General features: G+C 72.2%; 111 protein-coding genes (1 of these 111 running past the window's edge). 44 read left to right on the top strand and 67 right to left on the bottom strand.

Going from position 1 to position 111,797, the window contains the following annotated elements; all coding sequences use genetic code 11:
- The 3 genes in view from ACIA5G_RS47660 to ACIA5G_RS47650 are tightly spaced (at most 46 nt apart) and all read right to left on the bottom strand, a layout consistent with a single transcriptional unit that may run on beyond the window.
- On the bottom strand, nt 1-90 hold the 5' portion of the coding sequence (locus ACIA5G_RS47660) for a hypothetical protein (protein WP_395936024.1). The gene continues 135 nt to the left of window position 1, outside the view; the window shows 90 of its 225 coding nt (coding positions 1-90); it begins with the start codon at nt 88-90; the stop codon falls past the left edge of the window.
- Nucleotides 91-136: 46 nt separating this feature from the next.
- Complete coding sequence (locus ACIA5G_RS47655; protein ID WP_360683811.1) at nt 137-592, bottom strand: Lrp/AsnC family transcriptional regulator; 456 nt, start codon at nt 590-592, stop codon at nt 137-139.
- Nucleotides 589-1,731, bottom strand: coding sequence for a M24 family metallopeptidase (locus tag ACIA5G_RS47650; protein ID WP_395936021.1), 1,143 nt, complete (start codon nt 1,729-1,731; stop codon nt 589-591). Before ACIA5G_RS47650 ends, ACIA5G_RS47655 begins: the two co-directional genes overlap by 4 nt.
- 228 nt (nt 1,732-1,959) lie before the next feature.
- Here ACIA5G_RS47650 and ACIA5G_RS47645 point away from each other — a divergent pair, with 228 nt between their 5' ends.
- The gene (locus ACIA5G_RS47645; RefSeq protein ID WP_395936019.1) at nt 1,960-2,907 is read left to right on the top strand and encodes a 5'-3' exonuclease H3TH domain-containing protein; all 948 of its coding nucleotides are present in this window, start codon (nt 1,960-1,962) and stop codon (nt 2,905-2,907) included.
- Here ACIA5G_RS47645 and ACIA5G_RS47640 read toward each other — a convergent pair.
- The 4 genes from ACIA5G_RS47640 to ACIA5G_RS47625 form a co-directional block, all read right to left on the bottom strand.
- Entirely contained in the window at nt 2,904-4,121 is a 1,218-nt protein-coding gene (locus tag ACIA5G_RS47640) for a GNAT family N-acetyltransferase (RefSeq protein ID WP_395936017.1), read from the bottom strand. The genes ACIA5G_RS47645 and ACIA5G_RS47640 overlap by 4 nt on opposite strands.
- A gap of 52 nt (nt 4,122-4,173) precedes the next feature.
- A complete protein-coding gene (locus ACIA5G_RS47635; protein WP_395936015.1) occupies nt 4,174-5,376 on the bottom strand; it encodes a GNAT family N-acetyltransferase in 1,203 nt (400 codons plus the stop codon).
- A gap of 72 nt (nt 5,377-5,448) precedes the next feature.
- On the bottom strand, nt 5,449-6,234 hold the full coding sequence (locus ACIA5G_RS47630; RefSeq protein ID WP_395936013.1) for a DUF4333 domain-containing protein: 786 nt from the start codon (nt 6,232-6,234) through the stop codon (nt 5,449-5,451).
- A 158-nt stretch (nt 6,235-6,392) separates the two neighbouring features.
- The gene (locus ACIA5G_RS47625) at nt 6,393-9,170 is read right to left on the bottom strand and encodes a DEAD/DEAH box helicase (RefSeq protein WP_395936011.1); all 2,778 of its coding nucleotides are present in this window, start codon (nt 9,168-9,170) and stop codon (nt 6,393-6,395) included.
- Between the two features lie 199 nt (nt 9,171-9,369).
- Between ACIA5G_RS47625 and ACIA5G_RS47620 the strand changes: the two genes are divergently transcribed.
- The gene (locus tag ACIA5G_RS47620) at nt 9,370-9,951 is read left to right on the top strand and encodes a hypothetical protein (protein WP_395936009.1); all 582 of its coding nucleotides are present in this window, start codon (nt 9,370-9,372) and stop codon (nt 9,949-9,951) included.
- Between the two features lie 6 nt (nt 9,952-9,957).
- Here ACIA5G_RS47620 and ACIA5G_RS47615 read toward each other — a convergent pair whose 3' ends face one another.
- From ACIA5G_RS47615 to ACIA5G_RS47585, 7 genes are all read right to left on the bottom strand, one after another.
- Nucleotides 9,958-10,839, bottom strand: coding sequence for a diacylglycerol/lipid kinase family protein (locus ACIA5G_RS47615; protein WP_395936007.1), 882 nt, complete (start codon nt 10,837-10,839; stop codon nt 9,958-9,960).
- Nucleotides 10,839-11,801, bottom strand: coding sequence for a twin-arginine translocase subunit TatC (gene tatC, locus ACIA5G_RS47610; RefSeq protein WP_395936005.1), 963 nt, complete (start codon nt 11,799-11,801; stop codon nt 10,839-10,841). Before tatC ends, ACIA5G_RS47615 begins: the two co-directional genes overlap by 1 nt.
- Before the next feature lie 86 nt (nt 11,802-11,887).
- Nucleotides 11,888-12,184 carry a Sec-independent protein translocase subunit TatA gene (tatA, locus tag ACIA5G_RS47605; RefSeq protein WP_395936003.1) on the bottom strand — a complete coding sequence of 99 codons (297 nt, stop codon included), beginning with the start codon at nt 12,182-12,184 and terminating at the stop codon, nt 11,888-11,890.
- A 61-nt stretch (nt 12,185-12,245) separates the two neighbouring features.
- On the bottom strand, nt 12,246-12,458 hold the full coding sequence (locus ACIA5G_RS47600) for a bacteriophage holin (RefSeq protein WP_395936001.1): 213 nt from the start codon (nt 12,456-12,458) through the stop codon (nt 12,246-12,248).
- Nucleotides 12,459-12,468: 10 nt separating this feature from the next.
- Entirely contained in the window at nt 12,469-13,449 is a 981-nt protein-coding gene (locus ACIA5G_RS47595; protein WP_395935999.1) for a helix-turn-helix transcriptional regulator, read from the bottom strand.
- Nucleotides 13,446-14,429, bottom strand: a complete 984-nt coding sequence (locus ACIA5G_RS47590) for a helix-turn-helix transcriptional regulator (protein WP_395935997.1) — start codon at nt 14,427-14,429, stop codon at nt 13,446-13,448. The genes ACIA5G_RS47595 and ACIA5G_RS47590 overlap by 4 nt, the downstream gene beginning before the upstream one ends.
- A 10-nt stretch (nt 14,430-14,439) precedes the next feature.
- Nucleotides 14,440-14,871 carry a winged helix-turn-helix transcriptional regulator gene (locus tag ACIA5G_RS47585; RefSeq protein WP_395935995.1) on the bottom strand — a complete coding sequence of 144 codons (432 nt, stop codon included), beginning with the start codon at nt 14,869-14,871 and terminating at the stop codon, nt 14,440-14,442.
- A 106-nt stretch (nt 14,872-14,977) separates the two neighbouring features.
- On the opposite strand from ACIA5G_RS47585, the gene ACIA5G_RS47580 reads away from it, so the two are divergent.
- A complete protein-coding gene (locus ACIA5G_RS47580) occupies nt 14,978-15,895 on the top strand; it encodes an NADP-dependent oxidoreductase (protein ID WP_395935993.1) in 918 nt (305 codons plus the stop codon).
- A 21-nt stretch (nt 15,896-15,916) separates the two neighbouring features.
- Complete coding sequence (locus ACIA5G_RS47575) at nt 15,917-16,615, top strand: SDR family oxidoreductase (RefSeq protein ID WP_395935991.1); 699 nt, start codon at nt 15,917-15,919, stop codon at nt 16,613-16,615.
- Here ACIA5G_RS47575 and ACIA5G_RS47570 read toward each other — a convergent pair.
- Nucleotides 16,612-17,640 carry a WD40/YVTN/BNR-like repeat-containing protein gene (locus ACIA5G_RS47570; protein WP_395936163.1) on the bottom strand — a complete coding sequence of 343 codons (1,029 nt, stop codon included), beginning with the start codon at nt 17,638-17,640 and terminating at the stop codon, nt 16,612-16,614. The genes ACIA5G_RS47575 and ACIA5G_RS47570 overlap by 4 nt on opposite strands.
- Before the next feature lie 115 nt (nt 17,641-17,755).
- Nucleotides 17,756-19,114, bottom strand: coding sequence for a Pup--protein ligase (gene pafA / locus ACIA5G_RS47565; protein WP_364567011.1), 1,359 nt, complete (start codon nt 19,112-19,114; stop codon nt 17,756-17,758).
- Nucleotides 19,115-19,257: 143 nt separating this feature from the next.
- Here pafA and ACIA5G_RS47560 point away from each other — a divergent pair, with 143 nt between their 5' ends.
- Nucleotides 19,258-20,739: a bifunctional phosphatase PAP2/diacylglycerol kinase family protein gene (locus tag ACIA5G_RS47560; RefSeq protein ID WP_395935988.1), complete on the top strand. Its 1,482-nt coding sequence runs from the start codon at nt 19,258-19,260 to the stop codon at nt 20,737-20,739.
- 103 nt (nt 20,740-20,842) lie between these two features.
- Nucleotides 20,843-22,027: an alpha/beta hydrolase gene (locus ACIA5G_RS47555; RefSeq protein WP_395935987.1), complete on the top strand. Its 1,185-nt coding sequence runs from the start codon at nt 20,843-20,845 to the stop codon at nt 22,025-22,027.
- 68 nt (nt 22,028-22,095) lie between these two features.
- On the opposite strand, the gene prcA is transcribed toward ACIA5G_RS47555, so the two are convergent.
- The 4 genes from prcA to dop all read right to left on the bottom strand — a co-directional run bounded on the left by prcA (nt 22,096) and on the right by dop (nt 25,735).
- The gene (gene prcA / locus ACIA5G_RS47550; protein WP_395935986.1) at nt 22,096-22,905 is read right to left on the bottom strand and encodes a proteasome subunit alpha; all 810 of its coding nucleotides are present in this window, start codon (nt 22,903-22,905) and stop codon (nt 22,096-22,098) included.
- A gap of 57 nt (nt 22,906-22,962) precedes the next feature.
- A complete protein-coding gene (gene prcB / locus ACIA5G_RS47545; RefSeq protein ID WP_395935985.1) occupies nt 22,963-23,817 on the bottom strand; it encodes a proteasome subunit beta in 855 nt (284 codons plus the stop codon).
- Between the two features lie 135 nt (nt 23,818-23,952).
- A complete protein-coding gene (locus ACIA5G_RS47540; protein ID WP_013226725.1) occupies nt 23,953-24,147 on the bottom strand; it encodes a ubiquitin-like protein Pup in 195 nt (64 codons plus the stop codon).
- Between the two features lie 85 nt (nt 24,148-24,232).
- A complete protein-coding gene (gene dop, locus ACIA5G_RS47535; RefSeq protein WP_395935984.1) occupies nt 24,233-25,735 on the bottom strand; it encodes a depupylase/deamidase Dop in 1,503 nt (500 codons plus the stop codon).
- Between the two features lie 42 nt (nt 25,736-25,777).
- Between dop and ACIA5G_RS47530 the strand changes: the two genes are divergently transcribed.
- A complete protein-coding gene (locus ACIA5G_RS47530; protein ID WP_395935983.1) occupies nt 25,778-26,296 on the top strand; it encodes an NUDIX domain-containing protein in 519 nt (172 codons plus the stop codon).
- On the opposite strand, the gene ACIA5G_RS47525 is transcribed toward ACIA5G_RS47530, so the two are convergent.
- The 3 genes from ACIA5G_RS47525 to ACIA5G_RS47515 all read right to left on the bottom strand — a co-directional run bounded on the left by ACIA5G_RS47525 (nt 26,287) and on the right by ACIA5G_RS47515 (nt 28,231).
- Complete coding sequence (locus ACIA5G_RS47525) at nt 26,287-26,886, bottom strand: hypothetical protein (protein WP_395935982.1); 600 nt, start codon at nt 26,884-26,886, stop codon at nt 26,287-26,289. The genes ACIA5G_RS47530 and ACIA5G_RS47525 overlap by 10 nt on opposite strands.
- A gap of 68 nt (nt 26,887-26,954) precedes the next feature.
- A complete protein-coding gene (locus ACIA5G_RS47520; RefSeq protein WP_395935981.1) occupies nt 26,955-27,896 on the bottom strand; it encodes an aldo/keto reductase in 942 nt (313 codons plus the stop codon).
- The gene (locus tag ACIA5G_RS47515; protein ID WP_395935980.1) at nt 27,893-28,231 is read right to left on the bottom strand and encodes a hypothetical protein; all 339 of its coding nucleotides are present in this window, start codon (nt 28,229-28,231) and stop codon (nt 27,893-27,895) included. The genes ACIA5G_RS47520 and ACIA5G_RS47515 overlap by 4 nt, the downstream gene beginning before the upstream one ends.
- A 47-nt stretch (nt 28,232-28,278) precedes the next feature.
- Here ACIA5G_RS47515 and ACIA5G_RS47510 point away from each other — a divergent pair, with 47 nt between their 5' ends.
- Nucleotides 28,279-28,617 (top strand): ArsR/SmtB family transcription factor, encoded by a 339-nt coding sequence (locus ACIA5G_RS47510; RefSeq protein WP_395935979.1) that lies wholly within the window; start codon nt 28,279-28,281, stop codon nt 28,615-28,617.
- A gap of 68 nt (nt 28,618-28,685) precedes the next feature.
- On the top strand, nt 28,686-29,579 hold the full coding sequence (locus ACIA5G_RS47505) for a TIGR03620 family F420-dependent LLM class oxidoreductase (RefSeq protein WP_395935978.1): 894 nt from the start codon (nt 28,686-28,688) through the stop codon (nt 29,577-29,579).
- Here the strand turns inward: ACIA5G_RS47505 and ACIA5G_RS47500 are convergent.
- Nucleotides 29,556-30,401, bottom strand: a complete 846-nt coding sequence (locus ACIA5G_RS47500) for a DUF3626 domain-containing protein (RefSeq protein WP_395935977.1) — start codon at nt 30,399-30,401, stop codon at nt 29,556-29,558. The two genes, ACIA5G_RS47505 and ACIA5G_RS47500, sit on opposite strands and share 24 nt — an antisense overlap.
- Before the next feature lie 98 nt (nt 30,402-30,499).
- On the opposite strand from ACIA5G_RS47500, the gene ACIA5G_RS47495 reads away from it, so the two are divergent.
- Nucleotides 30,500-31,420: a DMT family transporter gene (locus ACIA5G_RS47495; RefSeq protein ID WP_395935976.1), complete on the top strand. Its 921-nt coding sequence runs from the start codon at nt 30,500-30,502 to the stop codon at nt 31,418-31,420.
- Between the two features lie 51 nt (nt 31,421-31,471).
- Here ACIA5G_RS47495 and arc read toward each other — a convergent pair whose 3' ends face one another.
- Nucleotides 31,472-33,274: a proteasome ATPase gene (gene arc, locus ACIA5G_RS47490; protein ID WP_395935975.1), complete on the bottom strand. Its 1,803-nt coding sequence runs from the start codon at nt 33,272-33,274 to the stop codon at nt 31,472-31,474.
- 360 nt (nt 33,275-33,634) lie between these two features.
- Here arc and ACIA5G_RS47485 point away from each other — a divergent pair, with 360 nt between their 5' ends.
- Nucleotides 33,635-34,552, top strand: a complete 918-nt coding sequence (locus ACIA5G_RS47485; protein ID WP_395935974.1) for a hypothetical protein — start codon at nt 33,635-33,637, stop codon at nt 34,550-34,552.
- Nucleotides 34,553-34,565: 13 nt separating this feature from the next.
- On the top strand, nt 34,566-35,015 hold the full coding sequence (locus tag ACIA5G_RS47480; RefSeq protein WP_395935973.1) for a hypothetical protein: 450 nt from the start codon (nt 34,566-34,568) through the stop codon (nt 35,013-35,015).
- Here the strand turns inward: ACIA5G_RS47480 and ACIA5G_RS47475 are convergent.
- From ACIA5G_RS47475 to ACIA5G_RS47465, 3 genes are all read right to left on the bottom strand, one after another.
- Nucleotides 35,012-35,794 carry a pentapeptide repeat-containing protein gene (locus tag ACIA5G_RS47475; protein ID WP_395935972.1) on the bottom strand — a complete coding sequence of 261 codons (783 nt, stop codon included), beginning with the start codon at nt 35,792-35,794 and terminating at the stop codon, nt 35,012-35,014. The genes ACIA5G_RS47480 and ACIA5G_RS47475 overlap by 4 nt on opposite strands.
- Nucleotides 35,795-35,798: 4 nt before the next feature.
- On the bottom strand, nt 35,799-36,629 hold the full coding sequence (locus tag ACIA5G_RS47470; protein WP_395935971.1) for a tRNA (adenine-N1)-methyltransferase: 831 nt from the start codon (nt 36,627-36,629) through the stop codon (nt 35,799-35,801).
- Nucleotides 36,630-36,701: 72 nt separating this feature from the next.
- Complete coding sequence (locus ACIA5G_RS47465) at nt 36,702-37,859, bottom strand: site-2 protease family protein (RefSeq protein ID WP_395935970.1); 1,158 nt, start codon at nt 37,857-37,859, stop codon at nt 36,702-36,704.
- A gap of 277 nt (nt 37,860-38,136) precedes the next feature.
- Here ACIA5G_RS47465 and ACIA5G_RS47460 point away from each other — a divergent pair, with 277 nt between their 5' ends.
- The 3 genes from ACIA5G_RS47460 (at nt 38,137) to ACIA5G_RS47450 (ending at nt 40,830) form a co-directional block, all read left to right on the top strand.
- Complete coding sequence (locus ACIA5G_RS47460; RefSeq protein WP_395935969.1) at nt 38,137-39,039, top strand: RecB family exonuclease; 903 nt, start codon at nt 38,137-38,139, stop codon at nt 39,037-39,039.
- Nucleotides 39,039-39,830 carry a thioesterase family protein gene (locus tag ACIA5G_RS47455; RefSeq protein WP_395935968.1) on the top strand — a complete coding sequence of 264 codons (792 nt, stop codon included), beginning with the start codon at nt 39,039-39,041 and terminating at the stop codon, nt 39,828-39,830. Before ACIA5G_RS47460 ends, ACIA5G_RS47455 begins: the two co-directional genes overlap by 1 nt.
- A 64-nt stretch (nt 39,831-39,894) precedes the next feature.
- Nucleotides 39,895-40,830, top strand: coding sequence for a ParA family protein (locus ACIA5G_RS47450; protein ID WP_395935967.1), 936 nt, complete (start codon nt 39,895-39,897; stop codon nt 40,828-40,830).
- Between the two features lie 48 nt (nt 40,831-40,878).
- Here the strand turns inward: ACIA5G_RS47450 and hisG are convergent, their stop codons facing one another.
- The 6 genes from hisG to metH all read right to left on the bottom strand — a co-directional run bounded on the left by hisG (nt 40,879) and on the right by metH (nt 48,417).
- On the bottom strand, nt 40,879-41,724 hold the full coding sequence (gene hisG, locus ACIA5G_RS47445; protein WP_395935966.1) for an ATP phosphoribosyltransferase: 846 nt from the start codon (nt 41,722-41,724) through the stop codon (nt 40,879-40,881).
- A gap of 50 nt (nt 41,725-41,774) precedes the next feature.
- Entirely contained in the window at nt 41,775-42,038 is a 264-nt protein-coding gene (locus ACIA5G_RS47440; RefSeq protein ID WP_247023247.1) for a phosphoribosyl-ATP diphosphatase, read from the bottom strand.
- 114 nt (nt 42,039-42,152) lie between these two features.
- Nucleotides 42,153-42,644, bottom strand: coding sequence for a methylated-DNA--[protein]-cysteine S-methyltransferase (locus ACIA5G_RS47435; protein WP_395935965.1), 492 nt, complete (start codon nt 42,642-42,644; stop codon nt 42,153-42,155).
- Between the two features lie 19 nt (nt 42,645-42,663).
- A complete protein-coding gene (locus tag ACIA5G_RS47430; RefSeq protein WP_395935964.1) occupies nt 42,664-44,127 on the bottom strand; it encodes an AlkA N-terminal domain-containing protein in 1,464 nt (487 codons plus the stop codon).
- A 59-nt stretch (nt 44,128-44,186) separates the two neighbouring features.
- Entirely contained in the window at nt 44,187-44,819 is a 633-nt protein-coding gene (locus tag ACIA5G_RS47425) for an HAD family hydrolase (RefSeq protein WP_395936161.1), read from the bottom strand.
- Between the two features lie 49 nt (nt 44,820-44,868).
- Nucleotides 44,869-48,417 (bottom strand): methionine synthase, encoded by a 3,549-nt coding sequence (metH, locus tag ACIA5G_RS47420; RefSeq protein WP_395935963.1) that lies wholly within the window; start codon nt 48,415-48,417, stop codon nt 44,869-44,871.
- A gap of 38 nt (nt 48,418-48,455) precedes the next feature.
- Here metH and ACIA5G_RS47415 point away from each other — a divergent pair, with 38 nt between their 5' ends.
- A complete protein-coding gene (locus tag ACIA5G_RS47415) occupies nt 48,456-49,367 on the top strand; it encodes a PAC2 family protein (RefSeq protein WP_395935962.1) in 912 nt (303 codons plus the stop codon).
- A gap of 6 nt (nt 49,368-49,373) precedes the next feature.
- Here the strand turns inward: ACIA5G_RS47415 and ACIA5G_RS47410 are convergent, their stop codons facing one another.
- Complete coding sequence (locus ACIA5G_RS47410) at nt 49,374-50,309, bottom strand: phosphotriesterase (RefSeq protein ID WP_395935961.1); 936 nt, start codon at nt 50,307-50,309, stop codon at nt 49,374-49,376.
- Between the two features lie 37 nt (nt 50,310-50,346).
- Between ACIA5G_RS47410 and ACIA5G_RS47405 the strand changes: the two genes are divergently transcribed.
- Nucleotides 50,347-50,898, top strand: coding sequence for a CGNR zinc finger domain-containing protein (locus ACIA5G_RS47405; protein WP_395935960.1), 552 nt, complete (start codon nt 50,347-50,349; stop codon nt 50,896-50,898).
- Here ACIA5G_RS47405 and ACIA5G_RS47400 read toward each other — a convergent pair.
- The 3 genes from ACIA5G_RS47400 to ACIA5G_RS47390 are packed head-to-tail and all read right to left on the bottom strand — an operon-like array spanning nt 50,893 to nt 53,536.
- Nucleotides 50,893-51,726, bottom strand: a complete 834-nt coding sequence (locus ACIA5G_RS47400; RefSeq protein WP_395935959.1) for a metallophosphoesterase family protein — start codon at nt 51,724-51,726, stop codon at nt 50,893-50,895. The genes ACIA5G_RS47405 and ACIA5G_RS47400 overlap by 6 nt on opposite strands.
- The gene (locus ACIA5G_RS47395; RefSeq protein ID WP_395935958.1) at nt 51,690-52,952 is read right to left on the bottom strand and encodes an MFS transporter; all 1,263 of its coding nucleotides are present in this window, start codon (nt 52,950-52,952) and stop codon (nt 51,690-51,692) included. The genes ACIA5G_RS47400 and ACIA5G_RS47395 overlap by 37 nt, the downstream gene beginning before the upstream one ends.
- Nucleotides 52,949-53,536 carry an ArsR/SmtB family transcription factor gene (locus tag ACIA5G_RS47390; protein WP_395935957.1) on the bottom strand — a complete coding sequence of 196 codons (588 nt, stop codon included), beginning with the start codon at nt 53,534-53,536 and terminating at the stop codon, nt 52,949-52,951. The genes ACIA5G_RS47395 and ACIA5G_RS47390 overlap by 4 nt, the downstream gene beginning before the upstream one ends.
- Before the next feature lie 146 nt (nt 53,537-53,682).
- Between ACIA5G_RS47390 and ACIA5G_RS47385 the strand changes: the two genes are divergently transcribed.
- Entirely contained in the window at nt 53,683-54,162 is a 480-nt protein-coding gene (locus ACIA5G_RS47385) for a MarR family winged helix-turn-helix transcriptional regulator (RefSeq protein WP_395936159.1), read from the top strand.
- Nucleotides 54,163-54,319: 157 nt separating this feature from the next.
- Nucleotides 54,320-55,951 (top strand): ABC-F family ATP-binding cassette domain-containing protein, encoded by a 1,632-nt coding sequence (locus ACIA5G_RS47380; RefSeq protein ID WP_395935956.1) that lies wholly within the window; start codon nt 54,320-54,322, stop codon nt 55,949-55,951.
- Between the two features lie 52 nt (nt 55,952-56,003).
- On the opposite strand, the gene mshC is transcribed toward ACIA5G_RS47380, so the two are convergent.
- Nucleotides 56,004-57,242 (bottom strand): cysteine--1-D-myo-inosityl 2-amino-2-deoxy-alpha-D-glucopyranoside ligase, encoded by a 1,239-nt coding sequence (gene mshC / locus ACIA5G_RS47375; RefSeq protein ID WP_395935955.1) that lies wholly within the window; start codon nt 57,240-57,242, stop codon nt 56,004-56,006.
- Between the two features lie 71 nt (nt 57,243-57,313).
- Complete coding sequence (locus ACIA5G_RS47370; RefSeq protein WP_395935954.1) at nt 57,314-58,072, bottom strand: MerR family transcriptional regulator; 759 nt, start codon at nt 58,070-58,072, stop codon at nt 57,314-57,316.
- A gap of 127 nt (nt 58,073-58,199) precedes the next feature.
- On the opposite strand from ACIA5G_RS47370, the gene ACIA5G_RS47365 reads away from it, so the two are divergent.
- Nucleotides 58,200-59,540 carry a hypothetical protein gene (locus tag ACIA5G_RS47365; protein ID WP_395935953.1) on the top strand — a complete coding sequence of 447 codons (1,341 nt, stop codon included), beginning with the start codon at nt 58,200-58,202 and terminating at the stop codon, nt 59,538-59,540.
- A 204-nt stretch (nt 59,541-59,744) separates the two neighbouring features.
- Here the strand turns inward: ACIA5G_RS47365 and ACIA5G_RS47360 are convergent, their stop codons facing one another.
- Together ACIA5G_RS47360 and ACIA5G_RS47355 are read right to left on the bottom strand one after the other, a co-directional pair.
- On the bottom strand, nt 59,745-61,709 hold the full coding sequence (locus ACIA5G_RS47360) for a hypothetical protein (protein ID WP_395935952.1): 1,965 nt from the start codon (nt 61,707-61,709) through the stop codon (nt 59,745-59,747).
- On the bottom strand, nt 61,706-63,103 hold the full coding sequence (locus tag ACIA5G_RS47355) for an ATP-binding protein (RefSeq protein ID WP_395935951.1): 1,398 nt from the start codon (nt 63,101-63,103) through the stop codon (nt 61,706-61,708). Before ACIA5G_RS47355 ends, ACIA5G_RS47360 begins: the two co-directional genes overlap by 4 nt.
- Before the next feature lie 100 nt (nt 63,104-63,203).
- Between ACIA5G_RS47355 and ACIA5G_RS47350 the strand changes: the two genes are divergently transcribed.
- Entirely contained in the window at nt 63,204-64,004 is an 801-nt protein-coding gene (locus ACIA5G_RS47350; RefSeq protein ID WP_395935950.1) for a hypothetical protein, read from the top strand.
- A 36-nt stretch (nt 64,005-64,040) separates the two neighbouring features.
- On the opposite strand, the gene ACIA5G_RS47345 is transcribed toward ACIA5G_RS47350, so the two are convergent.
- Nucleotides 64,041-65,084, bottom strand: a complete 1,044-nt coding sequence (locus tag ACIA5G_RS47345; protein ID WP_395935949.1) for a ferrochelatase — start codon at nt 65,082-65,084, stop codon at nt 64,041-64,043.
- 86 nt (nt 65,085-65,170) lie between these two features.
- On the opposite strand from ACIA5G_RS47345, the gene ACIA5G_RS47340 reads away from it, so the two are divergent.
- Together ACIA5G_RS47340 and ACIA5G_RS47335 are read left to right on the top strand one after the other, a co-directional pair.
- Nucleotides 65,171-65,752 carry a TetR/AcrR family transcriptional regulator gene (locus tag ACIA5G_RS47340; protein ID WP_395935948.1) on the top strand — a complete coding sequence of 194 codons (582 nt, stop codon included), beginning with the start codon at nt 65,171-65,173 and terminating at the stop codon, nt 65,750-65,752.
- A 69-nt stretch (nt 65,753-65,821) separates the two neighbouring features.
- Nucleotides 65,822-66,994, top strand: a complete 1,173-nt coding sequence (locus tag ACIA5G_RS47335; protein WP_395935947.1) for a Cmx/CmrA family chloramphenicol efflux MFS transporter — start codon at nt 65,822-65,824, stop codon at nt 66,992-66,994.
- A gap of 4 nt (nt 66,995-66,998) precedes the next feature.
- Here the strand turns inward: ACIA5G_RS47335 and fabI are convergent, their stop codons facing one another.
- Together fabI and fabG are read right to left on the bottom strand one after the other, a co-directional pair.
- Nucleotides 66,999-67,766, bottom strand: a complete 768-nt coding sequence (fabI, locus tag ACIA5G_RS47330; RefSeq protein ID WP_395935946.1) for an enoyl-ACP reductase FabI — start codon at nt 67,764-67,766, stop codon at nt 66,999-67,001.
- A gap of 39 nt (nt 67,767-67,805) precedes the next feature.
- Nucleotides 67,806-68,510 (bottom strand): 3-oxoacyl-ACP reductase FabG, encoded by a 705-nt coding sequence (gene fabG, locus ACIA5G_RS47325; RefSeq protein WP_395935945.1) that lies wholly within the window; start codon nt 68,508-68,510, stop codon nt 67,806-67,808.
- A 190-nt stretch (nt 68,511-68,700) separates the two neighbouring features.
- On the opposite strand from fabG, the gene ACIA5G_RS47320 reads away from it, so the two are divergent.
- The 9 genes from ACIA5G_RS47320 (at nt 68,701) to ACIA5G_RS47280 (ending at nt 76,349) form a co-directional block, all read left to right on the top strand.
- Complete coding sequence (locus tag ACIA5G_RS47320; RefSeq protein WP_395935944.1) at nt 68,701-70,041, top strand: MFS transporter; 1,341 nt, start codon at nt 68,701-68,703, stop codon at nt 70,039-70,041.
- 7 nt (nt 70,042-70,048) lie between these two features.
- Nucleotides 70,049-70,717 (top strand): response regulator transcription factor, encoded by a 669-nt coding sequence (locus ACIA5G_RS47315; protein ID WP_395935942.1) that lies wholly within the window; start codon nt 70,049-70,051, stop codon nt 70,715-70,717.
- Nucleotides 70,718-70,721: 4 nt separating this feature from the next.
- Entirely contained in the window at nt 70,722-72,113 is a 1,392-nt protein-coding gene (locus ACIA5G_RS47310) for a sensor histidine kinase (protein WP_395935940.1), read from the top strand.
- The gene (locus tag ACIA5G_RS47305; RefSeq protein ID WP_395935938.1) at nt 72,110-73,054 is read left to right on the top strand and encodes a TAXI family TRAP transporter solute-binding subunit; all 945 of its coding nucleotides are present in this window, start codon (nt 72,110-72,112) and stop codon (nt 73,052-73,054) included. Before ACIA5G_RS47310 ends, ACIA5G_RS47305 begins: the two co-directional genes overlap by 4 nt.
- A gap of 96 nt (nt 73,055-73,150) precedes the next feature.
- On the top strand, nt 73,151-74,380 hold the full coding sequence (locus ACIA5G_RS47300; protein WP_395935936.1) for an alpha/beta hydrolase family protein: 1,230 nt from the start codon (nt 73,151-73,153) through the stop codon (nt 74,378-74,380).
- A 43-nt stretch (nt 74,381-74,423) separates the two neighbouring features.
- Nucleotides 74,424-74,849 carry an acyl-CoA thioesterase gene (locus ACIA5G_RS47295; RefSeq protein WP_395935934.1) on the top strand — a complete coding sequence of 142 codons (426 nt, stop codon included), beginning with the start codon at nt 74,424-74,426 and terminating at the stop codon, nt 74,847-74,849.
- 4 nt (nt 74,850-74,853) lie between these two features.
- Nucleotides 74,854-75,315, top strand: a complete 462-nt coding sequence (locus tag ACIA5G_RS47290; protein ID WP_395935932.1) for a tRNA (cytidine(34)-2'-O)-methyltransferase — start codon at nt 74,854-74,856, stop codon at nt 75,313-75,315.
- Nucleotides 75,312-75,824 carry a GNAT family N-acetyltransferase gene (locus ACIA5G_RS47285; protein WP_395935930.1) on the top strand — a complete coding sequence of 171 codons (513 nt, stop codon included), beginning with the start codon at nt 75,312-75,314 and terminating at the stop codon, nt 75,822-75,824. The genes ACIA5G_RS47290 and ACIA5G_RS47285 overlap by 4 nt, the downstream gene beginning before the upstream one ends.
- A 9-nt stretch (nt 75,825-75,833) precedes the next feature.
- Entirely contained in the window at nt 75,834-76,349 is a 516-nt protein-coding gene (locus ACIA5G_RS47280) for a hypothetical protein (protein WP_395935928.1), read from the top strand.
- Here the strand turns inward: ACIA5G_RS47280 and ACIA5G_RS47275 are convergent, their stop codons facing one another.
- The 5 genes from ACIA5G_RS47275 to ACIA5G_RS47255 form a co-directional block, all read right to left on the bottom strand.
- Nucleotides 76,350-77,330 carry a VWA domain-containing protein gene (locus ACIA5G_RS47275; RefSeq protein WP_395935926.1) on the bottom strand — a complete coding sequence of 327 codons (981 nt, stop codon included), beginning with the start codon at nt 77,328-77,330 and terminating at the stop codon, nt 76,350-76,352.
- Nucleotides 77,327-78,271: a DUF58 domain-containing protein gene (locus ACIA5G_RS47270; RefSeq protein ID WP_395935924.1), complete on the bottom strand. Its 945-nt coding sequence runs from the start codon at nt 78,269-78,271 to the stop codon at nt 77,327-77,329. Before ACIA5G_RS47270 ends, ACIA5G_RS47275 begins: the two co-directional genes overlap by 4 nt.
- Before the next feature lie 7 nt (nt 78,272-78,278).
- The gene (locus ACIA5G_RS47265; protein ID WP_395935922.1) at nt 78,279-79,352 is read right to left on the bottom strand and encodes an AAA family ATPase; all 1,074 of its coding nucleotides are present in this window, start codon (nt 79,350-79,352) and stop codon (nt 78,279-78,281) included.
- A gap of 159 nt (nt 79,353-79,511) precedes the next feature.
- Nucleotides 79,512-80,057: a molybdenum cofactor guanylyltransferase gene (locus tag ACIA5G_RS47260; protein ID WP_395935920.1), complete on the bottom strand. Its 546-nt coding sequence runs from the start codon at nt 80,055-80,057 to the stop codon at nt 79,512-79,514.
- Between the two features lie 10 nt (nt 80,058-80,067).
- Nucleotides 80,068-80,781 carry an SAM-dependent methyltransferase gene (locus ACIA5G_RS47255; RefSeq protein WP_395935918.1) on the bottom strand — a complete coding sequence of 238 codons (714 nt, stop codon included), beginning with the start codon at nt 80,779-80,781 and terminating at the stop codon, nt 80,068-80,070.
- A gap of 60 nt (nt 80,782-80,841) precedes the next feature.
- Between ACIA5G_RS47255 and ACIA5G_RS47250 the strand changes: the two genes are divergently transcribed.
- Complete coding sequence (locus ACIA5G_RS47250) at nt 80,842-81,240, top strand: DUF1801 domain-containing protein (protein WP_395935916.1); 399 nt, start codon at nt 80,842-80,844, stop codon at nt 81,238-81,240.
- Here the strand turns inward: ACIA5G_RS47250 and ACIA5G_RS47245 are convergent.
- The gene (locus ACIA5G_RS47245) at nt 81,237-82,586 is read right to left on the bottom strand and encodes an NlpC/P60 family protein (RefSeq protein WP_395935914.1); all 1,350 of its coding nucleotides are present in this window, start codon (nt 82,584-82,586) and stop codon (nt 81,237-81,239) included. The genes ACIA5G_RS47250 and ACIA5G_RS47245 overlap by 4 nt on opposite strands.
- A 332-nt stretch (nt 82,587-82,918) precedes the next feature.
- On the opposite strand from ACIA5G_RS47245, the gene ACIA5G_RS47240 reads away from it, so the two are divergent.
- On the top strand, nt 82,919-85,732 hold the full coding sequence (locus tag ACIA5G_RS47240) for an aconitate hydratase (RefSeq protein ID WP_395935912.1): 2,814 nt from the start codon (nt 82,919-82,921) through the stop codon (nt 85,730-85,732).
- A gap of 68 nt (nt 85,733-85,800) precedes the next feature.
- Here the strand turns inward: ACIA5G_RS47240 and ACIA5G_RS47235 are convergent, their stop codons facing one another.
- Together ACIA5G_RS47235 and ACIA5G_RS47230 are read right to left on the bottom strand one after the other, a co-directional pair.
- Nucleotides 85,801-86,508, bottom strand: coding sequence for an MgtC/SapB family protein (locus ACIA5G_RS47235; RefSeq protein ID WP_395935910.1), 708 nt, complete (start codon nt 86,506-86,508; stop codon nt 85,801-85,803).
- A 203-nt stretch (nt 86,509-86,711) separates the two neighbouring features.
- Complete coding sequence (locus ACIA5G_RS47230; RefSeq protein WP_395935908.1) at nt 86,712-87,566, bottom strand: alpha/beta fold hydrolase; 855 nt, start codon at nt 87,564-87,566, stop codon at nt 86,712-86,714.
- A 90-nt stretch (nt 87,567-87,656) separates the two neighbouring features.
- Here ACIA5G_RS47230 and ACIA5G_RS47225 point away from each other — a divergent pair, with 90 nt between their 5' ends.
- Complete coding sequence (locus ACIA5G_RS47225) at nt 87,657-88,247, top strand: TetR/AcrR family transcriptional regulator (RefSeq protein WP_395935906.1); 591 nt, start codon at nt 87,657-87,659, stop codon at nt 88,245-88,247.
- A gap of 52 nt (nt 88,248-88,299) precedes the next feature.
- Here ACIA5G_RS47225 and ACIA5G_RS47220 read toward each other — a convergent pair whose 3' ends face one another.
- The 7 genes from ACIA5G_RS47220 to ACIA5G_RS47190 all read right to left on the bottom strand — a co-directional run bounded on the left by ACIA5G_RS47220 (nt 88,300) and on the right by ACIA5G_RS47190 (nt 95,939).
- Nucleotides 88,300-89,919: an alpha/beta hydrolase gene (locus ACIA5G_RS47220; RefSeq protein WP_395936157.1), complete on the bottom strand. Its 1,620-nt coding sequence runs from the start codon at nt 89,917-89,919 to the stop codon at nt 88,300-88,302.
- Nucleotides 89,920-90,061: 142 nt separating this feature from the next.
- Nucleotides 90,062-90,484, bottom strand: coding sequence for a nitroreductase family deazaflavin-dependent oxidoreductase (locus ACIA5G_RS47215; protein WP_395936155.1), 423 nt, complete (start codon nt 90,482-90,484; stop codon nt 90,062-90,064).
- Between the two features lie 46 nt (nt 90,485-90,530).
- Nucleotides 90,531-91,508, bottom strand: a complete 978-nt coding sequence (egtD, locus tag ACIA5G_RS47210) for an L-histidine N(alpha)-methyltransferase (protein WP_395935904.1) — start codon at nt 91,506-91,508, stop codon at nt 90,531-90,533.
- The gene (egtC, locus tag ACIA5G_RS47205) at nt 91,505-92,269 is read right to left on the bottom strand and encodes an ergothioneine biosynthesis protein EgtC (protein WP_395935902.1); all 765 of its coding nucleotides are present in this window, start codon (nt 92,267-92,269) and stop codon (nt 91,505-91,507) included. Before egtC ends, egtD begins: the two co-directional genes overlap by 4 nt.
- A gap of 5 nt (nt 92,270-92,274) precedes the next feature.
- Nucleotides 92,275-93,627 (bottom strand): ergothioneine biosynthesis protein EgtB, encoded by a 1,353-nt coding sequence (egtB, locus tag ACIA5G_RS47200; protein WP_395935900.1) that lies wholly within the window; start codon nt 93,625-93,627, stop codon nt 92,275-92,277.
- A complete protein-coding gene (locus ACIA5G_RS47195; protein ID WP_395935898.1) occupies nt 93,624-94,892 on the bottom strand; it encodes a glutamate-cysteine ligase family protein in 1,269 nt (422 codons plus the stop codon). Before ACIA5G_RS47195 ends, egtB begins: the two co-directional genes overlap by 4 nt.
- 120 nt (nt 94,893-95,012) lie before the next feature.
- Nucleotides 95,013-95,939, bottom strand: a complete 927-nt coding sequence (locus ACIA5G_RS47190) for a LysR substrate-binding domain-containing protein (protein WP_395935896.1) — start codon at nt 95,937-95,939, stop codon at nt 95,013-95,015.
- A 122-nt stretch (nt 95,940-96,061) separates the two neighbouring features.
- Here ACIA5G_RS47190 and ACIA5G_RS47185 point away from each other — a divergent pair, with 122 nt between their 5' ends.
- The gene (locus ACIA5G_RS47185) at nt 96,062-97,261 is read left to right on the top strand and encodes a Glu/Leu/Phe/Val dehydrogenase dimerization domain-containing protein (protein WP_395935894.1); all 1,200 of its coding nucleotides are present in this window, start codon (nt 96,062-96,064) and stop codon (nt 97,259-97,261) included.
- A 106-nt stretch (nt 97,262-97,367) separates the two neighbouring features.
- Here ACIA5G_RS47185 and pip read toward each other — a convergent pair whose 3' ends face one another.
- From pip to ACIA5G_RS47160, 5 genes are all read right to left on the bottom strand, one after another.
- Entirely contained in the window at nt 97,368-98,315 is a 948-nt protein-coding gene (pip, locus tag ACIA5G_RS47180; RefSeq protein ID WP_395935892.1) for a prolyl aminopeptidase, read from the bottom strand.
- Between the two features lie 77 nt (nt 98,316-98,392).
- The gene (locus ACIA5G_RS47175; protein WP_395936153.1) at nt 98,393-99,121 is read right to left on the bottom strand and encodes an ESX secretion-associated protein EspG; all 729 of its coding nucleotides are present in this window, start codon (nt 99,119-99,121) and stop codon (nt 98,393-98,395) included.
- Between the two features lie 42 nt (nt 99,122-99,163).
- The gene (locus ACIA5G_RS47170) at nt 99,164-100,537 is read right to left on the bottom strand and encodes a hypothetical protein (RefSeq protein WP_395935890.1); all 1,374 of its coding nucleotides are present in this window, start codon (nt 100,535-100,537) and stop codon (nt 99,164-99,166) included.
- Nucleotides 100,538-100,540: 3 nt separating this feature from the next.
- A complete protein-coding gene (locus tag ACIA5G_RS47165) occupies nt 100,541-101,176 on the bottom strand; it encodes a DUF3558 domain-containing protein (protein WP_395935888.1) in 636 nt (211 codons plus the stop codon).
- A gap of 13 nt (nt 101,177-101,189) precedes the next feature.
- Nucleotides 101,190-101,585, bottom strand: a complete 396-nt coding sequence (locus tag ACIA5G_RS47160; RefSeq protein ID WP_395935886.1) for a hypothetical protein — start codon at nt 101,583-101,585, stop codon at nt 101,190-101,192.
- A gap of 185 nt (nt 101,586-101,770) precedes the next feature.
- Between ACIA5G_RS47160 and ACIA5G_RS47155 the strand changes: the two genes are divergently transcribed.
- The 6 genes from ACIA5G_RS47155 to ACIA5G_RS47130 all read left to right on the top strand — a co-directional run bounded on the left by ACIA5G_RS47155 (nt 101,771) and on the right by ACIA5G_RS47130 (nt 108,196).
- The gene (locus ACIA5G_RS47155) at nt 101,771-102,355 is read left to right on the top strand and encodes a TetR/AcrR family transcriptional regulator (RefSeq protein WP_395935884.1); all 585 of its coding nucleotides are present in this window, start codon (nt 101,771-101,773) and stop codon (nt 102,353-102,355) included.
- A gap of 22 nt (nt 102,356-102,377) precedes the next feature.
- On the top strand, nt 102,378-102,944 hold the full coding sequence (locus tag ACIA5G_RS47150) for a TIGR03086 family metal-binding protein (RefSeq protein WP_395935882.1): 567 nt from the start codon (nt 102,378-102,380) through the stop codon (nt 102,942-102,944).
- A 203-nt stretch (nt 102,945-103,147) separates the two neighbouring features.
- The gene (locus tag ACIA5G_RS47145) at nt 103,148-104,494 is read left to right on the top strand and encodes a hemolysin family protein (protein ID WP_395935880.1); all 1,347 of its coding nucleotides are present in this window, start codon (nt 103,148-103,150) and stop codon (nt 104,492-104,494) included.
- Nucleotides 104,491-105,534, top strand: a complete 1,044-nt coding sequence (locus ACIA5G_RS47140; RefSeq protein ID WP_395935878.1) for a hemolysin family protein — start codon at nt 104,491-104,493, stop codon at nt 105,532-105,534. Before ACIA5G_RS47145 ends, ACIA5G_RS47140 begins: the two co-directional genes overlap by 4 nt.
- Nucleotides 105,531-106,412 (top strand): 3-methyladenine DNA glycosylase, encoded by an 882-nt coding sequence (locus ACIA5G_RS47135; RefSeq protein ID WP_395935876.1) that lies wholly within the window; start codon nt 105,531-105,533, stop codon nt 106,410-106,412. The genes ACIA5G_RS47140 and ACIA5G_RS47135 overlap by 4 nt, the downstream gene beginning before the upstream one ends.
- Nucleotides 106,413-106,528: 116 nt before the next feature.
- Nucleotides 106,529-108,196 carry a hypothetical protein gene (locus ACIA5G_RS47130; RefSeq protein WP_395935874.1) on the top strand — a complete coding sequence of 556 codons (1,668 nt, stop codon included), beginning with the start codon at nt 106,529-106,531 and terminating at the stop codon, nt 108,194-108,196.
- Nucleotides 108,197-108,200: 4 nt separating this feature from the next.
- Here the strand turns inward: ACIA5G_RS47130 and ACIA5G_RS47125 are convergent, their stop codons facing one another.
- Nucleotides 108,201-108,980, bottom strand: a complete 780-nt coding sequence (locus ACIA5G_RS47125; RefSeq protein ID WP_395935872.1) for an aldo/keto reductase — start codon at nt 108,978-108,980, stop codon at nt 108,201-108,203.
- 47 nt (nt 108,981-109,027) lie between these two features.
- Nucleotides 109,028-109,837, bottom strand: coding sequence for a helix-turn-helix domain-containing protein (locus tag ACIA5G_RS47120; protein WP_395935870.1), 810 nt, complete (start codon nt 109,835-109,837; stop codon nt 109,028-109,030).
- 183 nt (nt 109,838-110,020) lie between these two features.
- Between ACIA5G_RS47120 and ACIA5G_RS47115 the strand changes: the two genes are divergently transcribed.
- Together ACIA5G_RS47115 and ACIA5G_RS47110 are read left to right on the top strand one after the other, a co-directional pair.
- Nucleotides 110,021-110,380, top strand: a complete 360-nt coding sequence (locus ACIA5G_RS47115) for a nuclear transport factor 2 family protein (RefSeq protein WP_395935868.1) — start codon at nt 110,021-110,023, stop codon at nt 110,378-110,380.
- A 140-nt stretch (nt 110,381-110,520) separates the two neighbouring features.
- Nucleotides 110,521-111,797, top strand: a 1,277-nt coding sequence (locus tag ACIA5G_RS47110; protein WP_395935866.1) for a BNR-4 repeat-containing protein, incomplete at its 3' end; no start/stop codon positions are given.

The following is a 111,797-nucleotide window of genomic DNA, read 5'->3' as shown; positions in this document are numbered from 1 at the left end:
CGAGACCGAAATCCCGTGTGCTTTCGCCGCGCGTTCAGCGAATTCCAAGGCACCGCTGTCCAGCGAAAGAGTCACCTTACGTGTTGCCATACCTTTTACCGTACCAGTGCCCCGGTCGCCGGGCGGACCGCCGGGGTCAGAACGTCGGCGAACGTCCCTCGAACGGCGTAGAGAGCACCACCGTCGTGCGGGTCGACACCTTCGCGGCCTCCCGGATCCGGCGCAGCAGGTCCTCCAGCGCCAGCGGCGACTGGACGCGCACCAGCAGGATGTAGGACTCGTCGCCGGCCACCGAGTAGCAGGACTCGATCTCCTTGATGTGCTGGATCCGCTGCGGGTAGTCGTCCGGCGCCCCCGGGTCGTTCGGCGTCAGCGAGATCAGGGCCGTCAGGGGCAGCCCGATCTGCTCGCCGTCGAGCCGGGTGGTGTAGCCGAGGATGACCCCGCGCTGCTCGAGGCGGCGCACCCGCTGGTGCACCGCCGACACCGACAGCCCGACCCGCTCGGCGAGGTCGGTGAAACTGCGCCGCCCGTCGGCCGCGAGCTCCTGGACGATCGACTGGTCCAGCGGCTCCAGACCGCCGGGTGTCATGCGTCCAGCACGACGAGCTCGTGCGGCTGGTTGTTGACCGGCTCGACGCCGTCTTCGGTGACGATCACGATGTCCTCGATCCGGGCGCCCCACCGGCCCGGCTGGTAGATGCCCGGCTCGACGCTGAAGGCCATGCCCGGCTCCAGCGGCAGCGTGTTGCCCGCGATGATGTACGGCTCCTCGTGCACGTCCAGGCCGATGCCGTGGCCGGTGCGGTGGATGAAGTACTCGCCGAAGCCGGCCTCGGTGATGACGTCCCGCGCGGCGGCGTCGACCTGCTCGGCGGTGACACCGGGCTTGACCGCCGCCACCGCGGCGGCCTGGGCGCGCTGCAGCACCGCGTACGTCTCGGCCACGTCGGCGTCCCGCGGCGCGCCGACGGCGTAGGTGCGGGTGGAGTCGGAGTTGTACCCGGCCGGCAGCGGGCCGCCGATGTCGACGACCACCACGTCACCCTTGGTGATGACACGGTCGGAGACGTCGTGGTGCGGGCTGGCGCCGTTCGGGCCGGACCCGACGATCACGAAGTCGGCCTGCAGGTGGCCCTCCTCGACGATGGCCGCGGCGATGTCGGCGCCGACCTCCGCCTCGGTGCGGCCGGGCCGCAGCCACTCGGGGACGCGGGCGTGCACCCGGTCGATGGCGGCACCGGCTTCCCGCAGCGACGCGATCTCCGCGGCGTCCTTGCGCATCCGCAGCTCCCGCACGACCGGCCCGGCGAGGGTCTGCTCGGCGTCACCGAGCGCGTTCCGCAGCGCGAGCACGTGCAGGGCCGGGGTGAAGTCGCTGACCGCGACCCGCCCGGGCTTGCCGAGCCGGCCCGCGACGAGCTCGTACGGGTCGTCGCCGTCCACCCAGGTGAGCAGCTCGACACCGAGCTCGTCGGTCGGCACGTCGGCGTAACCGGGCGCCTCCAGCTTCGGCACGACCAGCGCGGGCGTGCCGTCGGCCGGGACGACGAGGGTGGTGAGCCGCTCGAACGAGCCACCGGCCTGCCCGATCAGGTAGCGCAGGTCGGAGCCGGGCGCGATCAGCAGGGCATCGGTGCCCGCGGCGGCCGTGGCGGTGCGGGCGCGATCCAGGCGGGCGCGAAGGGCTGCGGCGTCGGGGGCAGGCGTGTGGAGGGAACGGCGCGACATGAAGCCGAGCCTAGCCGGGTGGTTCGGGTGCGCGACTCGCCCGGGGTGACGACATGCCGCGCACTCCCCCACCGGGCCAAGGCTCCGCTCCTTCGACCGCGGCGACACCGCTCCCCCGAAGCCACCCCGCGCCGTACGACACCTGCTTCATCTCCCTCGGTGCGCTCGTTCCCCGCCCCGGGTGCGTGGCGCACCCTGTGCGGCGGCCGGGCGTGGCAGGCTGTGCGGGTGACCGGACCACTTGCCCTGCTCGACTCCGCGAGCCTGTACTTCCGTTCGTTCTTCGCCCTGCCCGACTCGATGCGCGCCGCCGACGGGACGCAGGTCAACGCGGTGCGCGGGTTCGCCGACACGATCGCGCGGATCCTCACCGACCGGCACCCGTCGCGGCTGGTGTGCTGCCTGGACGCGGACTGGCGGCCGAAGTTCCGCACCGACCTGCTGCCCAGCTACAAGGCGCACCGGGTGGCCGAAGAGACCGACAGCAGCAACCCCGACGTCGAAGAGGTGCCCGACACCCTCACGCCGCAGGTGCCGATCATCCTGGAGCTGCTGGAGGCGTTCGGGTTCGCCACCGCCGAGGCGGCCGGTTACGAGGCCGACGACGTCATCGGCGCGCTCGCGACCCGCGAGAAGAAGGACCCGGTCGAGGTGATCACCGGCGACCGCGACCTGTTCCAGCTGGTGCGGACCGAGCCGACCCCGACGTCGGTGATCTACGTCGGCAAGGGCTGGGCCAAGGCCGAGGTGCTCGGCCCGGCCGAGATCGCCGAGCGCTACAGCCTTCCCCGCGAGACGGCCGGTGCGGCGTACGCGGACATGTCCATGATGCGCGGCGACCCGTCCGACGGGCTGCCTGGCGTAGCCGGCATCGGTGAGAAGACCGCGGCGAAGCTGATCACGCAGTTCGGCTCGCTCGACGCACTCCTGGAGGCCTCGGCCGCCAGCGACCCCCGGGTGCCGCTGAAGACACGGCTGCGGCTGTCCGACGCCGCCGACTACCTCGCTGTGGCACCGACCGTGGTCCGGGTCGCCGTCGACGCGCCGGTCGAGCAGTCCCGCCCCGACCAGGTGCCCGCGACACCCGCGGACCCGGACCGGGTGGCCGAGCTGGCGGAGCGGTGGAACCTCGGCAACTCGGTCGAGCGGCTGCTGAAGGCCCTGCCCGGCGCCTAGAAGAGCGTGCCGCACCAGGGTGCGGTGACCGTGGTGATCAGCTCGTCCGCGCGCGCCGCCGCGGCCGGGTCGTGGACTTCGATCCGGCCGGCGTCCGCCAGCGCGGTCGCGCTCCACTGGCCGAGGTAGAGCATGCCCAGGGTGTCGACGTCGAGTGTCAGGTCCGGGGCCGCGTCGGTGCGGCGAGTGCCGTCCGGGCCGACCTCGTAGCGGCCGGTGTTGGCCGGCAGCGTCCGGTCGGCCACCGCGAGCACCACCGGGTCGGCCGCGCGGTAGGTGCGGGCACCGAGCGCGGCGGCGACGTCGACCGGGCGCAGCCACAGGTCGTCCTCGACGGCGAGGGTGCGTGCGTGCCGGTGGTCGGTCAGCATCGGGGCGAGCGGCTCGTCGACCGGGCGGTGCCGGGCGTGCACGGCGGAGACCAGGTCCACCGACAGCAGGAACCGCCAGAGCGCGGCCCGCGCGACCGGCCCGGTCGTATGCAGGTCGCGGACCTTCAGCACGGCCCCCTCGTCCGGCGCGGCGAGCGAGCGCTGCTCGACCGTCTTGTACACCGCGAACCCGTCGTCCCCGTCCGGTCCACTGTGGACGACCACGGTGTGGTCGCCGTCCCGGTCGACGTGCCGCTCGTGCGCGGTCGGCCACCACACCTCCGGCCGGCCGATCATGCCCGGCCGCCGCAGCCCGATCCGCTGGTACAGCCCGGGAATCTCCTTCACCGCTTCCTCGGGCGTGAGCATCCGGACGTCCCCGCCGGCCGGGACGCGCTCGTGGAGCCGCGCCGCGGGCCGCGGCAGCTGCACCGTCTTGCCGAGCGCGGCCGAGCCGTACCCGAACCGGCCGTAGATGGTCGGTTCGCTGGCGTGCAGCACCGCCAACGACACCCCGCGCGCGGCGAAGCCGGCCAGCTGCACCGCCATCATCGCGCTGAGCACTCCGCGCCGGGTCCGGTCGGCGCGGACGCCGACCCCGTCGACCGCGGCAACCGGCACGACTCCCCCGCCGGGCACGGCGATCTCCGTGTCGAAGGAGCTGGCGACCCCGATCGGGGTGTCACCGTCGAAGGCGCCGAACTTGTGCGCGGCGGGCCAGGAGCTCCCGAACCGGGCCCAGGGTTCGTCGCCGACCCGGTTGCCGTGCAGCGAACGGCTCAGCAGGTCGAACGTGCTGCGGCGCTCGTCTTCGGTGACGGGGCGGACGTCGAAGGCGGTCATGCCCTCGATCTTGCCGCCCCGCCACCGGCGCGGCATCCCGTTTTCCGGCGCCTCAGAAGTGCGTGCCGCTCCACGACGCCACGCGGGTGGCGAAGAGCCGGTCGGCGGCCGCCGGGGCGGCCGGGTCGCGTACGACGATCCGGCCCGCGTCGGCCAGCGCGGACGGCCGCCAGGTGCCGAGGTAGACCATCGCGAGGGTGGTGACGTCGAGGCCGAGAGTGGCCGGCTCGGTCGTCCGCTCGGCGCCGTCCGGGGAGATCCGGTAGCTGCCGCTGTTGCCGGGCAGCAGCGGGTCGGTGACCTCGACGACCACCGGCTCGGCGAACCCGTACTCACGGGCCGACAGCGCCTTCGGCACGTCGATCAGCCGGATCCAGTGCTCGTCGCCGATCCGGTCGACGGTGCTGCGGCGGTGGTCGGCGAGGATCAGCTCGATCGGCTCGTCGAGCGGGCGGGCCTCGGCGACGATCCGGTCCACCAGGTCGACCCCGAGCACGAACCGCCACAGCCCGGTGAACGCCGCCGGGGTGCCGGGGAACAGCTCCACCAGGTGCAGCTGCTTGGTCCACGGGTGCGCCTGCAGGCCGTCGACGTAGAAGGTGGCGAAGCCGTCCGGGCCGTCCGGGCCGTGGTGCACCAGCGCCTTCACCACCGGGTTCGTGCGCCGCGCCTGGTTCTCGTAGAGCCGCCACAGCACCTCGGGCCGGGTCATCATCCCGGGCCGGTGCTCGAGGCCGTCGTAGACGCGCGGACAGACCTCCAGCGCCTCGTCGAGCTCCAGCAGCTCGACCTCGCCCGTCATGGGGACGTCCTGACGCAGCTGCGCCCGGTGCCGCTCGACGCTGTAACTGCGCTGCCGGGTCGCCAGGCCGTACCCGAACCGCCCGTAGATGGGCGCTTCGGAGGCGAGCAGGTTCGCGAACACCACACCGCGTGCGGCGAAGTCCTCGAGCTGGGCCGTCATCAGCGCCCGCAGCACCCCGCGGCGGGTGCGGTCGGCGCGCACCCCGACCCCGGTGACGCCGGCCATCGGCAGCCGCGCCCCGCCCGGGACGGTCAGTTCGGCGTCGAAGGACCGCGCGGTGCCGACGAGCTCCGGGTCGTACGCGCCGATCGTCCCGCCGGGCTGGTAGACGCGGGCCACCCGCTCCCAATCGGCATCGTCACTGCGCGGGGCGTGCACGCTGTCCCGGAAGACGTTGCTCGCGTCGCGGAGCTCGTCGGCGCGCAACGTCCGGATCTCGAAATCGCTCATGCCCGGATCATCGCCGGAAACGCCGAAGTCCGGCCACCGGAATTCCCGGGGGCCGGACTTCGCGCGGTGGAGCTACTTCGTGGCGGGCGGGGAAACCTCGTAGTTGCCGCCGTCGCCCTTCACCGTGATCTGCACCTGCTGCGGCTTGCCGGCGATGGTCGCGGTGCACTCGAACTTCGCACCGTCCTCGACCTTCTGCTCGGCCGGGCAGGTGACCGCGGTGACGCCGTCGATCTTGTAGGTCTCGGTGAGCAGCTTCTGCACGTCGGTCTGCATCTGGCTGTTGTTGAAGACCTGCGTCTTGAAGAACCCGGGCGCGACAAAACCGAGGATGCCGACCACCGCCACGACCACGACCAGCACCACGATGCCGATCAGCAGGCCCTTCTTGGACTTCTCCGGCTTCTCGCCGCCCTCCGGGGCGCCCGCGCCGGGGAACTGCTGCTGCGGCGGCTGGCCGTAGTCGTACTGACCCGGCTGCTGCTGGCCGTACCCGGGCTGGGCCTGCGGCCCGCTCTGCGGGTACGCCCCGCCCGGCTGCTGCTGGCCGTACCCCGGCTGGGCCTGCGGCCCGCTCTGCGGATACCCGCCACCCGGCTGCTGGCCGTAGGGCGGTGGCTGCTGCCCCCACTGCGGCTGCTGCGGCGGGGTGTACCCGCCGGGCTGCTGCCCCCACTGCTGCGGCTGCTGGGGTTGCTGCGGCTGCTGCCCCCACTGCTGTTGCTGGTTCGGGTCGTACGAAGGCGGCTGCTGGCCCCACTGGGGCTGTTCCTGCGGGCCGCTCGGCGGGTACGCGCCGCCCGGCTGCTGCCCGTACTGGGGCTGCTGTGGGTCGTTGCCGCCATACGGCGTGCTCATCGTCTGCCTCCGCCTGCCTCGATCATCTCGCTGTCCACCCCGAAACCGCCGTCAAGCCGCGTACGCACGGTGTTGGGGCGATCCAACCACAGGTCGGAGCCGAGCACACGTGTCCACGCTCACCGCCTCCGCCGTCTGGAGCAGGGCTAACACGGAGTTCACGCCGCACCGGCGGCGACCACACCACGGCGCAGCGCCTTGACCGCGTCCGCCGCGGCCGCGCCGACCGGGTCACCCTTGCCGAGCACGTCCCGGATCTGGTCGAGCAGGTCGATCACCTGACGCGACCAGCGCACGAAGTCACCCGCCGAAAGCTCCTGGCCGTTGGCCTCCGCCGCCGTCAGCACCTTCTCCAGCGATTCCCCGCGCGCCCAGCGGTAAACCGGCCAGGCGAACCCGGCGTCCGGCTCACGGGTGCGGTCCAGGCGGTGCCGCCGCTCGTCCTCGGTCAGCTCCACCCACAGCCGCGCGGTCTCTTCCCACGCCTCGGGCACCGCGCCGCCGGGCAGCCGCGGCTCACCGGCGGTGTCGCGGCGTGCCTCGAACACCAGGGTCGAGACCACGGCGGCGAGTTCGGCCGGGCCGAGCTTCCGCCACACGCCGTGCCGGATGCACTCGGCGGCCAGCAGGTCGGACTCGCTGTAGAGCCGGGTCAGCCGCCGGCCGTGCTCGGTGACACGGTCTTCGCCGTCGCCCGCCGACTCCGGGCCGAGATAGCCGCGTTCCCCCAGCAGCGCGAGGATCCGGTCGAACGCCCGCGCCAGCGAGTGCGTCGTCGCGGCGACCTTCCGTTCCAGCTGCTGGGTTTCCGCCGCGAGCCGCTGGTACCGCTCGACCCAGCGCAGGTTCGCCTCCCGCTCGGCCAGCCCGTGGGACGGGTGGGCGCGCAGGGCCCGCCGAAGCGCCGCCAGCTCGCCGTCCTCGTTCGCCCCGGACTGCCGCTTCTGCCTGCCCGGCAACGAAATCCCGGCACTGCGCAGGATCGAGGCGATGTCCCGGCGGGTCTTGGGCGACCGCAGCTCGATGTGCTTGGGCAGCTTGATCCGGCCCAGCGCCTCCACCGGCGCCGGGAAGTCGGCCACCGACAACGGCCCGGACCAGCGATCTTCGGTCACCACCACCGGCCGCGGCTCGCGGATCGGGTCGAGACCCGGGTCGACGACCACCGCGAGCCCGGCCCGGCGGCCCGCGGGCACGGCGATCACGTCACCCTTGCGCAGCTTCTCCAACGACTCGGCGGTCCCCGCGCGGCGGACCGAGGTGTTCTGCCGGGAAAGCGCCTTCTCCCGCGTCGAGATCTTCGCGCGCAGCTCGACGTACTCGAGCACCTCGTCGAACTCCCCGGTCACCGCGGCCGAGTACCCCTTGAGGGCCTCCTTGTTCCGCTCGATCCGGCGTGCCGTGCCGACCACCGACCGGTCGGCCTGGAACTGCGCGAACGACTGTTCAAGCAGCTCACGCGCCTCCGCCGCACCGACCTGCGCGACCAGGTTCACGGCCATGTTGTAGCCGGGCCGGAACGACGACCGCAGCGGGTAGGTCCGCGTCGAGGCGAGCCCGGCGACCTGCTTCGGGTCGACCCCCGGCTGCCAGGCCACGACCGCGTGGCCTTCGACGTCGATGCCGCGCCGCCCGGCCCGGCCGGTGAGCTGGGTGTACTCCCCCGGCGTCAGGTCGACGTGCGCTTCGCCGTTGTACTTCACCAGCCGTTCGAGAACCACCGTGCGGGCGGGCATGTTGATGCCCAGCGCGAGGGTCTCGGTGGCGAACACGGCCTTCACCAGGCCCCGGACGAACAGCTCCTCGACGGTCTCCTTGAACGCCGGCAGCAGCCCGGCGTGGTGCCCGGCGATCCCGCGTTCGAGCGCCTCCCGCCACTCCCAGTACCCGAGCACACCGAGGTCACCCTCGGGCAGGTCGGCCGTGCGCTCCTCGATGACCCGGCGGATCTCCTCGACCTCACCCGGCCCGTTGAGCCGCAGCCCCGACCGGACGCACTGCGCCACGGCGGCGTCACAACCGGCCCGGGAGAAGATGAACACGATCGCCGGCAGCAGCCCGGCCCGGTCCAGCTGCTCCACGACGTCCACCCGCGACGGCGGCCGGAACCGCGGCATCCGCGGCGCACCCCGCCGGGACCCGCGCGGCCCGCGGAAGCCCGCCGGCGCGTACTGGCGGCCGATCTCCTCGGTGCGGCGCAGCAGCGTCGGGTTGATCCGCAGCTCGGCGCCCGGGGCGTGGACGTCGTCACCGGCGAACAGGTCCAGCAGCCGGTTCCCGACCAGCATGTGCTGCCAGAGCGGCACCGGCCGGTGCTCGTCGACCACGACGGTGGTGTCACCGCGGACCTCGACCAGCCACTCGCCGAACTCCTCGGCGTTGCTGACCGTGGCCGACAGCCCGACCACGCGGACGTGCTCGGGCAGGTGCAGGATCACCTCCTCCCACACCGCGCCGCGGAACCGGTCGGCGAGGTAGTGCACCTCGTCCATGACCACGTACCCGAGGTCGGTGATGGTCGAGGAGCCCGAGTAGAGCATGTTGCGCAGCACCTCGGTGGTCATCACGACCACCTGGGCGTTGCCGTTGATCGAGGTGTCCCCGGTGAGCAGGCCGACCGCGTCCGGGCCGTAGCGCGCCACGAGGTCGCCGTACTTCTGGTTCGACAGCGCCTTGATGGGCGTCGTGTAGAAGCACTTGCGGCCTTCGGCCAGCGCCAGGTGCACGGCGAACTCGCCGACGATGGTCTTGCCGGCCCCGGTCGGCGCGCAGACGAGCACGCCGTGGCCGCCCTCGAGCGCCTCACACCCGCGGATCTGGAAGTCGTCGAACTCGAAGGACGCCTCCGCGGCGAAGCGCGTCAGCTGGGGGTACTTCCCTCGGCGTGACGAGGCCGCATAGGCCTCGGCCGGGGATTGAGAAGGGCTATCGGCCACCTCGTCAGGGTTCCACATGCCACCGACAGTTTGCACGCGGCGTGACCGACGGCCGTCGATTGCTTCTTTTTTGGTCGGCGGGCACCTCGGGTGCCCGCTCCGGTCGGCCGCTGTATAGGTCGTTATACACAATGGTCGGCGGAACCGGTGCGGGCCGGGCGGCGTCGGAGGCTGCATGACGGCGGGAGGTGGGCGGGTGATGACCGAACCGTGTCCGAGCTGCGGGCTGCTGGACCAGGTGCAGCACGTGCCCGCGGTGTATCACGGCGGGCATTCGTTCTACCGCGGTCAGGGGCCGATGGTGGCGGTGCCGGCCGGGGACGGGGTGATCTACACCAGCAGTCAGGTCTCGGGGGTTACGGTGACCGGGATGGCGCGGGCGCTCGATCCGTTCCCGCTCCCCCGTCGCAACGGTGGGCTGGTGGCCGCGGTGATCGCGCTGGTGCTGGTCGGGAGCTGTTTCCTGCTGTTGCCGTTGTCGGCGGTCGACGACCCGCCGCCCGGCGGGGCCGGGGCGAAGGTGCTGGGGATCGCGGTGATCTCGCTGCCTTCGCTGTGCGTGTTCGTCGCGGTCGGGATGCTGGTGTGGCTGTACGTCCGGCGGCTGCGGGCGCACCGGCGGCAGCGGCGCGGGGTGCCGGCCGCGAAGCAGGTGTGGGAGCAGGGCTGGTTCTGCCACCGCTGCGGCGGCGTGTACTTCGCCGACGCGCGGGCCGAGCGGCTCTTGACGCCCGAGCACTTCCGGCAGCTGGTGGCGCGGGCGGGCGGTTACGACCGCTAGGGCCGGCTAGGCCAGGACTGTCAGCGCGCCCGGGACGCAGCTGATCGTCACCGGCACGTTGCCCTGTGGCTCGCCGTCGGCGTAGGCGGGCCAGGTGTTGCCGGTCAGGGAGACCGAGCGGGCGCGCAGGGTGCGGACCGCGGGGTGGGTGAGGTGCTTGCCGGTGCGCAGGCCCGGGAGCATGCGGATCAGGCCCCGGCGGCTGACGTCCCCGACCACCGTCACGTCGAAGACGCCGTCCTCGGGGTCGGCCGTCGGGCAGATCGGGACGCCGCCGCCGTAGAAGCGGGTGTTGCCGACCGCCACCAGGGTCGCGTCGAGCTCCAGCCGCTCCGTGCCGGTGTCGACGACCACCGGGCGGGAGCGGAACGCGGCCAGCTCGGCAAGGATCGCGACGTCGTAACGACGCGGGCCGGACGGCCAGCGCATCCGGTTGGCGCGTTCGTTGACACTCGCGTCGAAGCCCGCGCACAGCACGGTCGCGAACCAGGTGTCGCCGACGCGGCCGAGGTCGATCCGCCGGCGGGCGCCCGAGCGCAGGGCCGCCACCAGCGCGTCGACCGCCGGCAGCGGTTCGCCGGGGACGCCGAGGGCGCGGGCGAAGTCGTTGCCGGTGCCCGCCGGGACGAGCCCGAGGGCGACGTCGTGGTTGGCGCAGAACTGGACACCCTGGTGGGCGGCGCCGTCACCGCCGAGCACGATCAGGACGTCGAGACCCGCGTCGTGCGACGTCCGCATCAGCTCACGGGACTCTTCGACGGAGTTGGCCACCAGGACGTCAAGCCGGTCCACGGCGGTGCGCAGGCGCTCCGCGACGGTGTCGGCGATCCGGGCGGCCGCGCCGTGCCCCGAAGCCGGGTGCACGGCGAGCGCGGCGTGGATCCCCACTACGTGACGTCGTCGGTGCTCGACCGGCCGCCGGAGGTGGTCGGCGCGTCGTCGACCTTGCTCGGCGTGTAGTCGAAGGGCGCCGCTTCGTCGTCCGCGAGCTGGTCCCAGCCCTCGTCCGCGCGTTCGCGGTCCTTCTTGCGGTCGTGCACCCGGGCGAGCTGGACGGACAGCTCGAACAGCACGGTCAGCGCGCCGGCCAGGCCGAGCATCGAGAACGGGTCCGAGCCCGGGGTGACGAAGGCGGCGAAGACGAACAGCGCGAACACGATGCCGCGGCGCCACTTCTTCAGCTGCCGGTACTTGACCACGCCGACGCGGTTGAGCATCACCACGAGCAGCGGCAGCTCGAAGCTGATCCCGAAGATGATCAGCAGCGACAGCATGAACGAGATGTACTTGTCGGCGGTCAGCGCCGTGACGAACTCGTCCTGGCCGAAGCCCATCAGCAGCTGCAGGGCGTGCGGGAACAGCATGTACGCCAGCACCGCGCCGGCGGCGAACAGCACCGACGCGAACCCGACGAAGGTCAGCGCGTACTTGCGTTCCTTGGTGTAGAGACCGGGCGCGATGAACGCCCAGACCTGGTACAGCCACGCCGGCGAGAACAGCACGGCGCCGGCCGCGAGGCCGACCTTCAGCTGGATCATGAAGGCTTCGAACGGCACGGTCTGCAGGAGCTGACAGCCCTGGTAGCCGTTGAGCCGCCGATCCGGCGGGATGGCGCAGTACGGGTCCTTGACGATCTCGCCGAGCGACGGGATCGGCCCCACCTTGGTGCTGAACCAGAAGAAGCCCAGGATGCCGCCCACGACGACGGCGAGCAGCGCGAAGCCCAGGCGGCGGCGGAACTCGTAGATGTGCTCGATGAGCGTCATCGTGCCGTCGGGGTTCTTGCGACGGCTGCGCTGGCGCCGCTTCGACCGGCGGCTGTCGCCGTTTCCGGAGGCGGGTTCCGCCACGGGATGTTCCGTTCTCGTCGGTGTCCGCCGGAGCGCGCCGGCTGGGGCGCGCTCCGTGGACCAGGGACCGGGTGTGGCCTAACCGCTCAGCTGGCGTTCTTCTGCGGCTGGTCGGCGGACTGCTGCTTCTTCAGCTCGTCGAGCTGCCGCTGGAGGTCGGCGACCTGCTGGTCGGTCGCGGCGGTCGCCGGCGGGGCGACGGGCGTGGCCGGGATCTGCTTGGTCTCGACGGGCTCGGCGTCCTCGTGCGAGGCGCTCTTGTCGCCCGCGAGGTCCTTGGTCTCGGCCTTGAAGATCTTCATGGACTTGCCGATCGACCGCGCCGCATCGGGAAGCCGCTTGGCCCCGAACAGCAGCACGACGAGCAGCACCAAGATGATCAAATGCCATCCTTGCAATCCGTTGGCGAACAAGATGGCCTCCTATCTGCGTCTGGTAGGGATGTTACTGGTTTTCCGGTTTCCGGCGGCGCTCCGCGAAGGCGACCCGCAGCGCAGCCGACCGGGCGCGGATCAACCCCGCCCGGTCCTGGGTGTTCGTAGCCACCATGCTTGCGGTCTGCTTGAAACCACGCAAGACCTTCATGGTCCGCACCAGCAGGAGCACGAGCAGCAGCAGGCCGATCGCGACGAGCACGACGGTGGGCAGGTACGGCACGTCGATCACCCTAGTGGTCGCAGGTTGACGGAAGGTGACGGGCTCGGGCCACCGCGTCGGCGGCGCGGCGTCCGACGTCCGACGCGAGGTCCGCCGGGCTCTCCACCAGCGCTTCCCCGCCCAGACCCAGCACCAGGCGCACCATCCAGGACTGGTCGGCGTACCGCATCCGGATGCGCAGCCGGCCGCCGTCGAGCTCGTCGAGCTCCTCGCAGGGGTAGTACTCGGCTACCCAGCGTGCGTCCGGATCGAGGACGAGCACGGCTTCCCGCTGATCGGGACGCTCGCGGAAGACGCCGTCGGAAATGTCGGTCGGGTGGGCGTGCGCGGGCGGCCGGGACGGCTCGTCGAGCACGGTCAGCTCGTCGATCCGGTCGAGCCGGAACAGCCGGACACCCTCGGCGCGGCGGCACCAGGCCTCCAGGTACCCGACGGCCTGCACGATGAGCAGCCTCATCGGGTCGACCGTGCGCTCGGTGACCTGGTCCTTGGACGCGGTGTAGTAGCGGATCCTCAGCGCCCGGCCGTCCTGCAGGGCCCGGGCGACCTCTTCGCGGGTCCGCGCGGTCTTCTTGCCCTCGCGCACTCCCCCGCCGACGACCACCCCGGCGGGCTGGGCCTGTCCGGCGGCGGACTCGATCTTGGCGATGGACCGGCGGACGGCGTCGCCGTCGACCACACCCGGGGTCTCCCCCAGCGCCCGCAGCGCGACCAGCAGCGCGGTCGCCTCGCCGCCGGTGAGCCGCAACGGCCGGTTCATCCCGGCGTCGTGGGTGACGACGATCGTGTCCCCCTCGAAGGACAGGTCGATCAGGTCGCCGGGCCCGTACCCCGGCAGCCCGCACATCCACAGCAGCTCGAGGTCCTTGCGCAGCTGCTTCGGTGTCACGTCGAAGTCGTGCGCCGCCTCGTCGACGCGGATACCCGGGCGCGCCAGCAGGTAGGGCACCAGCGCCAGCAGCCGCGGCATCCGGTCGGTCGAGCCGCTCACAGTGCGCTCCCCTGCCGCGCGACGACGGCTTCGAGCCGATCTTGGACGGTCTTGGCCAGCACGTCGGGTTCGAGCACCACGACGTCGGGGCCCTGCGCGGTGATCCAGTCGGCCGCCGACTCCGGGAAGTAGAGCCCGATCTCGACGAGATCACCTTCTTCGCCGTCGACCGTGCAGCGGCCGAGCACGGTGCCGCGCCGGCGGACCCCGGCGGCGCGGCCGTCGGCGACCCACAGCCGCGCGGTGGTCACCGGCGCCGGTTCGGCGTCACTGGTGACCGACACCAGCTTGAGGAGATTGACGCCTTCGGGGCGCTGCACGGCGCCGGGCTTGCCGACCGGCCGCACCTGGCCGGTGACCCGGGAGAGGCGGAAACAGCGGGTGGCGCCGCGGTCGCGGTCGTGTCCGACGACGTACCAGCGGGCCTTCCAGGACACCACGCCCCACGGCTCGAGGGTCCGCATCATGCGTTCCGGCGAGCCGCTGCGGCGGTACTCGAAGCGCACGGCCTGGCCGTTCTGCACCGCGGCCAGCAGCGGCCCGAACGCCGGTTCCGCACGCACGCGCGGCTCGACGACGGTGGGCGCCTGGTCGTCGACCTCCAGGCCGGCGGCGCGCAGCTTGACGAGCGCGCCCTGCGCCTGCCCGGTCAGCTCCGGGGAGTCCCACAGCCGGGACGCCAGCGCGACGGCCGCGGCTTCGTCGGGGGCGAGGTCGATCTCGCCGAGTTCGTAGTCGCGGCGGGCGATGCGGTAACCCTCGATGGCGTCGAAGGCGGAGTTGCGGCCGGTCTCCAAGGGGATGCCGAGCTCACGCAGCTCGGTCTTGTCCCGTTCGAACATCCGGAAGTAGGCGTCGTCGCTGGCCGCGTCGCCGTATCCGGGCACGATGCCGCGAATCCGCTCGGCAGTGAGGTACTGCCGGGTGGACAGGAGGGCCAGCACCAGATTGACCAGCCGTTCGGCGCGTGCGGTGGACACCCGGTAGAGCCTAGCCCGCGCCGCCCGGCCCGATCGTGAGGTCCGGGGTGCGCGCGTCGTAATCGGTCCTGGCGGCGTCCACGGCGTCGAAGTTGACCTCGGCCCAGTCCTTGAACGCCGACATCAGCGCGCGCAGGCTTTCCCCCAGTGGCGTAAGGGAATAGTCGACGCGGACGGGCACCGACGGGGTCACCTCGCGGCGCACCAGGCCGTCGCGTTCGAGCACCCGCAGGGTCTGGGTGAGCATCTTCTGGCTGACCCCGGCGATGCGCCGCGAAAGGTCGCTGTAGCGCTGCGGGCCGTCACCGAGCGCGACGAGGATCAGGCTGACCCACTTGCCGGCGATCTCGTCGAGCAGCTTCCGGGTGGGGCAGGCCGCGAGATAGGCGTCGTAGGCGGCCTTCTCGGCCTGCCGCCGCTGTTCCGCCGTGCGCGTGGGCACCGGGCGAACCTCCTCGTGCGGTGGGCACCTTCGGGTGCGTACTTCCCGATGGAGAGTAGCTCCCCATACGTTCGCGGGGAAGGTCCGACCTGCGAAGGAGACGAAGATGCGTGCGATCGTGGTCCGCCGGTTCGGTGGTCCGGAGGTGCTGGAGCCCGTGGAAGTGCCGACGCCGGAGCCGGGTCCCGGGCAGGTGCGGATCCGGGTGGCGGCGGCCGCGGTCAACCCGGTCGACGTCGCGACCCGCGCCGGGATCCTGACCGGGGCCGGCGTGATCCCGCCGCGGGAGGTGCTCGGCCTCGGCTGGGACGTCGCCGGTGTGGTCGACGCGGGCTCGGGCTTCGAGGTGGGTACCGCGGTGATCGGCCTGCGCGACCGCATCGCCACCCCGCTCGGCGCCTACGCCGAGCAGGTCGTGCTGGACGCCTCGGCGGTGGCTCCGGCTCCGGCCGGTGTCTCCCCCGCCGAGGCGGCGACCCTGCCGCTCAACGCGCTGACCGCGGCCCAGGCGCTCGACCTCGTCGAAACCACCGGGACGGTGCTGGTCACCGGGGCGGGGGGCGCGGTCGGCGGGTACGCCGTCGCGCTGGCGCACGCCCGCAGGCTCCGCGTGGTGGCGGTGGCTTCCGAGAGCGACGAGGCGCTGGTCCGCCGGTTCGGTGCGGACGAGTTCGTGCCGCGCGGGCCGGCCCTGGGCGACCGGGTGCGCGCGCTGGTGCCGGGCGGAGCCGACGCCGTCCTGGACACCGCGCTGCTCGGCCTGGACGCGCTCGACGCGGTCCGCGGCGGCGGTGAGTTCGTCGCCTTCGCCGCGGGCGCCGCGCCGATCCCGCTGCGCGGGGTCCGGGTGCGCAGCGTCTGGATCCGCGCGGACGGCCCCCGGCTGGCCGAACTGGCCCGGCTCGCTTCGGCTGGTGTCCTCCCGCTGCGGGTCGCGGACGTGCTGCCGCTTTCCGCGGCGGCGACCGCCCACGAACGGCTGGCCGCGGGTGGGCTGCGCGGCCGGCTCGTGCTGACCCCGTGATCCGTGCCTAGCCTGGGTCGCATGGATGAACGTGTTCTCCTCATCACCGGCGCCTCGCGCGGGCTCGGCGCCGCGACCGCACGGCTGGCCGCCGCCTCCGGGTTCAAGGTCGCGCTCGTGGCGCGCAAGGCCGAGTCCGCCGCCTCGCTGGCGGCCGAACTGGGTGAAGACCGGGCGCTGGCGCTCGGCGCCGACGTCGGGGACTGGCCAAGTATCTCCAGAGCCGTCACCCAGGCCGTCGAGCGTTTCGGACGGCTCGACGCGGCCTTCGCCAACGCCGGGATCGGCGTCGGGACGTCGTTCTTCGGCACCGGCGGCGACGACCCGGAGCAGTGGGCTGAGATGGTCCGCACCAACGTGCTCGGCGCGGCGTACACCGCGCGGGCGGCGCTGCCCGCGCTGGCGGAGTCGTCGGGCCACCTGGTGATCACCGGCTCGGTCGCCGGCCGCTTCATCCGCAACGCGAGCCTCTACTCGGCGACGAAGTGGGCGGTGACCGGGCTGGCCGGGTCGATCCGCGAGGAGGCCGTCGGCACCGGCGTGCGGGTCACGCTCGTCAACCCGGGCATCACCGACACCGACATCCTCGACGACGAGCAGCGCAAGAAGCCGAAGCTCGAGCCGGACGACATCGCCCGCGCGGTGCTCTACGCGCTCCAGCAGCCGCCGTCGGTCGACATCAACGAGATCATGGTCCGCCCGACCGGCCAGGTGCTCTAACGGCTCAGGCGGGCAACGCGGCCCTGGACGCCACTGGCCCAGCAGCTGCCCGGCACCGTGCAGTCCACGCTGTCGAAGCTGCCGGTGTCGAACGGCGTCCAGTGCCGGCCGCCGTCGGGGCTGAGGTCGCTGCCGCCGGGGCCGACGGCGAGCACACTGCCGCCGCGCCAGGCCAGCCCGGAGCGGTACCCGGCGGGGTACTGGCCCGGGGTGGTCCAGGTGCGGCCGCGGTCCCTGGTGAGCGCGACGGCCGGACCGGGCGCGGCCGGGTTCGCGTAGTCACCACCGATCGCGACACCCTGCCCCGGGGTGCGGAAGGCGAGGGCGAAGACGCCGGCGGACGGGCTGCTCGGCAGCGGCGTGTTGGAGGCGGTCCAGTGGCGGCCGCCGTCGCCGGAGTGCAGGACGCGCGCGGTGGCGCCGCCGCCGGTGGCGAGCCAGGCGTCGAACGGGCCGGCGGTGGTGATGCACTGGCCGCTGGCGGCGAACCCGGCCTCACCGGGCAGCGCGGGCGGGAACCCGCTGTCGGGGACCTGGCGCCAGCTGCGGCCGCCGTCGAAGGTGGCCTGGACGCGGAACCGGCCGTCGACCGGGTCGCTCATCGCGAGGCCGCGCCAGGGGTCGAAGAAGGCCAGGCAGTCGTAGAACGCGGCGGCTTCGGTGTTCTGGAACGTCTGGCGCCAGTGCTTGCCGCCGTCGTCGGTCCGGTACACGCGGGAGTCGGTCCCGGGGCCGATCGAGAGGATCACCGCGCGGTCGGCGTCGAAGGCCTCGATGTCGCGGAACTCGAGACTCGCGGTGTCCGGCGGGCCGACGGACTTCCAGGTCGTCCCGCCGTCGGTGGTGCGCAGGACGGTGCCCTGGGTGCCGCTGACCCACGCGACCCGCGCGCTCACGGCGGACAGGCCGCGGAACTGGGCGGTCACGCCGGTGGGCGTCAGCTCCCACTTCGGCAGGTGCCCTCCTGCCGACGCCGGCACCGCCAATGCCACGAGAAGACCGACTACGAGAAGCACCACACGCACGACACGCATGCGGCGATCCTGCCGCACCGGTCCAGCTACTTTCGTAGTGTCGAACGCCGTGAAGGGCACCTTCGGGGACATCACGTCCCTGAAGGTGCCCTTCACGGCTTCAAGGTCAGAGCGAGCTGATCAGGCGTTCCACGCGCTCGTCGACCGAGCGGAACGGGTCCTTGCACAGCACCGTGCGCTGGGCCTGGTCGTTCAGCTTCAGGTGCACCCAGTCGACGGTGAAGTCGCGCCCGGCGGCCTGGGCCGCGGCGATGAAGTCGCCGCGCAGCTTCGCCCGGGTCGTCTGCGGCGGGGTGTCCTTGGCGGCCTCGATCTCGCCGTCGTCGGTGACCCGGCGAACCAGGCCCTTCCGCTGCAGCAGGTCGAAGATGCCCCGGCCGCGGCGGATGTCGTGGTAGGCCAGGTCGAGCTGCGCGATCCGGGGGCTGGAGAGGTCAAGGTCGTGCTTGTGCCGGTAGCGCTCGACCAGCCGGTGCTTGATCGCCCAGTCGATCTCGGTGTCGATCTTGCCGAAGTCCTGCTGCTCGACCGCTTCCAGCGCCCGGCCCCACAGCTCGACGACCCGCTCGTTCGCCGGGGTCGACCCGTTGTCCTTGAGGTGCTGCACCGCGCGGGCGTGGTACTCGCGCTGGATGTCCAGCGCCGACGCCTCGCGCCCGCCGGCCAGCCGCACCTGACGACGGCCGGTGAGGTCGTGGCTGATCTCGCGGATCGCGCGGATCGGGTTGTCGAGGGTGAAGTCGCGGAACTGGACGCCGGCCTCGATCATCTCGAGGACCAGGTTCGCCGAGCCGACCTTGAGCATCGTCGTCGGCTCGGCCATGTTCGAGTCGCCCACGATGACGTGCAGGCGCCGGTAGCGCTCGGCGTCGGCGTGCGGCTCGTCGCGGGTGTTGATGATCGGCCGCGACCGGGTCGTCGCGCTGGAGACGCCCTCCCAGATGTGCTCCGCACGCTGGGAGAGGCAGTAGACCGCGCCGCGCGGGGTCTGCAGCACCTTGCCGGCGCCGCAGATGAGCTGGCGGGTCACCAGGAACGGGAGCAGCACGTCCGCAATGCGGGAAAACTCACCCGCGCGGGTCACCAGGTAGTTCTCGTGACAGCCGTACGAGTTGCCCGCCGAGTCGGTGTTGTTCTTGAACAGGAAGATGTCGCCGCCGATGCCCTCGTCGGCCAGCCGACGCTCGGCGTCGACGAGCAGGTCCTCGAGGATCCGCTCGCCGGCCTTGTCGTGCGTGACGAGCTGCACCAGGTCGTCACACTCGGCCGTCGCGTACTCGGGGTGCGAGCCGACGTCGAGGTAGAGCCGGGAGCCGTTCGACAGGAAAACGTTCGAAGAACGGCCCCACGAGACGACCCGCCGGAAGAGGTAGCGCGCCACCTCGTCGGGAGAGAGCCTGCGCTGGCCGTGGAAGGTGCACGTGACCCCGAACTCGGTCTCGATGCCAAAGATCCGCCGCTGCATCCCACCAGAGTAGGCGCTGCACCCCCTCCTAAGGTGCGCCGTTCGGGCGTCGACACGCCCCCAGTGCGCCACAGACGGTGAAAACTCCCCGAATCAGGCACGATTGAAGCAGTGCTCTTGACGACTTCGGGGAAGGCGACTCCTTGACACACCAGCTCATCCAGGCCTTCCGGCAGGTCGGCCGGACCGACCGTGCCCTGATCCGGCGGAGCGCCGCGCTGCCGGCGACGAAGGCCGACGACGCGCTGATGGCGCTCTCCCGGTCGGCGAACAAGTCCCGCCTGTGGTGGGGCGTCGCGGCCCTGCTGGCCACCCGCAAGGGCGCGACCCGCCGCGGGGCGCTGCGCGGCGTCGTCGCGATCGCCGGCGCCAGCGCCGCCGCCAACCTCATCGGGAAGCCGCTGTTCCCTCGCCGCCGCCCGGCCGAGGAGGAGGTGCCGGCGCACCGCCGCCTGCGGAAACGCCCGACGTCCTCGTCGTTCCCCTCCGGGCACTCCGCCTCCGCCGCGGCCTTCGCGACCGCCGTGGCCATGGAGTCCCCGCGGGCCGGGCTCGCCGTCGCTCCCCTGGCCCTCGCCGTCGCGTACTCGCGTGTCCACACCGGTGTCCACTGGCCTTCCGACGTCGGCGTCGGTCTCGCGATCGGGACCGGCGTGGGCCTGGCGACCCGGCATTGGTGGCCGCTGCACGACGACGTCCCGGGCCGCACCGCCCACGACGCGGACGCGCCCGAGATGGTCGACGGCGAGGACATGCTCGTGCTGGTCAACCCCAACTCCGGGGTGAACGGCCAGGACCCGACCGAAGACGCCCGGTACGCCTGGCCCAAGGCGGAGATCCTCTACCCGGACCCCGACCAGGACCTGCGGGCCCAGCTCGAAGCCGAGATCGACGCCCGCGGCACGGTTCGCGCGCTCGGCGTCGCGGGCGGGGACGGCACCGTCGCCGCGATCGCCTCGGTGGCCGCCGAACGCGACCTGCCGCTCGCGCTGATCCCGGCCGGCACGCTCAACCACTTCGCCCGCGACATCGGCGTCAGCTCCATGCCCGACGCCGACGCGGCGACCGAGGTCGGCAACGCCGTCGGCATCGACCTGGGCGAGGTCGAAATCGACGGGGCAGGCGGCCGGGACCACCGCTGGTTCGTCAACACCGCGAGCCTGGGCGGTTACCCGGAGATGGTCCGGCTCCGCGAGAAGCTGCAGGAGAAGCACCCGAAGTGGCCTTCGGCGGCGATCGCGCTGACCCGGACACTGCGCAACGCCAAGCCGCTGACCGTCCGGCTCAACGGCAAGCTCACCCAGGTCTGGCTGCTGTTCGTCGGCAACGGCACGTACGCGCCGAAGGGCTTCGCGCCCAGCCGGCGGCCCGCGCTCGACACCGGCCTGCTCGACATCCGCTACCTGCGCGCCGACCTGCCCTACTCGCGCGCCCGGTTCCTGCTGGCGATGATCACCCGGACCCTCGCCGCCAGCCACGTCTACCAGGAGCTCGACCTGCCCGAGCTCGACGTCGAGCTCCTGGACGGCAACCGCCGCGTCGCCACCGACGGCGAGGTCGGCCCGCTCGGCAACCGGTTCCGCTTCCGGTCCCGCCCCAGCGCCCTGACCATCTACCGGCTTTAGCCGCGCTTTACGTTCTCTCAACGAACCCACAGGCACCCCTGGCTAGCTTCGGTTTCGAGGTGCGGGCGATCCTGCCCGCGGCCAGGGGACTAGTGGGGGATCGATGGACCTGGCGAGCGTCGTCCACCGGGCGGCGACCGATCCGGTGCTGCCCGGCGACGTCACGGCACGCGCCCGTGATCTCGGCCCGCTGGAGTCGCCGTTCATCTGGCTCGGCCTCGCCTCGGCCGCCGTCGCCGTGCTCGCCGCCGTGATCGCGCTCGCGCACCGGCGCCGGGTACGACGCTGGGGGTTCACCGCGTTCGGCGTCCTCCTGCTGCTCGCGGCGGTCACTGCCCTGAACAGCTACGTCGGGTACGTGCGCACCTCCGACGACCTCGCGCGGCTCCTCCAGCGCGGGCCCGGCGTGGTCAACCTCGCCGGCCGCCTGCTCGACGACGACAAGGAAGCCCCGTCCTCCGCGCCCCACCCCGGACCGGGCACCCCCGCGGCCGCCGGGCAGCGGATCGACGTCGTCAACCTGCCCGACCCCGCCCACGCGATCCCGGCCGGCAGCAACTACGTCGTCCTGCCGCCCGGGTACAACACCGACACCGCGCGTCGTTACCCCGTCGTCTACCTGATCCACGGTTACCCCTTCGGCGGCCCGCGCGACTGGCTCACCTCGGGCGACGCGCCCGGCACGCTGCTCGCGCTGCAGAAGGCCGGCGTCATCGCGCCGATGATCGTGGTCAGCGTCGACCTGACCGCCGGCAACCCGGCCACGGACTGGGAATGCCTCGACGTCCCCGGCGGCCCGCAACTGGAGACCTACCTCGCACGCACCGTCGTCCCGGCGATCGACCAGCGTTACCGCACCCTCGCCGACCGCACCCACCGCGCCCTGGGCGGCATGTCCGGCGGTGGCTTCGGCGCGCTCAACATCGGCCTCCACCACGTGGACGAGTTCGCCACCCTGCTGATCGCGCTGCCGTACGACGACCTCAACGACTCCGTCGGCGTCCTCAACGGCGACAAGGCCGCCATCGCGGCCAACACCCCGCGCCGCTACCTGCCCACGATGAAGTTCACCGCTCCGATCTCGGTGATGCTGGCCGTCGGCACGGGCGCGCCCACCGACGTCACTACTGCGCACCGGATCGCCGATGCGCTGCGAGCTCGTGGTCAGGATGCCGTTGTCCACGCGGAACGCGGGTTCAACCACACCTGGCACACCGCTCGGGCGACGTTGCCGTACCTGCTGGCGTTTGCCGACCAGAACTTCCGGACGTCCCCAGCCACGTCGTGAAGCTGCCGTTCGCGGACACAAAAACGGGGGCGCGGCCACCCGGCCACGCCCCCGTTCCGCTCAGAAACTCACTCGCCTTCCGGCTTCGCCTCCGGCTCTTCACCCTGCGGGTCCGGCACCGGCAGCAGCGCGTCCAGCGCGGTGCCCGTCAGCCGGCGGAATGCGCGCCGCGGGCGGTCGCGGTCCAGGACCGCCACCTCCAGCTTGATCGGCGGGTCGGTCTCGGTGGTGCCGCCGTTGGCCGACGCGCTCGCCGAGGACGATGTGGACGACGAACCGGCCGATGCGGACGTCGTCGCCGCCGGCTGGATCGGGGTGCGCAACGCGGCCACCGCCACGCCGAGGGCCGCCTGCAGGTCCAGGCCGTCCTCGAACGTCTCCTTCAGCTTCGCCGCGATCTTCTCGTTCTGGCCGCCCATCACGATGTACTGCGGCTCGTCGAAGATCGAGCCGTCGTAGGTCAGCCGGTACAGCTGGTCCTCCGCCGCGCTCGCGCCGACCTCCGCCACGCACACCTCCACCTCGAACGGCTTCAGCTGCTCGGTGAAGATGCTGCCCAGCGTCGCCGCGTACGCGTTCGCCAGCGCCCGCGCGCTCACGTCACGCCGGTCGTACTGGTACCCCTTGAGGTCCGCGTGCCGGATGCCGGCGACGCGCAGGTTCTCGAACTCGCTGTAGCGCCCGACCGCGGCGAACCCGATCCGGTCGTAGATCTCGGAAACCTTGTGCAGCGTCGCCGACGGGTTCTCCGCCACGAACAGCACCCCGCCCGAGTACTTCAGCACCACCACGCTCCGGCCGCGCGCGATGCCCTTGCGCGCCAGCTCGGAACGCTCCCGCATCAGCTGCTCGGGAGAGGCATACAACGGCATCGTCACGGTGTGCGCTCCAGGTCTTTCGGTGTTCCATCGTTCACTGGTTCAGCTCCGGCCCGGTCAGGCCAGCCGGCGCTGCTGGCGCTCGATCCGCCCGGCCACCACGGCCTCCGCGACCGCCGCCGTCTCCGACTCGGGCAGCTGGACGGCGCCGTGCTCGGCGGTGACGGTCACGACGCTCGGGAAGATCCGGCGCACCAGGTCCGGGCCGCCCGACGCGGTGTCGTCGTCCGCCGCGTCGTAGAGCGCCTCCACGGCCACCCGGATCGCGCCTTCGACGTCGGCGTCCGGGTCGTGCAGCTTCTTCAGCGCGGATTTCGCGAACAGCGAACCCGAGCCGATGCCCGCGTACCCGCCGTTTTCCTCGTACCGGCCGCCCGCGGCGTCGTACGAGACGATCCGGCCCGCGTGCTTGGCGTCCTCGGCCTCGAGGTCGTACCCGACGAACAACGGGATCGCCGCCAGCCCGGCCATCGCCATCTCGAGGTTGGCCTTGACCATCCCGGCCAGCTTGTTCGTCTTGCCGTCCAGCGACAGCGAAACGCCCTCGATCTTCTCGTAGTGCGCCAGCTCCACGGCGTACAGCCGCACCATCTCCACGGCCAGCCCGGCCGTGCCCGCGATCCCCACCGCCGAATACTCGTCGGTGACGTGTACCTTCTCGATGTCGCGGCTCGCGATCAGGTTCCCCGACGTCGCCCGCCGGTCACCCGCGATCAGCACACCGCCCGCGAACGTGCACGCGACGATCGTCGTCCCGTGCGGCACGCCGAGCTCGGTCAGGCTGCCGCCCACCCGGCGCTCCGGAAGCAGCTCCGGCGCCTGCGCCCGCAGGAAGTCCGAAAACGACGACGACGCCGACGAGAAGTACGCGGCCGGCAGCGCGGGACCCGAGATGCCCCTGGTGTTGTCCATACGTGCTCAAAAATCCCATCTGTGCGGGCCGCGGCTCCGCGCCGGCGACACGGGGTCCACCCGGACCACGGTCACCATCGCGCGGAACCCCGGCCGCCGGCTGAACGGTCGGCTGGGGCGCAGCGCCCCGAGCGGCTACTCGCCGCCCTTCTGCACATAGGCCCGGACGAAGTCCTCGGCGTTCTCCTCGAGCACGTCGTCGATCTCGTCGAGGATCGTGTCGACGTCCTCGCCGAGCTTCTCGCGCCGCTCCTGACCCGCCGCGCCGGTGTCGTCGAACTCTTCGTCAGAGTCGCCGCCGCCGTGCTTTTCGATCTTTTCCTGGGCCATCTCGCCTCCCGGTGTGGCTGATGTTTCCTAGCCTACCCAGCGGCCCCGACATTCGGGGTCACGCCACGATCGACGTGCGTGCCGCCTAGTCCGAACCGGTGAGCGCCTCCACCAGCTCCTCCGCCGTCGCCGAGTCGTCCAGCAACTTGCCGACGTGCGCCTTCGTCCCCCGCAACGGCTCCAGCGTCGGGATCCGCACCAGCGACTCCTTGCCGACGTCGAAGATGACCGAATCCCAGGAGGCCGCCGCGATCGAGGTCGCGTACTTCTCCAGCGCCCGGCCCCGGAAGTAGGCCCGCGTGTCCGACGGCGGGGTCGTCACCGCGGCCAGCACCTCTTCCTCGGTCACCAGCCGCTTCATCGACCCGCGCGTCACCAGCCGGTTGTACAGGCCCTTCGCCAGCCGTACGTCCGAATACTGCAGGTCCACCAGCCGCAGCCGCGGCGCGCCCCAGGCCAGGCTGTCGCGCTGCCGGTACCCCTCCAGCAGCCGCAGCTTCGCCGGCCAGTCCAGCCGGTCCGCGCACTCCTGCGGGTCGCGCGCCAGCGCGTCCAGCACCTCGCCCCAGACCCGGAGGACCTCCTTCGACGCCTGGTCGGCGTCGGTGCGGTCCAGGTTCTGCGACACGATCTCGTGGTAGGCGAACTGCAGGTCCAGGCCGGTGTACTTGCGGCCGTTCGCCAGCGAAACCTGCGCCTTCAGCGTCGGGTCGTGGCTGATCTGGTGGACCGCCTTGACCGGCTCGTCCAGCTTCAGGTCGTCGAACCGGATGCCGGACTCGATCAGGTCGAGGATCAGCGCCGTCGTCCCGACCTTCAGGTACGTCGAGTACTCCGACATGTTCGCGTCACCGATGATGACGTGCAGTCGGCGGTACTTGTCCGCGTCCGCGTGCGGCTCGTCGCGGGTGTTGATGATCCCGCGCTTCAGCGTCGTCTCCAGGCCGACCTCGACCTCGATGTAGTCCGCACGCTGGGAGAGCTGGAACCCGGCTTCCTCGCTCTGCTGCCCGATCCCGACCCGCCCGGACCCGGTCACCACCTGCCGCGACACGAAGAACGGCGTCAGCCCGGCGATGATCGCGGTGAACGGCGTCGAGCGCGCGCACAGGTAGTTCTCGTGGGTGCCGTAACTGGCGCCCTTGCCGTCGACGTTGTTCTTGTACAGCTGCAGCGGCGGCTGACCGGGCACGGACGCCGCCTTCAGCGCAGCCTCCTCCATCACCCGCTCGCCGGCCTTGTCCCAGATGACCGCGTCGCGCGCGTTCGTCACCTCGGGCGCCGAATACTCCGGGTGCGCGTGGTCGACGTACAGCCGCGCCCCGTTGGTCAGGATGACGTTCGCCGCGCCCAGGTCCTCGACGTCGGGGTCGTGCCCCGGCCCGCCGGGGCCGGTCAGGTCGAAGCCGCGCGCGTCCCGCAAAGGGGACTCCACCTCGTAGTCCCACCGCGCCCGCCGGGCGCGCGGGATGTCGGCCGCCGCCGCGTAGGCCAGCACGACCTGGGTCGAGGTGAGTACCGGGTTCGCCGTCGCGTCGCCCGGCACGGAGATGCCGTACTCGACTTCGGTTCCCATGATCCGCCGCATGTCCACCACCCTACGGGGTCGCCCTAGTGGAACGATGCACCCATGCCAGGCAGTGACGAACTCGTTGCCCTCTATGACCAGGCCGGCTCGGTCGTCGGCGCGACGCGCCGGAGCCGCCTCCGCGCGGAAGGACTGTGGCACGCCGCCGGTGTCGTACTGGTCCGTTCGGGTGACGGAAACGCGGTCTACGTGCACCTCCGCACCGCCACGAAGGACGTGTTCCCGTCCACCTGGGACTGCTGGGCCGGCGGTGTGGTCGCCGCGGGCGAGTCACCGGCCGAGTGCGCCCGCCGCGAACTGGCCGAAGAGCTGGGCGTCCAAGGGGTGGAACCCGTTCCGCTGTTCACCAAGGTCTACGACGACGGCCACAACCGCTGCCACAACTTCGCCTTCGAGGTGCGGTGGGACGGCCCGATCCGGCACCAGGCCGAAGAGATCGTCGAAGGCCGGTGGATCCCGCTGGACGACCTCCGCAGCTGGATCGACGACCCGGCGCCGGAGCTCCCCTTCATCCCCGACGGCCGCGAAGGCGTCCAGGAGTGGTTCCGCCGCTACGCCTGAGCTGTCAGCTTCGCCGTCATCGCGGGCAGCAGCCGCTTCGCCGCGTCGATCGCCCGCGCCTCGGTGCTCGCCGACACGGTCAGCCCGGACACCAAAGTTCCCTTGGCGAGCAACACCGTGCACGTCTTGCCTTCGCACCAGGCACGCTGACGCTCGACGCCGGGCTGGGCCGGGAGGTCCACCTCGGTCCCGGTGCACACCGCCTTCGCCACGACGTCCGCACCCGGCTGGTCCGGGTAGGCGGCGACCCGGTGCCGCAGCACCGACCCGCTCGGGTAGCGCCAGCTCGCGATCCGGCCGGCCGCCGCCGGGTCGTCCGAAAGGCAGCCCGACGCCGCACCAGAGCCTCGCTGCACACCTTCTTCGGCGACGTCCTCGTCGGACAGCAGTGCCCGCTCGGCCAGCAGCCCGAGGTCCGGCGCCGCCGGCGTGACCGGAGCGGCCTTCGCGGAGCTGACCGGGACTTCGGTCCTGGCCGGGGCCGACGAGGCCGACGGAGACGGATCGTCGTAGTACGTCTCGAGGTTGTTCGGGTCGGGCCCGTCACAACCGGTCAGGCCGACCAACGCGACCGCGGCCAAGGCAACCACCTGGCGATGACGCACCTGCTCCGGCCCTCCCGTAGTCCGTCTGTGCCTGCGCAGAGTAGTGCAGCCGGTCAGTCCCACCCCAAAGAGGACCGGTGACGCCAGTACTCCCCCGGATTCTCCGCCGGCCCGGCCAGCGCCGCTTCCTCGTCCGTGCTCAGGGAAAGCGTGGTGGCGGTGAGGTTCGCGGCCAGCTGGGCCGGGCTCGCCGGGCCGATGACCGCGGTGCCGGCCCAGTCCTGCGCCAGCACGGCGGCCACCGCGACCGCGTCCGGCCCGGTCCCGTGCGCCGCCGCGACGTCCCGCACCACGGCCGGCGCTTCGACCGCGAGCCGCCCGTTGGCCAGGGTTTCCTTGACCAGCACCCGCTTTCCCGCCGCGTGCGCCGCGGCCAGCGCGGGCCCGGCGGACGGCTCGAGGAGGTTCCAGGTGGACTGCACGGCCGAGAACACCGGCCGCCCGGCCACCTCCAGCGCGAACGCCCGCTCGATCGCGCCGGCCTGCGCCGGCCCGGACGTCGAGAACCCCACCGCGACGCCGTTCGCGGAAAGCTCCGCCAGGGCCTCGACGAGCGGCCGGTCGGTGAACAGCGGACTGTCCACAGTGAGCGAATGCACCTGGTAGAGACCCACCCGATCGCCCAGCAGCGCCAGGGTTTCCGCCCACTGCGCGGCGAACCGCGCCGCCGAGTGCTCCTTCACCTCGTGCACCTCGGCGTCGAGCCGCCAGTCCCCGACGTAGGCGTAACCCCACTTGCTGGAGACCTCGACGTCGGCGTGTCCACGCTCGGCGAGCCAGCCGGCCAGGAACTCCTCCGAGCGCCCGTACGACCGGGCGACGTCGACGTGCCGGACTCCGGCGGCGTACGCGTCGTCGAGCACCGCGAACGTCGCGGCCCGCATCGAAGCGACGTCCCGCACCGGCGGCAGCGCGCCGTCGCGGCCCAGGTTGATGTAGGCGGGACGGCCCAGCGCCGCCAAGCCCAGCGCGATGCGACCCACGGAGCTCCTCATGCCGTTCCCTTGTGCCGGAGGATGGCCAGCCACTGGTCGGAGTTCTGCGCCTGGCGGTGGAGCTTTTCGAGGCGCGCGGCCGGGGCCCGGACGTACCCCTTGCCGAAGACGGGCGCGATCTGGCGGAGGCTGGCGCCACCTTCACGGGCGGCGAGCAGCGCCCAGTCGGACGCGTCGGCGCAGGCCGCGGAAGCCCGGCGGAGCTCGCCGAGGATGTCGATGAGGTCCTGGGCGCCCACCTCCCCCGCTTCGACGGCGGCGGCGGTCGTCTCCAGCCACGCCAGGACGTCGGATTCGGTGATCGGCGCACGGGGCCGCCGAGTTTCTTCGCTCACAGCCCGTGAGTATAGGTCGTTATACGCCGATATACTCGCTCCCAGCCATGACGACACGCGCCGAATCCCAGCCCGACGTCGAGCAGCTGCTCGACGTGTTCAAGGCGCTCGCGAACCCGGTGCGGCTGCAGGTGCTGCAGTGGCTGCGGGAGCCCGCCCGGCACTTCCCCGTCGACCGGGCGATCGCCGACCCGGTCGAGGTCGGTGTGTGCGTGAGCCACATCCAGGAGAAGCTCGGCCTCGCGCAGTCGACCGTGTCGGCCTATATGGCGTCGCTGCAGCGCGCCGGTCTGGTGCAGGCGACCCGCGTCGGGAAGTGGACGCACTACAAGCGCGACGAAGCCCGGATCGCCGAGTTCGTCGCGGTGCTCGGCCACTCCCTCTGACGGCTCCCCTCCCCCTCGATGAGCCGTCGCCGGTTGACTCATATCGTAATTCTGCGATACTTCGATTCATGAGCACGATCGAAGGCATGCGGCTCGGCCGCTTCGGGATCTGGACGTTCGACTTCGAGGACCAGCCGGCCGGCCTGATCCGCGACTCCGTGCAGGAGCTGGAAGAACTCGGCTGGCCGGCGGTCTGGATCCCGGAGAGCACCGGCCGGGAAGCCCTGACCCACGCCGGGTTCCTGCTGTCCGCCACCGAACGCCTCACCGTTGTCAACGGGATCGCGCAGATCGGGTCCCGCGAGCCGCGCCGGACGCACGGCGCGGCCCAGCTGCTGGCCGACGCGTACCCGGACCGTCACCTGCTCGGCCTCGGCTTCGGCGCCGGGAAGCCCGGTGCGAAGCCGCTTCAGGCGATGAACGACTACCTCGACGCCATGGACGCCACGACGAGCGACAGCCCCGCGCCGCGCGGGCCGATGCGACGCCTGCTGGCGGCGTACGGCCCGAAGATGCTGGAGCTGGCCCGGGACCGGTCGGCGGGCGCGCACACCTACCACGTGACCCCGGACCACACCGCCCAGGCGCGGGAGATCCTGGGTGCCGCGCCGTTCCTCGGCGTCGAGCACGCCGTGCTCTTCGAAACCGACGCGGCCAAGGCGCGCGAAATCGCCCGCGCCCACCTGCACACGTACCTCACCTCGCCGTACAACGTCGCGAAGTTCCGGCGGCTCGGTTACTCGGAAGCGGACATCGACGGCGGCCGCGGCAGCGACCGGCTCGTCGACGACCTCGTGTTCCGGGGCGACCTCGACACGATCACCGGCAAGCTGCGCGAGCACCTCGACGCGGGCGCCGACCACGTGGGCATCCAGGTGATCGGCGTCGAACCGGGCGAGTCCGCCATGCCGCACTGGCGGCGGCTCGCCGAAGCGCTGCTACCCGCCGGCGTCATCGCGTAGGCCGAACCGCGCGGTGCAGTGCCACACCCGTTTCAGCACCTGGGGATCGTGCCGGCCGGCGCGGACGGCGTCGCCGATGACGCGCGCGTCGAGCCGGCCGTCCTCGGCGATCTCCTTGCCGGCCCGTACGACGTCCTCGCCACGGAAGTCCGCGTGCTCGGCCAGGACGGCCACCGGGAGCCGGAACCCGTGGTGCCAGCGGGTGGGGAACGGCAGTTCGGCGGCCGCCGCCTCGACGACGGTCCCCCGGAACGCCGGGTCGAGCACCAGCGCGTCGACATCGGACGCCAGCCGGAGCGGGCCGTGGACGTGGGCCTCGATGTGGTCGTCGAGCTCGTCCAGCACGTCCGCCTCGGCGAGCGGCAGCAACGGCATGCGCTCGGCGGTGCCGAAGTTCTCCGGCTCCCGGAAGCTGTCCGGGTAGCAGAACGTCGTGCGCGCGAGCACTTCCCGCTTCAGCCGCAGGTGGGACGAGCCGAACCGGACCGAGCCGCCCGCCGGACGGCGGCGGTAGTTGAGCGAACCGTACTTCGGACGCTCGGACGCCGGCGCGTCGTCGTAGGCGCCGCCGAAGATGCGGTGTTCCCAGCGCCAGCGGTCGCCGCCGGGGTACGCGGTCAGCCCGCCGTTGCTCGTCCCCGTCTCGAACTGTGAGCGGTAGACGCCGTCCGAAACCAGGTGCCGCAGCAATGACACCGCCCCGACCAGGCGGTCCGGGTGGAAGTGCACGGTGACGTCCAGGTCGCCGGGCAGCGGCGGCCCCGCCACGCGGCTCGCGACGTGCTCCACCGCTCGTCGCCACGGTTCCGTCTCCGAAGCCATGGGCGGCATCCTAACCCGAGACGTATAGGCCGTTATACGAAATCAAGAGGTCCGAAAACCGCTGGCCCCGGGGCCGGTCCGCGGGCTTGACTGCGCCCATGCGGTCGGGTGGATTCGGGGTCACGGTGCGGTTCGCGCTGCTGGCCGTCGTCTGGGGTGCGAGTTTCCTGTTCATCAAGGTGGGCCTGGGCGGGCTCTCCCCCGGCCAGGTCGCCCTCGCGCGGGTCGCTTTGGGCGCGCTCGCGCTGGCCGTCGTGCTGCTCCTGCGCCGGCGCCCGCTCCCCCGGGATCCCGTGCTGTGGGGCCACCTCGCGGTCGTCTCGGTGCTGCTGTGCGTGGTGCCGTTCCTGCTGTTCTCGTGGGCGGAACAGTACATTTCGTCCGGTCTGGCCAGCATTTTCAACGCCACGACGCCGCTCATCACGATGCTGCTGGCCGCCGCGGCGCTGCCGGAGGAGCGGTTCACGCCGCCGCGCGTGCTCGGCCTGTCGCTCGGTTTCCTCGGCGTGCTCACGATCGTCGGGGTGTGGCACGGGGTCGACGTCTCGCACCAGCTCACGGCGCAGCTCGCCTGCCTCGGCGCCACCACGTGTTACGGCGCGTGTTTCGTCTATATGCGCCGGTTCGTCTCCCCGCGTGGGGTGGATCCCGTCGTCGTCGCGTTCGGCCAGACCGGCTCGGCCACGGTGATCCTCGGCCTGCTGACCCCGGCGGTCGCCGCAACACCGGTTCACCTCGACGTGCCGGTGGCGGCGAGCATGATCGCGCTCGGCGTCTTCGGGACCGGCATCGCCTACGTCTGGAACGTCCGGATCATCGCGGCCTGGGGTGCGGCCAACGCCTCCGCGGTGACTTACCTCACACCGGTGGTCGGCGTCCTGCTCGGCGTGGTCGTGCTGGGCGAACCGGTGAGCTGGAACCAGCCGGCCGGCGCGCTCCTGGTGGTGCTCGGCATTCTCGCGGCCCACGGACGCCAGCGACCGCGACGCACGACCGAAGCCGAACTGGTCCGCCGCTAGACACGCCGATGGGGCGGTCGCCGCGGCGACCGCCCCATCGGATGTTCGGTCCTACAGGTACTGCCCGGTGTTCGTGGCGGTGTCGATCGCCCGCCCCGAGTCCTGGTTCTTGCCGGTGACGAGCGTGCGGATGTAGACGATCCGCTCGCCCTTCTTGCCGGAGATCCGGGCCCAGTCGTCCGGGTTGGTGGTGTTCGGCAGGTCCTCGTTCTCCGCGAACTCGTCGACGATCGCGTCCAGCAGGTGCTGCACACGAAGGCCGGGCTGGTTGGTCTCCAGCACCGACTTGATCGCCGACTTCTTCGCCCGGTCCACGATGTTCTGGATCATCGCGCCCGAGTTGAAGTCACGGAAGTACAGGACCTCCTTGTCCCCGTTGGCGTAAGTCACCTCGAGGAACCGGTTCTCGTCGCTCTCCTCGTACATCCGCTCGACGGTGTGCTGGATCATCGCGTCGAACGTCGCCTTGGAGTCCCCGCCGAACTCGGCGAGGTCGTCGGCGTGGATCGGCAGGCCTTCGGCCAGGTACTTGGAGAAGATGTCCTTCGCGCCTTCGGCGTCCGGACGCTCGATCTTGATCTTGACGTCGAGCCGGCCCGGCCGCAGGATCGCCGGGTCGATCATGTCTTCACGGTTCGAGGCACCGATGACGATGACGTTTTCCAAGCCCTCGACACCGTCGATCTCGGACAGCAGCTGCGGGACGATCGTGGTCTCCACGTCGGACGAAACGCCCGACCCACGGGTCCGGAAGATCGAGTCCATCTCGTCGAAGAACACGATCACCGGGGTGCCCTCGGAGGCCTTCTCCCGTGCCCGCTGGAAGATCAGGCGGATGTGCCGCTCGGTCTCCCCGACGAACTTGTTGAGCAGCTCGGGACCCTTGATGTTCAGGAAGTAGGACTTCCCGTCCTCGTTGTCGCCCCGCGCCGCCGCCACCTTCTTGGCCAGCGAGTTCGCGACCGCCTTGGCGATGAGCGTCTTGCCACAGCCCGGCGGACCGTAGAGCAGGACACCCTTGGGCGGGCGCAGCTGGTACTCCTGGTACAGGTCGGCATGCAGGAACGGCAGCTCGACCGCGTCCCTGATCTGCTCGATCTGCCGGGTGAGGCCGCCGATGTCCTCGTAGCGGACGTCCGGCACCTCCTCCAGCACCAGGTCTTCGACCTCCGCCTTCGGCACGCGCTCGTACGCGTAGCCGGCCTTGGAGTCGACCAGCAGCGAGTCGCCCGGCTTGAGCGGCTGCTCGGCCAGCAGGTCGGAGAGCAGGACCACCCGCTCTTCGTCCGCGTGCCCGACCACCAGCGCCCGCGGGCTCGCGCCCTCGGAGTCCGGTGCGAGCACCTCACGCAACGCGCACACCTCGCCGGTGCGTTCGAAGCCGCCGCCCTCGACCACGGTGAGCGCTTCGTTGAGCCGCAGCGCCTGGCCGCGGCGCAGCGACGAGATCTCGACCGCGGGCGAAACCGACACCCGCATCTTCCGGCCGGCCGTGAAGACGTCCACCGTGTTGTCCTCGTACGCCTCCACGAAGACGCCGTACCCGGACGGTGGCTGGGCCAGCCTGTCGACCTCCTCACGCAGCGCGAGGAGCTGTCCTCGCGCCTCACGCAGGGTTTCGACCAGTTTGGTGTTCCGCTCGGTGAGCTGGCTCACCCTTTCCGAGGCCTCGGCGAGTCGTTGTTCGAGAACTCGGTTCTGCCGTGGCGAGTCGGTCAGTTTGCGGCGCAGCAGCGCCACTTCCTCCTCGAGAAAACGGATCTGCCGAGCCTGCTCGTCCGCCGTCGTCCCAGCTCCGGATGTTGCTGAAGGGTCGGCCTCCTCGCGCCGACCTCCGGGAAGGTCATGATGCATCGGGCACCTCCTCGGAGTGCTTTTCATTCCACGGTACCGGCGATCACCGACAAGAAAAGGCCTTTCCGGATCACAAGATCGGCGCGTCGCGGTTTCAGCACCTCGTCCAGCACGGACATTCCCGCAGCGCAAGGGGCCATTTGTGTGCCGAAGCCCGGGTGTGTCGCGGGGTGTTCCGGGGTTGGACGAAGCAAGCACGACGGGAGTACCCAGCCCCGGACGGCGCCAACCGCGGCCGAGCCGGGCAATTCCGGCCAGTTCCGCCCTAACCGCGCGGCGGGCACGCCCGATGGCTAGCATCGGGCCGACGTCGGCCGCTCGATGGCCGGTCTCTCCGAAGGACGCTAGGGGGCACCACCCATGACCTACCCGCCGCAGCAACCGGGCGGCTACGGCCAGCAGCCCGGCGGCTACGGGCAGCAGCCCGGGCCCTACGGCCAGCCCCAGCAGGGCGGCTACCCCCAGAGCGGGCCGCAGCCGCAGCCGGGCTACGGCGGCACCCAGCAGTTCGGCCAGCCCGACCCGTACGGCCAGCCTCAGCAGTTCGGCCAGCAGGACCCCTACGGCCAGCCCCAGCAGGGCGGTTACCCGCCCCAGACGGGCCCTCAGCCCCAGCAGGGCTATCCCCAGTACGGGCAGCAGGACCAGTGGGGCCAGCAGCAGCCGGGTGGTTACGACCAGCAGCAGCAGGGCTTCGGCGGCTACGACCCGTACGGGGGCGGCGGCTTCGGTGACGCGCCCCCGCCCAAGAAGAAGAAAACCGGGCTCATCATCGGCATCGCGGCCGCCGCGGTGATCCTCGTCGGCGGCGGGGTCACCTGGGCCGTGGTCGCGAACAGCGGGGACGACAACAACGCCGCCGCGCCGCCCGCGAGCAGCAGCTCCCAGGCCCCGACGTCCGCGCCCAAGACGTCCACCCCGAAGAGCAAGTCCACCTCGCCGACCAGCCCCTCGACGAAGAGCAGCAAGCCCGCCGGCGGCCCCGCCCCCGGCGGCAAGCCCAGCTCCCAGGAGCTGTTCGACTCGACGATCTCCGCCTACAACGCGACGGACGAGAAGGCGCTCGGCGACGTCATCTGCCGGAGCGTCTACGAAGGCACCACCGGCGAAATCCCCAAGGTCACGGTCAAGCTGACCGGCACGCCGCAGGAGACCGGGGAGAAGGCCACCGTGCGCTACTCGGCCACCGACGGCAGCAAGACCAAGGTCGGCACGATGTCGGCCCAGAAGGAATCCGGCCTCTGGTGCCTGTCCAACGTCAAGGCGGACGGCTCGTGAGCGCCTTCCGTCGGTGAACCGCACGCTCGCCATCGGGCTGGTGCTGCTCGGCGCGGCCGGCGCGGGCGTGGTGCTGGGACTGCTGCTCGTGGCGCCGTCCGGCTCCCCGCCCGTGCCGTCGAGCCCGCCCCCGCCGGTGACCCGCCCCGCGACGTCCACCGCCCCGAGCGCGGTCGACACGGCGGCGGTGAACGTGCTGGCCAGGGCGATCGTCGACGCGATCACCGCGCACGACTCGGCGGCGTTCGGCAAGCTGACCTGCCGCCCGCAAACCGCCGAGGCGCTGGCGGGGCTGCAGCGAACCTGGGACGCCGCCGGCCCGGTCAAGGCGACCCTGCCCCGGCCCCCGGAGGTCCGCGGCGAGTCCGCGACGGTGGTGGTGCACGTCGAGGCGGCGGGCGGCACGAAGGACACACCGTTCCCGCTGCACAAGGAGAACGGCCGGTGGTGCGTGCCGGGTTAGCCCGGCGGCTCGAACCCGGCCGGCCACCGGGTGGCGCCATCGGCCCGCACCCCGGCGAGCCGGGCGTCGGTCAGGTCGGCGCCGGTGAGGTCGGCCCCGCGCAGGTCCGCGTCCCGCAGGTCCGCGCCCGTCAGGGTCGCGCCGGCCAGCTTTGCGTTCCGCAGCACCGCACCCTCGAGGTTCGCACCGGCGAAACAGACCCGCGGGATCGCCAGTCCGGTCAGGTCGACGCCCCGCAGGTCGACCCGCTCGAGCTCGGAGCCGGCACCCGCTTCGATCACGCTGCCCCGGCTCAGCACCGCGAACGCGGCGGCGACGTCGTTCGCCAGCCCGCCCTCGCGGCGGGGCGTCCCGGGTTCCCATGGCACGCGAAGACAGATGAACGACGTCAGCAGCGCGTGGATGTGCCCGCGGTAACGGGGATCGAGGTCGGCCAGCCGCTCCAGGCCGTAGACCGCGCCGTGCCGCGTCGCCTCGTGTTCGACGGCGAGCTGCTCGATCGCCCTGGTGAACAGGTCGATCGACCGGCTCTCCCGGTTCAGCTGGAGCTGCCGGAACGTCAGGTACGCGCCCAGTCCGGCACCCGAGAGGGCCAGCAGGCCGCCCAGGGCCTGCAGCAGTGTCGACCGGACGTCGTTGACCGCCTTCAGCCGTTCCGCCGCGGTCAGCCCGGACACCCCGCCGACGAGCCAGGACGGCGCGAACACCACGCACAGGGCGACCAGCCCGGCGAGCCCGGCCGCGGTGACCGCCAGCCCGAGCCGCCGGCGCGCGGTCACCGGGTCAGCCCTTGCCCTTGCTCGGCCGCCGGGACACCCGGGGTGACACGGTCCCGTCCGCGAGCCGCCGGGCGGTGAGCAGGAACGCCGTGTGGGCCACCATCCGGTGGTCCGGGCGGACCGCCAGGCCGACCACGTGCCACGGGCGCATCAGCGTTTCCCACGATTCGGGCTCGGTCCAGCACTGCTGCGCGCGCAGGGACTCCGTGACACGCGAAAGCTGCGTGACCGTCGCGACGTAGACCGTCAGGACGCCGCCCGGCACCAGGTGGGCGGCGACGTTCGGCAGCTGGTCCCACGGGGCCAGCATGTCCAGCACGACCCGGTCGACCTCACCCTCGTGCGTCGCCAGGTCCGCGACGGTCAGCGACCAGTTCGCCGGCTTCTCGCCGAAGAACTTCACCACGTTGGCCTCGGCGTGCACCGCGTGGTCCTCGCGGATCTCGTACGAGCTCACCTGGCCGGTCGAGCCGACCGCGCGCAGCAGCGAGCACGTCAGCGCGCCGGAGCCGGCACCCGCTTCGAGCACCCGCGCGCCCGGGAAGATGTCGCCCCACATCACGATCTGCGCGGCGTCCTTCGGGTAGATCACCTGCGCGCCACGGGGCATCGAGAGCACGTAGTCCGGCAGGAGCGGGCGCAGCGCCAGGTAGGTGGACCCGCCCGCGGACGTCACCACCGAGCCCTCGGGGCGGCCGATCAGGTCGTCGTGGGCGAGACCGCCGCGGTGCGTGTGGTACTCACCGCCGTCGGCCAGCGTCAGGGTGTAGTGCCGCCCCTTCGAGTCGGTCAACTGCACCCGATCACCCGCACGAAACGGTCCGCTGACCGACAACACTTCCTCCAGTACCCCGAATGGCCGACGACAGATCTTCGCAGGCCGCCGGGGCCGGGAACGCAGCGGGTCTCAGGCTCGGCGGGCGCGGCGGTTCAGGGCGGCGCGCAGGTCGTCGCGGCGCAGCACACCCGCCGGGCGGCCTTCGTCGTCGACGACGAGGAACTGCCACGCCGGGGTCTCGCGGACCCGCTCGACGATGTCCTCCCCCGGCTCCGACGCCAGCAGCACGGTCTCGGCCCGGATCGGCTCGGCGGCCAGCTCGGCCGGCGCGTGCGGCGACGAACCCGCGAGCCGCTCCGCCGCGCCTTCGTCCAGCAGCCCGGCGGCGACCCCGTCGGCGCGGACGAGCACCACACCCCGGCCGGCCGACGCGGCCAGCGCGTCCGACACCGGGCTTTCGGCGGGCAGCTGCAGCACCGGCCGGACCAGCTCGCCCAGCACCAGGCCCTCCGGCCAGCCGCGGCGCCGTTCGGCGGCCAGCTCGGAGCGCGCGCCGAGGATCACGAACCACGCCGTGACCACGCAGACGCCCAGCCGCAGCCACCGGTCCGGGCTGCCGGTCGCCAGGCCCCACAACGCCCACACGAGCAGCCCGGCGGCCACGACGGCGCCGCCGGCGACCGCGGCGCGCGTGCCCTTCGCCCGGGTGCCGGTGACCGCCCAGACGCCGGCGCGGACCAGCCGGCCGCCGTCCAGCGGCAGGCCGGGAAGCAGGTTGAAGACGCCGACCGCGAGGTTCGCCACCGAGCACTCGGCCACCAGCAGCCAGACCGCGCCGTCCGGCGGCACGGCGAACATCAGCAGGCCGCAGAACCCGCCGAGCAGCAGTGACACCGCCGGCCCGGCCGCCGCGACCAGGCCTTCGTCACCGGGACGCTTCGGCGTGCGGGCCACTTCGGACAGGCCGCCGAGGAGGAACAGCCGCAGCCGCCGCACCGGGATCCCGAGCCGCAGCGCGACCAGGCAGTGGCCGAGCTCGTGCAGGAGCACCGACAGGCCCAGCAGCAGCGCGAAGGCGCCGGCCAGCAGCCACGACGTCGCCGCCGAGGCGTCCGGGAGCAGCCGCCCGACGAGCGGCGCGTAGAGCACGACGACGATCAGCGAGCCGATCCACCAGGAGGGCGCGAGCAGCACCGGCACCCCGGCGACCCGGAACAGCACGAGGCCTCCGTCCGGGCGGACGGCCTGCCGGGCGCCGCCGGTGCCCTGCTCACTGGTCGCGGCCATGCCCGAGAGCCTAGAGCCCCCGGTGTGGGAAGCGGGTGATCCGGGCCCGCCCGCGACCGGGTCGTGTCACCGGTCACCCGCCGCGCGTGCCCACGGGGACGACACTCGCACCTGGACGGACGACACGCGTACCGGGATGGACGACACGGCTGCGTGTGGTCGTGTCGTCCGCCTGGTACGAGTGTCGTCCGGCTGGATACGCGTGTCGTCCGGACTGGGGCGGGGATCGGGCGTTGCGGTCGCCGGAACTGTCGGACCCCGGCGTTACGCTCTGCCCATGCCCGACGCCGACACCGTCACCACGGATCCCCTCGCCGCCTCCGCCGTCGCCACCCAGGTGCGCCGGCGGCCCGCGTTGTCGCCGTCCCGGGCCAGCGACTTCAAGCAGTGCCCGCTGCTCTACCGGTTCCGCGCGGTCGACCGGCTGCCGGAGGTGCCGACCAAGGCCCAGCTGCGCGGCACGCTCGTCCACTCGGTGCTGGAGCGGCTGTTCGCGCTGCCGGCCGGCGAACGCGTGCCACCGCGGGCGCGGGAGCTGCTGGGTCCGGCGTGGACGGAGCTGTCCGCCGACCGTCCGGAGTGGACGGAGCTGTTCGACGGCGAAAAGCCGGACGACCACGCGGACTGGCTGCGCTCGGCCGAAAAGCTGCTGGACGCCTACTTCGAGCTCGAGGACCCGCGGCGGCTCGAACCGGAGGCGTGCGAGCTGCACGTCGAGATCGAGCTCGGCTCGGGGGTGCTGCTGCGCGGCTACATCGACCGGGTGGACGTCGCGCCGACCGGCGAGATCCGGGTCGTCGACTACAAGACCGGGGCCGCACCGCGTGAAATCGGCGAAGCCAAGGCGATGTTCCAGATGAAGTTCTACGCCGTGGTGCTGTGGCGGCTGCGCGGGATCGTGCCGCGCCAGCTGAAGCTGATGTACCTGACCGACGGCCAGTCGCTGGCCTACACCCCGGACGAAGCCGAGCTGGTCCGGTTCGAGCGCACCCTGGAAGCCATCTGGCAGGCCATCCTCAAGGCGGGCAAGACCGGCGACTTCCGGCCCAACAAGAGCAAGCTGTGCAACTGGTGCGACCACCAGGCGCACTGCCCCGAGTACGGCGGCACGCCGCCGGCGTACCCCGGCTGGCCGGAACCCGACGCGGGCGACGAGACGCCGCTGGACCGGGCCGACTGATGGCCGACGCGTTCTACGTCCCGCTCGGCGAAGGCCGGTTCTCCGCGACCGCACACACCGCCGGGCCGTGGTCCTCGGAGTCCCAGCACTTCGGCCCGCCCTCGGCGTTGCTGGTACGCGCTCTCGAAACCGTCGAAACCGGCCACCCGGCGGAGCTCGCGCGCGTGACCGTCGAGATCCTCGGCCCGGCGCCGGTCGCCGAGCTCACCGTGCGGGCGCGGGTCGAGCGGCCCGGCCGGTCGGTGGAGCTGCTCCAGGCGGAACTGGCCGGTGCGGACCGCGTGATCGCGCGGGCATCGGCGTGGCGCCTCGCGACGGCCGACACCGCCGAGATCGGCACCGACGGCGGCCCGCTGCTGCCCGCGCCGGACAGCGTCACCGAGTCGCCGTGGCCCGAGGGCTGGCAGAGCGGCTACCTCGACGCGATGGAGTGGCGTGCGGTGCGCGGCGGCATGGACGTGCCCGGCCCGGCGGCGGTCTGGGCCCGCCAGCGCGTCCCGCTGGTCGACGGCGAGGAGCCGAGCGGGCTGCAGCGGCTGTTCGCGGTGGCCGACTCCGGCAACGGCGTGTCGAACTACCTCGACCCGCGCCGGTGGTGGTTCATCAACTCCGAGCTGACCGTGCACCTGCGCCGGCCGCCGGCCGGCGAGTGGATCGGCCTCGACGCCGTGACGCTGGTCGGGAAGCACGGCATCGGCACGGCGACCAGCATCCTGCACGACGGCGACGGCCCGGTCGCCACCGGCGCGCAGGCGCTGCTGGTCCGCCCGCGACAGGCCGGGGGCGGATAGCCACCCACAACGGGCCCGCATCCAATAACCTTCGCGGAACGACCGACATGAGGAGCGCTCCGGCATGCAGATCACCTCGGTGGTCAACCAGAAGGGTGGGGTCGGCAAGACCTCGCTGAGCGTCGGCACCGCGGCCGCACTGGCCGAACGGGGCCGGCGGGTGCTGCTGGTCGACCTCGACCCGCAGGGCCACGCGACGACCGAGATGCTCGGCCTGGAGGAGATCCGCGGGGACTCGCCGACGCTGGCGAAAGCTCTGGCCAAGACGTGGAAGGGGCCGATCGAGGAGCTCGTCGTCCCCCATCCGCGCAGCAACCTCGGGCGGGGTGGCGCGCTCGACGTCATCCCGACGTCACCGGGGATGTTCGACCTGATCCGGCGGCTCGACTCGTTCCGCGTGCCCGGCTGGCAGCTGGCCCGGGTCATCCAGTTCGCCAACTACGACCACTGCATCATCGACTGCCCGCCGGCGCTGGACGTGCTGACCAACAACGCGCTGGCGGCGTCGCACGGGATCCTGGTGCCGGTCCAGCCGGACAAGACGAGCATCCGCGCGCTGCGGCTGCTCGCCGACCAGGTGCGGTACGTCGAGCAGACCGTCGGCCGGCAGCCGCTGTCGTGGTTCGGCCTGGTGCCGAGCCTCTACCGGCGGCCGATCTCGCACTACGCGGCCGCGGCGCTGCAGGAGATGTACGAGTTCGGCATCCCGATGCTGTCGCACCTGCCGCTGGGCGTGGTGATGAACGAGGCGGCCGCGCACGGCGTCCCGGTGACGACCTACGCCCCGGAAACCCTGCAGGCGCTGTCGTTCCGCGAGATCGCGGGCACGCTCGACACCTACCTGGAGCAGAACTCGGCGCCCGCGGTGATCCCGGCCGACGAGGAGTTCGTCTTCGAGGACTTCATCTCCGAGGTGTCGGTGGCCCGTAACACCAACGACAACGGCGTCCGCAAGGGCCTCTACGACCTGCTGCCGAAGAAGCCGCACCGCCCCCGCTGACCCCGGTTCGCGGGCGGGAAGCGCATTCCCGCCCGCGAACGGAGTGGTTCAGAGCCGGCAGGAGCGGATGTCCGACGCCAGGATCGCCTTCGCGCCCACCTCGGCGAGCTCGTCCATGACCCGGTTGACGTCCTTGCGCGACACCATCGCCCGCACGGCCACCCAGTCGTCGTCGGCCAGCGGCGCCACCGTCGGCGACTCCAGGCCCGGCGTGATGGCGATCGCGCGCTCGACGAGCGTGCGCGGGCAGTCGTAGTCGAGCATCAGGTACTGCTGGGCGAACACCACACCACGCAGCCGCGCCGCGAGCTGGCTCTTCGCCTTGCTCTGCTCGGTGCCCTTGCGCTGCAGCAGCACCGCTTCCGACACGCAGATCGGGTCGCCGAAGGCCACCAGGTTGTTCTGCCGCAGCGATCGGCCGGACTCGACGACGTCGGCGATCGCGTCGGCGACGCCGAGCTGGATCGAGATCTCGACGGCGCCGTCGAGGCGGATCACCTCGGCCTCGACGCCGTGGCGCGCGAGGTCGTCCCGCACCAGCCGCGGGTACGACGTCGCGAGCCGCTTGCCCTGCAGGTCTGCCGGCTTCCAGTCCTGGCCCGCCGGGGCGGCGTAGCGGAACGTCGAGCCGCCGAAGCCGAGCGCCTGGATCTCCTCGACCGGCGCGCCGGAGTCGAGCGCGAGGTCGCGGCCGGTGATGCCGAGGTCGAGGTCACCGGACCCGACGTAGATCGCGACGTCCTTGGGGCGCAGGAAGAAGAACTCGACCTCGTTGACGTGGTCGAGCACGGTCAGGTCGCGCTGCTCATGCCGCTTCCGGTAGCCCGCCTCGCCGAGCATCTCCGTCGCCGCGACGGCGAGGGCTCCCTTGTTCGGCACGGCAACACGCAGCATTTCGCTTCTCTCCTCGTTCCTCGCGGGGTCCAGTCACCTCGCGAAACCCGTCACAGGTAGCGGTAGACGTCCTCGGTCGACAGACCACGGCCGAGCATCAGCACCTGCACCCGGTACAGCAGCTGGGAGATCTCCTCGGCGAGGCGGTCGTCGGACTCGTGCTCGGCGGCGATCCACACCTCGCCGGCTTCCTCGAGCACTTTCTTGCCCTGGGCGTGCACCCCGGCGTCGAGGGCGACGACGGTGCCGGACCCGTCGGGACGGGAACGCGCGCGCTCGGCAAGCTCCGCGAACAGCTCATCGAAGGTCTTCACGATCTGCAGATCCTTCCATCCCGGCCGGGCCGTTGGCGCCCCGGCCCGGCCCGGGTGCCGCCGATGTCACACCTTCGTGGACTTCGGCTCCCGAGGGGTGGGACGCCCCGCCGGTCAGAAGCGGGTTTCGTGCTCCTGTTCGAAGTCGAGGAGGTACCGCTTGCGCTCGAGGCCGCCGCCGTAGCCGGTCAGGGAGCCACTGGCGCCGACCACCCGGTGGCACGGGACGATGATGCTGATCGGGTTCTTGCCGTTGGCGAGGCCGACCGCGCGCGACGCGGTGGGCTGCCCCAGCCGGTCGGCCAGCTCGCCGTAGGAAGTCGTGGCGCCGTACGGGATGTCCTGCAGTGCGGTCCAGACGCGCTGCTGGAACGGCGTGCCGACGAGGGTCAGCGGCACCTCGAACTCGTTCCGCTGACCGGCGAAGTACTCCTTCAGCTCGGTCTCGGCGCGGACGAAGATGTCGGCTCCCGGGTCGGGCTCGCCGAAGGTGAGCTGGTCCGGGCGGTGCCGCTGCCGGACCATGTAGAGCCCGCAGAGGGCGCTGCCCTGGGCGACCAGGGTGAGCGGCCCGCACGGGCTGTCCACGACGGTGTGGGAACGCATGGATTCTCCTGTCGAAGGTTCAGGCGGCGGGCATGCGGTTGATCGCGTGGTCACCGGTGGCCCACAGGTGCTGGGTGGCGTAGGCGCGCCACGGGCGCCACGCCGCGGAGCGGGTGACAACAGCGGCCTGGCCGCCGAGGCCGAGCGTCTCCGCGGCGTACTTGATGCCGAGGTCGGTGGGCAGGAACGCGTCCGGGTCGCCGAGCGCGCGCATCGCGATGCTTTCGACGGTCCACGGCCCGAAGCCGGGCAACGCGTCCAGTGCGGCTCTGGTGCCCGCCCAGTCGCTGCCGGCGCCGAGGTCGAGCCCGCCGGTCAGGGCTTCGACGAGAGCCAGCAGTGTCCGACGGCGGCTGCGCGGCATGGCGAGGGCCTCCGGGTCCAGCGAAGCCAGGGCCTCGGGTGACGGGAACAGGTGCGTCAGACCGCCTTCGGGGTCGTCGACCGGTTCGCCGTGCGCGACGACGAGCCGGGCCGCGTGGGTCCGCGCCGCCGCCGTGGAGACCTGCTGGCCCAGCACCGCCCGCACGGCGAACTCGGCGCCGTCCACCGTGCGCGGGACCCGGCGGCCCGGCGCGGCCGCCACCAGCGGCGCGAGCAGCGGGTCGGCGGCGAGCTGGTCGTCGACGGCGACCGGGTCGGCGTCGAGGTCCAGCAGGCGGCGGCACCGGCTGGTGGCCGAAGGCAGGTCCCGCAGGTCGGTGAGGGTGAGGCGGCAGGCGATGTGCCCGTCTTCGGGGCGCAGGGCGACCACGCCGTGGCCGTGCGGCAGCCGCAGCGTCCGGCGGTAGGCGCCGTCCCGCCACTCCTCCACGCCCGGCACGCCGGTGGCCACGAGGTGCCCGAACAGGTTGTCCGGGCACAGCGGCTTCCGGTACGGCAGCCGCAGGACGATCGCCCCGGCCGCGGCCGACGGTTTGCCCTTCGCGCGGGCGCGCAGCTCGGTCGGCGAGAGCGCGAACACCTCGCGGACGGTGTCGTTGAACGTCCGGATGCTGCCGAACCCGGCCGCGAGGGCCAGCTCGGTCATCGGCAGGGTGGTCGTCTCGATGAGGGTCCGCGCGGTCTGCGCACGCTGGGCTCGCGCGAGCGCCAGCGGGCCCGCGCCGAGTTCGGCCAGGACCTCACGCTCGACCTGCCGGACGCTGTAGCCGAGCCGGGCGGCGAGACCGCGGACGCCTTCGGTGTCGACCACGCCGTCCGCGATCAGCCGCATCGCCCGCGCCACCAGGTCGGCGCGCTCGTTCCACAACGGTGAGCCCGGGCTGGCGTCGGGGCGGCAGCGTTTGCACGCCCGGAAGCCGGCCTGCTGGGCGGCCGCGGCGCTCGGGTAGAAGGTCATGTTCCGCGGTTTGGGCGGCACCACCGGGCAGCTGGGCCGGCAGTAGATCCGGGTCGTCACGACCGCGGTGTAGAACCACCCGTCGAACCGGGCGTCCTTGCCCTGCACGGCCCGCACGCACCGCTCGAAGTCCTCATGCACGCAGCCCAGCATTGCCGACCCGGCGGACCGGGGCTAGCGGAAAAACGACAGGGTGGTGGTCAGCCCAGGAGGGCCGCCAGCGCCGGCACGTCGACCCCCACGAGCGTGTCCCGGAAGATGCGCCGCTCCCCCGGCTCGACCTCGACGTCGTTGGGGATCACCAGGACCGCGCAGCCCGCGGCGACCGCCGACGCGGTGCCCGGCGGCGAGTCCTCGACCGCGACGCACCGCGCCGGGTCCACGCCGAGCAGCTCGGCGGCCTTGAGGTACGGGCGCGGGTGCGGCTTGTTGAACCCCTCGACCTCGTCGCCGCACACGGTGACGTCGAAGAACTCGCGGCCGATCGTGTTCAGCGCCAGCTCCGTGAGGTCCCGTTCGGTGGAGGTGACGAGCGCGGAGCGCAGGCCGGCCTCGCGCACCGCGGTCAGCGCCTCTCGGGCGCCGGGGCGCCACGGCAGCTCGTCGTCGAACAGCCCCGCGGTGCGGCGGCGGATCTGCTCGCCGGTCTCGGCCACCGACTCGGGGGTGACCTCGCGGCCGGTGACCTCGAGCAGGTACGCCGAGGTGTCGTCCATGTTGGACCCGACGAGGGTCATCCGCTGCGCTTCGGTGAGCTTGCCGCCGAGGGCTTCCGCCGTCTCGTAGAGCGCGACGTCCCACAGCTTCTCGGAATCGACGAGTGTGCCGTCCATGTCCCACAACACGGCGTCGAGACCGTCCACAGTGGATCCCCTCCAGGGTCTAGGTGGTGAAGTACTTCGCTTCCGGGTGGTGGCAGACGATCGCGTCGGTCGACTGCTCGGGGTGCAGCTGGTACTCCTCGGACAGCTTGACGCCGATGCGGCCCGGCTCGAGGAGCGCGACGATCTTCGCCCGGTCCTCGAGATCGGGACAGGCGCCGTAGCCCAGTGAGAACCTCGCTCCACGGTAGCCGAGCTTGAAGAACTCCTCGACGTCGTGCGGGTCCTCTGAGGCGACCGCCACACCGCCGGGGAAGGTCAGCTCCTGCCGGATGCGGCAGTGCCAGTACTCGGCCAGCGCCTCGGTGAGCTGGACGCCGAGGCCGTGCACCTCGAGGTAGTCGCGGTAGGCGTCGGCGGCGAACAGCTCGTTGGCGTGGTCGGCGATCGGCTGGCCCATGGTCACGACCGTGAACGGGACGACGTCCACCTCACCGGTCTCGCGCGGGCGGTAGAAGTCGGCCAGGCAGAGCCGCCGGTCGCGGCGCTGCCGCGGGAAGGTGAACCGCAGCCGCTCCGGCGCGTCGGGCGAAGGCTCGGTCAGCACGACGAGGTCGTCCCCCTCGGCGACGCACGGGAAGTAGCCGTAGACGACGGCCGCGTGGGCCAGCACGCCGTCGGCGGTCAGCCGGTCGAGCCAGTACCGCAGCCGTGGCCGTGCCTCGGACTCGACCAGCTCGTCGTACGTGGGCCCGCTGCCGCCGCGGGCACCCTTGAGCCCCCACTGCCCCATGAAGGTCGCCCGCTCGTCGAGCATCGCGGCGTACTCGGCCAGCGGGACGCCTTTGACCACGCGGCTGCCCCAGAACGGCGGGGCCGGCAGCGGGACGTCCGTGGCGACGTCCGAACGAGCGGGCAGCGGGTCGTCGGAGACTTCGGCCTGGCGGGCCTTGCGGGCCTCGGCGATCCGCAGCGAGCGCGCACGGCGTTCCTTGCGCTCCCGGCGTTTCTCCTCCGCCTCGGTGTCCACAATGGTCGATTCGCCCCGCTTGGCCGCCATGATCGCGTCCATCAGCCGTAGGCCTTCGAAGGCGTCCCGCGCGTAGCGGACGTCACCGAGGTACAGCTCCGAAAGATCGTTCTCGACGTAGGACCGGGTCAGCGCGGCGCCGCCGAGCAGCACCGGCCACCGCGCGGCGACACCCCGGGAGTTCATCTCCTGGAGGTTCTCCTTCATGATCACGGTGGACTTCACCAGCAGGCCGGACATCCCGATCGCGTCGGCGCCGTTCTCTTCGGCCGCGTCGAGGATGGTCGTGATCGGCTGCTTGATGCCGAGGTTGACCACCTCGTAGCCGTTGTTGGACAGGATGATGTCGACCAGGTTCTTGCCGATGTCGTGCACGTCGCCGCGGACGGTGGCCAGCACGATCCGGCCCTTGCCGGAGTCGTCGCCGGTCTCCATGTGCGGCTCGAGGTGCGCCACCGCCGCCTTCATCACCTCGGCGGACTGCAGCACGAACGGCAGCTGCATCTGCCCGGACCCGAACAGCTCGCCGACCGTCTTCATGCCGGCCAGCAGCGTGTCGTTGATGATCTCGAGGGCGGGCCGCTGCGCCAGGCCGGCGTCGAGGTCGGCCGTGAGACCGTTGCGCTCACCGTCGACGATCCGGCGTTCCAGCCGCTCGAACAGCGGCAACGCGGCCAGCTCCTCGGCCCGCGACGCCTTCGACGACGCCGCGCTCACCCCCTCGAACAGGGCCATCAGCTCCTGCAGCGGGTCGTAACCCTCGCGACGGCGGTCATAGACGAGGTCGAGCGCGACCGCACGCCGGTCGTCCGGGATCCGGGCCATCGGCAGGATCTTCGACGCGTGCACGATCGCGGTGTCCAGTCCCGCCTGGACGCATTCGTGCAAGAACACCGAGTTCAGCACCTGCCGCGCGGCCGGGTTGAGCCCGAACGAAATGTTGGACAGGCCGAGCGTGGTCTGGACGTCGGGGTGGCGGCGCTTGATCTCGCGGATCGCTTCGATCGTCTCGATGCCGTCGCGGCGCGACTCCTCCTGGCCGGTGGCGATGGTGAAGGTGAGCGCGTCGATGACGACGTCCGACGTTCGCAGCCCCCAGTTTCCGGTGATGTCGCGGATCAGCCGCGACGCGATGTCGGCCTTCTTCGCGGCAGTTCTGGCTTGGCCTTCCTCGTCGATGGTCAGCGCGACGACGGCCGCGCCGTACTCGCTGACCAGCGCCATGACCTGCGCGAAGCGGGACTCCGGTCCGTCGCCGTCCTCGTAGTTGACGGAGTTGACCGCGCACCGGCCGCCGAGCCGCTGCAGCCCGGCCCGCAGCACCGGCACCTCGGTGGAGTCCAGCATGATCGGCAGGGTGGACGCCGTGGCCAGGCGCCCGGCCAGTTCGGCCATGTCCGCGGTGCCGTCGCGGCCGACGTAGTCGACACACAGGTCGAGCAGGTGAGCGCCGTCGCGGGTCTGCTCGCGGGCGATCTCGACGCAGTCGTCCCAGCGCCCGTCGAGCATCGCGGTGCGGAACGCCTTGGAGCCGTTCGCGTTGGTCCGCTCGCCGATCATCAGCACGCTGGCGTCCTGCTTGAACGGCACCGCCTGGTACAGCGACGACACGCCCGGCTCCGGACGCGGCCGCCGCGGGACCGGCGCCATCTCCGCGACGGCGGCGGCGAGCTGCCGGATGTGCTCGTCGGTGGTTCCACAGCAGCCACCGACCAGGCCGACGCCGAACTCGCGGACGAACCCGGTCAGCGCCTCGACCAGTGCTTCCGGGCCGAGCGGGTACACCGCGCCGGCCGGGCCCAGCTCCGGCAGGCCGGCGTTCGGCATCACCGACAGCGGCACCCGGGCGTGCTTGGCCAGCTGCCGCAGGTGCTCGCTCATCTCGGCCGGGCCGGTCGCGCAGTTGAGCCCGATGGCGGTGATGCCGAGCGGTTCCAGCGCGGCCAGCGCCGCGCCGACCTCGGTGCCGAGCAGCATCGTGCCGGTCGTTTCGACGGTGATCGAAGCGAGGATGGGCACGTGCCGGCCCTCGGCGGCCATGGCGCGCTTCGCGCCGATGATCGACGCCTTGGTCTGCAGGATGTCCTGGGTGGTCTCGACGATCACCGCGTCCGCGCCGCCGGCCAGCAGGCCGCGGACCTCCTCGCGATAGGCGTCGCGCAGCGTGGTGAACGGCGCGTGCCCGAGCGTCGGCAGCTTCGTGCCCGGGCCGATCGAGCCGAGGACGAACCGCGGGCGCCCGGGCGTCGAGAACTCGTCGGCGGTCTCGCGGGCCAGCCGGGCCCCGGCCTCGGCCAGCTCGAAGATGCGCCCGGTGATGTCGTACTCGGCGAAGTTGGCGAAATTGGCCCCGAAAGTGTTGGTTTCGACGGCGTCCGCGCCGGCTTCCAGGTAACCGCGGTGGACCGACCGGACCACGTCCGGCCGGGTGACGTTGAGGATCTCGTTGCAGCCTTCCAGGCCGCCGAAGTCGTCCAGGCTCAGGTCGTGGGCCTGCAGTGCGGTGCCCATCGCGCCGTCGGCCACCAGCACGCGCGAGCGCAGGGCTTCCAGGAACGGCGGCGACACCCGGTCGGACATGCTGAACAGGGTAAGGCCGGTGGTCGTAGGCTGGGTTGGTGAGTGAGCCCGTCGACGAGACCCCGCGGCCGCCTGGCGACCGCACCGAATCCACCCGGCCATTGATGGTCGTCGCCTTCGAAGGCTGGAACGACGCAGGTGACGCGGCCAGCCGGGCCGTGGAGCACCTGCAGCTCAACTGGGACGCCACTCCACTGGCCGAGCTGGAGCCCGACGACTACTACGACTTCCAGGTCAGCAGGCCCACGGTCCGGATGGTCGACGGCGTGACCCGCCGCGTCGACTGGCCGACGACGACGTTGTCGGTGTGCCGCCCCGACGGGTTCGACCGCGACGTGGTGCTCGTGCAGGGGCCCGAGCCGAACATGCGCTGGCGCGCCTTCTGCGCCGAACTGCTGGAGCACATCCAGCAGCTGGACGTCGCCACCGTCGTCACGCTCGGTGCGCTGCTCGCCGACACCGCGCACACCCGGCCCGTTCCGGTCACCGGGACGGCGTACGACAAGGACACCGCGTCGCTCTACGGGCTCGACCTGAACAACTACCAGGGCCCGACCGGCATCGTCGGGATCCTGCAGGACTACTGCGTGCAGGCGGGCATCCCGGCCGTGTCGATCTGGGCGGCGGTGCCGCACTACGTGTCGCACCCGCCGTCCCCGAAGGCGACGCTGGCGCTGCTGCACAAGCTGGAGGACATCCTCGACGTCGAGATCCCGCTGGGCGCCCTGCCGGAGCAGTCCGAGGAGTGGCAGCGCACGGTCAGCGAGATGGCCGACGAGGACGAAGAGATCAGCGAGTACGTCCGCAGCCTCGAAGAACGCGGTGACGCGCAGACCGAGGTCGCGGAGCAGGACGTGAGCGGTGACAAGATCGCCGCCGAGTTCGAGCGTTACCTGCGCCGCCGCGGCCGTGGTGGCAGCGGCGGCCAGGAAGGCTTCGGCCTCCGCTGACTCAGTTCACTTGAGCCAGCTGGTGGCGAACGCCCGGGCGGGGTTCGCCACCAGCATGGCCGTGACGACGTCGCCGCCGAGCAGCTTGGCCAGCCGTGGTGCCAGGGTCGTGAGCAGGTAGGGCGCGCCCGGCTCGTACCGGGCCGCGGCGGTTGTCGTGTCACCACCCAGCAGGATCTGCCCACCGTGCCCCGCTTCGACGAGCGCTTCCAGGCCGTCGAAGACCCGCGCGTCGCTGGAGTGGTTGGCCCGGGACGGGCCGTCGAACCCGAGGAACACGCCGGTCTCGGCGACCTCCCGCTGGATCCGGGCGTCCGGGTTGCGGTTCAGGTGCCCGAGGATCACCCGGTCCGGTGGCACGTCCAGCTTCCCGCACAGCAGTTCGGCGACCTCCAGCGCGGCGGTGCCGAGTTCCAGGTGCACGGCGATCGGCGCGCCGGTCTCCTCGTGGGCGACCGCGGCGGCGGTCATCGTCAGCCGGGCGTGCGAGTCGATCGTGTGGAACGCGCCGGCCACCTTGATCAGGCCGGCACGCGGGCCGGTCCGCGGCTCGTCCGGCAGGTCGGCGGGCTGCGTGCCCTCGGTCAGGTCGGCGACGAACACCCGCACCAGGTCGTCGACGACCCGGCCGAGGATCACCGGCGGGTAGTGCTCGGCCCGGTGCAGACCGGTGGCCGCGACCACGTGCACGCCGAGCTCCTCCGACATCCAGGCGAGCTCCCGGGTCCGGCGGGTGAGGCCGTACGGCGTCCACTGCACCAGCGCCGATCCGCCCGCGACCCGGAACGCGAGCAGCAGTTCCGTGGCCGCGGTCGGGTCGTCGAGCTCCTGGCCGGGCAGCAGCTTCGAGGCGAAGAACAGGTGGTCGTGCGCGTCGGTCACGCCCAGCCGGGCCGGGTCGATGTCGCCCAGCACCGTCCGGACCTGCGGGTCCCCAGTCATCCCGCCACTGTAACGCCTAGCCCGTTACACTGCCAGGGTGCCCGACGACCTCGCCTTCCGCTTCGACTGCGGCGCGCCCTGGCTGAACCTGCTCGCGACCCGTGGCCGCCACTTCGGTTCGAACCCGGTCGAACGGATGCCGACGCGGGAGCGGCTGGCCGACTGGCTCGCCCAAGTCGGGCTGACGCCACTCGCCCGCGTCACGGACGCCGACCTCGACGCGGCTCACCGGCTGCGCGAGGCACTGCGAGAACTGGCGCTCGGCGCGGTCGACGACGTCCCGCCCAGAGCGGATCAGGTGGCCGCGCTGAGCGCGTTCTTCAAGAGCGAGCCGCTCCACCTGGCCGCGCTCGACCGGCTGCACCGCAGCGCCCCGCCCACGACCGCCGACGCGTTGGGCCGGCTCGCCGCGCAGGCGGCCGACTGGCTCACCGGTCCGCTGCGCGAGGACCTGCGGATCTGCCCGGAGCAGGATTGCCGTGGTGTGTTCTTCGACCCGGGCGGGCGGCGGCGCTGGTGCCCGGCGCCGGCGTGCGCCAGCCGCGGCCGGGTCCGCGCCCTCAGGGAGCGGCGGCGCGCCGGGTCATGACGGCCAGATGATCCGCCGCAGCGGCACCGCGCCCCGCGCGCGCTTCCGCCACTCACGCGGATAACCCAGCGAGACCTCTTCGAAGCGGACGCCGTCGGCCTCGGTGGTGCGCGGGATGTGCAAGTGGCCGTAAACGGCGATCTCCGCGCGGTAGCGGACGTGCCAGTCCTCGGTTTTTGTGGTGCCGCACCACATCGCGAACTCCGGCCAGTACAGCGGCGCGGTCGGGTGGCGGTGCAGCGGCCAGTGCGACATCAGGATCGTGCCGTGGTCCTCGGGAATCGCGTCGAGGCGTTCGGTGCTGAGCTTCAGCCGGTCCTCGCACCACGCCTGACGGCTCGGGTACGGGTCCGGGTGCAGGAAGTACTCGTCGGTGCAGACCACACCGGCCTCCCGGGCCTGGCGCAGCGCCTCCTCCAGCGACTTCCCCTCGGCCGCCGGGGTCCGCCAGCTGTAGTCGTACAGCAGGAACAGCGGCGCGATCGTCAGCGGCCGCGAGCCGTGCCGCCAGACCGGGAACTCGTCCTCCGGCGTCAGCACGTCGATCTCGCGGCACTGCTCGACCAGGTACTCGTAACGGGCCTGGCCGCGCAGCTGGCATTCGTCGTTGTTCGTGGTCCACAGCTCGTGGTTGCCGGGCACCCAGACGACCTTCGCGAACCGGCCGCGCAACGTCTTCAGCGTCGAGATGGTGGCTTCGGCCTTCTCGGCGACGTCCCCCGCGACGAGCAGCCAGTCCTCGGGCGTCTCCGGGACGACGGAGTCGAGGATGGGCCCGTTGCCTTCGTGGGTCACGTGGAGGTCGCTGGTGGCGAAGAGGTGCGGCACCCCTCCACCGTAACCACCGCACCGGCAGGCATTCGCCTGAACCGGGTCTTCCCCGCCAAAACCAGCACGCCGCCGAGGACGTAGACGCCGGCCTGGACGTTCAGCAGCAAGGCCGGCCCGGTCGTCGCGACCAGCGTGCCGGCGAGCAGCGCGCCGACGGTGGTGAAGGTGGCGATGAGGGCGAACGTCGTGCTCAGCACCCGGCCGGCGCGCTCGGGCGCGACCGCGCTCTGGATCTCCGACAGCACCCCGGCGCCGACAGCCACTCCCGGCGCGCCCACCAGCACGAACAGCCCGACGTACACCCCCAGCGCCGTCGTCACGAACGCCAGGTTCCAGATCACCGCGGACAGCAGGCCCAGCACGACCGAGCCCCAGCCGAGCAGCGCGACCGGCGCGACCCGCCGCGCCACGGTGGCCAGCGCGAACCCGGCGGCCAGCCCGCCGAGCGCCTGCACCCCCCGCAACAGTCCCGCGTCGGCTTCGCTGCCGCCGAGGACGTCCAGGACGTAGACGACGAACAGCACCAGGAACATGCCCTGCGCCAGCGAGGTGAACACCAGCGCGAGGCCGGTCCGCCACAACCGGCGGTTGTGCGTCAACTCGCGGAGGCCGTCGAGCCAGGCCCGCACGACCGGTTCGGGCGCCGCGGCCGGTGCGGGTGCGGCCACCCGGCGGAACGGCTTGGCCAGCAGCGCCGCCGCCACGGCGAGGACGACCAGGTAGCCGGTGATGACGTCCGCGAGCCCGCCGAAGCCGAGCAGCGCGCCGCCCGCCCAGCCGCCGGCCAGCCGGGCGACACTGCCGTTGACGCTCATCAGCCCGTTCGCCCCGGTCACGTCCGCGACCCCGACCAGCTCCGGGACGAGCGCGTTGCGCGCCGGCTCGAACACCGACGCGAGCGCGGCCTGCGCGGCCATCACCAGGTACACCACGGTGACGTCCGGCTCGGCCAGCAGCGGGAGCGCGACGACGGCGAGCCCGCAGCAGACGCCGAACAGCACCGCGCGCCGGTTCCACCGGTCGGCGACCACCCCGGCGACCGGGCTGAGCAGCACCGCGGGCAGCAGGCCGAGCACGATGCTCAGCGCCGTCGTCGCCGCGGAGCCGGTGCGCTGGAAGACGTAGACCGGCAGCGCCACCTGCAGCATCCACTCGGCCGTCTCGCCGAAGAACGCGGCCACCCACAGCCGCGCGAACGCCGGCACCCCCAGCAGCTGCTTCATTCCTCCGCCTTCCCCGAGTGCTCGATGCGCGGGAACGCCCGCAGGCCGACGTGCACCGGGCGCGCGCCGGCCGGCGCGTCCGTCCGGATCGGGCTCACGTACGGCCGGACCAGTGCGTCGATCGCTTCGGTCAGCCGGGTCAGCTCGTCGGGGGTGACGCGCAGCGTGTACGTGCTCAGCCCGGTCGCGGCGCGCCAGGCCGGGTCGAGGGTGTCGAGCGAATCGAGGTAGCGCTGGGTGAGCTCCTGCTCGTGGCCGAGCGTCGCGCCGACCACGCCGAGCTGGGCCGCGCGGTGGGCCGGTTCGTCGGCCAGCTCCCCCATTTCGAGCCCGACCTGCCGGGCCCGCCACGGCCGTTCCCGCCCGTCTTCGGCGTCGGCCCGCTCGACGAGGCCGTACTGCGCGAGCTGGCGCAGGTGCCAGCTGCAGTTGGACGCGGTCGAGCCGACGGCTTCGGCGCACTCGCTCGCGGTGCGCGGCCCGACCGCGGTCAGGTGGTTGAGCAGCGCCGACCGCAGCGGGTGCGCCAGGGCGCGCAGCAGCTCGACGTCTTCGATCCGCTTGCGCGGCGGCAGCTCGGCCATCGGGCGTCCTATCTGAAAGAGTCATTTCGAAAGTACTCTTTCATACTTGGTCCCGCCTGCGGGTTTGTCAACCGGCTCCGCTATCGTTCGCGGGGCAGCGACTGCGCAAAGCAGTGACTGCGTCGTCACCCGACCTTGGATGGATGTTGCCCGACCAGCGCGAACTCGCCACCGCCGCCGCCCTCGCCCTCCCCCGCTTCGTGGGCTCGACCGCGCTCTTCCACGCGGCGGTCGCCGAGCGGATGGCCGTCACCCCGACCGAACTGCACTGCCTGCACCTGCTCCACGGCGGCGTCAGCGACTCCCCGACCGAGCTCGCCCGGCTGCTCGGGGTGACCACGGGTGCGTTCACGCGGCTGCTCGACCGGATGGAGCGGCACCGGCTCGCCGAGCGCGCCCCGGATCCCGCGGACCGGCGCCGGCTCGTCGTCCGGCCGCTGCCCGACCGGATGGCAGAACTCGCCGAGCTGTACGCGCCGATGGCCCGCTTCGTCGGCGAGCGGCTCGCGCGCCTGGACCGGCGTCAGCTGACGGCCCTGCTCGAGTTCCTCACCGACGGCACCGCGGCGGCCGAGCAGTCGACCATCCAGCTGCCGGATGATGTGACCCACGTCATATCCAATTGACTAACTCTACAGTCGTTGCGTTAGTCTCGTGGCACTATGAGGAACTGAACCGCGCCCATCCCGCTTCCGAGGCGGCACCCGGTCGAGCCGACGCTCCCGCGTGCCACGACGCCCGGCGGGATCTCCGCTTCTTCTCATCCGGGCCCGGTGATCGCACATGTCTACCCTTTTTCCCTTGCAGGCCAAGGACGTCGTCTTCGGCTACGGCACCCGCGTCGTCCTCGACGGCGTCTCGCTGACCGCGTCCGCCGGGCAGCGGCTCGGCCTGGTCGGCGAGAACGGCACCGGCAAGTCCACCCTGTTGCGGCTGCTCGCCGGGCTCGAAGAACCCCGTTCCGGCGAGGTCCTGCGCGGCCCGGACGTCGGGTTCCTGCTGCAGGAGCTGCCGTTCGGCATGGACGCCACCTTCGCCGACGTGCTCGACGGCGCGCTCGCCGAGATCCGGGCGGCCACGGTCCGGCTCGACGAGCTGACCGCGGCCATGACCGACCGGCCCGAGGACGCGGGTGTGCTCGACGAGTACGGCCGGGTGCTGGAGTGGGCCCAGGCCCACGACCTGTGGGACGCCGACCGGCGCGCCAAGCTCGTCTGCGACGGGCTCGGCCTCGGCGGCGTCGAGCCGGACCGGCGCCTGGGCACGATGTCGGGCGGGCAGCGGTCCCGGCTCGGCCTCGCCGCACTCCTGGTGCGGCAGCCGGAAACCCTGCTGCTGGACGAGCCGACCAACCACCTCGACGACGCCGGGATGGTGTTCCTGGAACGCCACCTCGCCGAGCTGACCGGGATCGTGGTGCTGTCCTCGCACGACCGGGTGTTCCTCGACGCCGTCTGCACCGACATCGTCGACCTCGACCCGGCCGCCGCCGACCGGCAGGCCGGCGGGGCGGTGCGCTACGGCGGCAGCTACTCCGACTACCTCGGGCACAAGAAGGCGGAGCGGGCCCGCTGGGAGCAGCGGTTCGCCGAGGAGCAGGAGGAGCTCAAGGAGCTGCGGGAGACCGTCGCGGTCACGGCACGCAACGTCGCCTACGGCCGCGGCCCGCGGGACAACGACAAGTTCATCCACCACTTCAAGGGCGCCCGCGTCCAGAAGACGATCTCGCGGCGGGTGCGCGACGCCGAGCAGCGGCTCGAGCACCTCGAGCGCGACCAGGTGCGCAAACCCCCGGCGCCGCTGCGGTTCCGGGCGGAGCTCACCGGCCGCGCGGCGGGTGACGGACCGGCGATCTCGGTGCGGGACCTCGACGTGCCGGGCCGGCTGCGGCTGCCCCGCCTCGACGTCGACGGCTCGGCCCGGTTGCTCGTCACGGGCGGGAACGGGGCCGGGAAGTCGACCCTGCTGGGGGTGCTCGCCGGCCGGCTGGCGCCCGCGGCCGGGACGGTCCACTTCGGACACGGGGTGCGGGTCGGCCTGCTGGAGCAGGACGTCGTGTTCCCGGCGCCGGAGCGGACCGCGGCCAGGGTCTACCGGGACGCGCTCGGCGAGGACGCTCCCCCGCTGAGCCGGCTCGGCCTGCTGGCTTCGCGTGACCTCCGGCAGCCGGTGGGCGCGCTGTCGGTCGGCCAGCGCCGCCGGCTCGCGCTGGCGGTGCTGCTCGCCGAACCGCCGGACGTGCTGCTGCTCGACGAGCCGACGAACCACATTTCGCTGACCCTGGCGGAAGAACTGTTCACCGCGCTGGACTCCGCGCCGGGCGCCGTCGTCATCGCGTCCCACGATCGGTGGCTGCGCCGGGACTGGACAGGCGACCACCTGGAGCTGGCCGCAGGCCGGCCCGTGGCCGTATAGGTCGTTATACACGAAGGAGGCCCGGCGTGACTGCCGAGCCTCCTTCGTGTGGTCAGAGGGTGATGCCGAGCAGGGCGTCGACGGCGACGCGGATCAGGCCCGGTGCCGCCGGGTCCGTGCCGTCACGACGCAGGGCTTCGTTCGCCCACGCGTCGAGCGCCGCGAGCGCCTTCGGCGTGTCGAGGTCGTCGGAGAGGTGGTCGCGCAGCCGGGTGACGGTGTCCTCGGCGGACGGTCCGGTGGCCAGGGAAACGGCCTCGCGCCAGCGGGCCAGCCGGGCCTCGGCCTGGGTGAGCAGGTCCGCCGTCCACGCGCGGTCGCTGCGGTAGTGGCCGGCGAACAGGGCCAGCCGGACCGCGCCCGGATCGACGTGGTCGGCCCGCAGCCGCGAGACGAACACCAGGTTCCCGCGCGACTTCGACATCTTCTCGCCGTCGAGGCCGATCATCCCGGCGTGGACGTAGTGGCGGGCGAACTGCCCGTCCTTCGCGACCGCCTCGGCGTGCGCCGCGCTGTACTCGTGGTGCGGGAAGATCAGGTCCGAGCCGCCGCCCTGGACGTCGAAGCCGAGGCCGAGGCGGTTGACCGCGATCGCGCTGCACTCGATGTGCCAGCCGGGCCGGCCGGGGCCGAGCTCGGACTCCCACGACGGCTCACCCTCGCGGGCGACGCGCCACAGCAGCGCGTCGAGCGGGTGGCGCTTGCCGGCGCGGTCGGGGTCGCCGCCGCGCTCGGCGAAGAACTTCGCCATGGTTTCGGCGTCGTAGTTCGACTCGTAGCCGAACTTCCCGGTCGCCGTGTGGTCGAAGTAGACGTCCGGGAACTCCGGGTCGTCGGCGCGGTAGGCGCTGCCGTTGGCCAGCAGCTTCGCGATGACCTCGACGATCTCCGGGATGCTCTCGACGGCGCCGACGAACTGCTTCGGCGGGATGACACGCAGCGCGGTCATGTCCTCGCGGTAGAGCGCGGTCTCGCGCATGCCCAGCACGACCCAGTCGTCCTGGTCGCGCTGGGCGCGCTCCAGCAGCGGCTCGTCGATGTCCGTGACGTTCTGCACGTAGTGGACGTCGTGCCCGTTGTCCCGCCACACCCGGTTCACCAGGTCGAAGGTGAGGTACGTGGCGGCGTGGCCCAGGTGCGTCGCGTCGTAGGGCGTGATGCCGCAGACGTACATCCGGGCGGTGGCGCCGGGCGCGGTCGGGCGGATCTGCCCGGTGGCCGTGTCGTGGAGCCGCAGCGGGCGGGGGGTGCCGGGAACGCGGGGCACGTCGACCGATGACCAAGTCTGCATACCCTCGACTGTAAGCGTTCGTTCCGGCGCCCTCCCGCCCGGTGGGACTCCTCCCCCACGTGGCGCAGTGGCTACTCCCGGCCTGCTGCGTTCGCCCGGATCGCGGCTCGGACGAAGACGCCGGTGCCCGGCCGCTGTTCCGCCGCCCGGACGAGGAACTCGAGCTGTGCGGGCTCTGTGACGTACAGCTCACCGATCCGCTGCTGCGTCCGGTACGAGCACTCCCCCATGACCCGGCCCAGCATCGTCCGGTGCTCCTCGGCGAGCTCCTTCGCCTCGGCGCCGTCCGGCGCGGCTCCGGCGTCGAGGACCGCGTTCAGCCGTCGCACCCAGTCCTGCCGGGCCGCCTCGCCCGCCGCCAGGTCCTCCTTGGACGGTGTGGCCGCGCCCTGCCATTCCGGCGTGTTCCCCCACCGCTGCGCGGCTTCCTCCGCGTACCCCTCGGGCTCGGTGAACCCGCCGAACACCGCGAACTTCTCCTCGGGCGTCAACGCGTTGCCCATGGCTCTCGCCTCCATCACACGATCGACGGCCGCGACCATCCGCCCGAGCTCGCCGATCCGCGCCACGAGCAGCTCCCGCTGCCGTTCCAGGTGCGCGTCGGCGTCGGTGCCCGGGTCGTCGACGAGGGTCGCGATCGTCTCGAGGGGGAACCCGAGCTCCCGGTAGAACAGGATGCGCTGCAACCGGTCGAGGTCGCCGTCGTCGTAGCTGCGGTAGCCCGACGACGTCCGCCCGCCCGGGCTGAGCAGGCCGATCTCGTCGTAGTGGTGCAGCGTCCGGACGGTGATCCCGGCCAGCGCCGCGACCTTGCCCACGGGGTGGCCCATCGTTCCCCTTCCTCCTCCGGCCGGTGTGGCCCTTGCGGTGCCCACCGTGGTGCCTCACGCGGCGTGAGGGTCAAGCGTCACCCTTCCGTAGCCGTCGCGCCGTGATGAGCGCGGTTAGCCTGACTCGATGAGCACCGAGGTCGCGGTGGGCAGCGCGAGCGCCGTGATCGCCCTGGTCGCGGCGGTCATCGTGTACCTGCGCCGGCGCCGGGCCCCGGCGGTGCCCGAAACCCGGCCGGTGCCCGTCGGCGTCCCCCGCGAACCCCTGTCCGCCGTGCACCGCGGCGCGCTGCTGGCGCGGATCGAGGAAACCTTCGTCTCCGGCCGGTTCTGCGTCCTGCTCGGCGCCCCCGGCGTGGGCAAGACCCACCTGGCCGCCGCGTTCGCCCGCGGCCGCCGCTCGCCCGTGGTCTGGGTCGCGGCGGAAGACCCGGCGCACGCCCTGCTGGCGTACGCGGACCTGGCCGGGGCGAGCGGTCCCGACGCCGAAGCGGCCGCCCGCGCGGGCGTGGCGTGGCTCGACGGCCTCGACGACGCGGTGGTCGTCTTCGACGGCGCGACCGACCCGGACGCGCTCATCCGGTGGCTGCCCGCCCGGGCCCGGGTGCTCGTCACGACCAGCGTGCCGGACTTCGAGGTCCTCGGCGGCACCGTCCCGGTCGGCGGGTTCGACGAGGCCGAAGCGATCCGCTTCCTCAGCGCGCGAGCGGGCCGCGCGGCCACCGCGGACGTCGTACGGGAGCTGGGCTGCCTGCCGCTCGCGCTGGCCCAGGCGGGCGCGGTGATCCGGCGGCAGGGCTTCGCCGGTTACCTCGACCGGCTGCCGCACACCCCGCCGCTGGAGCGGGAGCCGGGCGAGGCCCACCCGGCCTGCGCCGAAGACACCACGCTCGCCGCGCTGCGGCTGGTGGCCGCCCGGGACAGCCGAGCCCTGGTCGTCGCCGAGCTGCTCGCCGTACTCGCGTCGCCGGGCACCCGACGCGCGCTGGTCCACCGCGCCGGGCCGGACCCGGTGGCGGTGGACGCGGCGCTCGCCGGTCTCGCCGACGCCTTCCTGGCGGAGTTCGACGTCCGCGGCGGCACGGTTGTGATGCACCGGCTGACCCAGCGGGCGGTGCTCGGCCGGCTGCACGCGGAGGAGCGCCTCGCGCCGGCCCTGGACCGGGCGTTCGCCGTGGTCGAGGGCGGCGACCCGGCGGTGGACCTCGCCGACCACGCGGCCGCGCTGTGGCGGCACTTCCGCGCGCTGCCGTCGGCCGAGCTGACGCCGCGGCTCGGCCGGATCCTGCGGCTGCGGCGCCGCGCGGTCGACCTCTTGGCCGAGGCGGGGGCGCTCGCCCAGGCCCGCGCCCTCGGCCGCGAGGTGCTCGCGGACCACCACGCTTATCTTCCGGCCGGGCACGAGGACACCGCTCTTGCCGCGCGGTCGCTGTACCGGGCGGGTGAGCGGGTTCCCCGGGCCGGTTGAGCGGCGTTCAGGGCCATTCCTCGTCGGCCACGACGAACACCGGGGCGGCTCCTGGCTAGTTCGAAGCAGTTCGGCACCGCCGCGGGTGCCTCGGACCACCGCGGCACAGTTTCCCGCGCCACGGCACCTTCCGCACCGCCGGTCCCTGCGCCAGGGCGGGTCAGCAGCCGGGCAGTCCGCGCCGCCGACCCGCCCGGAGGTGGCTCAGCGGCGCCGGGTCCGCAGGTAGTCCCCGACCACGGCGGTACCCAGGCCGTCGAGGTCCGGGGCGACCACGCGGCCGCCGGAGCGGCGGGCGATGACGTCGACGAACGCCGTCAGCCGCGGGTCGTCGCCCAAGCGGAACACCGTGATCGACGCGCCCAGCTTGGCCAGGCGGTCCACTTCGGACAGTGTTTTGTGGAGCGTCCGCGGCTGGGGCGGGTAGTCGAAGACCGCCTCGCCGTCGGGTTCCAGGTGCGCCGTCGGCTCACCGTCGGTGACCATCAGGACCACCGGCTGGGCATCCGGGTGGCGGCGCAGGTGCTGGCCGGCCAGCAGCAGCCCGTGGTGGGCGTTGGTGCCCTGCTCCCACGCGCCCTCCAGCCCGATCAGCTCCGGCAGCTCCACCGACATCGCGTGGCGCCCGAAGGTGATCAGCTGCAGCGCATCGTTGCGGAACCGCGTGCTGATCAGCTGGTGCAGCGCGAGCGCGGTGCGCTTCATCGGCAGCCAGCGGCCTTCCTGGACCATCGACCACGACGTGTCGACCAGCAGCGCCACCGCCGCCCGGGACCGGTGCTCGGTCTCGACCACTTCGACGTCCTCGACGTCCAGCCGGACCGCGCGCTCCCCCACGGACACCGAACGCAGCACGGCGTTGCGGATCGTCCGCGGCACGTCCCACGGCTGCATGTCCCCGAACCGCCACGGCCGCGCCGCCCCGGTCGGCTCGCCGGCCGCGCCCGCCGACTCGGTCTCGCGCTCGCCGGTCTTGCCGCGCAACGCGTTCACGATGTCGGACAGCGCCGTCTCACCGAGGCGCCGCAACGCCTTGGGCGACAGCCGCAGCGAGCCGTCGGCGGTGCGTTCGAACAGGCCCTGGCGGCGGAGCTCACGCTCCAGTTCGGACAGCCGCCGGGCGTCGACCCCGGCGTCCTTGCCGAGCTGGCGTTCGAGGGACTCCAGGTCGATGTCTTCCAGCCGCGCGCCCGGGTACGACTGGCCGAGCTGCTCGGCCAGCGCGTCCAGCTCGGCGAGGTCCGCCATCGCCTGGGCGCCTTCACCCATGCCCAGCGGGTTGTTGCCGCGGAAGCGCTCGGAGCCCGTCCAGTCCTCACCCGGCCGGGCCGCCCGCAGCTGGGCGTCCAAATTGGACAGCTGCTGGGCCAGGCGCGGGTCGCCGAACGCCTGCTGGGTCAGCTCGGCCAGCTCGGCGCGCTGCTCGGCGGACATCGAGTTGAGCATCCGCTGGGCCGCCGCCGACCGCTCGGCGAGCGCGTCGATCAGCTCTTCGACGTTCCGCGGGTTCTCGGGGAAGAACTCCCCGTGCTTCCCCATGAAGTCCTCGAAGCGCTGCTGGATGTCCTCGGCGCCCTGCGCGTGCGCGGCCAGGAGGTCGTTGAGGTCGGCGAGCATCTCGTTGATCCGCTCGACGTCCTCGGGCCCGGCGTTCTGCAGCGCCTGTTTCATGCCCTGGAACCGCGACTCCATCAGCTCCTGGCCGAGCAGGTCGCGGATCTGCTGGTAGTTCTCCCGGCCCTGTTCCGAGCGCCAGTCGTAGTTCGCCAGCTCGTTGACGGCGGCAGCCGTGCCCGGCGGCAGCGCGTCGAGCTGCGCCTCCCGGAACCGGGCTTCGTCGTCCGGGTCCGGGAAGAGCGCACGCCGTTCGGCGTCGAGGGCTTCCTGCAGCAGGCGCTGGACCTCCTGCAGGGTGCCGTCGAGGTTGTTGCGCCGCTGGATCTGCGAGCGGCGCTGCCACAGCCGGCGGGTCAGCTCGTCGAGCCCCGACGTGCGGTCGGTGCCACGCCGCAGCAGCTCCTCGAGCGCGGCGCGCGGGGACGCCCCGGCCATCACCTCGCGGCCGATCTCGTCGAGCGCGTCACGCAGGTCGGCCGGCGGCGCGAGCGGGTCCGGCCCGTCGTGCCACGGGCCGTAGGAGTAACCGTCGGGAAGCGGGACCGCGGTCATCGGCCGTAGACGGTCGTCGTGTCGTCGGAGTCCTTGGCGAGCCGCCGGGCCAGGAACAGCGATTCGAGGGCGAGTTCGACGGCGGCCGCGATCCGCCCGGCCGGTTCGTCGGGCGAGACGCCGGCGCGCTGCGCGACCTCGTGCAGCACCGGGAGCTCCGGCAGGGCCTTGAGCACGTCCTCGCCCGGCACGCGCTCGCCGGTGGCGACCAGGTGCCCTTCGGCGACCGCATCGGCCAGCGGGCGCAGGTCCAGCCCGGCGAACCGTTCGCGGGCGGTCTCGGCGATCGCGCGGCGCAGCAGGTGCACCAGGTGCTCGATCTCGCGGCCCTCTTCACCGGGCTCGAACTCGATCTTGCCGCGCAGCACCGACGGGACGGCGTCGAGGTCGACCGGACGCGCGACAGCCGGCTCCTCGCCGGTCAGCGCCGAACGCCGCAGTGCCGCGGCCGCCACGGTTTCCGCAGCCGCGACGGCGAACCGCGCCGACACGCCGGAACGCTGGTCGATGACCGGCGATTCGCGGAGGTTCCGGACGAACCGGGCAATGACCTCCAGCAGCGGCTCACCGACCTCGGCGACGAGGTGGGCTTCCTGCCGGACGACGGCCACCTCCGACTCGACGTCGAGGGGGTAGTGCGTGCGGATCTCGGCGCCGAAGCGGTCCTTCAGCGGGGTGATGATCCGGCCGCGGTTGGTGTAGTCCTCGGGGTTCGCGGTCGCGACGAGCAGGACGTCCAGGGGCAGCCGCAGCGTGTAACCGCGGACCTGGATGTCGCGCTCCTCCATCACGTTCAGCAGCGCGACCTGGATGCGCTCGGCGAGGTCGGGCAGCTCGTTGATGGCGACGATGCCGCGGTGGGCGCGCGGGACGAGACCGAAGTGGATGGTCTCGGGGTCGCCGAGGCTGCGGCCTTCGGCGACCTTCACCGGGTCGACGTCGCCGATCAGGTCGCCGACCGAGGTGTCCGGGGTGGCGAGCTTCTCGGTGTAGCGCTCGGACCGGTGGCGCCAGGCCACCGGCAGGTCGTCCCCGAGCTCGGCGGCACGGCGGATCGACGCGGGCGTGATCGGCTGGAGCGGGTGCTCACCCAGCTCGGAGCCTTCGACGACGGGCGTCCACTCGTCGAGCAGGCCGGCGAGGGTGCGGAGCAGGCGGGTCTTGCCCTGGCCGCGTTCGCCGAGCAGGACGACGTCGTGGCCGGCCAGGAGCGCGCGTTCGAGCTGCGGCAGCACGGTGCGGGAGAACCCGACGATGCCCGGCCAGGCGTCTTCGCCTGTTTTCAGGGCGTTCAGCAGGTTGTCGTGGATCTCTTGGGCGATCGGGCGCGGCTCGTACCCGGCCGCGCGCAGGGCCCCGGCGGTGCGGGGAAGAGCGTCTGGAACAGCGTTCACCCGTTCGACGCTACTGCCGGATCGGCGGGGCGTCGATGTGGAGCGACTCCAGCGTGGGCGCGCTCGGCAAGGTTCGGGGCGCCCGGTAAAATAGGGCGTCGTGTGCCGACCCAGTGCGACCTTCGCCGTCTGGTCCAGCGCGTGGCTCAACGGAGCCGCCGCGTCCGACGATGTGCTCGACGCCCTGCTCGCGTGGGGTGAGGCGCACGACGTCGTGGCCGCCGACGCGCCCGCCGCGGAGGCGTTCGAGCTCCCCCTGGCCTTCAACCGGGCGGCCACTCCCGTGCAGCTGCTGATGGCCCTGCGTTCGCAGGGAGCGAAAAGCATGCAGCTGGTCCTCCCGGTCCCCGGTGACGTCCGCGGCCTCGGCGGCGGCGGGCCGTTCACCGAAGCGGCGTTGCGCGCGGGTGACGCGGTGGTGCTCCCCGACCTCGGGTTCGGGCTGGTGCCGGAGCCGGTCGCCGAAGGCCTGATGCGCTGGACGGTGTTCTCGCTCGTCACCCTCGCGGCCCCGCCGGAGTACATCGGCCTGGGCGAAGCCGAGCACGGCCTGACGGACGCGATCCGCGCCAGCGCGGGCGCACTGCAGGCGTTGAACGTGGCTTCCGACCGGCCCGGTGTGCGCGCGGAGCTCTCGGCGCACCTGCGCTCGCGCCCGGACGTCGACTGGCCGGCGGGCACACCCGGGCGTTCGTTGCGGGTGCTGCAGCGGGCGGAGGAGATCGCGGCGATCCTGGCGATCGCCGAGACCGACGACCCGGGCGGCGCGCTGTCGGCGTCGGCGTCGAACCTGCGGGCCCAGGCGCTGAAGCCGCTGTCGGACGCGGTGCGGATCGCGCGGTGTGCCGCAGTCAACGAAGCCGTGCGGGTGTTCGCGGAGCAGACCGCCCGCGAGGGCTGACGGCTCAAGCGCCCCAATGCCACATTGGGGCGCTGGTCAGCGGGCCGGGCGCTTCGCCGGTTCGCAGCAGCCCACCGCGCACGGGGCGCCGTTGACCGTGCAGCCCGCTGTCGGGAACGGGGACAGCTTCCGCGGCTCCACGCCGTGCGTGTGCTCGCGGATCAGCTCGACCACCAGCTCGGCGAAGCGCGGGTCGCTGCCCGCCGTCGCCGCGCGGGCGAAGGCCATGCCGTGCTCGGCCGCGCGTTCCGCCGCCTCGTTGTCCAGGTCCCAGATCACCTCGAGGTGGTCGGAGACGAACCCGATCGGCGAAACGACCACTCCGGGCACCCCGGAAGCGTGCAGCGCGTCGATGTGGTCGACGATGTCCGGCTCCAGCCACGGCACCTGCGGCGGCCCGGACCGCGACTGCCAGACGACGTCGTACGCGTCGATGCCCGCCTCGGCCGCCACCAGGCGCGCGGCCTCCGCGATCTGCCGCGAGTACCGGCGGCCGCCGTCCGACGGCGGGCCCGAGGCGAGATCCGCGCTCTCCGGCACCGAATGGGCCGTGAACACCGTGCGGATGCCCGGCGCGTTCCCGAGGGACGCGTGGGCCGCACGCACGCCGTCCGCGACCGCCGAGACGAACAGCGGGTGGTCGAAGAACTGCCGCAGTTTCACCAGCTCGGGGGCGCCGGACCCGACCGCAGCCCGGGCGCGTTCGATGTCCTCGTCGTACTGGCGGCACGCCGAGTACCCGCCGTACGCGCTCGTGGGGAAGACCAGGACCCGCTTCGCGCCGGCTTCGGTCAGCGAGGCGAGGGTGTCCTCGACCATCGGGTGCCAGTTCCGGTTGCCGAAGTGCACCGGCAGGTCCATCCCGGCGGCCGAGAGCTGCTTCTCGACCGCGGCCATCGCGTCGCGGTTCAGCTTGTTGATCGGCGAGACGCCGCCGAAGTGCCGGTAGTGCTCGGCGACCTCGAGCAGCCGCTCGCGCGGCACCCCCCGGCCCCTCGTGACGTTCTCGAGGAACGGCATCACGTCGTCGGGTCCTTCCGGACCGCCGAACGAGAGCCACAGCAACGCGTCGTATCCCACCCTGTCATCTTGCCGATGTGGCGGCCCGCACGCTGACGCGGGCCTGTTATGAATCGACCAGTCCAAAACCCTGGTAGGCTCACCCCATGGCCAGGCCACGGGAGTTCGACGAGTCCGCCGCCGTCGAGAGCGCGATGCACGCGTTCTGGGACCGCGGGTACGAGGCGACGTCGACGCAGGACCTGTGCGAGGCCACCGGGCTCGGCCGCAGCAGCGTCTACAACACCTTCACCAGCAAGCGAGCCCTGTTCCGGCGCACGTTGACGCACTACAGCGCCCGCGGGCTGGCCGGCCGGAAAGCCGTTCTGGACGGCCCGGGCACCGCGGCCGAACGGATCGCCGCGATGCTCGGCGCACTGATCGGCGAAGAGCTCGAGCAGGGCCGCCGCGGCTGCCTGGTGGTGAACACCCTCGCCGAGCTCGGCACCCCCGACGACGAGGTCGGGGCAGCTCTCCGCAGCGACACCGAGCACCAGCTGGCCCTGCTCACCGAGTGCGCCCGGGAAGGCGTTCTCGACGGCAGCCTGCAGTCCGGCCGCGCCCCGGCCGACGTCGCCGAGTTCCTGCTCAGCACCATTTCCGGACTCCGGGTGATGTCCCGCCGCGGCGCGAGCGGCGACGCCATGCACGCCGTGGCGGACCTCGCCCTGTCGGCGATCACCCGATAGAGAACACCCCACTCACGGCAGAACGCTGCCCGAATTTTGAACTGCTCGATACACAACCATGGAGGACCCGTGCCCCTGGCCGTCTTCGTCCTCGGGCTCAGCGTGTTCGCGCTGGGCACGTCCGAGTTCATGATCACCGGTCTGCTCCCCGGGATGGCCGCCGACCTGGGGGTCAGCATCCCCGACACCGGGCTGCTGATCTCCGCGTTCGCCGTCGGCATGGTCGTCGGCGCGCCGCTGCTGGCGATCGGCACCCTGCGGCTCCCCCGCCGCCGGACACTGCTGGCGCTGCTCGCCGTGTTCGTCGTGGCGCACGTTGTCGGCGCGCTCGCCGAGGGGTACGCGCTCCTGTTCGCGACGCGGGTGGTCGCGGCGCTCGCCTGCGCGGGCTTCTGGGCCGTCGCGGTCGCCACGACGATCGCGCTGGTGCCCGTCGAGCGGCGGGGCCGGGCGATGGCGGTGCTGGTCGGCGGGCTGACCGTGGCGAACATCGCCGGGGTCCCGGCCGGCACGTTCATCGGCCAGCACGCGGGCTGGCGGACGGCGTTCTGGGCGGTGGCGGCGGTGACGCTCCTGGCGGCGGCCGGCGTCGCGGCCCTGGTGCCCGAGACGACCGGCGGCGGGATGAGCGTCCGCACCGAGCTGCGGCTGTACCGCCGAGGCCGCGTCTGGCTCGCGCTCGGTGTGATCGCCTTGTGCCAAGCCATGATCTTCGCCGCGTTCAGCTACCTCGCGCCGTTGCTGACCGAGACCGACGGGCTCCCCCAGGAGTGGGTGCCGGGTGTCCTGGCGCTGTTCGGCGTCGGCGCGCTCATCGGGATCAGCGTGGGCGGCCGGCTCGCCGACCGCCACCCGTTCACCACGCTCTACGGCTGCATCGGGCTCGCCCTGGCGGCCCTGCTCGTGCTCGCCCTGACCACCGACACGCTGGTCGCCGTCGCGGCCGTGCTCGTGTTCGGTGTTGCCGGGTTCGGCGCCAACCCGGCCCTGAACGTGCGCACCTACGAGGTCGCCGGGGACGCCCCGACGCTCGTCGGCGCCAGCACGACGGCGGCGTTCAACGTCGGCAACACCCTCGGCCCGTGGCTGGGCGGTGTCGCGATCAGCGCCGGGCTCGGCTTCCCGAGCGTCGCGTGGACGGGTATGGCGCTGGGCGCGGCGACCCTGGTGGCCCTCACGGTCGCGGTTGTGGTCCAGCGGACCGACAACCGCGACCGGAGGCCCGAACCGGTGGTCGTGTGACGGCTCAGATGCCGAGGGCGTGGACCCCGCCGTCGACCATGATCATCGAGCCGGTGGTGGCCGGGAGCCAGTCCGACAGCAGCGCGCAGACGCTCTTCGCCGTCGGGTCCGGGTCCGAGCTGTCCCAGCCGAGCGGCGCGCGGTCGCCCCAGCCGTCTTCGAGGTCGGAGAAGCCCGGGATCGACTTCGCGGCCATGGTCTTCATCGGGCCCGCGCTGACCAGGTTGACGCGGATGCCCTGCGGGCCCAGCTCCTTGGCCAGGTAGCGGTTGACCGACTCCAGCGCGGCCTTCGCGACACCCATCCAGTTGTAGACCGGCCACGCGACGCGGGCGTCGAAGTCCATGCCCACGATCGACGAACCGCGGGTCAGCAGCGGCAGGCACGCCTTCGACAGCGACATGAACGAGTACGCCGAAACGTCGACGGCGACCTTCACGTCCTCGGCCGGCGCGTCCAGGAACGGCGCGCCGAGGCAGCTCTGCGGGGCGAACCCGATCGAGTGCAGCACCCCGTCGAGGCCGTCGACGTGCTCACCGATGCGCTCGGCGAGGGAGTCGAGGTGCTCCTGGTTAGTGACGTCCAGCTCCAGCACCGGCGCCGGCTCGGGGAGCCGCTTCGCGATGGTCTTGACCAGCGACATGCGGCCGAAGCCGGTCAGCACCACCTTCGCGCCCTCCTGCTGCGCGATCTTGGCCGCGTGGAAGGCGAGCGAGGCGTCGGTGATGATGCCGGTGATCAGCAGGCGCTTGCCTTCGAGCAGTCCGGGCACAGGTCCTCCAAGTCTTGGTTCGGGAACAGGAAAAGAAAGTCAGTGGCCGAGGCCGAGGCCGCCGTCGACCGGCAGCACCGCGCCGTTGACGTAGCCGGCTTCGTCCGAGGCCAGGTAGCGCACGGCGGCGGCGATCTCCGACGGCTCGGCGTACCGGCCGGAGGGCACCTGCGCGAGGATCTGCTTCTTGCGCTCCTCGGGCAGCTCGTCGGTCATGTCGGTGCGCACGAAGCCGGGCGCGATGACGTTCGCGGTGATGTTGCGGGAGCCGAGCTCACGGGCCAGCGAGCGGGCGAAGCCGACCAGGCCGGCCTTGCTCGCCGCGTAGTTCGCCTGGCCCGCGGAACCGGAGAGGCCGACCACCGAGGAGATGAAGACGAACCGGCCCCACTTGCCGCGCAGCATGCCGCGCGACGCGCGCTTGGCGACCCGGTAGGCGCCGGTCAGGTTGGCGTTGATCACCCGCTCGAACTGCTCGTCGCTCATCCGCATGAGCAGGGTGTCGTCGGTCAGGCCGGCGTTCGACACGAGCACCTCGACCGGGCCCTGGTGCTCCTCGACGAGCTTGAACGCCGCGTCGATCTGCTCGGTGTCGGTGACGTCCGCCTGCACCCCGAAAAGCCCTTCGGGGGCGCCGGATCCACGGTGCGTGACGGCGACCTGGTGGCCCTGTTCGGCGAGATCCCGGGCGATCGCCAGACCGATGCCCCGGTTGCCCCCGGTGACCAAGACCGACCGTCCCACAGCTTTCTCCCTCTTTCGACGTGCGTGAGTGACGGCACGAGGCTATCGGCAGGGCGGCCCGGGCGCGCAGCCGCGCCCGCCATACCTGCAGGTAACCGCCATCGTCCTAAGCGGGTGTTAGGAACTGTCCCCCGACCTTGCTGGTTACCCGCTGGTTGGTCACCGTGAGTCGCAACACAGGAGGTCGACGATGACTACCCGGATCAGCGGCGCCGAAGCCGCGGACGTGAGCGAGAAACGCGTTATCGGCAACGTGTTGCGCGGCTCGATCGGCAACTTGGTCGAGTGGTACGACTGGTACGCCTATGCGGCGTTCACCACCTACTTCGCCAAGTCGTTCTTCCCCACGACCGACACCACGGCCGCCTTCCTCGGCACCGCCGCGGTGTTCGCGGTCGGGTTCCTCATGCGCCCGCTCGGCGGCTGGATGCTCGGCCGGTTCGCCGACCGCTTCGGCCGCCGCAGCGCGCTGGTGCTTTCGGTCACGCTCATGGCGGGCGGCTCGCTGCTCATCGCCGTCACGCCGAGCTATCACACGATCGGCCTCGCGGCGCCGATCCTGCTGCTGGTGGCCCGGCTGATCCAGGGCCTGTCCGTCGGCGGCGAGTACTCCACCTCGGCGACGTACCTGTCCGAAGTGGCCACTCCCGGCAAGCGCGGCTTCTACTCCAGCTTCCAGTACGTGACGCTCTACGGCGGCCAGCTGCTGGCGCTGGGCCTCCAGCTGATCCTGCAGGGCCTGCTCACCGAGCAGCAGCTCACGTCGTGGGGCTGGCGGATCGCGTTCGGCGTCGGCACGGTCGCCGCGCTCAGCGTGATGTGGCTGCGCCGCGGCATGGACGAGTCGGCGAGCTTCACCAAGGAAAAGGGCGACGACACGCCCGGGGACCGCGGCACGCTGCGCGCGCTGGCCAAGTACCCCAAGGAGATCGCGCTCGTCGTCGGCTTGACGCTGGGCGGCACGGTGGCCTTCTACACCTTCGCCACCTACAGCCAGAAGTTCCTCGAGAACACCGCCCACATCCCGCGGCGCACGGTCACGATCATCCTGTTCTCCGCGATCCTGCTGGCCGCGATCCTGCAGCCGCTGGCCGGCAAGCTGTCCGACCGGATCGGCCGCCGCCCGCTGCTGCTGTTCTTCGGCATCGCCGGCACGCTGCTGACCGTCCCGATCATGACGATCATGGGCTCGACCCGGAACCCGGTCGGCGCGTTCTTCCTCGTCCTGGCCGGGCTCGTCGTCGTGGCGGGCTACACCTCGATCAACGCGATCGTGAAGGCCGAGCTGTTCCCGACGAAGATCCGCGCCATCGGCGTCGGCCTGCCCTACGCGCTGACCGTCGCGATCTTCGGCGGCACCGCGGAGCTCATCGCGCAGGCGTTGAAGAGCGCCGGGCACGAGTCGGTGTTCTTCTGGTACGTCGCGGGCTGCGTCCTGGTTTCGCTGATCGTCTACGGCACAATGCGGGAAACCTCGAAGAGCTCCGAGCTGGAGGCTCGTCCCGAACCGGTGGGCGCGGGCGAACGCTGAGAAGGGGATGGCCGTGCGCGTGCTCCTCGTCGAAGACGACGCGGGTGTCGCCGGCGCGCTCGCCGAGTCGCTGCACGCGCGCGGCCATCCCGTCACCAGCGTCGGCCGCGGGGCCGACGCCCTGCACCGCCACCGCGACGCCGACCTGGTCCTGCTCGACCTCGGCCTGCCCGACATCGACGGCCTGGACGTGCTGCGCAAGATCCGCGCGGTCTCGCCGGTGCCGGTGATCGTGCTGACCGCCCGCGGTGACGAGCGGTCCGTGGTGCGCGGCCTGCGCCTCGGCGCGGACGACTACCTGACCAAGCCGGTGCGGCTGGCCGAGCTGCTGGCCCGGATGGACGCCGTCGTGCGGCGCGCGGTGGCCCGCGAGGCCCCGGCCGGCGACGTTGTGCACCTCGAAGACGTCGAGATCGACCTCGGCGCCCGCCGGGTGCTGGTCGCCGGGCACGACGTGGGGCTGACCACCAAGGAGTTCGAGATCCTGGCGGTACTCGCCGCGCGGCCCGGCACCGCGGTCAGCCGCCAGCAGCTGATGGACGAGGTCTGGGGGGACGCCTACCTCGCGGTGTCCCGCTCGCTCGACGTCCACCTGACCGGGCTGCGCGCCAAGCTGGACCGGCCGGGGCTGCTCACCACCATCCGCGGCTTCGGCTACCGGCTCGGCCGGGACTGAGCCCGTGCGCACCCGGCTGCTGGTGGTCCTGGTCGCCCTGGCCCTCGCGGTGGTCGCCGCGTTCGCCGTGCCGCTGCTGGCGTCGACGGCCGAGCAGCGCACCCAGCAGCTGGTCATCTCCCGCACCGCCGACGTCGACCGGTTCGTCGTGCTGGCCCAGCAGGCCGTCGACACCCGCGACCCGGCGGCGCTCGCGGCGGACGCGGCCCGCTACGCCGAGCTGTACGGCGAAGGTGTGGTCATCGTCGACGCCCGGCGCGTGCCGCTGGTGCAGGCGGGCGGGCTGACCGCGGCCGATCCGGCGGTGCACGCCCTGGTCGAGGCGACCATGCGGAACGAGCCGGCGCCGCGGGTCGACGGGCTCGGCCCGTGGTCGGCCGAACCGGCCTACTTCGCGCGGCCGGTCGGCACCGGCACCCGGGTGTCCGGTGTGGTCGTGCTGCGGGCCTCGGTGACGGCGGCGGCCGCGGACGTCGCCACCCGGTGGGGCACCATCGGCGCCGGGGCGCTGCTGGTCGCGGTGGTGTTCGTGCTGTTCGCCGTGGTGCTGGCCCGGTGGATGGTGCGGCCGCTGCACGAGCTGGAGACCGGCGTGCTGGCCGTCGCCGCCGGGCACCGCGCCCACGTCCCGGAACGCACCGGGCCGCGGGAGCTGCGGTCGCTGGCCGGCGAGGTCAACCGGATGTCCGAAGCCGTGCTCGAAGCCGCCGACCAGCAGCACCGGCTGGTTGCCGACGCTTCCCACCAGCTGCGCAACCCGATGGCGGCGCTGCGCCTGCGGGTCGACTCCCTGGCTCACCAGGTCGAAGGGGACGACGCCACCTACCGGGCCACGGTGGCCGAGGTCGAGCGCCTGGAAAAGCTCCTGGACGGACTGCTCGCGCTCGCGCTGGCCGAGAGCACGGCGACGCGGGTCGCGGCCGGCGCCACGGACGAGGCGTGCGACCTCGCGTCCGTGCTGGCCGAGCGCGTCGACGCCTGGCGCCCGTCGGCCGAGGACGCCGGTTCGGCGCTCGTCCCGCCGCCCGGGCACGACGAACCGGTGACCGTGCGCTGTCCGGAAGGTGAGCTGGCGCAGATCCTCGATGTGCTGCTGGACAACGCCGTCCACTACGCCGGGCGCGGCGCGAAGATCACCACGGACTGGGAAACCGGCCCCGAAACGGCGACGCTCGTCGTCCGCGACGACGGGCCCGGTCTGTCCACTGAGGACCGGGCGCGGGCGACCGAACGGTTCTGGCGCGCGGGCGGTGAAGGCGCGCCGCGCGGCACCGGGCTCGGGCTGGCCATCGCGCACCAGCAGGTGCGCACCCGCGGCGGGGTGCTGGAACTGCGCCAGGCCGAACCGCACGGCCTCGAAGTCCGCGTCACGCTGCCGCTCGCGGAGGTGCCATGACGCTCACGCGGCGCACGGCCCTGCTCGGCGGTCTCGGCCTCGCCCTGGCCGGGTGTTCGCCGTCCGGATACACCGGTCAGGAACGAACGCTCACCATCGCGGCCGGTGAGCGCGGCGGGTTCTACCTCGCCTTCGCCGAACTCCTCGCCGCCGAGCTCAGCCGCGCGGAACCGCTGCTGCACGCCACCGCCGTGCCGACCGAGGCGAGCGTCGCCAACGTCGAGCTGGTGCATCGCGGCCAGGCCGACCTCGGGCTGGTGCTCGCCGACGTGGCCCAGACCGCGCTCGGCGGCGGCGCGCCGTTCGGCGAGCGGGTGCCGCTGCTCGCGCTGGGCCGGGTCTACGAGAACTACCTGCAGCTCGTGGTGCGGGCGGACGGGCCGGTGCGCCGGCTCGCCGACCTGGCCGGCCGTCCGGTGTCGCTCGGCGCGAGCGGCTCCGGGGCGGCGCAGCTCGGCGAGCGCCTGTTCGCGAAGGCCGGAGTGCCGGTCGACGCCCAGCACCTGCTCTTCGACGACGCGGTCCGCGCGCTGGCCGCCCGCCGCATCGACGCCATGCTGTGGTCCGGCGGGGTGCCGACGCCCAAGCTCGCCGACCTCACCCGCACCACGCCGATCGCGCTGATCCCGCTCGACGCCGTCGTCCCGCCGCTGCGCGCCGCGTTCGGGCCGGTCTACGACCAGGTCCAGGTCCCGGACGGCGCGTACCGCGGGGTCGGCGCGCTGGGCACGATCGGCGTGGCGAACCTGCTGGTGTGCTCCCCCGCCCTGCCCGACGACGTCGCCGCCGCGGTGGTGCGGCTGCTCGTCGAACACGCCACCGCCCTGGTGCCGGCGGAGGCGGTCGGGACGCAGTTCCTCGACGTGCGGACGCTGATCGGCACCCAGCCGGTGCCCCTGCAGCCCGGTGCCGCGGCCACCTACCGCGTCCTGCACGGCTGATCCCGCGACTTCAGGAGGACCACGTCTCCCTCCCGAGCGGGAAGCGCGCCGGCCCGGAGGACGCCAGGGTGGGAGCCGGAAAGAGGAGGGATTTCCTTGTCCGGAAAGCAGTTCTCGCGGCTCGCCTTCGCCGCCGGGCTCGCGCTGGCCGCCGTCACGGCGACCGCCGCACCCGCCGTCGCGGCGCCCACGCGGCTCACCTTGCCCGCGCTCACCGGGCCGTACCAGGTCGGCACCACGGCCGTGCACCTCGTCGACGCCTCGCGCGCGGACCCGTGGGTGCCGGCACAACGCCGTGAGCTGATGGTCACCGTCGACTACCCGGTGCGGCAGGCCGGGTCCGCGCCCCGGGCGCAGTGGCTCCCACCCGGCGTCGCTTCGGCGTTCGCGGCGCAGGCCGAGTCGCCGGACTTCCTCGGCCTGCCACCGGGTTCGGTCGACTGGACGGCGACGCGCCGCCAGGCCCGCACCGGCGTCCCGGCGGACCCGGCGCTCGGGAAGCGGCCGGTCGTGCTGTTCTCCCACGGCTTCGGCGGCGCGCGGGAGGTGGACTCCGTGCTGGTCGACGACCTCGCGAGCCGCGGGTACGTCGTCGTCTCGCTGTCGCACACCCACGAGGCGGCCGCGGTCGAGTTCCCCGGCGGGCGTGTCGAGCCGTCGATGGAAACCGCCGAGACCGTGGCGGGCAAGAAGAAGGCCCTCGACGCCCGCGTCGCCGACACCCGCTTCGTGCTCGACACGCTCGGCCGCGGGCTGCGGGCCGACGCCGACGGGAAGCCGCTCCCCCGCGGGCTCGGCGCGACGCTCGACCTCGGCCGGGTCGGCATGGCCGGGCACTCCTACGGCGGGTTCACCGCGGGTGAGGCCATGGCCGGCGACCGCCGGATCGACGCGGGGGTCAACCTCGACGGCGCGATGGCCTGGGGCTTCGGGCCGCCGTCACCGGACCCGTACCTGCCCGGCAAGGTGACCGAGGGGCTCGACCGGCCGTTCCTGCTGTTCGGCGCGGCCACGCACAACCACGCGGGCGGCACCGACCGGTCGTGGACGGACTTCTGGGCCGCGCAGCGCGGCTGGAAGCGGGACATCACGCTGACCCGCGGTGCGCACCTGGCGCTGACGGACCTGCAGGCCGTCGTCCCGCAGCTGGCCGGGCTCGTCACCCCCGAGCGGGCCGCGGCGGTCATCGGGACCGCCGACCCGCGGCGGTCGCTGACCGCGCAACGCGACTACGTCGCCGCGTTCTTCGACCTGCACCTGCGGGGTGTCGACCGGCACCTGTTCGACGGGCCGTCACCGCGGTACCCGGAGATCACGTTCAGCTGAGCCGCGGGCGGGCGGTCACGGCGCCCTTCGCTAGATTGGGGCCGTGACCGAACCCCGCCGCCCGATCGTCGAAATGCCGCTGCGCGTGCGCTACCACGAGTGCGACGGCCAGGGCATCGTCTTCAACGCGCACTACATGGCCTATGTGGACATGTGCGCCTTCGAGGCGGAGAAGGCGCTGTTCGGCTCGCACGCCGAGTTCCTCGCGCACGGCACCGACGTCGTGGTCGCGGAGGCGAACCTGAAGTACCGCGCGCCCGCCCGCTACGACGAGGAACTGGTCGTCTCCCAGCACCTGAACCACCTCGGCACCACGTCGATGATCTTCGACTTCGAGATCCGCCGCGCCGGGACGCTCGTGCTGGCGGCCAACATCCGGTACGTGTTCATCGACCCGGCCACCCTGCGCCCCGCCGCGCCCCCGGACGCCGTCCGCAAGGTCTACGCGGCCCTGCTGCCCGAAGGCTGAGCCGGTGTTCCGCATTCTCTTCCACCACCCCGAAATCCCGCCCAACACGGGCAACGCGATCCGCCTCGCGGCCAACACCGGCTGCGAGCTGCACCTCGTCGAGCCGCTCGGCTTCACCCTGGAGGACAAGCAGCTGCGCCGCGCCGGCCTCGACTACCACGACCTGGCGCGGGTGCAGGTCCACGCCTCGCTGGCCGCGGCCTGGGAGGTGTTGCTGCCGGCGAAGGTCTACGCGTTCAGCGCATCGGCGACCCGCCTGTACACCGACGTCGCGTACTCGCCCGGCGATGTGCTGCTGTTCGGCCCGGAATCGGTCGGCCTGCCGCCGGAGGTCCAGCACGCGCCGGAGGTCACCGACCAGGTCCGGCTGCCGATGCTGCCGACCAGCCGGTCGCTGAACCTGGCCAACACCGCCGCGATCACGGTCTACGAGGCCTGGCGCCAGAACGGGTTCGCCGGAACGTGAGTGAGCTGCGGGTGGCCACGCCCGGCGACGTCGCAGCCGTCTGCGAGTTCGGCGAGGCGCACATCCGGCCGCACTACGCGCCGCTGATCGGCGCCGCCGCCGCGGACGAGCAGGTCCGCAGGTGGTGGAGCGAGACGGCGATCGACGCCGCCGTGACCGGCGGCCTGGTGGTTGTCGCCGAGGCCGGCGGAGGCCTCGCCGGCGTCGGGCAGCGCGGCCGCCGAGGCGGTGATCACGTGGTCTACAAGCTCTACGTCCACCCCCGCCAACGCGGCCACGGACTGGGTCCGCGGCTGCTCGGCGCCCTCGTCGGACAGCTGCCCGACAACGCCGATCGGTTGTGCATCGAGCACTTCGCCGCCAACGAGCGCGCGGGTGCGTTCTACGAGCGTGAAGGCTTCACCGTGGACAGGGTCGAGGCGAGCCCGACCGGCGACCCCGCGCTCGGGATCGTGTGGCGTTCCCGCCGGCTGACGCCACGCTCCGGGGCGCGTGATCGTCTCCGGTAGGTTCGCCGGATGCGACAGCAGTTCCTGGGGGCGCTCATCGGCGCCGCGTTCGGCACCGTGTTCGTCCTGGTCAACTCCGGTGACCCGGTCCCGGCGGCGCTCGGCTGGGTGCTGCGCGCCCTCGCCGTGGTGGCGCTGGCGGCGGTGGTGGTCCTCGGTGTGCGTGCGGGCGGCCGCCCGACCCTCGACGACCGGCCGGTCTTCGGCCCGAGCTACCGCGTGATCGTCATCGGCGAGGTTGTCCTGCTGATCGCCGGGTTCTTCGTGCTGAGCCTGCTCGAGGCGCCGGTCCAGGCGAACGTCGCGTGGATCGCCACGGTGGTCGGGATCCACTTCGTGGCGCTGGCTTCGGCGTGGAAGACGCGGTCGATCCTGGTGGTCGGCGCGCTCCTGACCGTGCTCGGCCTCGTCGGCCTGGTCCTGCTCGGCACCGCGGCGCTGCCGTGGGTCCCGTTCGTGAGCGGCGTGCTCTCCGGGGTCACCCTGCTCGGCGGCAGCCTGTACGGCGTCCGCCGAGCACGGTGATCACGGAAGTCTCTGCCCGAAGAACAGGCTGGCCGCGGCCCCCATCATCAGGATCAGCGTCCCGACGACCACCCACGGTTTGCTCGCGTCGGCGTCCTTGATCTCGTAGCCGATCTGCTCACCGAGGTCGCCGTAGACCTTCTTCAGCTCTTCGGCGCTGGCCGCCTTGTAGAAGTCGCCGCCGGACAGTCTCGCGATCTCGCGCAGGGACTCGTCGTCCACGCTGACCGGCTGGGCCTTGCCGTCGATGTCGACCGAGCCGTGCGTGGTGCCGAACGAGATCGACGAAATCGGCACGCCGGCCTGCTTCGCCGCCTGCGCCGCCGTGTACCCGCCGCGCGCGGCGTACAGGTCCTCCGGCACGGTCTGCTTGCCGTCGGACATCAGCACGATCCGCGCCGGCGGCGGCCCGTCGGCCCCGCCCACGACGCTGGAGAAGCTCTCCACCGACTGCAACGCCGCGAAGATGCCCTCCCCGGTCGCCGTCGACTGGGCCAGCTTGAGGTTCTCGATCGCCTTGATCACGCCGTTGCGGTCGGTGGTCGGGTTGACCAGCACGGTCGCCGTGCCCGCGAACGAGATCAGGCCCAGGTTGATCCCGGGGGTCATGTTCTGCGCGAACTGCGTCGCCGCGTCCTGCGCCGCCTTCAGCCGCGTCGGCGCGACGTCGGTGGCCTCCATCGACAGCGACACGTCGATCACCAGCATCACGGTCGCCCGGTTGCGCGGCACCTTCTGCTCGGCGGTCGGCCCGGCCAGCGCCACGGTGAGGATCAGCAGCGACAGCACGATCAGCACCGCCGGCAGGTGCCGCACCCAGCCCTGGCTCTTCGGCGCGACCTTCTCCAGCAGGGCCAGGTTCGCGAACCGCATGGTCCGCTTCCGGCGCGCCCGCTGGGCCAGGACGTACCCGATCGCGACCGCGGCGACGGCGATCAGCAGCAGGAACCACCAGGGCGCGGTGAAGCCCGTCAAACTCACGCGACACCCCCGGACCAGCGTCGCTTGCGGGCCACGACGAACCGCACCATGTCGGCGATCCAGTCGGCGTCGGTGCGCAGCGTCAGGTGCGCCGCACCCGCGCGCCGCAGGCCGGCCGCCACCGTCTGCCGGTGGGCGTGGGCCGCGGCCCCGAACTCCTTGCGCAGCAAGGCCGAAGCGTGCACTTCGCGCTGTTTCCCTGTCTCCGGGTCGGCCAGCACGACGGTGCCCACCTCGGGCAGGTCGACGTCGCGCGGGTCGAGGACTTCGATCGCGATCAGTTCGTGGCGCCCGCCGAGCGCCCGCAGCGGCCGCTCCCAGGTGGTCTCCCCCAGGAAGTCGGAGATCACCACGGCCAGCCCCCGGCGGCGCGGCGGCCGGCGCAGCGCCTCCAGCGCCTCGGCGAAGTCACCCCGGGTGCCCTCGGGGGCGCGGGGTGACGTGGCGATCTTCCGCACCAGCCCGCGGGCGTGCGCCAGGCCGCCCCGGGCGGGGACGCGGGTGGTCTCGGCGCCGTTGGACAGCAGGGCGCCGATCCGGTTGCCGCCGCCCCCGGTCAGGTGCGCGACCGCCGCGACCGCGCAGACCACCAGGTCACGCTTCTCGCACAGCGCCGTGCCGAAGTCGAGGCTGGCCGAGAGGTCGGCGACGACCCAGGTCTCCAGCTCGCGGTCGGCCACCGTCTCGCGGATGTGCGGGGTCGTGGTGCGCGCGGTGACCGCCCAGTCCATCCGGCGCACGTCGTCGCCGGGCTGGTACGGCCGCGCCTCGCCGGGCTCGGACCCCGGCCCCGGCACCAGGCCGAGGTGGTTGCCCTGCAGCAGCCCGTCGAGCCGGCGGCGGACGTCGAGCTCCAGCGTGCGGAGCCCGGCCTCCATCCGGTCGCCGCGCAGGACCGGCGGCGCCCACGAAGGGCGCTCGCCCTTCTCGTTCTTCGCCATCGCCGGGTTACCTGACCGGCGCGCCCGCCGGGACCGGGCCGCCCTGGCCGGTCCCGCCCTGCGGCCGGGCCGAGACCTGCGGCAACGGCACGGTCTGCAGCACGCGCGTGATGATGTGGTCGATGGGCACACCGTCGGCCAGCGCGTCGTAGGACAGCACGAGGCGGTGGCGCAGCACGTCCGGCACGACGTCGACGACGTCCTGCGGCAGCACGTAGTCGCGGCCGCGGACCAGGGCCAGCGCCCGTGCGGCGGCGATGATGCCGAGGCTCGCACGCGGCGACGCGCCGTAGGACACCCAGCCGGCGACGTCGGCGAGGCCGTGCTCGTTCGGCGTCCGGGTGGTCAGCACCAGCCGGACCACGTAGTCGACCAGGGCGTGGTGCACGAAGACCTGCGCCGCGACACCCTGGAGCCGGACCAGCTCGCCCGGGCTGAGCACCTCGTGCGGGGTGGGCGGCGTGACCCCCATCCGGTAGATGATCTCGCGCTCCTCCTCGGCGGTGGGGTACTCGACGAGGATCTTGAACAGGAAGCGGTCACGCTGCGCTTCCGGCAGCGGGTACACCCCCTCGTTCTCGATCGGGTTCTGGGTGGCCAGCACGAGGAACGGGTCGGGCATCGGGAACGTCTGCCCGCCGATCGACACGTGCCGCTCGGCCATCACCTCGAGCATCGCCGACTGCACCTTCGCGGGCGCGCGGTTGATCTCGTCGGCGAGCACGAAGTTCGCCACGACCGGGCCGAGCTCGACGTCGAAGCGCTCGGCGCCCTGGCGGTAGATCCGGGTGCCGAGGATGTCCGCGGGCACCAGGTCGGGGGTGAACTGGACGCGGGAGAACGACCCGCCGACGACCCTCGCGAACGTCTCGACGGCGAGGGTCTTCGCCACACCGGGCACGCCTTCGAGCAGCAGGTGGCCCTTGGCCAGCAGGCCGACCAGCATCCGCTCGACCAGGCGGTCCTGGCCGACGATGATCCGCTTGACCTCGAACACGGTCCGCTCCAGCAACTGGGCGTCCCGGGCCGGTGTCGCGGCCTGCTGGCCGTTCCCGCCCTCGGCGTAGCCGGGCTCGGTCACTCTGCCTCCTCCAAATCCGTGCGCCGCCCCCGCGACGGTGATCACGCGGTGCGACCGTACTGCGTCCCCCGGTCGTTCGTCCGTCCGGCACGCGGACGGGCGCGAGGCCCGTGAGAGTAGCCAACACCGACCCCGGTGTGACATCTGTGAAGCAGGCGCTCAGCGGTGGCGCTCGAGGTCCTCGGGGGTGTCGATGTCGTCCGCTTCGCCCCGCTCCGCCGGCACCTCGGTGACGGCCAGGCCACCCAGCACCCGGCGCAGCGCGGCGTTCTCCAGCTGCTCCGGCAGCGCGGCCTTCAGCGCGGCGACCCGCCACGCGCCGAGCAGCCACTGGCGGGCGCCCGACGCGTCGACCAGGACAGCTCCCTCACCGTCGCCGATCGCCGCCACCAGCCTGTCCACTGTGGACCGGCGGACGCCCGGGAGGTCGGCGGCCAGCACCGCGACCGCCTCGACGTCTTCGGGGACAAAACCGAGCCCGGCGGCCAGCGCGGCCACCGGGCCGGTGCCGGGCACCGGTTCCCGGGTCCACACCACGTCGAAGCCGGGGCGCCGCGGGCCGACCGCGATGACGCGCTCGGCGCCGGAGAGGGCGTGGATCGCACGGGCCAGCAAGGGTTTCCCGCCCACCGACAGCGCCGGCTTGTCCACACCGGACAGCCGGCGGGCCGAGCCGCCGGCCACCACGATCCCCGCGTAGCGCATCCGAGGAACCCTAGCGGCCCAGCACGAGGTAGGTGAAGCCCAGCACGCCCCGGTAGTCGCGGACGTACTGGCCCAGCCGCCCGTCGAGCCAGTCCCGCACCTCGGCGGCCCGTGGGTCCGCCGGGTGCGCCGCCACCCACTCCTGCCAGCCGGCGCGCGACGTCGACTCGAAGTCGTCCCATTCCAGCTGGTCGGCGGTGCTGAAGTGGAGCACCCGCCAGCCGGCGGCGCGGGCGACGTCCAGCAGGTCCGGCAGGGTCAGCGTGTCCGGGCCGAAGATCTCCTCGGCCGCGGCGTTCGGCGGCGCGGCCCAGAAGCCGTCGCCGTAGAGCAGCCGGCCGGACGGCACCACCCGGGTGAGACCTTCGAGCGCGGCCTCGGTCGAGCCGAAGATGTGGGCCGCGCCGATGCAGAAGGCCCGCTCGGCGGGAACGGCCCAGGTCGCGGCGTCCGACTCGGCGAAGTCGACCGCCACGCCGCGCTCCCGGGCCGCCGCCCGCCCGCGATCGAGGCCGGTCAGGTCGGTGTCGACGCCGGTCGCGCGCAGGCCCGGCGTCCGGGCGAGGGCGCGCAGCAGCAGCTCACCCCAGCCGCAGCCGAGGTCGACGAGGTGCTGGCCGGCTTCGAGGGCCATCCGGTCGAGCAGCAGCTCGGCGTGCGCCTCGGACAGGGGCGTGTTCCAGCGCATCCGCGTGCGCCGCAGCGCGTTCAGTTCGTCGTCCACCGGGCGATCTTGGAGCCCGGACGGCGCTGTCGTCGAACGGATTTCGGGCATACTCGGCGCGTGACCTACACCGTCGAACCGCGCGTCGACGCCTACATCGACGCCTTGCCCGAGTGGCAGCAGGCGATCTGCCGGGAGGTCCGCGAGCTCGTCCACGCGGCGGACCCCGAGGTGGTCGAGACGATCAAGCGCACCCGTCAGCCGTACTTCGTGCTCGAAGGCAACATCTGCGCCCTGCTGGCGGCGAAGGACCACGTCAACGTCTTCGTCTACGACGGCGGCATCGTCCCGGACCCCGAAGGCATCATCACCGCCGGCCACGGCAACAAGACCGCGCGCACCGTCGCCTTCCGCCAGGGCGAGCCGATCAACAAACCCGCGCTCCTGGCGATGTTCCGGCAGATCATCACGAACAACCGCGCGGGCGGCTGGCGGAAGCTCAAGGCCGGGCGCGGCTAGCCGATCAACCGGGTCGCGTACGGCATGATCCCGCCGTAGCGCACCGGCGCGATCCGGACGCGCAGCCCGGACTGCGGCGCCTCGACCATCTGGCCGCCGCCGAGGTACAGGGCGACGTGGTGGATACCACCGCTGCCGCCCCAGAACAGCATGTCGCCGCGGCGCATCTGGGACAGCGGGACCCGGCGGCCCGCCGTGTACTGGTAGCCGCTGTAGTGCGGCAGGCCCCTGACCCCGGCGAAGGCGTAGATCATCAGGCCCGAGCAGTCGAAGCCGATCTTGTTGTAGTCGCCGTAGCGGTCGGCGACGCCGCCGTCGCGGATGCCGCGGGTCGGGCCGCTCGCGTTGCCGCCGCCCCAGGCGTACGGCATGCCGAGCTTCGACAGCGCCCGGGCGATCACGGCTTCGATGCCCCGGCCGGCCGGGGCCGAGGGGGCGGGTCCCGCGGCCGGGCGGCCGCCGCCACCGGAGGAGCCGAGCGCGGCCTGCCGGGCGCGTTCGTCGTCTTCCCGCTGCTTCTGGGCGAGCCAGTCCTGGTAGCGCTGGCGCTGCCCCTGCAGGCCGTTGACCTTCGACTGCGCGGCGTAGAGCTGCTGCTCGACGTCGGACTTGTTCTTCTGGAGCACCGTGTTCTGCGAAGCCTGGTTGTCCTGCGCCCGGACGGCGGCCGTCTGCGCGGCGTCGGCGCCGTCCTTGGCCTGGCGCGCGGCGTCCTGCTTCTGCTGGGCGATCTCGGCCGCCTTGCGCGCGGCGGAGTCCTTGTTCGACTTCTCGGTCTGCGCCTGCTGGAGCCGGTCGAGGGCGTTGAGCCGGTCACCGCCGACGGCGTCGAGCAGCTGCGCGCGGGCGAGCATGTCCTTGGGGCTGTCGGCGCTCAGGTACGCCGAGAGCGAGCCGACCGTGCTGCCCTGCTGGAAGCTCGCGGCGGCGAACGTCCGGAGGTCCGCGCGGGCCTTCTCGATCGCGCCGGCCGCGGCGTCCGCCTCGGTCCGGGCGGCCTTGGCGTCGTTCTCCGCCTGCGTCGCCGCGTCCTGCGCGGACTGCAGGTCGACCAGGGCCTTGTTGGCCTCTTCCTGCTTGAGCTCGACGTCGTCCTGCAGCTGCGACAGCCTCTGCTCGGCCTGGGCCAGCTGGTTGGTCAGCTTGCCGACCTCGCCGGCCTTGGCGTTCGCCTGGGCCTTGCTGTTGTTCAGGTCCGAGTCACTCGGGTTGGGCGGCGGCGGGGGCGCCGCGAGGCCCGTGCCCCCGGCGCCGAACAAGATCACCAGGACCAGGGTGCTCACGGTCAGTCCACGGCGCCCGCCCGGCACACACCAGCCCTTGCGCCGTTCCGGCACGACCGCCACCTCCGCTCACCTGCGCACATCGCGCGTCACTGCAGTCCCACCACTATCACAAGCCTCAACGGAAACTTACACACCGTAGGCACCAATTCCCCTTATTGAGGGACCCCCGCCGCGGATGGCGCAGCCCACACCGCGTGTCGTCTTGAACCCCAAACAGGACACGCGTACTGTTTGAGGCACCGCGAGGTGTGCCATCCCGAATCCGGTCCTACGGTGGGGGTGCGCAAGACTCGCGTCCGCCTCGTGCGGACTGCACGACACCCGAACTGACCGCACTGACCCGGGACTCGACCGCCGCACCGGCGCGGAAGTCCATGCCACTGGAGTTAGACGTGACCGCACCTGCCAGCAAGGACAGCTTCGGCGCCAAAGACACGCTGAAGGTCGGGGACGCCTCGTACGAGGTGTTCCGCCTGAACAAGGTCGAGGGCGCCGAGCGCCTGCCCTACAGCCTGAAGATCCTGCTCGAGAACCTGCTGCGCACCGAGGACGGCGCGAACATCACCGCCGACCACATCCGCTCGCTGAGCTCGTGGGACCCGAAGGCCGACCCGTCCATCGAGATCCAGTTCACGCCCGCCCGCGTGATCATGCAGGACTTCACCGGCGTCCCGTGCGTCGTCGACCTCGCCACCATGCGCGAAGCGGTCACCGATCTCGGCGGCGACCCGGACAAGGTGAACCCGCTCGCGCCCGCCGAGCTGGTCATCGACCACTCCGTCATCATCGACGTCTTCGGCCGCGCCGACGCCTTCGAGCGCAACGTCGAGATCGAGTACGAGCGCAACCGCGAGCGCTACCAGTTCCTGCGCTGGGGCCAGGGCGCCTTCGACGAGTTCAAGGTCGTCCCGCCGGGCACCGGCATCGTGCACCAGGTCAACATCGAGCACCTCGCCCGCACGGTCATGTCCCGCGGCGGCCAGGCCTACCCCGACTCCTGCGTCGGCACCGACTCGCACACCACCATGGTCAACGGCCTGGGCGTGCTGGGCTGGGGCGTCGGCGGCATCGAGGCCGAGGCGGCCATGCTGGGCCAGCCGGTGTCGATGCTCATCCCGCGCGTCGTCGGCTTCAAGCTGACCGGCGAGATCCCGGCCGGCGTCACCGCCACCGACGTCGTGCTCACCATCACCGAGATGCTGCGCCGCCACGGCGTGGTCGGCAAGTTCGTCGAGTTCTACGGCGAGAGCGTCGCCGCGGTGCCGCTGGCCAACCGCGCCACCATCGGCAACATGAGCCCGGAGTTCGGCTCCACCGCGGCGATCTTCCCGATCGACGAGGAGACCGTCCGCTACCTCAAGCTGACCGGCCGCTCGGCCGAGCAGGTCGCGCTGGTCGAGGCCTACGCCAAGGAGCAGGGCCTCTGGCACGACCCGTCGCACGAGGCGACCTACTCGGAGTACCTCGAGCTGGACCTCTCGACGGTCGTCCCGTCGATCGCCGGCCCGAAGCGCCCGCAGGACCGCATCGAGCTGACCGAAGCGAAGTCGTCGTTCCGCAAGTCGATCCACGACTACGTGGACGGCGAGGACGGCACGCCGCACACCAAGATGGACGAGGCTTCGGAGGAGTCCTTCCCGGCCAGCGACTCGCCGTCGCTGTCGTTCGCCGAGGACGACGCCCCGCCGGTCACCTCCTCGGCCGCCAACGGCGCGTCGGGCCGCCCGAGCAAGCCGGTCAAGGTCTCGACTTCGGACCGCGGCGAGTTCGTGCTCGACCACGGCGCCGTGGTGATCGCCTCGATCACCTCCTGCACCAACACCTCGAACCCGTCGGTCATGCTCGGCGCCGCGCTGCTCGCGCGCAACGCCGTGGACAAGGGCCTCGCGGTCAAGCCGTGGGTCAAGACGTCGATGGCGCCGGGCTCGCAGGTCGTCACCGACTACTACACCAAGGCCAACCTGTGGCCGTACCTGGAGAAGCTGGGTTACCACCTGGTCGGTTACGGCTGCACCACCTGCATCGGCAACTCGGGCCCACTGTCGGACGAGATCTCCGCGGCGATCCAGGAGAACGACCTCACCGCGGTCTCGGTGCTCTCGGGCAACCGGAACTTCGAAGGCCGGATCAACCCCGACGTGAAGATGAACTACCTCGCGTCGCCGCCGCTGGTCATCGCCTACGCGCTGGCCGGCACGATGGACTTCGACTTCGCGAACCAGCCGCTCGGCCAGGACTCCGACGGCACCGACGTCTTCCTCAAGGACATCTGGCCGACGGCCAAGGAGATCCAGGAGACCATCGACTACGCGATCACGCAGGAGATGTTCACCAAGGACTACGCCGATGTCTTCGACGGTGGCGAGCGCTGGAAGGCGCTGCCCACCCCCGAAGGCAAGACCTTCGAGTGGGACGCCGAGTCCACCTACGTCCGGAAGCCCCCGTACTTCGAGGGCATGACGCCGGAGCCGGCCGCGGTCACCGACATCACCGGCGCGCGCGTGCTGGCGAAGCTGGGCGACTCGGTCACCACCGACCACATCTCCCCCGCCGGCGCGATCAAGCCGGGCACCCCGGCCGCGCAGTACCTCACCGAGCACGGCGTGGAGAAGAAGGACTTCAACTCCTACGGCTCGCGGCGCGGCAACCACGAGGTGATGATCCGCGGCACCTTCGCGAACATCCGGCTGCGCAACCAGCTGCTGGACGACGTGCAGGGCGGCTACACCCGCGACTTCACCCAGGACGACGCCCCGCAGGCGTTCATCTACGACGCGGCGCAGAACTACGCGGCGGCCGGCACCCCGCTGGTCGTGCTGGGCGGCAAGGAGTACGGCTCCGGTTCGTCGCGCGACTGGGCGGCCAAGGGCACTTCGCTGCTGGGCGTGCGCGCGGTGATCACCGAGTCGTTCGAACGCATCCACCGGTCGAACCTGATCGGCATGGGCGTCATCCCCCTGCAGTTCCCGCAGGGCGAGTCGGCGGCGTCGCTGAAGCTGGACGGCACCGAGACGTTCGACATCTCGGGCATCACCAAGCTGAACGACGGCGAGACCCCGCGCACCGTGCACGTCACGGCCACCAAGGCGGACGGCTCGAAGGTGGAGTTCGAGGCGGACGTCCGCATCGACACCCCGGGTGAGGCGGACTACTACCGCAACGGCGGCATCCTGCAGTACGTGCTGCGGAAGATGACGCAGGCGTAAGGGTTTCCGAGGTCCGTGAAGGCCTTCTTACCGGCTCTTGGCGTCGGTAAGAAGGCCTTCACGGCTTTTCAGGCGGGTACGGCTTCCCAGCGGACGCTGGACACCGCGGGCTCCAGCGACAGCCGTGACACCGCCGACTCCATCTGCGCGTCGTCGCGGCTGTCGGCGGCCAGCTCGGCGCGGACCTCGACGGTGCGGTCCGCTGGCCGGTCGGTGCTCAGCACCGACAGCAGCCGGAAGTCCGTGCGTGCCAACGCTTGCACGAGCAGCGCCCGCACGTGCGCCTCGGCGTCGTCCCGGGTCACCGCCTGGAATTCGTAGCGGGCCGGGGTTTCGTCACCCGAATCCGGCCGGCGGTCGACGACGCGGCCGAGCGGGCGCAGCAGCACGTTCACCCCGACGACAACCGCGGTCCCGGCGAGCGCCACGGTGTACAGCCCGGCCCCGGCCAGTGAACCCACCGCCGCCGAGCACCACAACGTCGCCGCCGTGTTGAGGCCGCGGACGTTGAGGCCGTCGCGCAGGATGACCCCGGCGCCGAGGAACCCGATGCCCGAGACGATCTGCGCGGCCACCCGTGTCGGGTCGGCGTCCGCACTGCTCGCGAGGCCGCCGAAACCGTGGGCGGACAGCAGGACGAACAGGGTCGCGCCGACCGCGACGAGGGCGTTGGTGCGCAGCCCGGCCATCCGGGCGCGGAACTGGCGCTCGAACCCGATGACGGCGCCCAGGCCGACCCCGGCGCCGACCCGCAGCAGCATTTCGAAGATGGTCATGTCCGACTCTTTTCCGGCGTGCGCGCACTGCCGGACAGGAGGAGACCGGACGAAGTCAGCCCAGCCGGAAGCCTCCGGTGAGCGCACGCCCGGTCGTCCGCCGACTGTCCGCTGGCATGTGCCGCTCACCTCGCTTCCGGTGCTCGTGGTTGATCAACCGCACCACTGTAGCCGAGGCACGCGGGCCCGGGCTGTGATGATCACTACGCCCAGTGCCGGCGCAGGTGCGGCACGAGGTCTTCGGGCCGCTCGTCGGGGAAGAACAGCTTCGCGCCCGGCACTTCGACGATCTCGGTGACCCCTGGGACAGCGTCCCGGAAGCGGTACGCCCACTCGATGCCGAAGTTCGGGTCGCCGGTGCCCCACACGAGCAGCGTCGGCACCCGGAACTCCTTCAGCAGCGGCTCGATCGTGTCGAGCTCCTCACCACGGACCGAAGTCAGCAGGCGCTCGAACTGCCGGGCCGCCTCGAGGGTGCCGAAGACCGGGCGGACGAAGGCGTCCAGGACTTCGTCCGGTACCCGGCCAGGGTGCTCGTAGCCGCCGCCGAGCAACCCGGTCCGCGCCCGCTGGGGGTCGGCGGCGAGCCGGACGGACAGCGGCGCGAGCTGCCCGCTTTCGGCCAGCTCGACCACCGGCCGGAACGCCTCGGGCGGCAGGTTCCCCTGGGTGTCGCAGTTGGTCAGGGTCAGTGTGCGGAGCCGGTCCGCGTGGTGCACGGCGAAGACCTGCGCAACCGCGCCGCCGGTGTCATTGGCGACCAGGTCGAGTTCGCCGAGTTCCAGCGACTCGCAGAAGTCTTCGAGCAGCCGGGCCAGCCCGTTCAGGCTGAGGTCCTGTTCGGGTGACACCGGTGAAGCGCCGTGCCCCGGCAGGTCGGGCGCGACGCACCGGCGCTCCCCCGCCAGTTCGGTCATCACCTTGCGCCACAACAGGTTGCCGGTGCCGGCGCCGTGCACGAAGAGCACGACCGGCCCCTCGCCGACGTCGGTGTAACTCACGTCGCCGGACGCCGTCGACACGCGGCCGCGCTGGTCCTCCCAGGTTTGCAGATCCATCGGTACAGTCCCTCCAGAAGTAAACCGACTGACGGTCTAGTATGAACAGACCGTCAGTCGGTTTGTCAACGACGGAGGCGGCTCACCCGCATGAACAAGAAGATCGACCGCGGTCAGGCGACCCGCGAGCACCTCGTCGCGGTCGCCACGCGCCTGTTCACCGAGCACGGTTACGACGGCACCTCGATCGAGGCCGTCCTGCGGGCCGCCGAAGTGAGCCGGGGCGCGCTCTACCACCACTTCCCCGGCAAGGACGCGCTGTTCGCCGCGGTGCTCGACACCGTCTACGACCGCGTCGAAGCGGAGGGGGCGCGGGCCGTCGAGGGCATGACGGACCCGGCGGAGGCGTTGCGCACCGCCTGCCTGACCTGGATCCGGAGCGCGGCGGACCCCGTGGTGCGGCAGGTGATGCTCATCGACGCGCCCGCCGTGCTCGGCTGGCAGCGCTGGCGCGAAGGCGACGAAGCCCGCACGCTCGGCAAGCTCAAGGTCGCCCTGCGGCTCGCGGCCGCCGAAGGCCGGATCGCGCCGGTGCGTGTCGACTACTTCGCGCACGTGCTGCTCGCCGGGCTGAACGAGATCGCGATGCTCGTCGCCCGCGCGGACGACCGCACGAGCGCCGCTGCCGAGGCCGAAGCGGCCGCCGCGGACCTGCTCGACCGGCTGCTGCGGCAGAACTGAAACGGGCCGGGCGCCGCCTCTCGGCGGCACCCGGCCCGCGTGGTCCGGTGGCTCAGCCCTGCGCGGGCGCGGCCGCCGTCTCGAACGGCTGGACGTTCGGCTGGAACACCTGGCCGTTGGCCGGGACCTTCAGGTCGGTCAGGTAGTCCGCCACGGCCTTGTCGACGCCGAGGGCGTCACCGAGGATGCAGTGGCCGAACGCGTCGACCGACAGCAGCCGGCTGTTGCCCAGCTGGGCCGCCATCCGCTGGGCGAACTTGTACTGCGTCGCCGGGTCGTAGTAGTTGCCGACCACGACGACCGGGACGTCGGTCTTCGCCTGCCACGGACCGCGGTAGACGTCCGGCTTCTTCGCCGGCCACACCGGGCAGCCCGCCGTGTCGGCGAAGGCCTGGTAGCGGCCGAAGGTGCGCGACTCGCGCTCCCACTTGGCAGCGATGTCCGGCACCTGCTCCTGCGAGATCTTGAACGGCTTGTCCGAGCAGTTGACGGCGAAGTACGAGTCGTCGCTGGTGTAGGGGCTGTCCGGGGTCTGGTCGGCCAGGCCCTGCTGGCCGGCGGTGAGCGCCTTCAGCCCACGGGCCTGCAGCGTCTGCGCCTGCGCGCCGGCCGGGTGGATCGCGGTGTAGAGCGCCTGCAGGTCCTCGGCCAGGGCGGGGAACCTCGACGGCGAGTACAGGATGCTCGAGACCGCGCCGGTGAACGTGCTGATGTCCAGCGGCTCGCTGCCCGGGAGGGTGATCGGCTGCTTGCGCAGGTACTCGCGCAGCTCGTCGAACTTGGCCCGCGGCGAGCCGTCGCTGAACGCGCACTTCGGGCCGACCTGGTCGCACCGCTTCAGGAAGCCGTCGAGCGCGATCTCGAAGCCCTGCGCGCGCTGCCGGTCGTACTCGACGCCGTCGCTCGTGCGCAGCTTCGGGTCGACGTTGCCGTCGATGACGATCGCCCGGGACTGCTTCGGGAACATCGAGGTGTAGGTCGAGCCGATCAGCGTCCCGTACGAGAAGCCGACATAGGTCAGCTTCCGGTCGCCGACCGCCGCGCGCAGCGTGTCGAGGTCACGCACGACGTCCTTGGTGGACATGTGGTTGAGCAGCGAGCCGGCGTTGTTCTTGCAGAACTGGCCGTAGTCGCGGTAACTGGCGAGGGTGGCGGAGATCTGGGGGCGGCTCAGCGGCACCGCGACCTGGGCGCCGAAGACCTCCTCCGCGTCCTCCTGGGTGGTGAAGCAGCGCAGCGGGTTGCTGTCCCCGACCCCGCGCGGGTCGAAGCCGATCAGGTCGAAGCGGTCGAGCACCGGCGGCTGGAAGATGAAGGGGCCGCTGATCGGCATCTGCAGCCCCGAGCCGCCGGGGCCTCCGGGGTTGAGGAACAGCGAGCCGACGCGGGCGGCGGGCGTGCGGGCGGCGCGCTTGAGCAGGGCGATGTCGATGGTGCCCAGCGACGAGTTGTCGTGGTCGATCGGCACACGGTAGCGCGCGCAGCTGTAGAGCTTCACCTCGTCCGCGGGTACCCCGGCGAGGGTCGCGGGCGGGCAGGCGCCCCAGCTCACCGGGGCGGTCGCGCCGACCACGGCCGGCTTGACGGCGGCGTCGGTCGCGGCGGCGGCGCCGGTGGCCCCGGCCACGCCGAACCCGGCCATGAGCGCCCCCACCAGCGCTAACGAGCGCACCCGGCCGTTTGTGGATCTCCGCACGACGTCTCCCTCCCTAGGTCACGCACTCGCCGCGCGTTCAGCACGTCACGGCGCGTTACCCGGGTGAGACTGGCACAAACCGGTGAAAGCCGTCACCGTCCGAAAGGATGGTGGAAACCTATCGAGTGATGCGGTTCAGTACGAAAACGGGCAGCGGCCGGCCGGCCTCCCGCTGCTCCATCGCATAGCCCGGCCAGAACGCGAGCAGCTCGCGCCACATCGCGTCGTACTCCTCGCCGGTCAGCTCGCGGGCGACGACTTCGACCGGCCGCCCGGCCAGCGCGACCTCGGCCTTCGGGTTCGTCCGCAGGTTGAGCGTCCACGCCGGGTTGTGCGGGCGCCCCCAGTTGGACCCGGTCAGCACGAAGTCGTCGCCGTGCGGGTAGTAGAGCAGGTTGGTGCTGCGGGGCAGCCCGCTCTTGCGGCCGGTCGTCGTGAGCCGGAGGGACGGCAGCCCGGCGAGCGCCACGAGGCTCACCCGGCCGCCGAACACCCGGTGCAGTTTCTTGTCCGCCCACACGACGAAGCGCGCCGTGCGCATCAGCCACGGCTTCGTGCCGACGGCCCGGGCCAGTGCCCGGAGAGGATTAGCCACGCACAGATCTTGCCAGGCTCACCCCGAACCGCTGCTGGGAGTCGGTCCACCAGTTTTCCAGGGCGAACCCGGCCGCGGCCAGCTCGGCTTCGACCCCGCCCGGGCGGAACTTGGCCGAGATCTCCGTCCGGATGTGCTCACCCGTGGCGAACCGCACCGTCAGGTCCGCGCCCGGGATCTCGACAGTCAGCTCGTGGCGGGCCCGCAGGCGCATCTCGATCCACTCGTTCTCCGCGTCCCAGTGGGAGACGTGCTCGAACTCGTCGAGGTCGAAGTTCGCGCCGAGCCGGGTGTTGAGCACCCGCAGCACGTTCTTGTCGAACTCCGCGGTGACCCCGGCGGCGTCGTCGTAGGCGCGTTCGAGGATGGCCGGGTCCTTGACCAGGTCGGTGCCGAGCAGCAGCCACTCCCCCTCGTCGAGCACCTCGCGCACCGACCGCAGGAACACCGTGCGGTCGGCAGGCAGGAAGTTGCCGATCGTGCCGCCGAGGAAGGCCACCACCCGCGGCCGGCCGCCGGGGAGCAGGCCGAGGTGCTGGGTGAAGTCGCCGACGACCCCGCGGACGGTCAGCCCCGGGTAGTCCTTCGAGATCGCCTCGGCGGCCTCGGCGAGCGCGGACTCGGACACGTCGAGCGGGACGAACGCCTCCAGCGTCCCGTGCCCGGTGAGCGCGTCGAGCAGCAGCCGGGTCTTCTCGCTCGACCCCGAACCGAGCTCGACGAGCGTGTGCGCGCCGGTCAGCTCCGCGACGTCCCCGGCGTGCGCGGCCAGCACCTCACGCTCGCTGCGGGTCGGGTAGTACTCCGGCAGCTGGGTGATCTTCTCGAACAGCTCGCTGCCGTCGGCGTCGTAGAACCACTTGGGCGGCAGCCACTTCTGCCCGGCGGTGAGCCCGGCGACGACGTCCGCGCGCAGTTCCGCGGTGACGGTGTCGCCGGAGCGGTGGTGGTCGAGATCGAGTTCGGTCATCGGGGCAGGCCTTCCAGGGTCAGGGGAAGCAGTTCGACGGGCCGGCCGCGCCGGACGCGCACGGCGTGGTGGTCGGGAACGGGTTTCCAGCGGGGATCGCCGTCGCAGGGTTCGGACGCCAGCAGCACACCCGTGGGTGTCTCCAGCACCGACAGCGCGTGCGTCCAGGTCGTGCCGATCAGCGTTTCGCCGTCGGTGAGCAGGAAGTTGAGCCGGGAGCCGGGGGCGGCCGCCTCGACGGCGGTGGTCAGCCCGGTCACCGCCGTCAGCGGGTCTTCCCCGGCCGCGAGCCGGGCCCGCAGCAGGACCCAGAGCACAACCGAGTCCGTCGGCGCCTCCAGGGTCAGCAGCTCGGTGACCGGCAGGGTCTTGGCCAGTTCGGCCAGCGAGTCCGGGAAGCCGCGGACGACGCCGTTGTGGCTGAACAGCCACCGGCCCGTGGTGAACGGCGCCGCGGCCGCCTCGGTCACCGGCAGGCCGGTGGTGCCGTTGCGGGCCGCGGCGACGAACGCGTGCGCGCTGAGCGCCGCGGCCAGCGGCGGCAGCGCCTCGTCCGTCCACAGGGGTGTCGAGCGCCGGTGCCGCAGGGGCACCGCGCCCGGGTCGAGGTACCAGCCCAGCCCGAAGCCGTCGGCGTTCACCGTGCCGCCGCCCCGCATGTCCGCCGGAGCGTAGGACTGCACCAGCAGCGAATGGGGCGCGCGAAAAACCGCCTCGGCGGGGGAAACGGGCTCGCCGAGGTAGGCGATGTGCCTGCACATGGCGCCTAGCCCACCTCGCTCCGGGCCGCGTCACGTGCCGTGCGGAACCCGGCGAAGATCTGCCGCCGGATCGGGTAGTCCCAGTTGCGGAACGTGCCCCGGATCGCCGCCGAGTCGGTGCCGAACGAGCCACCGCGCAGCACCTTGTGCTCGGTCCCGAAGAACACCTCCGAGTACTCCCGGTACGGGAACGCGGCGAAGCCCGGGTAACCGTGGAAGTCGGTGCTCGTCCACTCCCAGACGTCACCGATCAGCTGGTGCACCCCGGTCGGCGACACACCGGCCGGGTACGCGCCGGCCGGGGCCGGGCGCAGGTGCCGCTGGCCCAGGTTGGCGTGCTCGGCGCCGGGCTCCTCGTCACCCCAGGGGAACCGCCGCGAGCGGCCGGTCGCCGGGTCGAACCGCGCCGCCTTCTCCCACTCCGCTTCGGTCGGCAGCCGCCGCCCGGCCCAGGCCGCGTAGGCCTCGGCCTCGTAGAAGGAGACGTGCACGACCGGCTCGTCCGCGGGAATCCGCTCGTACACCCCGAACCGGGTGCGCCACCAGCCGTCCTGCTCCCGCTTCCAGAACCGCGGCGCGGTGATGCCGTGCTCGGTGCGGTACGCCCAGCCGGCCGGGCTCCACCACTGCTCGTCGCGGTACCCGCCGCTGTCCAGGAACCGGGCGTAGGCGCCGCTCGTCACCGGGACGGTGTCCATCCAGAACGCGTCCACGAAGGTCTCGTGCGCCGGGCGCTCGTTGTCCAGCGCCCACGGCTCGGCCGAGGTGCCCATGGTGAACGCGCCGGCCGGCACCAGGACCTCCGCCGGCAGCGTGCCGGAACGCGCGGACGGCGGCTCCGGCGCGTGCAGCACCGGGTCGCCCTGGCGCAGCTGGTGGGTGGCCAGCATGGTCTCGTCGTGCTGCTGCTCGTGCTGGGTGATCATGCCGAACGCGAACGCCTGCTCGGTCAGCCGGCTGCCCTGCAGCGGCACCCGCTCCAGGACGTCGAACGCCTTCTCACGGACCTGCCGGACGTACGCGCGCGCCTCGGCCGGGCCGAGCAGCGGCAGCTCCGGCCGGTCGGAGCGGGCGTGCTGGAACGCGTCGTAGATGTCGTCGATGTCCGGCCGCACCGGCTCCCGGCCGCCGACGTCGCGGACCAGCCACAGCTCCTCCTGGACACCGATGTGCGCCAGGTCCCAGACCAGCGGCGACATCAGTTTCGAATGCTGGCGGACCAGGTCCTCGTCGTCCACCGCGTCGGTCAGCGCAACGCTGCGGGCCCGGGCCCGGGTCAGTGCTTCGGCGGCCCGGGCGCGCAGGTCCTGCGCGCTCAGGCGGGAAAGTGCGTCGGCTGTGCCTGCTTCGGTACTCATGCTTCGCTCCTCGATCGGTACGCGCGCCCCTGCACGCTCTCGCTGATCTCGGTGATCGACTGCTCCGCCAGCCCGGTCGAGGCCAGTTCGGCGCAGCCGAGGTCCGCCAGCGCGGCCGCGACGGCCGCCAGTTCCCGGTCGGCGAGGCCGGCCCGCGCCGCCGTGGTCCACCGGCCCGCCACCGCGGCGCACAGGTCGAGCACCTTGTCCACAGTGGACGGACGGGCGAGCAGCGCGGCGACCAGGGCGACCGGCGGCAGCCACGCGCCCGGCGGCTGGGCGTCGAGGTACCGGATCTCCAGGTACCCCTGCGGCCGGACCGGGGTGAACATCGTCGACAGGTGGTAGTCGAGATCCTCCGACGTCGGCCTCGGCAGCAGGGCGCCCGCTCCCCTGCCGTCGATCCAGTCGGCGAACGTCAGCCCCTCCGGCGCGTCCCACGGCCGGTCACCGCGGGGCAGCACCATCAACGGTGTGTCCATCATGCGTGCGGCCCACTCCGCCGCCGGATCGTCCATGACGCGCGCCGTGCGCGTGCGGACCGCCTCGGTGTTGTGCACCGCGAGCCAGCGGGCGGAGGCGAACCCCGTGTCGCGCCCGGCGTGGACGCGGGAGTTGGCGAAGAGGGCGAGCAGTGGCGGCCCCATCGCGTGGGCGGCCGCCCAGCGGAACGCGTGCTGGTCGGCCTCCCCCGCGTCCACGCACACCTGCAGGCCCGCGGTGCTGCACATCATGGTGAGGCCGCCCGGCCCGATCGGCGCGAACCGGCGTTCCATCGCCGCGTAACGCGGCGTGCGCAGGATCCGGCGCGGCGCGCGGTGCGCGTCGATGCCGGTTTCACCGAGTTCGAGCCCGTGGCGGGCGAGGAGTTCACCCAGGTGGCGGAGATCGGCCGAGACGGCTGCGTCGAGTTCACGCACCGTGGCCTGGGGAAGGGCGGAGATTTCGACCTGGCAACCGGGTTCGAGGCTCACCGGGTTGCCGGCCGGGAGGGGCTTGGCGGGGCTGTCGGGGCGGAGCGTCCGCGGGGTGTGCGGGCCCAGCGCCGTGGCCAGGAGGTCGGGATCGAGGGGTCTTGCCGGGTCGTCGGCGTGGTGCACGGTGAACTCCAGCTCCACGCCGGTCAGGCGAGGTGGGCCGTGCTTGAAGCACACCGATGCCACGTACGCCTCCCCGGCCGCGCGGTCCGCCAGGACCCGCGCGGTGCGGTTCGACGCACTACCCGACTTCTCGGGGAATTCGTGCACCGTAGACGCTTCTGTCATGTCCGTCCTTGTTCCGGGTGATGGAACTTCTTGACTTCGGACGCTACACGCGGGGTACGACAAAATCAGGGCACATCCTGCCCAGCAAGACGCGATCACCACTCCGTAAGAAGTCCCGGATCAGGGCAAAGCGGACTCGGTGCCCAGGCCCAGCTCGGCCGCCGAGGCCCGCACGGCCTCGATCACCAGGTGCAACGCCGGCCGCCGGAACGCGGTGCGCCGGTAAGCGATAGAAACCGTTCGGAGCAGTGGCGTGGTGAGCGTGACGACGTCGATCCCGGGTGGCCGCAGCAGCCGCAGGCCCAGGTCCGAGACGAGGGTGACGCCGAGGCCGGCCCCCACCATCGCCATCGCCGTCGACTGCTCCTCGACCTCGTGGTTGATCTTCGGGGCGAAGCCGTGGCGCTGGCAGGCCGTCCGCATCGCCCGGCCGAAGTGCGACTTCGGGCTGGCCAGGATCCACGGGTGCTCGGCGAGGTCGTCCAGCGACGCCGACCCCGACGGCACCGCGCCCCGCGGGACCGCCGCGTGCAGCCGTTCGACCGCCACGACCGCGCGTTCCAGCCCGGCGTCCCAGGCCGTCGGCGCGTCGGAGTAGTCGATGACGAAGGAGAGGTCGAGGGTGCCGTCGCGGACCGCGTCGGCGGTGTCTTCGGGGGCCAGCTCGCGGGTGCGCACCTCGATGCCGGGGTGCTCGCCGGCGAGCGCGGTCAGCGCCGTCGGGAGCAGCCCGGAGGCCACCGACGCCCACACCCCGGCCGTCAACCGGACCGTGCGGGCCTCCTGCGCCTCCTCGAGGGCGAGGGTCGCGCGCTCCACCGAGCTCAGGATCTCCTCGGCGTGCTCGGTCAGCAGGGTGCCGAGCTCGGTCAGCTGGACGCGCCGGCCCAGCCGTTCGAACAGCTTGGCCCCCACGTCCCGTTCCAGCTGCGCGAGCTGCTGCGATACCGCCGAAGCGGTGTAGTGCAGCGCCGCGGCCGCCGCCGTCACGGTGCCCCGGCGGTGCAGCTCGCGAAGCATCCGCAAGCGGTGCAACGAAAGCTCCATGCACCAAACCTAAACGACATCGTGCAGCAGCGTTAAATGGACGCGGGGGCCACCGGGGGCGCACGCTCGTGGAAGGCGGTCACGAGGCCGCCCCGGAACTCCACTGGAGGTGGGTGGCCCTGATGACCCCGCGCAACGCCGAGCCGCTGATGCGGCTCACGTGGACCGACCCCGTCACCGGCGCGAACGGCTACCTGGTGGTGCACAGCCTGGTCTCCGGCGTCGCGACCGGCGGCACCCGGATGCGGGCGGGCTGCACGATGACCGAGGTCGAGGACCTCGCCCGGGGGATGGCCAACAAGACCGCGACCTTCAACCTGCCGGTCGGCGGGGCCAAGGGCGGCATCGACTTCGACCCGAAGGACCCGCGCGCCTTCGACGTCCTCAAGCGCTTCTGCTCGTTCCTGCGCCCGTGGCTGGACGCGCACTGGGTGACCGCCGAGGACCTCGGCGTGCCCCAGCACCTGATCGACGAGGTGTTTGCCGAGCTCGGCCTCGAGCAGTCGTACCACGCGGCGATCCGCCGTTCGGCCGATCCGGCACGCACCCTGCGGCGGGTCCAGGCGGGACTCAACGCCCCGGTGCCCGGCGGGCTGCTGCTCGGCGACGTCGTCGGCGGTTACGGCGTGGCGCAGGCGTGCCTCGGCGTCGCGGCGGCGTGGGACTGGGCCGTGCCCGAGACGACGGTCGCGATCCAGGGCATCGGCACGATGGGCGGCGGCGCGGCCTGGTACCTGCACGAAGCCGGGGTGAAGGTCGTGGCGGTCGCCGACGCGGTGGGCACGCTGTACGCGCCGGAGGGCCTCGACGTCCCGGCGCTGCTGGAGCTGCGCGACCGCTTCGGCGAGGTCGACCGCTCCCGGCTGCCGGCCGGGGTCCGGGTGCTGCCGCGCGAGACGATCGTCGGCATCGACGCCGACATCTTCGTGCCCGCCGCGATCTCCTACGCGCTGCGGCCGGACAACGAGAACCTGGTCAAGGCCAAGGTCGTCGTCGAAGCGGCCAACGCGGCGACAACGCCGGAGGCGGAAGCGGCGCTCTCGGCGCGGGGCGTCGCGGTGGTGCCGGACTTCGTCGCCAACGCCGGCGCGGCCGCCTGGGCGTGGTGGCTGCTGCTGGGCGAGGTCGGCGCCGACCCGGCCGACTCGTTCCTGCGGCTGCGCACCGAGATGCAGGCCAAGGTGGCGCTCCTGCTGACCGGCTGGACCATGGACCGGCTGCCGCTGCGCGTCACCGGCCTGCGGCTGGCCGAGACCAACCGCGTCGAGCGCGCCGAAGCGGCGCTCACGCCGGAGGGTGAGCCGCAGCTGCTCATCCCGTGACCCGGAGAAGCATCGTCGTACGGCAGCGGTGCGATGAACGACTCTTTCACCTCGTCGGACGAGGTGAAAGAGTCGTTCACGACGTCCGAGGCCGCGCGGGCTTCCGTCAGCCGGCGAACCGGTCCGTCGCGCCGACCAGGACGTCCTGCATCGACCCGGCCGACACCGTGTGCCCGACGTCGTCGAGCAGCACCAGCTCGCTGCCCGGCCAGGCGTGGTGCAGCAGCCACGGCGTGCCGACGATGTTGCTCGTGTCCAGCACGCCCTGCGCCAGCACGGCCGGGATGCCGGCGAGCTTGCCGGCCTCGCGCAGGATCACGCCGTCCTCGAGGAACGCCCGGTTGCTGAAGTAGTGCGTGACCAGCCGCGCGAAACAGAGCCGGTAGGCCGGGTCCTGGAAGACGTCGTGCGGCGGCACGCCGGGGAGCATCGCGTCCTCCCAGGCGCACCAGCCGGCCGCCGCCCGGTGGTGGACCGCGGGGTCGGGGTCCATCAGCAGCCGGTGGTAGGCCGCGGCCAGGTCGCCGTCGCGCTCGGCCTCCGGCACACCTTCGCGGAACTTCGCGAAGCCCTCCGGGAAGTAGGCGCCGAGGCCGCGGATGAGCATCTCGACCTCGATGTGCCGGTCGGTCGCCAGGCCCATGAGCACCATCTCGCTGACCCGCTCGGTGTGCCGCAGGGCGTAGGTCAGGCTGAGCACCGAGCCCCACGACCCGCCGAACAGCAGCCACCGCTCGATCCCGAGGTGGGTGCGGAGCCGCTCGAAGTCCGCCACGAGGTGGTCGGTGGTGTTGGCGGACAGGTCGGCGACCGGGGCGCCGGCGTGCGGGGTGCTGCGGCCGCAGCCGCGCTGGTCGGCCAGGACGATCCGGTAGCGCGCCGGGTCGAAGAACCGCCGGACGTTCGCCGAGCAGCCGGAGCCGGGCCCGCCGTGCACGACGAGCGCCGGTTTCCCGGCCGGGTTTCCGCAGGTCTCCCAGTAGATCTCGTGCCCGTCGCCGACGTCGAGCAAACCGTGCTCGTACGGTTCGATCTCCGGATACAGCCCAGCCATCGGCGTGTCCTTCCAGCGGAATACAACAGCGCTGTCACATTAGCGGCTGAGCCGTCTCCTCGCGTCCCTATTTCGACTCAGGTAAGGGTGCCGGCCAGCTCGGCGAGGGTGTCGGCCAGCTCCCGCGGCCCCGCGGGCCCGATGTGGATGACGGCGTCCTCGCCTGCACCGGAGGTGTAGCTGAGGTAGCGGCCCCAGTCGGTGTCGGCGTAGTGCAGCGGCTGCTGCAGGCAGGTGTGCCGCCCGACGTCGTCGCGGCGGCCGACGTAGAGCTCCCCGCTGCCGGTCACCGGCCGCTGGACCAGGCTGACCACGTCGGCGATCGCCGGGTTCAGCGGGTAGGCCTCTTGGCCGAGACGCGCCGCCTCGGCCAGGTCCGCCACCCGGACGGCGCGCGGGTGGCCGCCGCCCGCGCCCACCGGCGGCAGCTGCTCGACGAGCGATTCGGCGAGCCGGTTCCGGTCGATCTCCTGCACGCCGACGTGCGTGCCGTCGGAGACCGCCAGAACCGCCTGCAGCCCTTTCGCCGCGGCGAGCACCCCGTAGGTCTGCCCGCCGGCGCCGACCCAGCCGTAGAACTCCCGCGCCGGGTTCACCAGCAGCGGCAGCCAGTCGAGGAAGTCGACGGTGGCCCGGCCCCGCGCGTCGACGAGTCCCGCCTCCGCCAGCGCGGCGTCGACACGCTTGCCGGCTTCGTCGCGCTCCTCGTCCGAGAGCCACAGCGGCTCCGGGCGCAGAGTGATGTGCAACTGGCCGGCCTGTTCGCGTTCGGCCAGTGCGGCCAACGCCTCGACCGGAACGTCCACCCGGCCTGTTGCCACGTCCACCTGCCTGCTCGCCTACTCGTTCTACTCGCCGATGACCGGCGGACTGGTCCGCTGGTCGGTGCCGAAGATCGCGTCCGGGTCCGCTTCGATCAGGAAGTCCGGGCGCTGGTGTTCATCATCTTCCTCACCCTCGCCCCGGCGGCCGCCGGCACCCATGGGCCCCATCTGCCCGGACCGGCCGGCGGCTCCCCGCGCGGCGGCGGCCTCCGCGGCGGCCGCGTTGCCGAGGCTGCCCATGCCGGAACCACGGCCGCTGCCGAGCCCGCGCTCCCCCGCGGCGCCACTCCCGCTGCCACCACTGCCGCTGCCGGCGCCGGTTCCGCTGCCGCCGCCACCGATGGGCCGGCCGTTCGAGTCGAGCAACCGGCTCCCGGCGTTCCCGCTGTTCGGCCCGCGGCCGCCGGTGCTCGAGTTGGGGTCGCTCCCGAAGGTGTTCGAGTAGTTCTGGCCCCCGCCGCCCCCGGTGTTCGTCGGGTAGAAGTCGATCCCCCCGGTGCCGGGCGGCGTCTTGCCGGGGCGGTCCGTGGTCCGCTGGTCGGTCGGCAGCGTCGTCGGCCACGTCGTGCCGGTCGGGCGCGTGGTGTCCGTCGGCCGGGTGGTGTCGATCGGCCGTCCGGTGTCCGTCGGGCGTCCGGTGTCGGTTGGGCGTCCGGTGTCGGTCGGCCGGGTCGTGTCGGTCGGGCGACCCGTGCCATCGGTCTGCCCCGGCTTGTCGGGGCCGCCGGTGTGCGTGGTGTCGACGCTGGTGGTCGAGGTGTGGTCGTTGGACTCGTTCGTCGGCGGCTCCGCCCACCACTTGTGCCCGTCGATGATGGGCGGCGGCCCGACCGGAGGCAGGCCGCCCGGGGTCTTCACCGAGATCGCGGCGCCGTCGGACTCGAGGACGCCGTACTCCGTGGGCAGGGCGGACCGGGTGCTTTCGGTGGCGTTGCTGTACTGGTCCATCACGCGGACGTTGGTCTCGTTCGCCGCGTTGTACTTCTGCATGCCTTCTTGGTAGTTGTCGAGGTCGTTCTTGGCCATGAACGGCCCGGCGATCGGGATCGCGGCCTTGAGACCGGTGCTCCACGGGCTGGGCTTGTCCGGCTTCGGCGGCACCTCGACGACCGAGTGGTTCGAACTTTCGAACACGGCGGCCTGGATCTTGACCGACGCCGCGGTGTCGTCCAAGGGCCCGGAACTGTCGTGGAAGGCCCGTTCCATCGGTCCCGCACCCGCGTTCGCGGCGTCGGCGGCGGTACCGCTCCAGGAGTTCACCATGCGCGCCTGGAGGGCCTTGATGCTCGCGCCCCGCTCCATGTAGGCGTCGGACAGCTCTCGGACGACCTCCGCCGTGTTCTGCAGCCCGGTGGTGTCGCCCTGTCTGAAGTTGTCGTAGATCTGCTTGCCGTCCACTCGTCATGCCCCCTTGAGCGTCTTGATCACAGCGGCCGCCATCCGGGTGGCCGTGCCGCACGAGTCGTCCTGCCCCTGGTACCCCTGAGCCTGCACGCTGAACGAGAGGTCGTCGGCGATTCCGACGGCGAGGGTGCAGGTGCCCATCGACCGCTCGTCCACCGCGTCGAAGTAGATCGCCGGATAACCGTCGACGTCCGGGGCCCGCTCGAGGAACTTGACGATGCGCCCGTCGCGGTAGGCGGCGTACTGGCCGGCCAGGCCACCCGTCCCGTTCTCGCGGTTCCCCGTGCCCAGGATGACCTGGGCGCCGATCCCCTCGCCCTTGATCTTCCAGGCGCAGGACGGTCCGGCTTCGGTCAGTGGCGTGTTGCCTGCCGGGTGGGATTCGCCGGCGTCGGTGTACCTGAGGGACGTGAGCAGATCCTTCGGGACCAGGCCGCAGGGGTCTCCGACGTACTTGCCCGCGTCGAGGGCCTGCGCGACCTTGGGCACCTCGGGGTCGGCCGAAGATGCGCCCGACGAGGGCGAATCGCTCGGCGCGGGAGACGCGGCACCGCCGGTGGTCGACGTACACGCCGTCGCGAGCGCTGCCGAGACGGCCAAAGACACAGCGAGGGTGATGAGTTTGCTTCGCACGAGTTCTGGTCGCCTATGCCTTGAAGGTGTCCGACAAGTCCTGGTCGGTGACCACGGTCTTCGACTGCGCTTCCTTCAGCTTCTTGATGTACTCCTGCGCGTACTTGCGCATCGAGTCGTTCTGCCGCATGAGCGAGGCGATCGAGTCACTGGTGGTCGAGGCGTAGCCACCGCTGACGGAATCCTCGCCCGGCGCCAACTTGGGCGTGTACACCAGACTGTGGATCTTGTTGCCGTCGTCGACGATCTTGTCGAGGACGTCCTCCCACTGGCTGATCACCGCGGCCAGCTCTTCGGGGTCCATCTTGAACTGGCCACCCTTGCCACCGCCGCCGTACACCGGCGCGGAGTCCGCGAACGCGTCGCCCCACAGTGCCTGTGCCGCCTGTCCGGCTTCGCCGATGATCACGCCCCGCACCTGCCCCTCAGTTCACCCACCGTGATGGTGCAAAGACTAGCCAACCGTCTCACGCCGTGTCAGCGAATCGCCGCAACGTTCCGACGATGGGGCCATCGGTTCGGTTCCCGGCACTCCGGGTCACAGTACGTACGTACGGATTGCGAGATCCCGGTCCGCGGTGCCAGGATTTCAGGATGCCACGCGTAAGCCAGGATCACCTCGACGCAAGACGGCGCCAGATCCTCGACGGCTCCCGCGTGTGCTTCGCGCGCTACGGCTACGAAGGTGCCACAGTCCGGCGCCTGGAGGAAGCCACCGGGCTGTCCCGCGGGGCCATCTTCCACCACTTCCGCGACAAGGAGTCGCTCTTCCTCGCCCTCGCCGAGGACGACGCCATCCGGATGGCCGACGTCGTCGCCGAGCAGGGGCTCGTCCAGGTCATGCGCGACCTCCTGGCCGGCGACGGCGAGCACCCCGCCGACTGGCTCGGCACCCGCCTCGAGGTCTCCCGGCGGCTGCGCACCGACCCGGAGTTCCGCGCCCGCTGGGCCGAGCGGTCCGAGCAGCTGACCACCGCCACCCGGCTGCGCCTGCTGCGCCAGCGGGAGGCCGGGAAACTGCGTGACGACGTCGACGTCGACGTCCTCACCGCCTTCCTCGAGCTCGTCCTCGAAGGACTCGTCTCGCACCTGGCGATGGGCCTGCCCGGCGCCGGGCTCGGCCCCGTGCTGGACCTCGTCGAGGAGACCGTGCGGCGGCACCGGCCCGGCACCACCTGAGCCGGCGTGGTCAAATGGCCGCGTGGATCTTCTCGAGGCGCACGGCCAGGCGTTGCGCGCTTTCGGTGACGCCCTGCGCGCCGCCGGCGCGGCCGACTGGGACCACCGGACGCCGTGTGCCGAGTGGACCGTCCGCGACCTCGTGAACCACCTCGTCGCCGAGCAGCTGTGGGCGCCTTCCCTGCTCGCCGGCGCGACCCTCGACGACGTCGGCGACCGCTTCGACGGTGACGTCCTCGGCGAAGACCCGGTGGCCGCCTGGGACGCGGCCGCCGAGGCCGCCCGGGAGGCCTTCCTCGACAACAGCGTGCTCGAACGGACCGTCCACCTCTCCTTCGGACTGGTCCCCGCCCGCGAGTACGCCTGGCAGATGACGGTCGACGCCGCCGTGCACGCCTGGGACCTCGCGATCGCGCTCGGCCTGCCCAACCCGGTGACCGAGCCGCTGGCCGAACGGCTGCTCGACATCGTCCGGCCGTGGGTGGACGACTGGCAGGGCCTCGGCCTGTTCGACCCGCCGGTCGCGGTCCACGCCCGCGCCGGGGCCGCCGCCCGGCTCGTCGCCCTGCTCGGCCGCGATCCGCGCTGAGGTGAGCGCGCCGACACACCGATATCCCGGCGGTGACCGGCAAGGACCCGTTAAGATTGTCCCTATTCTCGCAGTACACGCCGATTTACTACTAGGAGTGACCGTTTCGTGCGCGCAGCGCAGTCACCTGGTGACAGTACCGAGCCGGGTGACCGACCCGGCTGTCCGATAGGTTCATCCCCCGCCGACCGGGCGGGTGCGGAATGACCCAGATCCTCTTCGCCGTGCTCGGCGTCCTCCTCTTCGTCCTGCTGACGGTCGGCACCGGACTCGCCGTCGCGGCCGAGTTCTCGCTGACCGCGCTGGAGCGCAGCACGGTGGACGCCAACGTCCGCCAGGTCGGCGACCGCCGGGCGCTGACCGTCCAAAAGGCCCACCGGACGCTGTCGTTCCAGCTCTCCGGCGCCCAGGTCGCGATCACGCTCACCACGCTGATCACCGGTTACCTGGCCGAGCCGCTGATCGGCGAGCTCGTCCGGCCGCTGCTCACCGGCGTCGGGCTGCCCGAGGCGTTCGCCGCGGGCGCGTCGATCGTGCTCGCCCTGATCATCGCCACCTCGTTGTCGATGATCCTCGGCGAGATGGTGCCGAAGAACCTCGCGATCGCCCGGCCGCTGCCGACCGCCCGCGCGGTCGCCGGCTACCACTCGCGGTTCTCCTCGCTGTTCCGGTGGCTCATCACGCTGATGAACAACAGCGCGAACTTCCTCGTCCGCAAGTTCGGTGTCGAGCCGCAGGAAGAACTGCGGTCCGCACGCTCGCCGCAGGAGCTGGGCTCGATCGTCCGGTCCAGCGCCGAGAGCGGCACGCTCGACACCTCGACCGCGGAGCTGCTGGACCGCTCGCTGCGGTTCGGCGAGCGCACCGCGGAAGAGCTGATGACCCCGCGCGTGCAGCTCGAATCGCTCGCCGTCGACGACACCATCGAGGACCTCATCGACATCTCGCGCCGGACCGGCTTCTCCCGGTTCCCGGTGCACGCCGAGGACCTCGACGACGTCCGCGGCGCGGTGCACGTCAAGCAGGCCTTCGCGGTGCCGGCCGCCGACCGCGCCGCGGTGCCGATCGGCTCGGTCATGCGGCCGGTGCCGACCGTGCCCGAGTCCCTGCCCGGCGACGACCTGCTCAACCGGCTGCGTGACTCCCGCTTCCAGCTGGCGATCGTCGTCGACGAGTACGGCGGCACGGCCGGGCTGGTCACGCTCGAGGACGTCGTCGAGGAGATCATCGGCGACGTCCGCGACGAGCACGACGACCGCGAAGCCCCCGCGTCGCAGCAGGTCGGCACCGACAGCTGGCTGGTGTCCGGGCAGCTGCGGCCCGACGAGGTCACCGACGTCACCGGGTTCCGGATGCCGGACGGTGACTACGAAACCATCGCCGGGCTGATCCTCGAGCGGCTGGGCAAGATCCCCGCCGAGGGGGACGCCGCGGAGGTCGACGGCTGGCGGCTCACGGTGACCACGATGGACAAACGCCGGATCGCCGAGGTCGAAGTGGCCCCGGTGCGGGCCCCCGTTGAAGCCACTGAAGCCGAGGTGGTCTCGTGAGCGACTGGCTGAACATCGCCCTCGTGGTGCTCCTGCTGCTGCTCAACGCCTTCTTCGTCGGCGCGGAGTTCACGCTGATCTCCTCGCGGCGAGACAGGCTCGAAGCACTGCTGGAACAGGGCAAGACCCGCGCGAAGATCGTGATCAACGCGAGCAAGCACGTGTCGCTGATGCTGGCCGGCGCGCAGCTGGGCATCACCATCTGCTCGCTGCTGCTCGGCCGCCTCGGTGAGCCCGCGATCGCCCACCGGCTGTCCGTGTTCTTCGACCTGCTGGGCCTGCCCGAGGCGCTGCTGCACGCGGTTTCGTTCGCCATCGCGCTGGCGCTCATCACCGTGCTGCACGTCCTGATCGGCGAGATGGTGCCGAAGAACCTCGCGATCGCCGAGCCCGAGCGGCTCGCGCTGTGGCTGGTGCCGGTGCACGTGGGCTGGGTCAAGCTCGCCAACCCGTTCATCTGGCTGCTGAACTTCGTCGCGAACTCGCTGCTGCGCGCGGTGAAGGTCGAGCCGAAGGACGAGCTGGAGACGGCCTACACCTCCGACGAGCTGGCCGAGCTGCTCAGCGAGTCGCGGCGGGAAGGCCTGATCGACCAGTCCGAGCACCGGCGGCTCACCCAGACGCTGTCTTCGGTGCAGAAGACGGTGGCCGACGTGCTGGTGCCGACGGCCGAGCTGACCACCCTGCCGTGCGGGCCGACGGTCGGCGACGTGGAGCGGGTGGTCTCCTCCACCGGCTTCTCCCGGTTCCCGGTGTGCACCGACGACGGCCGGCTGACCGGCTACATCCACGTGAAGGACGTCCTCGACCTGGCCGGCCAGGACCCGGCGACGATCGTGCCGACGGCCAAGACCCGCGCGCTCACCGAGCTGCGGGCCGACGCCCGGCTCGACGTCGCGCTTTCGGCCATGCGCAAGGAAGGCAGCCACCTGGCGCGGGCGCTCGACGTCGACGGCAAGGCGGTCGGGGTGGTCGCCCTGGAGGACCTCGTCGAGGAGTACGTGGGCACCGTGCGCGACGGCACCCACGTGGGCGCATGACCGCCGCCGACGTGCTCGCCGAACCGGACTGGCTGGCCCGGGAGGCGGCGCACGTCGAGCGGATGCGCCGGTGGACGGTCCCGCACCAGGAGCGGCGTTCGCGCGGGGAAAAGCACCCGGTGCTGGACTTCCTGTTCACCTACTACTCGTACCGGCCGTCGCACCTCGAACGGTGGCAGCCCGGGCCCGGCGTTGCGCTCGCCGGGCCCGCGGCGCGCCGCTTCCTGGACCGCAAGGGCTACGTCGAGACCGCCGACGGCGTGGTCCTCGACCCCGCGGGCTTCACCGAGGGCAAAACGCGGACGGCCGAGTTCGTCCTCGGCCTGTTGAGTGCGACGGCGGCTCGCGCGCCGCGGCTCAGCTGTTTCGGGCTGCACGAGTGGGCCATGGTCTACCGCGAGCCGGCGGATTCGGTGCGGCACAACCAGGTTCCGCTCCGGCTCGGCTCCGCGGGCACCGACTCGGTGGTGGAGTCGCTCGACATCCGCTGCGGGCACTTCGACGCGTTCCGGTTCTTCACCGCCCCGGCGCGGCCGCGGAACGAGCTGACACCGACGAGGGAGACGCAGGTCGCACTCGAGCAGCCGGGGTGCCTGCACGCGAACATGGACCTGTTCAAATGGGCGTACAAGCTTGACCCGTTCGTGCCCGCGGAGCTCGTGGCCGACTGTTTCGAGCTGGCCGTCGAGATCCGGACGCTCGACATGCGGGCCAGCCCGTACGACCTGGCTGCACTCGGTTATCCGCCGGTGCGGATCGAAACCACTGCGGGAAGAGCCGAATACGCCCGGGCCCAGAGCGATTTCGCGCATCAAGCCGCACCGCTGCGTCATCGCCTGATTGCGCATTGCCATCGCCTGGTCAGCGCAGCACCCTGAGCGCGGGCGACTGTGAGTCAGATTATTCTCTCTCTGATACTCACCTGTTAGGGTGATAACGGTTTGATTGCATCGCAGCGCGTGCTTGGCATGCGCTCACCCCCGAAAGGATGACGATGGGGCGACACGCACGGGACGAGGAGCCGGTGCCGCACCCTCACGACCGCACGCCGCGCAGCCCCGCCGAGGGCCGCCCGCACCCGGGTGAGGCCTCCGGTGCGTACCCGGCCGCGGGCCGCAGCGACGCTTCCGGCGCCGTCCGGAAGCCGAAGCGCAGCTCCATCTCCGATGCGTTCGGGATCGCGGGCCGCCGCGGTCCGGCCACCGGCTCCTCTCGTGTTCCCGGGCCCGCCGCCCGCCCTGGCGAGGCTTCCGGCTCCTACCCCGCCACGGGTCGCGGCGAAGCGTCCGGCGCCTACCCTGCCGCTCGTCCCGGCGAAGCATCCGGCGCTTACCCCGTCGCCCGCCCTGGCGAGGCTTCCGGCTCCTACCCCGCCACGGGTCGCGGCGAAGCTTCCGGCGCCTATCCGGTCACCCGGCGGGGTGAAGCTTCCGGCTCGTACCCCGTCGCGGGTCCCGGCGCTCAGCCCACCGGCCGTCGAGGCGAGGCCTCCGGCTCCTACCCGGTCGCGGGCCGCGGCGCTCAGCCCGCCGGCCGCCGGGGCGAGGCTTCCGGCACCTTCCCCGCCGCTCCCGCCGCCCGCCCGAACGAGACCGCCGCCGAGCGGACCGAGGTGATCACCCGGCACGGTGAGGCCTCCGGCAACTACCCGATCACCGCACGCAGCGAGCAGTCCGGGTCCTTCCGCGCCGCCGGCCGGAGCGAGGACACCGGCGCGAGCCGCGACGACGACACGACCTCCGCCCGGACGGCAGGCCGCGGCGAAAGCGCCCGGTCCCGGCGGGCCGCGAGCCGCGCCGAAGACACCGGAACCTCGCGAACGGCCGGCCGCGGCGAAGGCGCCAAGTCCCGCCGATCCGCCGGCCCTGACGAAGAGACGGTCGCCTCGCGGATCCCGGGCCGTGGCGAAAGCACCAGGTCCCGCCGGGCCGCGAGCCGTGGCGAAAGCGCCGGCTCGGACCGCCCGGCCGGGCGCAGCGAGGCCACCGGCCCGCACCGCGCCGACGGCCAGAGCGAGTCCACCGGCTCCCACCGGACGCTCGGCAAGGGTGAGGCCACCGGGTCGCACCGCATCGTCGGCAAGAAGACCCCGCGCCGCAAGATCGCGGGCTGGCCGATCGCCTGCCTGGTGCTCGCCGCCCTGATCGGGCTCGGCGTGGTCGGCTGGAACTGGGCCGACAGCGAGCTGAACAGCCGCGCCGAGGCGCAGGCCGCCAGCTGCTCCAGCGGCACGTCCCACATGCGGATCATCGTGACGCCGAGCGTGCAGAAGCCGCTCACCGCCGCGGCCGACCGCTGGAACGCCGCCGCCACCGTCGTGCACGGCCAGTGCGTGCACGTGATGATCGAAGCCAAGCCGTCGTCGCAGGTGCTCGACGCGCTGGTCGGCCGGACCAACCTGGACGCCATCGGCGGGCTCCCGGCCGCGTGGCTGCCCGAGTCGTCGTACTGGGTGAGCGAGCTGACCACCAAGAAGCCCGAGATGATCGGCTCGCCGGCCCAGTCGGTGGCGAACGCCCGGTCGGCGGACTACCCGTTCATCGGGCTGTCGGGCCAGGGCATCGACGACACCGTGCTGCGCGCCGCCCAGACGTTCCGCGAGTACCTCGAGCAGCCCGCCCAGCAGGCCGACTTCGCCGCCGCGGGCATCAAGTCGACCTGAGCAGCTAGACGCGCGTCCCGTTGTCGAGCTCGGCCACCACGGCGAGGTCGTCGTCGGCCAGCTCGAAGTCGAAGATCCCGAAGTTCTCGCGGATCCGGGTCGTGGTGGCCGAAGCCGCCACCGCGACCGTGCCGGCCTGGAGGTGCCACCGGAGCACGATCTGGGCCGGCGTCTTGCCGTACTTCGCCGCCAGCGCGGTGACCGTCTCGTCGGCCAGCAACCCGCTGTTCGCGGCCGGGCTCGACGCGACCGTCACGATGCCGCGCTCGGTGTGGAACTCGCGCAGCGGCAGCTGCTGCAGCCACGGGTGCAGTTCGACGACGTTGACCGCGGGGACCGCACCGGTGGCGTCGATCAGCCGGCGCAGTTCGGAGACCCCGAAGCCGGTCACGCCCAGGACGCGGACACGGCCGTCGGCGCGCAGCCGGCTCAGCGCGCGCCAGGTGTCGGTGAACGCGCCCTTGGTGCCGTCCAGCAGGCACAGGTCGGCCTGCTCGACCTGGAGCGCGGCCAGGGCGTCGTCCGCGGTGCGGCGGGCGGCGTCGTAACCCTGGGCGGGCACCTTGATGCTGAGGAAGAGCTCTTCGCGGGGCACGTCGGCAGTGGCGAGCACCGCACCGACCGCCGTCTCGTTCTCGGGTGCGGTGTCGATGCCGCGATAGCCGGTGTCGAGGGCGATGCGGACGGCCCGGCCGGTTTCGGCCGGGCTCAGCCCCGAGACACCGAACAGCAACTGGGGGATGCGGACTCCGTCGGACAGGGCGAGCGAAGGCGGAACGGCCATCTACCGGTGATCCTCACTTCGGTGCTGCGCGGGGCTTCCGGACCCCATCATCCCACCCGGGCGGCCCGCTCGCGCAGGTACGCGGCCGTCGCCGGGTCGGCCGGGAAGAACGACTCGATCACCAGTTCCGCGACGGTGACGTCCAACGGGGTGCCGAAGGTGGCCACCGTGCTGAAGAACGTCAGGTCGGTGCCCTCGTGGCGGTACTTCAGCGGCACGAAGATGTCACCCGGTCCAGGGACCTCCACCTCGGGCACCGGCTGGTCGCACGGGTACGCGCGCAGCTCGGCCAGCAGCTCGGCGAGCCCGGCGTCCGCGGTCTGGCCCACCTGGCGGCGCAGCCGGCCGAGCAGGTGGGCGCGCCACTCCCCCAGGTTCAGGACGTGCGGGGCCATGCCGTCCGGGTGCAGGGTCGCGCGCAGCACGTTCGTGGTCAGCTCGGGCGGGATCCCGGCGACGAACAGGCCGGTGGCGGCGTTGGCGTCGACGAGGTTCCAGTTCCGGTCGACAACGGCGGCGGGGTACGGCTCGTGCCCGGCGAGCAGCAGCCGCACGGCCTGGCGGACGGCACTCATCTCCGGGTCCCTCAAGGCGTTCTCGGTGTAGGCCGGCGCATATCCGGCGGCGAGCAGCAGCCGGTTGCGCTCCCGCAGCGGGACCTCGAGGTGCTCCCCGAGCCGCAGCACCATGTCCCGGCTCGGCTTGGAGCGGCCGGTCTCCACGAAGCTCAGGTGGCGGGTGGAGATGTCGGCCGAGATGGCCAGGTCGAGCTGGCTGATCCGGCGCCGGTCGCGCCATTCCCGCAGCAGCTCACCCACCGGCCGCTGCCGCGCGGCCGCCTGCACCGTAGTCGTCACCCGGGCGACGCTACGACGATCACGGGGCCGCTGCCATTACTTCCGGGGTAATGCCCGCAACGGCGTTCAGCGGGGGTCCCCGCATTACCTCAAGCGTAATCGACGGGCCGCCACCCGTCCGCCACAGTCGATCCCAGCGCAGGACGACGAGAACCCGTTGTCCCCCAACCGAAGGAGCACCTCATGACCGACGTCCGCACCGTCGTGGAGCAGTACATCGCCGTGTGGAACGAGACCGACGCGGACAAGCGGCGGGCGCTCATCGCCGACGTCTTCGCCGAGGGCGCCGGCTACACCGATCCGCTCGGGGCCGTGGCCGGGCACGACGGGATCGACCAGTTCGTCGCCGGGGCGCAGCAGCAGTTCGCCGGGCTCACCTTCAGCCTGCCGGCCGGGCCGGACGCGCACCACGACCTCGCGCGGTTCCAGTGGCACCTCGGCACGCCGGGCGCGGAGCCGGTCGCCATCGGGTTCGACGTCGTCGAGCTGGAAGACGGCCGCATCACGAAGGTGCACGGCTTCCTCGACAAGCTGCCCGGCTGAAACCTCCGTGCGGGGGCCCCGGCCGGGGGGCCCCCCCCGGCCCCCCCCCGCACGCCGCCCGCGCGGGCGGGCGGCCCGGGGCCCCCCCCCGTCCGCGTCACCTCCACGCCCGCACCCACGCACCCGCGAAGGAGTTCATCTTGCGACGTCACACGGTACGCACGTACACCGCAGCGGCCACGGCCCTGGTCGCCCTCCTCCTGCCCGTCCCGGCTGTCGCAGCCGACACCGCGCACAGCGCCGCGGCCGCGACGACGGTGACCGAGAAGGTCCCGTACGCGATGGACTCGTCGAACCAGGCCGCCTGGTGGACGCCGGTCGCCACGTACAAGGGCCGCGGCCAGTACACGTACTTCGCCTTCAACGAGCCGGGCTCGACGGCCGCGACGCACCGGCCCGCCATCGCACGGCGCGACCCGGACGGGGCCTGGAGCCTGCTGCCGCTGGTCAACCGCGACGGGCAGCGAGCCGAGTTCCCCGACGACAACGGCCACAACCAGCCCTCCGTCGCCCGCGACGGCAGCGGCCGCCTGCACGTCTTCGCCTCCATGCACGCCAACGCCTGGCGCTACTACCGCACCGAGGCCCCCGGCGCCGCCGTCACCGACCACGCGACCGAGCTGCCCGACCAGGGCGTCGGCATCACCTACCCGATCGTCACCACCGCCCCCAACGGCGACCTGTACCTGGCGGCCCGCGTCGGTTCGGGCTCCGACCAGCGCCCCGGCAAGCTGTACCGCTGGAACAACGCCGACTCCCGCTGGAGCGTCGTCGCGACCTTCGCGAGCGCGCTGAACCGCTCCGTGTACCCCGACGACATCACCGTGGACGCCTCCGGCCGCGTCCACCTCCTCTACGAGTGGGGGAAGGCGCCGGCGACCGCGTTCCGTCACCAGCTCTCGTATCTGACCTACGACCCGTCGACCGGCGCCTTCGCGGACAGCACGGGCGCCACGGTCACCGCCCCGGTCACGCCCGCCACCTCCGACGTCGTCCAGGACCTCACCGCGGGCGAGGAGTGGAGCAACGACAACACCTACCCCGGCCCCTCGGTGCAGAGCGCCAAGCTCACCCTCGACGGCACCATCCCGAAGATCGCCTACCGCTACCGCTCGGCCGACAGCGGTGGCCACTTCCGCGTGTACTACGCCTATCCGAGCGGCGGCGACTGGGTCCGCAAGACCGTGTACGCCGGCGGACAGACCGCGGCCGCCCTCGGCATCACCTGGGACGGGACGGACACCAAGCGGATCTACTACGTGACCGCCTCGGGCACCGACCGGGTCTTCGCCGCGACGCAGTCGGCGGACGGAGCCTGGACCGCGCAGTCCGCCGCGCCGGGCGTGAGCGCGGACCGGCTCGCGGTGCGCCGGGACTCGGACGGCCGCGATGTGCTCTATCTGCCGGACACCGCGCG

Origin of the sequence: Amycolatopsis sp. NPDC051758 (assembly GCF_044453095.1) — a bacterium.
In the GTDB taxonomy this organism is placed as follows: domain Bacteria; phylum Actinomycetota; class Actinomycetes; order Mycobacteriales; family Pseudonocardiaceae; genus Amycolatopsis.
This window is presented reverse-complemented; position numbering and strand designations above follow the sequence as displayed.

Coding starts and splice junctions, on each gene's coding strand:
- ACIA5G_RS47655 (WP_360683811.1), bottom strand. CDS start 592: ATGACACCCGGCGGTCTGGAGCCGCTGGACCAGTCGATCGTCCAGGAG.
- ACIA5G_RS47650 (WP_395936021.1), bottom strand. CDS start 1,731: ATGTCGCGCCGTTCCCTCCACACGCCTGCCCCCGACGCCGCAGCCCTT.
- ACIA5G_RS47640 (WP_395936017.1), bottom strand. CDS start 4,121: ATGACCGCCTTCGACGTCCGCCCCGTCACCGAAGACGAGCGCCGCAGC.
- ACIA5G_RS47635 (WP_395936015.1), bottom strand. CDS start 5,376: ATGAGCGATTTCGAGATCCGGACGTTGCGCGCCGACGAGCTCCGCGAC.
- ACIA5G_RS47630 (WP_395936013.1), bottom strand. CDS start 6,234: ATGAGCACGCCGTATGGCGGCAACGACCCACAGCAGCCCCAGTACGGG.
- ACIA5G_RS47620 (WP_395936009.1), top strand. CDS start 9,370: ATGACCGAACCGTGTCCGAGCTGCGGGCTGCTGGACCAGGTGCAGCAC.
- ACIA5G_RS47580 (WP_395935993.1), top strand. CDS start 14,978: ATGCGTGCGATCGTGGTCCGCCGGTTCGGTGGTCCGGAGGTGCTGGAG.
- ACIA5G_RS47575 (WP_395935991.1), top strand. CDS start 15,917: ATGGATGAACGTGTTCTCCTCATCACCGGCGCCTCGCGCGGGCTCGGC.
- pafA (WP_364567011.1), bottom strand. CDS start 19,114: ATGCAGCGGCGGATCTTTGGCATCGAGACCGAGTTCGGGGTCACGTGC.
- ACIA5G_RS47555 (WP_395935987.1), top strand. CDS start 20,843: ATGGACCTGGCGAGCGTCGTCCACCGGGCGGCGACCGATCCGGTGCTG.
- prcB (WP_395935985.1), bottom strand. CDS start 23,817: ATGGACAACACCAGGGGCATCTCGGGTCCCGCGCTGCCGGCCGCGTAC.
- ACIA5G_RS47540 (WP_013226725.1), bottom strand. CDS start 24,147: ATGGCCCAGGAAAAGATCGAAAAGCACGGCGGCGGCGACTCTGACGAA.
- dop (WP_395935984.1), bottom strand. CDS start 25,735: ATGCGGCGGATCATGGGAACCGAAGTCGAGTACGGCATCTCCGTGCCG.
- ACIA5G_RS47530 (WP_395935983.1), top strand. CDS start 25,778: ATGCCAGGCAGTGACGAACTCGTTGCCCTCTATGACCAGGCCGGCTCG.
- ACIA5G_RS47520 (WP_395935981.1), bottom strand. CDS start 27,896: ATGAGGAGCTCCGTGGGTCGCATCGCGCTGGGCTTGGCGGCGCTGGGC.
- ACIA5G_RS47510 (WP_395935979.1), top strand. CDS start 28,279: ATGACGACACGCGCCGAATCCCAGCCCGACGTCGAGCAGCTGCTCGAC.
- ACIA5G_RS47505 (WP_395935978.1), top strand. CDS start 28,686: ATGAGCACGATCGAAGGCATGCGGCTCGGCCGCTTCGGGATCTGGACG.
- ACIA5G_RS47500 (WP_395935977.1), bottom strand. CDS start 30,401: ATGGCTTCGGAGACGGAACCGTGGCGACGAGCGGTGGAGCACGTCGCG.
- ACIA5G_RS47495 (WP_395935976.1), top strand. CDS start 30,500: ATGCGGTCGGGTGGATTCGGGGTCACGGTGCGGTTCGCGCTGCTGGCC.
- arc (WP_395935975.1), bottom strand. CDS start 33,274: ATGCATCATGACCTTCCCGGAGGTCGGCGCGAGGAGGCCGACCCTTCA.
- ACIA5G_RS47485 (WP_395935974.1), top strand. CDS start 33,635: ATGACCTACCCGCCGCAGCAACCGGGCGGCTACGGCCAGCAGCCCGGC.
- ACIA5G_RS47465 (WP_395935970.1), bottom strand. CDS start 37,859: ATGGCCGCGACCAGTGAGCAGGGCACCGGCGGCGCCCGGCAGGCCGTC.
- ACIA5G_RS47460 (WP_395935969.1), top strand. CDS start 38,137: ATGCCCGACGCCGACACCGTCACCACGGATCCCCTCGCCGCCTCCGCC.
- ACIA5G_RS47455 (WP_395935968.1), top strand. CDS start 39,039: ATGGCCGACGCGTTCTACGTCCCGCTCGGCGAAGGCCGGTTCTCCGCG.
- ACIA5G_RS47450 (WP_395935967.1), top strand. CDS start 39,895: ATGCAGATCACCTCGGTGGTCAACCAGAAGGGTGGGGTCGGCAAGACC.
- hisG (WP_395935966.1), bottom strand. CDS start 41,724: ATGCTGCGTGTTGCCGTGCCGAACAAGGGAGCCCTCGCCGTCGCGGCG.
- ACIA5G_RS47435 (WP_395935965.1), bottom strand. CDS start 42,644: ATGCGTTCCCACACCGTCGTGGACAGCCCGTGCGGGCCGCTCACCCTG.
- ACIA5G_RS47425 (WP_395936161.1), bottom strand. CDS start 44,819: ATGGACGGCACACTCGTCGATTCCGAGAAGCTGTGGGACGTCGCGCTC.
- metH (WP_395935963.1), bottom strand. CDS start 48,417: ATGTCCGACCGGGTGTCGCCGCCGTTCCTGGAAGCCCTGCGCTCGCGC.
- ACIA5G_RS47410 (WP_395935961.1), bottom strand. CDS start 50,309: ATGACTGGGGACCCGCAGGTCCGGACGGTGCTGGGCGACATCGACCCG.
- ACIA5G_RS47395 (WP_395935958.1), bottom strand. CDS start 52,952: ATGAAGCAGCTGCTGGGGGTGCCGGCGTTCGCGCGGCTGTGGGTGGCC.
- ACIA5G_RS47390 (WP_395935957.1), bottom strand. CDS start 53,536: ATGGCCGAGCTGCCGCCGCGCAAGCGGATCGAAGACGTCGAGCTGCTG.
- ACIA5G_RS47380 (WP_395935956.1), top strand. CDS start 54,320: ATGTCTACCCTTTTTCCCTTGCAGGCCAAGGACGTCGTCTTCGGCTAC.
- mshC (WP_395935955.1), bottom strand. CDS start 57,242: ATGCAGACTTGGTCATCGGTCGACGTGCCCCGCGTTCCCGGCACCCCC.
- ACIA5G_RS47370 (WP_395935954.1), bottom strand. CDS start 58,072: ATGGGCCACCCCGTGGGCAAGGTCGCGGCGCTGGCCGGGATCACCGTC.
- ACIA5G_RS47365 (WP_395935953.1), top strand. CDS start 58,200: ATGAGCACCGAGGTCGCGGTGGGCAGCGCGAGCGCCGTGATCGCCCTG.
- ACIA5G_RS47360 (WP_395935952.1), bottom strand. CDS start 61,709: ATGACCGCGGTCCCGCTTCCCGACGGTTACTCCTACGGCCCGTGGCAC.
- ACIA5G_RS47340 (WP_395935948.1), top strand. CDS start 65,171: ATGGCCAGGCCACGGGAGTTCGACGAGTCCGCCGCCGTCGAGAGCGCG.
- ACIA5G_RS47320 (WP_395935944.1), top strand. CDS start 68,701: ATGACTACCCGGATCAGCGGCGCCGAAGCCGCGGACGTGAGCGAGAAA.
- ACIA5G_RS47315 (WP_395935942.1), top strand. CDS start 70,049: ATGGCCGTGCGCGTGCTCCTCGTCGAAGACGACGCGGGTGTCGCCGGC.
- ACIA5G_RS47305 (WP_395935938.1), top strand. CDS start 72,110: ATGACGCTCACGCGGCGCACGGCCCTGCTCGGCGGTCTCGGCCTCGCC.
- ACIA5G_RS47280 (WP_395935928.1), top strand. CDS start 75,834: ATGCGACAGCAGTTCCTGGGGGCGCTCATCGGCGCCGCGTTCGGCACC.
- ACIA5G_RS47270 (WP_395935924.1), bottom strand. CDS start 78,271: ATGGCGAAGAACGAGAAGGGCGAGCGCCCTTCGTGGGCGCCGCCGGTC.
- ACIA5G_RS47260 (WP_395935920.1), bottom strand. CDS start 80,057: ATGCGCTACGCGGGGATCGTGGTGGCCGGCGGCTCGGCCCGCCGGCTG.
- ACIA5G_RS47235 (WP_395935910.1), bottom strand. CDS start 86,508: ATGACCATCTTCGAAATGCTGCTGCGGGTCGGCGCCGGGGTCGGCCTG.
- ACIA5G_RS47230 (WP_395935908.1), bottom strand. CDS start 87,566: ATGGATCTGCAAACCTGGGAGGACCAGCGCGGCCGCGTGTCGACGGCG.
- ACIA5G_RS47225 (WP_395935906.1), top strand. CDS start 87,657: ATGAACAAGAAGATCGACCGCGGTCAGGCGACCCGCGAGCACCTCGTC.
- ACIA5G_RS47215 (WP_395936155.1), bottom strand. CDS start 90,484: ATGCGCACGGCGCGCTTCGTCGTGTGGGCGGACAAGAAACTGCACCGG.
- egtD (WP_395935904.1), bottom strand. CDS start 91,508: ATGACCGAACTCGATCTCGACCACCACCGCTCCGGCGACACCGTCACC.
- egtC (WP_395935902.1), bottom strand. CDS start 92,269: ATGTGCAGGCACATCGCCTACCTCGGCGAGCCCGTTTCCCCCGCCGAG.
- egtB (WP_395935900.1), bottom strand. CDS start 93,627: ATGAGTACCGAAGCAGGCACAGCCGACGCACTTTCCCGCCTGAGCGCG.
- ACIA5G_RS47195 (WP_395935898.1), bottom strand. CDS start 94,892: ATGACAGAAGCGTCTACGGTGCACGAATTCCCCGAGAAGTCGGGTAGT.
- ACIA5G_RS47190 (WP_395935896.1), bottom strand. CDS start 95,939: ATGGAGCTTTCGTTGCACCGCTTGCGGATGCTTCGCGAGCTGCACCGC.
- ACIA5G_RS47185 (WP_395935894.1), top strand. CDS start 96,062: ATGACCCCGCGCAACGCCGAGCCGCTGATGCGGCTCACGTGGACCGAC.
- pip (WP_395935892.1), bottom strand. CDS start 98,315: ATGGCTGGGCTGTATCCGGAGATCGAACCGTACGAGCACGGTTTGCTC.
- ACIA5G_RS47155 (WP_395935884.1), top strand. CDS start 101,771: ATGCCACGCGTAAGCCAGGATCACCTCGACGCAAGACGGCGCCAGATC.
- ACIA5G_RS47145 (WP_395935880.1), top strand. CDS start 103,148: ATGACCCAGATCCTCTTCGCCGTGCTCGGCGTCCTCCTCTTCGTCCTG.
- ACIA5G_RS47135 (WP_395935876.1), top strand. CDS start 105,531: ATGACCGCCGCCGACGTGCTCGCCGAACCGGACTGGCTGGCCCGGGAG.
- ACIA5G_RS47130 (WP_395935874.1), top strand. CDS start 106,529: ATGGGGCGACACGCACGGGACGAGGAGCCGGTGCCGCACCCTCACGAC.
- ACIA5G_RS47125 (WP_395935872.1), bottom strand. CDS start 108,980: ATGGCCGTTCCGCCTTCGCTCGCCCTGTCCGACGGAGTCCGCATCCCC.
- ACIA5G_RS47115 (WP_395935868.1), top strand. CDS start 110,021: ATGACCGACGTCCGCACCGTCGTGGAGCAGTACATCGCCGTGTGGAAC.